The following is a 115,343-nucleotide window of genomic DNA, read 5'->3' on the forward strand; positions in this document are numbered from 1 at the left end:
AGCAGCGGCAAAAACGCTTAAACCGAAACGCCAGGAAGAACAGGCCAACTTTGTAAGTTGGCGTTTTGCGTTGCTTTGCGGTTGCATTTTGCTGGCGCTGGTTTTCCTGTTGGGGCGCGTTGCCTGGCTGCAAATCATCGCGCCAGACATGTTGGTTCGCCAGGGGGATATGCGTTCCTTGCGTGTGCAGGAAGTCTCAACTTCCCGTGGCATGATTAGCGATCGCGCAGGCCGCCCATTGGCTGTCAGTGTGCCAGTGAATGCGATATGGGCAGACCCAAAAGAGCTTCATGATGCAGGTGGCATTACGCTGGATAATCGCTGGAAAGCGCTGGCTGATGCACTGAAAATCCCTCTTGATCAGCTTGCTTCTCGCGTTAACAGCAATCCGAAAGGTCGCTTTATTTACCTGGCACGCCAGGTCAATCCAGATATTGGCGACTACATCAAAAAACTCAAACTCCCTGGGATTCATTTACGCCAGGAGTCTCGCCGTTACTATCCTTCTGGCGAAGTAACCGCTCACCTCATTGGTTTTACGAACGTTGATAGTCAGGGCATCGAGGGCGTTGAAAAAAGCTTCGATAAATGGCTGACCGGGCAACCGGGCGAGCGCATTGTGCGTAAAGACCGCTTTGGTCGCGTCATTGAAGACATTTCTTCAACCGATAGCCAGGCCGCTCATAACCTCGCTTTGAGCATTGATGAACGCCTACAGGCGTTGGTTTACCGTGAGCTAAACAATGCGGTGGCCTTCAACAAAGCGGAATCGGGCAGTGCAGTACTGGTTGATGTGAGCACCGGCGAAGTGTTAGCGATGGCGAACAGCCCATCCTACAACCCCAATAATTTAAGCGGAACCCCGAAAGACGTGATGCGTAACCGTACTATTACGGACGTTTTCGAGCCGGGTTCAACCGTTAAACCGATGGTGGTCATGACTGCGTTGCAACGTGGCGTAGTGCGTGAAAATACCGTTCTGAATACCGTGCCGTACCGCATTAATGGTCATGAGATCAAAGATGTGGCGCGTTACAGCGAATTGACCCTTACCGGGGTGCTACAGAAGTCGAGTAACGTCGGGGTTTCTAAACTGGCGTTAGCGATGCCCTCCTCAGCGTTGGTAGATACTTACTCACGTTTTGGACTGGGAAAAGCGACCAACTTGGGGCTGGTCGGAGAACGCAGTGGCTTATATCCGCAAAAACAACGGTGGTCTGACATAGAGAGGGCCACCTTCTCTTTCGGCTACGGGCTAATGGTAACCCCGTTACAGTTAGCGCGAGTCTACGCAACGATTGGCAGCTACGGCGTTTATCGCCCGCTGTCGATTACCAAGGTTGACCCTCCTGTTCCTGGCGAACGTATTTTCCCTGAACAGTTGGTTCGTACCGTTGTTCATATGATGGAAAGTGTGGCATTGCCTGGTGGTGGTGGCGTTAAAGCGGCCATCAAGGGCTATCGCATTGCAATTAAGACCGGTACGGCGAAAAAAGTCGGGCCGGATGGGCGTTACGTCAACAAATACATTGCTTACACAGCAGGCGTTGCACCAGCAAGTAATCCTCGATTTGCACTGGTTGTGGTGATTAACGACCCACAAGCAGGGAAATATTACGGTGGTGCCGTCTCTGCACCTGTGTTCGGTGCAATCATGGGCGGCGTTCTGCGCACCATGAATATCGAACCGGATGCTCTGGCGACAGGTGAAAAAAGTGAATTTGTAATCAATCAAAATGAGGGATCAGGTGGCAGATCGTAATTTGCGCGACCTTCTCGCTCCGTGGGTGCAAGCGCTACCTCCGAGAGCTCTGCGAGAAATGACACTCGATAGTCGCGTGGCGGCATCGGGCGACCTTTTTGTGGCGATAGTGGGTCATCAGGCGGACGGGCGTCGATATATCCCGCAGGCAATAGCGCAAGGCGTAGCCGCTGTCGTTGCTGAAGCGGATGGCGAAGCAACCGATGGCGAAGTCCGTGAAATGCACGGCGTGCCGGTTATTTATCTGAGCCAGCTGCATCAACGTCTTTCTGCTCTGGCAGGGCGTTTTTACCATGAGCCCTCGAGTGCATTGCGCCTGGTTGGCGTGACCGGCACGAATGGTAAAACCACGACCGCTCAGTTGCTCGCGCAGTGGAGCCAGTTGTTGGGCGAAACCAGTGCCGTTATGGGCACCGTGGGTAACGGTTTACTCGGCAATGTTAAACCTACCGAAAACACCACCGGTTCTGCCGTTGATGTGCAGCACGTGCTGGCGAACCTGGCACATGAAGGTGCGAGCTTTGCGGCAATGGAAGTCTCCTCACACGGGCTGGTCCAGCACCGTGTTTCCGCATTGAAATTTGCCGCCAGCGTGTTCACCAACCTCAGCCGCGATCACCTTGATTACCACGGTGATATGGCGGGCTACGAAGCGGCTAAATGGCTGCTGTTCTCAGAACATGATTACGGCCATGCGGTTATCAATGCTGATGACGAAGTCGGGCGCAACTGGTTAATGCGTTTGCCTGACGCTGTCGCCGTGACGATGGAAAATAATTTACAGCCAGGCTGTCGTGGCCGTTGGTTAAAAGCAACCAATGTGCATTATCACGATGGCGGGGCGACCGTGCAGTTCAGCTCCTCTTGGGGCGATGGCGAGATCGAAAGCCGCCTGATGGGCGCTTTTAACGTCAGCAACTTGTTGTTAGCGCTGGCGACGCTGTTAGTGCTCGATTACCCGCTTGAAGAACTGATGAAAACGGCTCCGAGCTTGCAACCTGTTTGCGGCCGCATGGAAGTTTTCACCGCACCGGGTAAACCGACAGTTGTGGTGGATTATGCCCACACGCCGGATGCCCTGGAAAAAGCGTTGCAAGCTGCCCGTTTACATTGCAGCGGCAAGCTGTGGTGTGTCTTCGGCTGCGGCGGTGACCGTGATAAAGGCAAGCGCCCAATTATGGGTGGAATTGCCGAGCAATATGCAGATGTCGTTGTCGTCACCGATGACAACCCACGCACCGAAGAGCCAAAAGCGATTGTTGCCGATATTCTGACAGGCATGCTGGATGCGGGTCGCGTGCATGTGGTTGCAGGTCGTGCCGAAGCGGTAACTAACGCGATTATGCAGGCTAAAGAAAACGATGTGGTTCTGGTGGCGGGTAAAGGCCACGAGGATTACCAGATTGTCGGCACGCAGCGCCTGGATTACTCCGACCGCATTACCGCCGCTCGTCTGTTGGGGGTTGTGGCATGATCCGCGTTTCCTTGAGTCAACTTGCCACTGTCCTTAATGGAGAGTTGCATGGTGCGGATGCCGATATCATTGATGTCACAACCGACACGCGTAAATTAACGCCGGGATGCTTGTTCGTTGCACTCAAGGGTGAGCGTTTTGATGCTCACGACTTTGCGCAAGATGCGGTGAACGGTGGGGCAGGAGCGTTGTTGGTTAGCCGTAAGTTAGCTATCGACGTGCCACAGCTTGTGGTTGCAGATACACATCAGGCATTTGGCGAGCTGGCAGCCTGGGTTCGTCAACAGGTTCCAACACGCATTGTTGCGCTGACCGGATCTTCGGGCAAAACCTCCGTTAAAGAGATGACCGCAGCGATTTTGCGCGAATGCGGCAACACCTTGTACACCGCCGGAAATCTGAATAACGATATTGGCGTGCCAATGACGTTATTACGCCTGACGCCAGAACATGAATATGCGGTCATTGAATTAGGTGCAAACCACCAGGGTGAAATCGCCTGGACTGTTAACCTCACGCGCCCGGACTCTGCACTGGTGAATAACCTTGCAGCAGCTCATCTGGAAGGCTTCGGATCACTTGCTGGCGTTGCGAAAGCCAAAGGTGAAATCTTCGCTGGTTTGCCGGAAAACGGCATCGCAATTCTCAACGCAGATAATAATGACTGGCTGAACTGGCAGGAAGTGATTGGTGGACGCAAAGTATGGCGTTTCTCACCGAATGCCACAGGCAGTGACTTTACCGCGACCAACGTGCACATCACCGTGCATGGCACCGATTTCACTATCAAAACGCCAGCGGGTGACGTTGATGTTACGCTTCCACTGCCTGGTCGCCATAACATTGCTAATGCGCTTGCTGCGGCTTCACTGGCGATGTCGGTGGGTGCCTCATTGACTGCAATTAAAACCGGTCTGGCAGGTCTTAAAGCCGTTCCTGGTCGTTTGTTCCCCATCCAGTTATCTGAAAACCAACTTCTGCTCGATGACAGCTATAACGCCAATGTGGGGTCAATGACCGCCGCAGCACAGGTGCTGTCTGAAATGCCGGGTTTCCGCGTGATGGTGGTGGGTGATATGGGTGAGTTGGGCGCGGAGTCCGACGAATGTCATCGCCAGGTGGGTGAAGCAGCAAAAGCATCAGGTCTTGATTGCGTGTTAAGCGTAGGCACACTGAGCAAAACAATCAGTCTTGCCTCTGAAGTTGGTGAACATTTTACCGATAAGCCTTCTTTAATCGCACGCCTGCAGGCACTTATCGCTGAGCATTCAATGATTACCATTTTAGTGAAGGGTTCACGTAGCGCCGCCATGGAACAGGTCGTGCACGCATTACAGGAGAATGGAACATGTTAGTTTGGCTGGCCGAACACTTGGTCAAATATTATTCCGGCTTTAACGTCTTTTCTTATCTGACGTTTCGCGCCATTGTCAGCCTGCTGACTGCTCTGTTCATCTCGTTGTGGATGGGGCCGCGTATGATTGCTCGTTTGCAGCAGCTTTCTTTCGGCCAGGTTGTGCGTAACGACGGCCCGGAATCTCACTTCAGCAAACGTGGAACACCAACGATGGGCGGGATTATGATCCTGACTTCTATCGTGATCTCCGTATTGATGTGGGCTTATCCATCCAACCCATACGTCTGGTGCGTGTTGTTCGTGCTGGTGGGTTATGGGGCGATTGGCTTTGTCGACGATTACCGCAAAGTGGTGCGTAAAGACACCAAAGGCCTGATTGCCCGCTGGAAGTATTTCTGGATGTCCGTTATCGCGCTGGCTGTGGCCTTCACGATGTACAGCGCAGGGAAAGGAACGCCAGCCACTGAGCTGGTTGTGCCTTTCTTTAAAGACGTGATGCCGCAGCTTGGCCTGTTTTACGTGCTGCTGGCGTACTTTGTTATTGTCGGTACCGGTAATGCGGTAAACCTGACTGACGGCCTTGATGGGCTGGCGATTATGCCAACCGTGCTGGTGGCATCAGGTTTTGCGCTGGTTGCCTGGGCGACCGGTAACATTAAGTTTGCTGAATATCTGCATATTCCATACCTGCGCCATGCCGGGGAACTAGTCATCGTCTGTACGGCGATTGTCGGTGCAGGGCTTGGCTTCTTGTGGTTCAACACCTACCCGGCGCAAGTCTTTATGGGTGATGTAGGTTCTCTGGCGCTTGGTGGCGCACTCGGAACTATCGCTGTGTTGCTGCGTCAGGAATTCTTGTTAGTGATTATGGGCGGCGTGTTTGTGGTTGAAACACTGTCGGTCATCTTGCAGGTTGGCTCCTTCAAATTGCGCGGACAGCGTATTTTCCGCATGGCTCCGATTCATCACCACTACGAATTGAAAGGCTGGCCTGAGCCGCGAGTTATTGTGCGCTTCTGGATTATTTCGCTGATGCTGGTTCTGATCGGCCTCGCTACCCTGAAGGTGCGCTAACCATGACTGATTACCAGGGTAAAAAAGTCGTCATTATCGGATTGGGTCTGACCGGCCTGTCCTGTGTGGATTTCTTCATTGCGCGCGGTGTGACACCACGCGTAATGGACACCCGCATCTCGCCACCGGGCCTGGAAAAACTGCCTGAAGCGGTAGAGCGACATACTGGTTCACTCAATGAAGACTGGCTGTTAGAGGCTGACTTGATTATTGCCAGCCCTGGTATCGCGGTAGCCCATCCTGCGTTAAGCCGTGCGGCAGATGCTGGCATTGAAATCGTTGGTGATATTGAACTGTTTTGCCGTGAAGCTCAGGCGCCGATTGTGGCCATTACCGGTTCAAACGGTAAAAGCACGGTGACGACTTTAGTAGGTGAGATGGCGAAAGCGGCTGGCGTGAATGTCGGGGTAGGTGGAAACATCGGCCTGCCTGCACTGATGTTGCTTGATCCAAGCCGTGAGCTGTATGTTCTTGAGCTGTCCAGCTTCCAGCTAGAAACCACTTTTAGTCTGAAAGCAGCGGCGGCAACCATCCTGAACGTGACTGAAGACCATATGGATCGTTATCCGTTTGGTCTGCAGCAGTATCGTGCCGCTAAACTGCGCGTTTATGAAAACGCCGCGGTTTGTGTCGTGAATGCAGATGATGCGCTGACCATGCCGGTCCGTGGTGCAGACGAGCGTTGCATCAGTTTTGGTGTGGACGTAGGTGACTACCACCTTAACCACCAGCAAGGTGATACCTGGCTGCGTGTTAAGGGCGAGAAAATCCTGAACACCAAAGAGATGAAAGTGGTTGGCCGTCATAACTACACCAACGCGCTGGCCGCATTAGCGCTTGCTGACGCAGTGAAATTGCCGCGCTCCAGCAGCCTTAAGGCACTCACAACATTCACCGGCCTTGCTCATCGCTTCCAGCTTGCACTGGAACGTAACGGCGTGCGCTGGATTAACGATTCCAAAGCCACCAACGTTGGTAGCACTGAAGCGGCGTTGAACGGTTTGAAAGTTGAAGGGACTTTGCATCTGTTGTTAGGCGGTGATGGTAAGTCTGCGGATTTCTCCTCGCTTAGCCAATATCTGCAAGGCTCAGCGATTCGCCTTTACTGCTTTGGCCGTGACGGTGCTGAACTTGCCGCATTGCGCCCGGATGTTGCAGAACAAACCAACACCATGGCTGAGGCGATGAAATTGATCGCCGCTCGTGTGCAGCCAGGCGACATGGTTCTGCTTTCCCCGGCCTGCGCCAGTCTCGATCAGTTCAAAAACTTCGAGCAGCGTGGCGACCAGTTCACTCAACTTGCGAAGGAGCTTGGCTGATGCGCTTATCTCTCCCTCGCCTGCGTATGCCTCGCGTGCCTGGATTTGCCATCCTGGCTTGGTTGGGTGCGGCGCTTAAAGGCTGGGTGATGGGCACGAAGGAAGCTGATTCCAATAACATCGTGATGTATGACCGCACTTTGTTATGGCTCACTTTCGGGCTGGCGGCTGTCGGCTTCATTATGGTGACTTCCGCCTCCATGCCCGTCGGGCAACGCCTGGCGAATGACCCGTTCCTGTTTGCTAAACGCGACGGGTTGTACATCGTTCTGGCATTTGCTCTGTCGATGGTGACACTGCGCCTGCCGATGGATTTCTGGCAACGTCACAGTACCGCGCTGTTGCTGTTATCCATCGCAATGTTGTTGATTGTATTGGTTGTTGGTAGCTCGGTTAACGGTGCATCACGCTGGATTGCCTTTGGCCCGTTGCGTATTCAGCCAGCTGAGTTCACTAAGCTGTCGTTGTTCTGTTATCTCGCCAACTACCTGGTTCGTAAGGTTGATGAAGTGCGTAATAACCTGCGCGGCTTCTTGAAACCGATGGGCGTTATTCTGGTATTAGCCGTGCTTCTGTTGGCGCAGCCTGACCTTGGTACCGTGGTTGTGCTGTTTGTCACAACACTGGCAATGCTGTTCCTTGCGGGTGCCAAACTCTGGCAATTCCTCGCCATCATCGGCATGGGTATTTCCGCGGTTGTGCTGCTGATTCTGGCCGAACCGTATCGAATCCGTCGCGTAACGTCTTTCTGGAATCCATGGGATGACCCGTTTGGTAGCGGCTACCAGCTGACGCAATCTCTGATGGCATTCGGTCGCGGTGAATTGTGGGGGCAGGGTTTAGGCAATTCGGTGCAAAAACTCGAATATTTGCCAGAGGCACATACCGACTTCATCTTCTCGATTATTGGCGAAGAGCTGGGATATATCGGTGTGGTACTTGCTTTATTGATGGTATTCTTCGTGGCTTTTCGTGCGATGTCCATTGGTAAACGTGCATTAGAAATGGACCAGCGTTTTGCAGGTTTTTTAGGCTGCTCAATCGGCGTCTGGTTTAGTTTCCAGGCACTGGTAAACGTGGGTGCGGCGGCAGGCATGCTGCCAACGAAAGGCCTGACATTACCACTGATCAGTTACGGTGGTTCGAGCCTGTTAATTATGTCTACAGCAATCATGATGTTGCTGCGTATTGATCATGAAACACGCCTGGCGAAAGCGCAGGCGTTTACGAAGGGTGTGCGATGAGTAATCAAACCCGGCGGTTAATGGTGATGGCAGGCGGGACTGGCGGGCATGTGTTCCCGGGTCTTGCGGTGGCACATCACTTAATGGCTCAGGGCTGGCAAGTGCGCTGGCTCGGAACCGCCGATCGTATGGAAGCAGACTTAGTTCCTAAGCATGGAATTGAGATCGATTTTATTCGTATTTCAGGGTTGCGTGGCAAAGGCCTGAAAGCAATGTTGCTGGCGCCGGTTCGTATTTTTAACGCCTGGCGTCAGGCGCGGGCCATCATGAAAGCGTATCGCCCGGACGTTGTGCTGGGGATGGGCGGCTATGTATCAGGCCCCGGTGGCCTGGCTGCCTGGTCACTTGGCATTCCGGTCGTGTTGCATGAGCAAAACGGTATTGCCGGGTTAACCAACAAATGGCTGTCAAAGATCGCTACAAAAGTGATGCAGGCGTTTCCGGGGGCATTCCCGAACGCTGACGTGGTAGGTAACCCGGTGCGTACTGATGTGTTAGCCCTGCCATTGCCGCAAGAACGTTTTGCCGGGCGCGAAGGTGCTGTGCGGGTTTTGGTCGTTGGTGGTTCTCAGGGCGCACGCGTGCTGAACCAAACGATACCGCAAGTTGCCGGTCGCCTGGGCGATGCTGTCACCATTTGGCACCAGTGTGGCAAAGGCGGTGAGGATTTTGTTAAGCAAGGTTATGCCGACGCCGGACAGCCTCAGCACAAAGTAACCGAATTTATTGATGATATGGCTGCCGCGTATGCGTGGGCCGATGTCGTGGTCTGTCGCTCTGGTGCATTAACCGTGAGTGAAGTTGCGGCGGCAGGGTTACCTGCACTGTTTGTTCCCTTCCAGCACAAAGACAGGCAGCAATACTGGAATGCGCTGCCGTTAGAAAAAGCTGGAGCGGCAAAAATACTGGAGCAACCGCAGTTTACCGTGGATGCCGTTACCCAAACTCTCGCCGGGTGGGACAGAGCAACGTTATTGGCAATGGCCGTGCGTGCGCGTGCTGTATCCATTCCTGATGCCACAGAGCGGGTAGCAAAAGAAGTGAGCGCCGCAGCACTGGCGTAATCATTGTGGGTGGCTATGTTGCCCATGAATATTTGAAGTAATGGCGTTCGACGCTGCAGGTTAGAGAATGAATACACAACAACTGGCGAAACTGCGTTCTATCGTGCCCGAGATGCGTCGCGTCCGGCACATTCACTTTGTTGGCATCGGCGGCGCCGGTATGGGCGGTATTGCCGAAGTTTTAGCTAACGAAGGTTACCAGATTAGCGGGTCTGATCTGGCTCCGAACCCGGTCACTCAACAGTTGTCGGCGCTGGGCGCCACGATTTATTTCAACCATCGCCCGGAAAACGTGCTGGATGCGAGCGTTGTGGTGGTTTCGACCGCAATCTCTATGGATAACCCGGAAATTGTTGCGGCTCATGAAGCCCGTATCCCGGTTATCCGCCGTGCTGAAATGTTGGCTGAGTTGATGCGCTTCCGTCACGGCATTGCGATTGCCGGTACGCACGGCAAAACCACTACCACGGCGATGGTTTCCAGCATCTATGCGGAAGCAGGCCTGGATCCTACTTTTGTGAACGGTGGCCTGGTGAAAGCCGCAGGAACCCACGCGCGTTTAGGTAACAGCCGTTACCTGATTGCTGAAGCAGATGAGAGTGATGCGTCATTCCTCCACCTGCAACCGATGGTTTCTGTGGTGACGAATATTGAAGCTGACCACATGGATACCTACCAGGGCGACTTCGAAAATTTAAAGCAGACGTTTATTAACTTCCTGCACAACTTACCGTTTTATGGTCTGGCGGTAATGTGTGTCGATGACCCGGTTATCCGCGAATTGTTGCCGCGAGTAGGTCGCAAGACCACCACTTACGGTTTTAGCGAAGACGCAGACGTTCGCATTGAGAGTTATCAGCAGAAAGGGCCGCAGGGTCATTTCACGATTATGCGCCAGGATAAACCTGCTCTGCATGTCACGCTGAACGCACCAGGTCGTCACAACGCGTTAAACGCGGCTGCGGCGGTTTCTGTTGCTACAGAAGAAGGCATTGATGATGCTGATATTCTGCGTGCTCTGGAAAGCTTCCAGGGGACAGGTCGCCGCTTTGATTTCTTAGGCGAATACCCGCTTGCACCGGTCAACGGCAAAGAAGGCACCGCGATGCTAGTGGATGACTACGGTCACCATCCAACAGAAGTTGATGCCACGATCAAAGCTGCACGTGCAGGTTGGCCGGATAAAAACCTGGTCATGGTTTTCCAGCCGCACCGTTACACGCGTACCCGTGATTTGTACGACGACTTTGCTAACGTATTGTGCCAGGTAGATTCATTGCTGATGCTGGATGTTTATTCTGCGGGCGAAGCAGCGATTCCGGGTGCTGACAGCCGTTCGTTATGCCGTACCATTCGTGGGCGCGGTAAAGTCGACCCAATTCTTGTGCCAGACGCCAGCCAGATTGCTGATATTTTAGCCCCTGTTTTGACCGGGAATGACTTGATCCTGGTGCAAGGTGCGGGAAATGTTGGAAAAGTTGCCAGAAACCTGGCTGAATTCAAATTGCAGCCCCACACTAAGGAAGGAGATCAACATGGCTGATAAAGTTGCTGTCCTGCTGGGCGGAACCTCCGCCGAACGTGAGGTGTCATTGCAATCAGGTGCTGCGGTACTTGCAGGCCTTAGAGAAGCGGGCGTTGATGCGCACGAAGTTGACCCGAAAAATACACCCGTCACTGAGCTGAAAGCTCAGGGTTTCGACAAAGTATTCATTGCTTTGCATGGCCGTGGTGGGGAAGACGGGACCCTGCAAGGGTTGTTGGAGTTCCTGAAATTACCTTATACCGGTAGTGGCGTCATGGCTTCAGCCGTCACTATGGATAAATTGCGTACCAAACTGTTGTGGAAAGGTGCAGATTTACCTGTCGCTCCGTGGGTTGCGTTAACTCGCAGTGATGTTGACGCGGGCATTTCCACGACCACAGTAGAAAGCATTGCCAGCTTAGGAATGCCCGTCATCGTTAAGCCAAGCCGTGAAGGCTCAAGCGTGGGTATGTCTAAGGTTGATAACGTTGCGGCACTGCCGGCTGCGTTAGAACTGGCTTTTGAACACGACGAAGAAGTGCTGATCGAGAAATGGTTAAGCGGCCCTGAATACACGGTTGCGATCGTCGGCGAAGAAATTTTACCGTCAATTCGTATCCAACCCGCTGGAATTTTTTATGATTATGAGGCGAAGTATCTCTCTGATGAGACACAATATTTCTGCCCCGGCGGTTTAATCGAGCAGCGCGAGCAAGAATTGCAGGCATTAGTGCTGCAAGCCTGGAAGGTTTTGAGTTGCAGTGGTTGGGGGCGTGTAGACGTCATGCTGGATAGCGACGGCCAGTTTTATCTGCTGGAAGTGAATACCTCTCCAGGCATGACCAGTCACAGTCTGGTGCCAATGGCGGCACGTCAGGCGGGGATGACGTTCTCTCAACTGGTAGTACGGATTCTGGAGTTGGCAGACTGATATGTCGCAAGCAGCTCTGAATACGCGTAATCGCCAGGAAGAAGAAGAGACCAGTTCTCGTCGCAGTAACGGTGGGCGACTGGCCGGGATAATTTTCCTGAGCGCAGTCCTGTTTACGGTATTTATCGGCGGCTGGATTGTGGTCGGCTGGATGGAAGATGCACAGCGTCTGCCACTGTCTAAGTTAGTGGTTACTGGTGAACGGCATTACACCCGTAACGATGATATTCGCCAGTCAATTCTGGCACTTGGGCCACCTGGCACCTTTATGACCCAGGATGTGAATATCATCCAGCAGCAAATTGAACGCTTGCCCTGGATAAAGCAAGCGAGCGTCAGAAAGCAGTGGCCGGACGAATTGAAGATTCATCTGGTTGAATATGTGCCCATCGCGCGCTGGAATGATCAACATATGATTGATGCGCAAGGTATTTCGTTTAGTGTTCCAGCAGAACGCGCTGCAAAGCAGACTTTACCTATGTTATCTGGGCCGGAAGGCAGTGAAGGTGAAGTACTGCAAGGCTATCGCACCATGGGCGATGTGCTGGCAAAGGATAAATTTACGTTGAAAGAAGCGGCGATGACCGCTCGTCGTTCCTGGCAATTGACGCTAAACAATGGCATCAAACTTAATTTAGGCCGGGGCGATACGATGAAACGCTTGAGTCGCTTTGTGGAACTTTACCCTGTTTTGCAGCAGCAAGAGCAAGCCGACAATAAAAGGATTAGCTATGTCGACTTGCGTTATGACTCAGGCGCGGCAGTGGGTTGGCAGCCTGCTCCCGTAGAAGAACCTAATCCTAATCAGCAACAGAATCAGTCACAGGCAGAATAACAATGATCAAGGCGACGGACAGAAAACTGGTAGTAGGACTGGAGATCGGTACCGCAAAGGTTGCCGCTTTAGTAGGGGAAGTTCTGCCTGACGGTATGGTCAATATTATTGGCGTGGGCAGTTGCCCATCGCGTGGTATGGACAAAGGTGGCGTAAATGATCTTGAGTCAGTCGTGAAATGCGTTCAGCGTGCGATTGACCAGGCTGAATTGATGGCGGACTGCCAGATATCTTCGGTCTACCTTGCGCTTTCAGGTAAGCATATTAGCTGTCAAAACGAGATTGGCATGGTGCCGATTTCAGAAGAAGAAGTGACACAGGAAGACGTTGAGAACGTTGTTCACACCGCGAAGTCAGTACGCGTACGTGACGAACATCGTGTTTTGCACGTAATCCCGCAAGAATATGCAATTGACTACCAGGAAGGCATCAAAAATCCTGTAGGTTTATCAGGTGTTCGCATGCAGGCTAAAGTGCACTTGATTACCTGCCACAACGACATGGCTAAAAACATCGTCAAAGCTGTTGAACGTTGTGGTCTGAAAGTTGACCAACTGATCTTTGCAGGCCTTGCAGCAAGCTACGCGGTTTTGACCGAAGATGAGCGTGAATTAGGGGTCTGCGTAGTCGATGTCGGTGGTGGTACAATGGATATCGCGGTCTACACTGGCGGCGCACTGCGCCACACCAAAGTCATCCCTTATGCAGGGAACGTGGTGACCAGCGATATCGCTTATGCCTTCGGCACACCACCAAGTGACGCAGAAGCCATCAAAGTGCGCCATGGTTGTGCACTGGGTTCGATGGTGGGTAAAGATGAAAACGTTGAAGTGCCAAGCGTCGGTGGACGTCCACCGCGTAGCCTGCAACGCCAGACGCTCGCTGAAGTCATCGAGCCTCGTTATACCGAGCTGTTAAACCTGGTTAACGAAGAGATATTGCAATTACAAGAGCAACTTCGCCAGCAAGGTGTGAAGCACCACCTGGCGGCGGGGATTGTACTAACGGGCGGCGCTGCGCAAATTGAAGGCCTGGCAGCCTGCGCGCAACGTGTGTTCCATACGCAAGTGCGTATTGGGCAGCCGTTAAATATTACCGGCCTGACTGATTATGCCCAGGAGTCTTATTACTCCACAGCAGTCGGCTTGCTGCACTACGGGAAAGAAACACATCTCAGCGGTGAAGCAGAAGTGGAAAAACGCACCTCTGTCGGCTCATGGATTAAGCGAATCAATAGCTGGCTGAGAAAAGAGTTTTAAATTTTATAAGAGACCAGACAAAATTAGTGGTCTCAGGCGACAGGCACAAAACGGAGAGAAACTATGTTTGAACCTATGGAACTGACCAACGACGCGGTGATTAAAGTCATCGGCGTCGGTGGTGGCGGCGGTAATGCCGTTGAACACATGGTGCGTGAACGCATCGAAGGTGTTGAATTCTTTGCAGTGAATACCGACGCTCAGGCGTTACGTAAAACTGCTGTAGGCCAGACTATCCAGATTGGTAATGGTATTACCAAAGGTCTGGGTGCTGGAGCGAACCCTGAAGTGGGTCGTACCGCTGCGGAAGAAGACCGTGAAGCGTTACGTGCGGCTCTTGAAGGCGCAGACATGGTATTTATCGCCGCAGGTATGGGTGGCGGTACAGGTACAGGTGCTGCACCTGTAGTTGCAGAAGTCGCTAAAGATCTGGGTATCCTGACCGTAGCTGTCGTGACGAAGCCTTTCAACTTTGAAGGCAAGAAGCGTATGGCATTCGCGGAGCAGGGCATCGCTGAGTTGTCTAAGCATGTTGATTCCTTAATCACCATTCCTAACGACAAATTATTGAAAGTTCTGGGCCGTGGTATCTCTTTGCTTGACGCTTTCGGCGCGGCAAACGACGTACTGAAAGGCGCAGTTCAGGGTATCGCTGAACTGATTACTCGTCCGGGTCTGATGAACGTTGACTTTGCTGATGTGCGCACCGTAATGTCTGAAATGGGTTATGCCATGATGGGCTCAGGTGTGGCAAGTGGTGAAGACCGTGCAGAAGAAGCGGCAGAAATGGCGATTTCCAGCCCACTGTTGGAAGACATCGATCTGTCCGGCGCACGTGGCGTTCTGGTCAACATCACCGCTGGCTTCGACCTGCGTCTGGATGAGTTCGAAACTGTGGGTAACACCATTCGTGCGTTCGCATCTGATAACGCGACTGTGGTAATCGGTACTTCTCTGGACCCAGAGATGAACGACGAGCTGCGTGTCACTGTTGTTGCAACCGGTATTGGCATGGACAAACGTCCAGAAATTACCCTGGTGACCAACAAGCAGACTCAGCAACCCGTTATGGATCGCTACCAGCAACACGGTATGGCTCCACTGCAGCAAGAGCAGAAACCGGCTGCCAAGGTAGTTAACGACAATACGCCACAAACGACGAAAGAACCTGATTATCTGGACATTCCAGCGTTCCTGCGTAAGCAAGCTGATTAAGAATAAACCGGAAGTTGGGGATCTGCGCTCTTTGTGCTAAACTGGCCCACCGATTGTGATATACACTTCGGTTGGATAGTTAATTTGGCGAGATTATACGATGATCAAACAAAGGACTCTTAAACGTATCGTTCAGGCGACTGGTGTCGGTTTACATACCGGCAAGAAAGTCACACTGACGCTGCGCCCTGCGCCGGCAAATACCGGGGTCATCTATCGTCGCACCGACTTGAATCCTCCGGTAGATTTTCCGGCAGATGCCAAATCTGTGCGTGATACCATGCTCTGTACTTGCCTGGTGAACGAGCACGATGTGCGGATTTCTACCGTTGAGCATTTGAATGCCGCCCTTGCGGGATTAGGTATTGATAACATCGTTATCGAAGTCAATGCCCCAGAAATCCCAATTATGGACGGCAGTGCAGCGCCATTCGTCTACCTGCTGCTTGATGCCGGGATCGATGAACTAAACTGTGCGAAGAAATTTGTACGCGTTAAAGAAACAGTTCGTGTTGAAGACGGCGACAAATGGGCTGAATTCAAGCCGTATAATGGTTTCTCTTTGGATTTCACCATCGACTTTAACCATCCGGCGATTGATGCCAGTACCCAACGCTACAGCATGAACTTCTCTGCAGACGCGTTTATGCGCCAGATCAGTCGTGCTCGTACCTTCGGTTTTATGCGTGATATCGAATATCTGCAGTCTCGTGGTTTGTGCCTGGGCGGCAGCTTCGATTGTGCCATCGTTGTTGACGATTATCGCGTACTGAACGAAGACGGCCTGCGTTTTGAAGATGAATTCGTTCGTCACAAAATGCTCGATGCGATCGGTGACTTGTTCATGTGCGGCCATAACATTATCGGCGCGTTTACCGCCTATAAGTCCGGCCATGCACTGAATAACAAATTGCTTCAAGCGGTTCTGGCAAAACAAGAAGCCTGGGAATGGGCAACCTTCCAGGATGATGCTGAACTTCCGCTAGCGTTCAAAGCACCAAAAATGGTTCTGGCATAACACCAGAATTATTTATTGCGACTGGTTTCATTGGTACTCTCTCCGGCCAATGACGCCAGTCGTTCTATTATTGCCTTCAATTTCTCAGGGCTACGTTCAGCCACCATTCTTAATGCCTCAGCGCTTTGCTGGCTTAACACTCTGTTGACCCCTTCAGTTTTCCCTTTCGCTGTCTGAGTGCTGTTTTCTTGTACTGATTCTTGCCCAATTGCGGCCAGTGATGGATTAATCCTGATGTCGATTGATGTCAATGATGGTAATATTTGTGCACGTAATGCACTCAGTAGTGTGGCTTGTTCATAGCGTAAGCGCATCAGCCAACTAGCATTTGCAGTTTCAAGTACGAGAATGCCTTGTCGGAAGTTTGCTACCCGGCACCAGGGATGCAGTTGAGCGGGTAAAATCCCTTTCACAGCCCTGTTGAGCCGAAGTAAAGCAGTTGCGCGCTGTTGCACGTTTTGCAACACGCTTTCGGCACCAGCATCATCGAACAAATGATCTAAAGATTGTGGGCGGCTATCACGCATACATAATGCTCCGGCGGATAAAGTGATTGGTATTCTAAATCGTTGGCGACAGTTTGGCAGACGTTATTTCTGGCCGCATCTCTTATTGGGGATGGTCGCGGCGAGTTTTGGCATGCCTGCGCTCAGCCAAAATACCGAGCCAACTGCTCCTGCTGAAACCGCAACCAGCAGCCACGATTACCTCAACAAGGTCAGCTTCAATAGTCTGGCATTATTGCAGGAAAGTACCCGTCGGCCATCATTTAGTGTCGATTACTGGCATCAACATGCAATTCGAACAGTAATTCGCCATCTTTCTTTTGCGATGACACCTCAGGTGCTCCCTGTTGCAGAAGAAAGCTTACCGCTTCAGGCTCACAAACTCGCTTTACTGGATACGCTCAGTGCGCTTCTCACCCAGGAAAGTAAACCCCCTGTTATTGTGCGCCATACTGCACTCTGGCAATCACCTGCTGTCGAGACTTTTAGCCTCGCCATTTGGATAAGCCAGGTTCACGGTATTCGCGCCGGCCCGCTCCGCCTCAGCTAAATTTCATTTCCTTTAATTATAACGTTATTTTTAGCTCTGCCCTGACGGTAGGCGTTTGAGAATTAATTATGCTAATCAAATTATTAACAAAAGTTTTCGGTAGCCGTAACGACCGCACCCTGCGTCGTATGCGTAAAGTTGTCAATCTTATCAATAGCATGGAACCGAAAATTGAAAAACTTTCGGATGATGAACTAAAAGCAAAAACAGGCGAATTCCGCGCGCGTCTTGAGAAAGGCGAAGTGCTGGAGAATTTGATCCCAGAAGCTTTTGCTGTGGTTCGCGAAGCAAGTAAACGTGTCTTCGGTATGCGCCACTTCGACGTGCAGCTGCTGGGCGGTATGGTTCTGAACGAACGCTGCATCGCAGAGATGCGTACAGGTGAAGGTAAAACCCTGACGGCAACTCTGCCAGCATACCTGAACGCTTTAAGTGGTCGTGGTGTTCACGTTGTTACCGTGAACGACTATCTGGCCCAGCGTGATGCTGAAAACAACCGTCCGCTGTTTGAATACCTGGGCCTGAGCGTTGGCATCAACTTGCCAAACATGCCTGCACCTGCCAAGCGCGAAGCTTATGCAGCTGACATCACTTACGGCACCAACAACGAATACGGCTTTGACTACCTGCGTGACAACATGGCGTTCAGCCCTGAAGAACGTGTTCAGCGTAAACTGCACTATGCGTTGGTGGATGAGGTTGACTCAATTCTTATCGATGAAGCGCGTACGCCGCTGATTATCTCCGGTCCTGCTGAAGATAGCTCCGAGATGTACCGTAAAGTAAACAAAATCATCCCGAGCCTGATCCGTCAGGAAAAAGAAGATTCTGATACTTTCCAGGGGGAAGGCCACTTCTCCGTAGACGAAAAATCGCGTCAGGTAAACATTACCGAACGCGGTCTGGTACTGGTTGAAGAGTTGCTGGTACGCGAAGGCATTATGGAAGAAGGTGAGTCTCTGTACTCCCCAACGAACATTATGTTGATGCACCACGTGACTGCTGCACTGCGTGCGCACGTGCTGTTCGCCCGTGATGTTGATTACATCGTTAAAGATGGCGAAGTTATCATCGTTGATGAACACACCGGTCGTACCATGCAAGGCCGTCGTTGGTCTGATGGCCTGCACCAGGCTGTTGAAGCTAAAGAAGGCGTCGACATTCAGAACGAAAACCAGACGCTGGCATCCATCACCTTCCAGAACTACTTCCGCCTGTATGAAAAACTGGCCGGTATGACGGGTACTGCGGACACCGAAGCATTCGAATTTAGCTCTATCTACAAACTCGATACCATTGTTGTGCCGACTAACCGTCCAATGATCCGTAAAGACATGCCTGATCTGGTCTATATGACTGAAGCAGACAAGATTATGGCAATCATTGAAGATATTAAAGAGCGCACGATCAACGGTCAGCCTGTTCTTGTCGGTACTATTTCAATCGAGAAATCTGAAGTGGTTTCTGCTGAATTGACCAAAGCCGGTATCAAACACAACGTTCTGAACGCCAAATTCCACGCCAACGAAGCAGGTATCGTTGCTCAGGCCGGTTACCCAGCCTCTGTGACCATCGCAACCAACATGGCTGGTCGTGGTACGGATATCGTGTTGGGTGGTAGCTGGCAGGCAGAAGTTGCTGAGCTTGAAGATCCAACACCTGAGCAAATCGCGCAGATTAAAGCTGACTGGCAGATTCGCCATGACGCAGTTCTGGCATCCGGTGGCTTGCACATTATCGGTACCGAGCGTCACGAATCTCGTCGTATCGATAACCAGTTGCGTGGCCGTTCCGGCCGTCAGGGCGATGCGGGTTCATCTCGTTTCTACCTGTCTATGGAAGATTCACTGATGCGTATTTTCGCATCCGATCGTGTTTCAGGCATGATGCGCAAACTCGGTATGAAGCCGGGTGAAGCGATTGAACACCCATGGGTCACCAAGGCAATTGCTAACGCACAGCGTAAAGTAGAAAGCCGTAACTTTGATATTCGTAAACAGCTTCTGGAATATGATGATGTTGCGAACGATCAGCGTCGCGCGATCTACAGTCAGCGTAACGAATTGCTGGATGTGAGCGACGTGAGCGAAACCATCAACAGCATCCGTGAAGATGTCTTTAAAGTGACCATCGACGCACATATTCCACCGCAATCATTGGAAGAAATGTGGGATGTTGAAGGCCTGGAAGAGCGCCTGAAAAACGATTTCGACCTTGAGTTGCCAATTAAAGAGTGGCTGGATAAAGAGCCTGAACTGCACGAAGAAACTTTGCGTGAGCGTATTTTGCAAAACGCTATTGAAGTGTATAAGCGTAAAGAAGAGGTTGTTGGCATTGAAATGATGCGCCACTTCGAAAAAGGCGTGATGTTGCAGACTCTGGACTCACTATGGAAAGAGCACCTTGCTGCGATGGATTACCTGCGCCAGGGCATCCACTTGCGTGGTTATGCGCAAAAAGATCCTAAGCAAGAATACAAGCGTGAATCTTTCGCCATGTTCGCATCAATGCTTGAAGCGCTGAAATATGAAGTTATCAGCACCCTGAGCAAAGTGCAGGTTCGTATGCCTGAAGAAGTAGAGGCAATGGAACAGCAGCGTCGTGAAGAGGCTGAGCGTTTGGCACAGATGCAACAGCTGAGCCATCAGGATGCTGACACACTTGCTGCTGAAGAGTTGGCTGCGGAAACAGGTGAGCGCAAAGTGGGCCGTAACGATCCGTGCCCATGCGGTTCTGGTAAGAAATTCAAACAGTGTCATGGCCGTTTAAGCTAAGAACGCTATTGTCGATAAAGGCGCAGCTTGCTGCGCCTTTTTTCTATGGAGCAGCTGCACAAAAATGAAACAACTCGAAATCGCCGTTGGCATAATCCGCAATCAAGCTGGTGAGATTTTTATTACTCAAAGAGCCGCCGATGCTCACATGGCCAATAAGCTTGAATTTCCCGGTGGGAAGATTGAAGCCGATGAAACGCCTGAGCAGGCATTAGTTCGTGAGCTTCAGGAAGAGACTGGTATCACGGCTACCGGCTTTACTCTGTTTGATAAACTGGCTTATGAGTTCCCGGACCGGCATATCACGCTGTGGTTTTTCATGGTGGAAAGTTGGGAAGGTGAACCGTGGGGAAAAGAAGGGCAACCGGGTCAATGGATTGCGCAAAATGCGCTGGTGGCATCAGATTTTCCACCAGCCAATGAACCGGTAATCAGCAAACTAGTGATTAACAAACCACAGCAAAGTTAACGCAGTTCTTCTTCGCTCCAGTCGTCGCTTTCTGACAAATCGCCGCTGCTCGGAATTCGTTTTTCCTCAGCGGCCCATTCACCTAAGTCAATCAACTGGCAGCGTTTGCAGCAAAATGGGCGATATGGGCTGGTTTCATCCCAGATGACGACTTTACCGCAGCCCGGGCAGTTCACTTTTATAGTTTCACTCATATTCGCTCCTTAACAGCACGCCAGTTCAAAATCGAGACGTTCAGGGATGAGTCCATTTTCGCTATCCAGCGGTAAGAAGCGGATTGCAAAACGGCTCTTATGGCCAGAAACCTGCGGATAAAGCTGCGACGAAAGGTCCAGCTGTAAACGCAGCAAATCGGCGTCGTCTCCGTTATCCTGATAAAAACCATTCAGGCTGGTTTGCTTACGCAATGGTGCAGAATTGCGAATAATATCCAGTATCAAGTCCAGCGATTGTTTTAATGGCTGTAACGTCGCAACCCAGTTATTAATTTGTGCATCGCGTTGTGTTTGCGGTGAATACAACCAGATGTGCAATGTTGGCAAATCAAAACTACAGCACCCGCCCGGAATACTAAGGCGCTGGCGAACCAGGGCTATCAAACGATCTTCTCGTAATGCCTGCCCAATGCGAGGGGCTGCCATTAAAACAGTGCCGCGTTCTTTGAGCTGGCTACGCAGTGAATCTATGCGCTGCATATCGACACCCGGAACTTCCGACCAGTTCAATAACTTACGCTGCTGGCGTTCCAGTTCTTTGAGAATATCGGTACGAATTTCACCGCGTTCAAAGACATCAAGAAGGTCGCCGACATTGCGGAAAAAATGCAGTGCTTTGGCCGTTTCGTCTATCGGTAATACACTTTCGAGTTGTTGGATTAAGAACTCGATACGCAACCAAGTACGCATTTTTTCATTCAGTGGGTGCTCAAAAAGAATCTGGGTGCTCATTATTCATTTTCCTGCTGTGCGGCCTGGGCTGCCAGTTCCAGATATTGGCTGTGCAGACGGTCAACATGTGCGGCCACCTTTTCGGGGGCACCATCATTATTAATTACATCATCGGCAGCGCTTAAGCGTGCCTCGCGTGTCGCTTGTGCAGCAATAATTTGCTGTGCATGTTCACGACTGACTTTATCGCGCGCCATAGTACGTGCGATTTGCACTTCTGGCGACACATCAACGACCAAAACGCGATCGGCTTTTTGTTGCAGGTTATTCTCGACTAATAACGGAACAACCCATAGTACATAAGGAGAAAGTGCCTGATTGATTTCAGTTTGGGTGTGCTGATGAATAAGCGGGTGCAGTAAAGCATTGAGCCACTGCTTTTCCGCTGGAGAAGAAAAGATTCTTTCGCGAAGAACCCGGCGACTCAGACTGCCATCCGGAAGGAGGATCTCATCACCAAAATGGTCAGCAATAATGCTTAGAGCGGGCTGTCCTGGCGCTACGACCTGGCGCGCAATGATATCCGCGTCGACAACGGTAATACCTAATCGGGAAAAGTTATCAGCGACAGTGCTTTTTCCGCTGCCAATCCCACCCGTTAATGCCACCGTATAAACCATAAAAACCAGACCCTAAAGCGATTACACATTTCTTAGGTAAATTTTAACGATTGTAGCGTAAAAAAGACTGTTTTCGCAGTCTTGCAGCGGTATTAATAGTGCGTATGATAGCGTCACTGGAATTGGTGTCTAAATCACCAATTGCGTTCTCGCGTCCTTCGCCATTCGACCCAGGAATCTGCAACATGCGTATTGAAGAAGATTTGAAGTTAGGTTTTAAAGACGTTCTTATCCGCCCGAAACGTTCCACACTGAAAAGCCGCTCTGATGTAGAGCTTGAGCGCCAGTTCACTTTCAAACACTCCGGTATTGCATGGTCAGGTGTTCCGATCATTGCTGCTAACATGGACACCGTTGGTACATTCGGCATGGCCCAGGCATTGGCCTCGTTTGATATCCTCACCGCTGTTCATAAGCACTACTCTGTTGAAGAGTGGAGCAACTTCGTTAAGTCTGTTTCAGACGACATTCTGAAGTTCGTCATGGTTTCGACCGGTACATCAGACGCTGATTTCCAGAAAACCAAACAAATTCTTTCTCTGAACCCTGCACTGAAGTTTATCTGTATCGATGTGGCTAACGGCTACTCCGAACACTTCACTCAGTTCGTGTCTAAAGCGCGTGAAGCATGGCCGGATAAAGTTATCTGCGCAGGTAACGTTGTAACCGGCGAAATGTGCGAAGAGCTGATCTTGTCTGGTGCGGACATCGTTAAAGTCGGTATCGGTCCTGGTTCTGTATGTACCACTCGTGTCAAAACCGGCGTGGGCTACCCACAACTTTCCGCTGTTATTGAGTGTGCTGATGCCGCTCACGGTCTTGGCGGCCAGATTGTTAGCGACGGCGGCTGCACCATGCCGGGCGATGTTGCTAAAGCATTCGGTGGCGGCGCAGACTTCGTCATGCTGGGCGGCATGTTGGCCGGTCACGACGAAAGCGGTGGCACCATCGTTGAAGAGAACGGCGAGAAATTCATGCTGTTCTACGGTATGAGCTCCGAATCTGCCATGACTCGCCACGTTGGTGGTGTTGCACAGTATCGTGCAGCAGAAGGCAAAACTGTTAAGCTGCCATTGCGTGGCCCAGTTGAAAATACCGCCCGCGACATTATGGGTGGCCTGCGTTCTGCATGTACTTACGTTGGTGCTTCTCGCCTGAAAGAGCTGACCAAACGCACAACGTTCATTCGTGTGAACGAGCAAGAAAACCGCGTTTTCAATAGCCTCTAAGCGCTATAAATGGCGTGGCTTTTGCCACGCCGTTATCCCGCACTCATCGCATCGCCTAGTTGGAAAATAGGTAGATACATCGCGATGACCAGTGTTCCAATGATTAGCCCCACCACTAACATCATGATGGGCTCCAGAGCAGATGCAAGATTGTCTGCGAGTTCTTCAGTATTGTTATGATGCCAGTTAGCCAGCCTCTCAAGCATTAAATCCAGCGCACCTGATTCTTCCCCGATACGTACTAGTTGGCAGCACAGCCGCGTAAATTGTCGCCCTTCAGAAAGCGCCTGCCAAAACGGAATACCTTGAGTCACCTGAATACTGATTTGCGAAACCACTTTCTTCCAAAGAAGTGGTGTCAGAGTTGCCTCGACAGCCCCAAGCCCTTGCAGCAATGGAATGCCCGCCTGCTGGGAAAGTGACAATGTGGTATAGATTTGGCTGAGGATTTGTCCACGCCAGAGTGGTGAAACCAATGGAGTCCGCAGCAACAGGTTTTGTTCGTACTCTTGCCAGTGAGGTTTTCGCCGTCGGACCAAATACCCACAGGCCATGATGACTATTGTCGCCAATAACCACCAAATGCCCTGCGTTGTCACCCAGTTTGAAACTGCCATCACGACCATCGTAATCGCGGGTAAAGGGGCGTTAAAAGATCGGTATATATTGGCAAATTCCGGCAGCACAAAACTCATCATCCCAATGGTGACCAGCAATGCGACGGCCATAATAAACAGCGGGTAGCGCAGGGCTTTCATCACCTTTTTACGCAGGCGATACAGCTGTTCTTGTTGGTCAGCGAGCCTTTTACAGCACTCATCGAGTTTGCCGGTAAGTTCACCAATGTGAATGAGGGCAATAAATAGCGCCGGGAAAATGTCTGGCCAATGCTGTAATGCCGCTGAAAAAGGCGTGCCTTTAGAGACACGTGATTCGATGTCTTTTAGCAACGCACGCCATTCACAAAAAGGGTGCTGTTCGGCGATAAGCAACAGTCCGTCAGACAAGGAAATTCCCGCCTGAAGCAATGTGGCAAGTTGGCGGAATATTTGAATTTTTTGCTGAATATGCCAGCAGCCTCGCCGGGCGTGCGATGTTTTTCGCAGCTGCAAAAGCTGGAGATCTGCATTGAACAGCTCGTCGCTGACGGAGGCTGTATCCTCCGCCAGCATTTCCCCGTATTGGACTTGCCCATGTTGATCGATGGCTTTCCAGTGCCAGAGCAGAAATTTAGCCATGCGGCACACCGAGTACACGATACAACTCTTCGAGTGTCGTAAGCCCTTGTTCAACAGCCTGGCAGCCACTTTCAAACAGCGTCATCATGCCTTGCTGACGAGACAGCGCTTGTATTTCGTGAGCCGGTTTTCCTTTGATGATTGCCGACTGTAGCGTTGGGTCGACAAGCAAGACTTCGAACAATGCGCTGCGCCCATAGTAGCCACCGAAGCAGCGCTCGCAGCCCACGGCTTGCCAGCGTGGTAGCGCATTGGCCCACACGCTGAGAGGCAAAATAATGTCATCTGGATTCTGTTGTTTACAGTGAGGGCAGAGTTTTCGCACCAGACGCTGCGCAACAATGATGTTGAGAGCAGAAGCGAGCATCCAGCGCTCGACTCCCATTTGCTCAAGGCGCACCACTGTTTCCGCCGTTGAGTTGGTGTGCAACGTTGAAAGCACCAGGTGCCCGGTTTGTGCCGCTTTTATGGCTATTTCGGCGGTATCACCATCGCGAATTTCACCGACCATGATGATATCCGGGTCCTGGCGCAGTAACGCCCGCAACACACTCTGAAAGCTCAGGCCAGCCCTGGTATTGATTTGCGTCTGATTAAGCCCTCGCATCGGGATTTCAATTGGATCTTCTACGCTACAAAGGTTGCTGGAAACCTGGTTGAGTATTTTTAGTGCACTGTAGAGCGTGATGGTTTTTCCACTGCCGGTTGGTCCTGTAACCAGAATCATGCCCTGCGGGTTAGCGAGCGCATTTTCAAACCGTGAGCAATCTTCGGGCGACATGCCTAATTTTGATAACTCAAAAGTTTGTTGTGTCTGGGTCATTAAACGCAGGACGACTTTTTCACCGTGATATACCGGCAATGTTGCGATACGAAATGAACATTTATGCTGCTCTATTTCGATCTCCATCTGCCCGTCCTGCGGGAGGCGGCGTTCCGCAATATCCAGATTTCCCAGAACTTTTAGCCGGGCGGTTAACGGCGCGGCGAGGTGAAGGGGCAACAATGGCCGTAGTTGCAGGACACCATCGACACGAAAACGAATCTGATACCCTTGTTCCGTCGGCTCAAAGTGAATGTCTGATGCCCGCAGCTGTATGGCTTTGTGCAGTATTTCTTGTAGCAATTGCACCACCGGGGCGATGCTTTCCTGTGGTTCACCGGAACCAGAAGACGCGCGCGAATGGCGCGTCTTCTCCAGTTGTTCAACAGGCCAGTATTCAACATTCATCGGTTTGTCACAGATGAAACGTAACGATTCAAAAAACTGTGCCGGTGGGTTTGGCGCAATAGCAATCTGCAATACTGGATCTTCAGAAAGTAACAGCGCTTGATATTGGTTACAAAGCGCGAGTATTTGCTGATTTGCCATGGCTTAATTCCCTGCCTGGCTATTATCAAAACGGAAGACTTCTTCGCAGGATTGTTGAAGTGAGCCGGTATCAGCTGTGGTGCACGTTCGTGACCAGCCTTCTACACCCTCGGAATCACTCCAGACTGGCGTTAAAGCAACGCTGAGCCCGTTGAGACTCTCTTGCCCGGTTAGCGTAACAACACCTTTTTCAACACTCATACCGCTTACATAGCGAGTAGTTTTTGGTGACGGAATACCGTTGCTCCCCGCATCGCATTCGCTGAGCCCCCCTCGTTCAATCGCACAAAGCTCTACTGCGGTTCGGTAGGGGACGAAGGTTTGTAGCATGTCGGTGAGCGCCGCTTTACGCAGGTAGTTTTGGTAGCTGGGTATCCCGATGGCACTAAGAATGGCAATAATTCCAATGACAACCATCAGTTCAATTAAGGTGAATCCTTGTTGTTTGTTCATATGCTGCTCCTGATTAAGATGGCAGCACTTTGCAGCTAATTAATGACTGAGGCGAGGGCGAGTGAATGCTTCAGGAAGTCGCCTTCCAGGATTTTTTTGCACTTTGCAGAGGTTAACAATAAAAATGCGAGCAGGGACGTAACAGAAAGAAAAAGGCAGGTGAGTTTTGCCTCACCTGCCTTGTAGAAATTAGCGGAAACGCATGGAGAGATCGAGTGCGCGGACATGTTTAGTCAGTGCACCAACAGAGATAAAGTCGACACCGGTTTCAGCAAATTCACGAATGGTTTCTTTCGTCACATTGCCGGAAACTTCCAGGCGTGCTTTGCCCTGAGTAATTGCTACGGCCTGGCGCATCATTTCAACGTTGAAGTTATCAAGCATGATAATGTCAGCACCTGCATGCAGCGCTTGTTCTAACTCATCAAGCGATTCCACTTCGACTTCAACGGGCACATCAGGATGGAACCAGAAGGCTTTTTCTACGGCCTGGCGAATAGAACCTGAGGAGATGATGTGGTTCTCTTTAATCAAAAATGCGTCAGACAAGCCTAAGCGATGGTTACTGCCACCGCCGCACAGTACCGCGTATTTCAATGCAGTACGCAGCCCTGGCAATGTTTTGCGAGTGTCCAGCAATTGCGTATTCGTACCCGCCAGCAGGTCAACGTAAGTACGGACTTCGCTGGCAACACCTGACAGCGTTTGCACAAAGTTAAGCGCTGTCCGTTCACCCGTGAGCAGTACGCGTGAAAGTCCAGTGAGTTCAAATAGCGGCTGGTCTGCAACCACGGTCTGGCCATCTTCTACATGCCAGACAACTTTTACATCTCCGCCAAGCTGGATAAAGACCTCTTCAACCCAGCGTTTACCACAGAACACGCCATCTTCACGGGTGATCACCACTGCGTGGGAACGGTGGTCAGCATCCAGTAATTGTGCGGTTATATCGTTATTAGGATCGACGTCACCACCAAGGTCTTCGCGTAAAGCCTGTGAAACAGCTTGAGGAATATCAAGGTTAATGCGTTCGAGAAGCTCGTCACGTCGGCGGTCTGGATTGTAACGGCGAGGCGGCATGATAAAACTCCGAAATGGCTTAGTTAATGTGGAAACATGCTACATTGATGCGACGTCAAGTACCACTCTAAGGAGACCGCGAATGCAGCTAAAAAACGGCTGGCTGGTGGGTGTTAAGCATGTTCCTTCCCCACATTTTGATTGCCGACCGGAGGATGAAACCCCTTCGCTGCTGGTGGTGCATAATATCAGCCTGCCGCCAGGTGAGTTTGGTGGGCCATGGATTGATGCGCTGTTTACTGGAACTCTCGATCCGCAAGCCCATCCGTATTTTGCGGGAATCGCATATTTGCGCGTCTCAGCACATTGTCTTATTCGCCGTGATGGTGAAATCGTTCAATATGTTCCTTTTAATAAACGTGCCTGGCATGCTGGTGTCTCGGTGTATCAGGGGCGTGAACGTTGCAATGATTTTTCCATTGGTATTGAACTAGAGGGTACTGATACGCTTCCCTATACTGATGCGCAATATCAACAGCTTACTGCTATTTCTGATGCGCTGGTTCAGGTTTATCCGGCGATTGCTGACCATATGACGGGGCATTGCGATATTGCTCCGGAGCGTAAAACCGATCCCGGTCCTGCATTTGACTGGATGCGTTTTCGCACTCTGGTTGAGGTAACGTCAAATAAGGAGATGAAATGACGCTGTTTACATTGCTGCTGGTGATGATGTGGGAACGTTTGTTCAAGCAGGGCGAGCACTGGCAGTTGGATCACCGCCTTGAAGTCCTCTTCCGGCGGGTAAAAAGTTTTTCGTTGCTGCGCACTCTTCTTATGACGGCGCTGTGCATGCTGGTGGTTTTCCTCTGTATTCGTGCCCTGCAAGGTCTGTTCTTTAATGTGCCGTTGCTGGTGTTCTGGATTGCGCTTGGTGTGTTGTGTATTGGCGCGGGCCAGGTGCGTTTGCATTACCACGCTTATTTACAGGCTGTGAGCCATGATGACAGCCATGCTCGTAATGCGATGGCGAGCGAACTGACGCTTATCCATGGTGTACCTCCTGATTGCGATGAGCGCGAGTACTTAAAAGAGCTGCAAAACGCACTGCTGTGGATTAACTTCCGCTTTTATCTTGCGCCACTTTTCTGGTTTATCGTCGGTGGTGTTTGGGGGCCGGTAACGCTTGCAGGTTACGCATTTTTACGCGCGTGGCAGACATGGCTTGCGCGCCATCATTCGCCGCAACAGCGTCTGCATTCCGGTATTGATGCCATTTTACATGTGCTCGATTGGGTGCCGGTGCGCCTGGTTGGCGTGGTTTATGCGTTACTGGGGCACGGTGAAAGGGCGCTTCCTGCGTGGTTTGCTTCACTGGCCGACAGGCATACCTCTCAGTATCAGGTATTGACTCAGCTTGCCCAGTATTCGCTGGCGCGAGAGCCGCATCTCGATAAAATCAAAACGCCGAAAGCCGCTGTTTCTATGGCGAAGAAAACGTCGCTGGTGGTTTTGGTAGTGGTGGCGTTGCTGACTATTTACGGCACTCTGGTTTAATGCTCTCTATTGAAGGCTTTTTATTTAAAGGGATTCCCGGCACGCGTTGCGCCACCGGGTTTCTCAATCTTAAACCTCGATAGTAAAGTGTGAATAAAAACCCACTCCAGGTTGTGCTACTGCCTGGTGTGAGGCGGCGAAAACCCCCACTTTTGCGCCAACCCATTTACCTTTTCCTGCAGCAAAACAAGGCGTGACGCTTTGCCAGTCAGTGCCATTTTCGCTAAAACTGAAATGACAAATTCCGCCAGGTTTTACATCCACCTTTAGCCAAAGTGGCGTGTTTTGCGGCCAGTCGGCAATATCTCGTTGTTGCTGATGAAGTACCCCGGTATCGCTCATCCAGGCGGATATAAAAGTAATTTTGCGCTTTCCTTCATACTGCTCAAGCGCCAGCGCTGCGTAGCGTTCGCCGTAAATTATCAGGCCACTGAGTTCGCCCGGTTGAACGAACGCCGCCTCTAGTCTGGTGGTTGCGCTGAACTCACGTGCAGGAAATTTTTGCAGTAGCAGATTTGGTTGAGTGTACAACGCCTGCTCGCCCTGGTATTCCGGCATTATCTGGCAGGTTAGTGCCAGCGTATTTGTGGCGGATTGTAGCCATTTTTGCTGGGGATGAGCCTGCCATTGCCACTGTAAACCTGGGCGGCCTTCGGCAAAGCTATCGCTGGTTTGCGGCGTTTCATTGCCCTGCGGATCTTTTGCGATTGAAGGGAGGCGATGTTCAGTTACGGGCTGTCCAATTCCTTCAGCCGTTTGGTTTTCGCCAATGATCGGCCAACCATTTTCCAGCCAGCGCATGGGTTGTAGATGCACAATACGCCCATAAAGGTCGGCATCCTGAAAATGCACAAACAAACATTCGCCGTTATCGAGTTCAACAAAACCGCCCTGATGCGGGCCGTTAATCTGAGTTTCTCCTTGTTGTAAAACCACTCTGGCTTCCCATGGGCCTTGCAGATTTTTGGCGCGCAATACTGATTGCCAGCCGGTTTCAACCCCTCCAGCAGGCGCGAAGATGTAATACCAGCCGTTGCATTTGTAGAACTTTGGCCCTTCGATCGTCGGCTGATCCAGCGCTCCGTCGTAAATAACTCGCCCTTCGTTCAGGATCGAGCGCCCATCCGGCGACATCTCAAGTAACTGCAACTGATGTTTTCTGCCGCTACGACTGTGGGCAAAAGCATGAACCAGCCAGGCTCGCCCGTCTTCATCCCAAAGCGGGCAGGGGTCAATCCATCCTTTTGCGGCTTTCACGCAGTGTGGCGCGCTCCATTCTCCATGAGGATCTTCCGTAAACGACATGAAAATGCCTTCATCTGGCGTGCTGAAAAATACCCAGAACTTTCCATCGTGATAGCGAACCGACGGTGCCCAGACACCTTTTCCCGGCTGCATGGTGTCGTAAGTATTGTTATCAAAGCGAGAGAATACGTGGTTGATGATTTTCCAGTTTACTAAGTCTTTCGAATGCAGAATGGGCAGCGCGGGAAAATGGTTAAAGCTCGATGAAACCATATAAAAATCATCGCCTGTGCGCACAATATCTGGATCTGAATAATCTGCATGGATAATTGGGTTTTTGTAATATCCAGGGCGATTTGTGATATTAACCATGATTATTAGCACCTGTAGAAATTAAAGCTGGTGTAACTGCTGGGGTATTAATTTCTTCAACTTGTTCACGATGAGCGAGATCACGCTGAATTTGGTTCATCATTTTGTCATCAAGAATATAGAAACGGCTTAACCAGTAGAGTACCAGATAGGAAATAGACGGGCCGATGGTTAATAAACCAATAATGCCATTGGTAGCAAGCGTTGTTTGCGTTGGGTTACCCGCCTGATAACCGAACCATCCAAGTGAGAAACCGACAAATGCCCCAGCAACGGCCATGCCCATTTTTAATGCAAATAGGTTTCCGGAGAACGATAGCCCTGTAATTCGGCGACCAAATTTCCATTCGCCGTAATCTGCCGCGTTAGCCATCATGTTCCATTTGAAAGGTTGATACATTTGGTGGAAGAAACCGACGAGGAAATAAAGCGGGAATACAATAGCAAGCCAGGTTGGTGGAACAAAGAACATCACCACACCGATAACAACCAGCAATAAGTTAATATTTTTAAATAATGATACAGCACGATAGCGTTGTGCCAAATAGCCTGCGGCGATGCTGCCGATAATGGTGCCAACAACGCTTGTTGAAACAAATGCGGATTTCATCGCGGTTCCAGCAGCACTTTCGATACCGCCGAGCATCAAGTAAGTAGCGTAGTACAATGTTGCTGCACTGCGCATTACGCCTGCCATACTTGAGAAAAAGGTGATCACTGCCACGATACGCCACTGGTCATTCGCCAGTAAAATTCGCAGGTCATCCATCATACTACTGTTGATTTCGACTTTTGGGCGAACACGTTCAGAGGTGCTAAAGAAGCAGAAAAATAGCATGATGACGGCGAGTGTTCCCATAATCGCCATGGTTGCCTGAAAGCCGAACTGTTTATTTTCTTTACCCAGCCAGTCAACTAAAAATAATGTTGCGACAGAAACAACTAATCCGGCGAGTGACGAAATAGTGAAGCGATAAGATTGGGCAGATAAACGATCTTTTTCATCCGTGGTAATCACGCCACCCAGTGCGCAATACGGAATGTTAATAAATGTGTAGCAAAGCATTAATAATGTATAGGTAATATAAGCATAAAGCAGTTTTCCTGATTCACCAAAATCCGGTGTACTGAAGGTTAATACCGCCAGCACCGCATAAGGAATTGCAAACCAAATTAACCATGGTCGGAAATGCCCCCAGCGCGTGTGTACCCGATCGGCAACCAATCCGGTAAGTGGGTCGGTAATTGCATCAAGAACGCGGGTAACCAGAAACATTATTCCCACTGCGGCAGCGGATAGCCCGTAAATATCAGTATAGAAATACGTTAAAAACATGGTGACTGAGGAATAAACTATTCCGCATGCGGCATCGCCCATACCGAAGCCAATTTTTTCCGCAACGGAGAGTTTCCTTGCTGTACTCATTTTATTTCTCCAGGCATTGAGTGTGTTATTTACTCACTCTATGGACTGATGGTTTATTACGCTATTGTGATATTTGCTCCAGGAGTTATGTTTTTTGCCGATTGAGAAAGTTGTCACATAACAAGAATAAATTGGTCTGACAGCTATCACCTTTTTAAAACCAAAAAACACCAAATTGCACATAAAGGCCACTGAAGAGTTTTTGTAAGGTGGATAAGGATTAGCACCACTCAACATTTTTCATTGGCTTAATTACTGATATCGCTAAGCTAATCCGACCTACAATAGAATTGTTTAAACAAAAAAATGCCCTTCAAAGTGAAGGGCATTGGGAATTCTAACGATTATCTGCAGGCGGTATGCCGAACACCGGCATACCGTATTCATCCCATTCGAGTGTTTTCAGGCGTGTATGGCGATTCGGGTCATACAGCGGGTCGCCTTCAATTTCCGTGTAGTTTCGCGCGTGATACACCAGCACATCTTTCCCGTCTTTAGTTTTGGTAAAACTGTTGTGGCCCGGCCCAAACTGCTTGTTCTCGTAGCCGGTGGCAAACACAGGCTGTGGCGATTTATGCCAATTAGCAGGGTTAGTTGGGTCGGCATTCAGGTCGATCCACAACAAGCCGATACAGTAGTTTTCATCGGTGGCGCTGGCGGAATAGCTCACAAACAGCTTATCGCCATGAACCACGACCGCAGGCCCTTCGTTAACCAGAAAACCTCTGCATTCCCAATCCAGCTCCGGCTTGCTTAACATCACCGGTTTGCCTTTGATGGTCCACGGCGTTTCCAGTTCTGCAAGATAGATATTCGAATTACCGGCAATATCAGGGTCTTTCTGCGCCCATAAATACCACTGCTTACCGTGATGATTGAAGGTTGTCGCATCAAGACAGAAGCTGTCGAACTGCGTTTTTACCTGGCCTTTTTCAACCCATGAGCCGGTTAGTGGGTCGGCGTCTGCGCACTCAAGCGCAAACATCCGGTGCTGGAACATATTCAACTGATCCAACGCCTGCGTATGGGTGGCGGCGAAATAGATGTACCACTTTCCGTCAATGTGATGCAGTTCTGGCGCCCAGATAAGCTCGCTCATCGGGCCATGATCCGGTTTGCGCCAGACCACAGAAGGGTGTGCATTTGGCAATTCGCTTATTGTCTGCGCGCGGCGGATCTCCAGCCTGTCGTACTCCGGTACTGAGGCAATAAAATAATACCAGCCGTCATGCAGCAAAATGAACGGATCGGCTCGCTGTTCAATAAATGGGTTAGGCCATTGCTCCTGATTCATCAGGCTTTCCTTACAGTTTGGCTTCAATAGGTTTGCTATCGTGATACTCATTCAGCTCACGGTAGTTGATGCGGCGTTTCTCAAGATCTGCCTGGATGCGCTGCATTAATTCACGGTCAACTTTCATCAGACGCACGACGCCTGCGGTAATCAGATAACCAACACCTGGGATGATGGTAAATAGCATCACAATACCGTTAATTGACTCAGGGCTTTGCTGTTTTGCTCCGGCATCGTAGCCGTACCAGGAAAGCAGGAAACCAACCATCGCGCCAGCAATCGCCAGCCCCAGTTTCAGGAAGAATAAGTTGCCGGAGAAGCTAATGCCGGTGATGCGTTTACCTGTTTTCCACTCGCCATAGTCATCCACATCGGCCATCAGTGACCAGTGCAGCGGGGAAGGGATCTGGTGCAGGATGTTCAGCAGGAAGTACATCACAACAATCAGTGTGGTGGCATGCGGGTCGAGGAAGTAGAAACCGCAGGAGAAAATGGCCAGCACGATGTTCGTCCAGAAGAACACTTTCAGTTTGCAGATACGGTCGGTTAACACTTTAGCCAGCATACTGCCGCCCATCATGCCGACCACGCCGAGGCTAATAAATAATGTCGCAAAGCTGGTACTTTGCCCCATGACCCAGGTGACGTAGTACATGGTTGCCGCCATACGGATGAAGCCCGGGCAGACGTTGCACAGCGTCAGCAGAAGAATGCGTACCCACTGGTCGTTTTTCCAGACATCTTTCAGGTCCGCTTTCAGGTCATCATTACTGGGTACTGCCGGGCGAACACGTTCTCTGACCGTTGAGAAGCAGTACAGGAACATGCACATACCAATCACCGCTAATATGCCCATTGCCCATTGATAGCCTTTCGCTTTGTCGCCACCGCCAAACCAGTCGACCATGGGCAGCAGAGAGAGCGAGAGCATCAAGGTGGCAATGCCAACCATGACAAAGCGATATGACTGACAGGCGACGCGTTCTTTCGGGTCGTTGGTGATAACACTCCCTAGCGAGCAGTAAGGAATGTTGATTGCGGTATAGGTTAAAGAGAGCAGGAAATAAGTGACGAACGCATAGATAACTTTGCTGTTATAAGCCCAGTCAGGTGTGGTGAACATCAGGAAACTGAAGAAGGCAAACGGGGCTGCCATCCACAAAATCCATGGACGAAAACGCCCCCATCGAGTTTGGGTACGATCGGCAATCGCCCCCATAATTGGGTCGGTTATTGCATCAATGACCCTGATAGAGAGCAGCATTACACCGACCAATGCCGGGGCGAGCCCAAAAATGTCCGTATAAAAATAGTTAACAAACAACATAATGGCGCCAAAGATGATGTTGCATCCGGCATCACCCATGCCATAGCCAATCTTTTCTTTAATCGATAATTTGCTGCTTTCCATGGGAATAACTCCAGACCAGAATATGGACAAGAGTATTGGGCTATCAGGAAATTTTTGCGTGTCGGTAATCCGTCACAGAGATGGACAATTCTGTCATTGTTAAGGAAGTGTGAAGCAGATAACAAAGCGCCCCGATGAGCAAAGGCTCGCCGGGGCGCTTTGAGCAGAAGAGAGAATTATGCTTTAACGCTCTTCAGGTTCTTCTGTTTGATGAAGTAACCGATACCGAGAACAACCACCCAAACAGGAATCAACCATACGGAGATCGCCATGCCAGGGGTCATTGCCATGATAACCAGCACTGCCGCCATAAACAGCAGGCAGACATAGTTACCCAACGGATAAAACAGAGCAGGGAAGAGGGTTTTCACGCCTTGTTGTTCTTTCGCACGGCGGAACTTGATGTGCGCGAGGCTGATCATTGCCCAGTTGATTACCAGTGCAGAGACCACCAGCGCCATCAGCAAGCCAAAGGCTTCAGCAGGTGCAAGGTAGTTAATCAATACACACAACGCAGTGAACAGTGCAGAGACCAGAATGGTATTTACCGGAACGCCACGCTTATCAACTTTCTGCAGTGCTTTTGGTGCGTTACCTTGTTGAGCCAGGCCGAACAGCATACGGCTGTTACAGTAAACACAGCTGTTATAAACAGACAGTGCGGCGGTCAGAACAACAACGTTAAGTGCGTTTGCAACAAAGGTATCGCCCAGTTCATGGAAGATAAGGACAAACGGGCTGGTGTCTGCGGTAACGCGAGTCCATGGCATCAGAGACAGCAACACTGCCAGTGAACCCACATAGAAAATCAGAATACGGTAGATAACCTGGTTGGTCGCTTTAGGGATGCTGACCTGCGGGTTGTCTGCTTCCGCAGCCGTAATCCCGACCAACTCAAGCCCACCGAAGGAGAACATGATAATGGCCATCATCATAACCAGCCCGGTGAAACCGTGTGGTAAGAATCCGCCTTGTTCCCAAAGGTTACGTACAGTCGCTTGTGGGCCTGCGTGGCCGCCAAACAGCAACCAGGCACCAAACACAATCATGGCAACTACGGCGACAACTTTAATGATCGCGAACCAGAACTCCATTTCACCAAACACTTTTACGTTAGTGAGGTTAATGGCGTTGATCACGACAAAGAAGACGGCAGCAGATGCCCAGGTTGGGATTTCCGGGTACCAGAACTGAATGTATTTACCGACCGCAGTCAGTTCCGCCATGGCTACCAGCACATACAGCACCCAGTAGTTCCAGCCAGAAGCAAAGCCTGCAAACCCACCCCAGTATTTATAAGCAAAGTGGCTAAATGAACCTGCTACAGGCTCTTCAACAACCATTTCACCTAACTGGCGCATAATCAAAAATGCGATAAAGCCTGCAATCGCGTAACCCAGAATAATACCGGGACCGGCGGACTGGATGACAGACGCGCTGCCCAGAAACAGGCCTGTCCCAATAGCTCCACCTAGCGCAATGAGCTGGATATGGCGGTTTTTAAGGCCGCGTTTCAGCGTGTCGCCTTGTTCCATCTTTAACCTCGTGTGTGGTTATTTTCAGGGCGCTGATTGCGCCTCTGTAAGTTTGTAATGCCGTAATGTGTAGTATTTATTTTACGGTTTTTAATTCCAGTATTTTGCGCGTGAGACTACCGCAGCGCAAAGAATAGTGGTAAGCGCGAGTGTTTGCACCTGCTTTCTATTCTTGTCGTGACGAGTTGAATAAAAAGAAAGCAGTCGCTATCCCGTCTTGTTATCTATTTCCGCCTGTTATTTATCCACGTTAAGCGATATCGATGAATTAATATTCATATTTTAAACTGATGAATCGGTTCAAATTGCAATAAAAGGCAGTTTTTAGTGTTTCGCAAAAGTTAAATGCGTCTGGATGCGAGTAAATGTGACATTTGTGCAAAGTTACATCTTTGAAACGTCATTTCTGTAATGTTGTTAAAATGTGCCGGGTTTAATGATTTCAATCAAAACCAATATGGACAGAAGGTGAATACTTTGTTACTTTAGCGTCAAGAATGTGAAATTGGTCATACCAATTGACTTTGCCCGAATAATTTAAGGTTTGAAGGGCATAAGCGCTAATGGCAGAAACAGGGAACACATGGCCTACAGCAAAATCCGCCAACCAAAATTATCCGATGTGATTGAGCAGCAGTTGGAGTTTCTCATCCTCGAGGGAACCTTGCGTCCCGGCGAAAAACTCCCACCAGAACGCGAATTGGCGAAACAATTCGACGTTTCTCGTCCTTCACTGCGCGAGGCCATTCAGCGTCTCGAAGCGAAAGGACTCCTGCTTCGTCGTCAGGGCGGCGGTACTTTTGTCCAGAACAGTCTTTGGCAAAGTTTAAGCGACCCGCTGGTCGAACTGCTGTCTGACCATCCTGAATCCCAGTTTGATCTGCTTGAAACCCGCCACGCCCTTGAAGGTATCGCTGCCTATTACGCTGCATTGCGTGGTACAGACGAAGACCTCAAACGTATTGGCGACTGCCATTTAGCCATTCAAAAAGCGCAAGAGTCCGGCGATCTGGATGCAGAATCCGATGCGGTTATGCAGTATCAAATCGCCGTGACGGAAGCCGCCCACAACGTTGTGCTACTACACTTGTTGCGCTGTATGTCACCGATGCTCGAACAAAACGTTCGTCAGAATTTTGAATTGCTCTATGCGCGCCGTGAAATGCTGGCGCAAGTGAGCAGCCATCGCGCCAGCATTTTTGCGGCGATTATGGCTCGCCAGCCGGAGCAGGCGCGCGAAGCGTCGCACCGTCACCTGGCATTTATCGAAGAAATATTGCTGGATCGCAGCCGCGAACAGAGTCGTCGAGAACGTTCTCTGCGGCGCTTGCAGCAACGTAAGGAATAAGAGTCTGAAATTTCAGATTCTCAAAAGCGCCAATTTTTAGAGCGCGGCAACTAAACGCAGAACCTGTCTTATTGTGTTTTTCCAAGGAAAATACAATGGGACAGGTTCCAGAAAATCAACGTATTAGACACAGATAAGGAATACCACCCATGTCAGAACGTTTCCCAAATGACGTGGATCCGATCGAAACTCGCGACTGGCAACAGGCGATCGAATCGGTCATCCGTGAAGAAGGTGTTGAGCGCGCACAGTACCTGATTGATCAGTTACTGAGCGAAGCCCGTAAAGGCGGAGTAAAAGTTGCAGAAGGTTCTGCTGCCCGTCAGTACGTAAACTCCATCGCCGTTGAAGATGAACCGGAATACCCGGGGAATCTGGAGCTGGAACGCCGTATTCGTTCTGCTATCCGTTGGAACGCCATCATGACTGTCCTGCGTGCGTCTAAAAAAGACCTCGACCTGGGCGGCCATATGTCCTCTTTCCAGTCTTCTGCAACCGTGTATGACGTGTGTTTCAACCACTTCTTCCGCGCACGCAACGAGAAAGATGGCGGCGATCTGGTGTATTTCCAGGGCCACATCTCCCCAGGCGTTTACGCACGTGCTTTCCTTGAAGGCCGCCTGACTGAAGACCAGATGAACAATTTCCGTCAGGAAGTTCACGGTAATGGTCTGTCCTCTTATCCGCACCCGAAATTGATGCCTGAATTCTGGCAGTTCCCGACCGTATCTATGGGTCTGGGTCCAATCGGTGCAATCTATCAGGCTAAATTCCAGAAATACCTGGAACACCGTGGCCTGAAAGACACCTCCGCACAGCGCGTTTACGCGTTCCTGGGCGACGGTGAAATGGATGAGCCAGAATCTAAAGGTGCGATCACCATCGCTACCCGTGAAAAACTGGACAACCTGTGCTTCATCATCAACTGTAACTTGCAGCGTCTTGATGGCCCAGTAACCGGTAACGGCAAAATCATTAACGAACTGGAAGGTATCTTCGCGGGTGCTGGCTGGAACGTGATTAAAGTGATTTGGGGCTCTCGTTGGGATGCGCTGCTGCGTAAAGATACCAGCGGTAAGCTGCTGCAGTTGATGGGCGAAACCGTTGACGGTGACTACCAGACCTTCAAGTCCAAAAATGGCGCTTACGTACGTGAGCACTTCTTCGGTCGTTATCCAGAAACTGCTGCACTGGTTAAAGATATGTCCGACGATGAGATTTGGGCACTGAACCGTGGCGGCCACGATCCGAAGAAAATCTACGCTGCACTGCGAAATGCACAAGAAACCAAAGGCAAAGCAACTGTCATCCTGGCTCATACCGTTAAAGGTTATGGCATGGGTGAAACTGCCGAAGGTAAAAACATCGCGCACCAGGTTAAGAAAATGAACATGGACGGCGTGCGTTATGTCCGTGACCGTTTCAATGTTCCAGTGACCGATGCGGAAATCGAAAAACTGCCTTACATTAAGTTTGAAGAAGGCAGCGAAGAGCACAAATATCTGCATGGCCAGCGTGAAAAACTGAACGGCTACCTGCCGACTCGCCTGCCAAAATTCACCGAGAAACTGGAACTGCCAACACTTGCAGACTTCAGCTCTCTGTTAGAAGAGCAGAACAAAGAAATCTCCACCACTATCGCTTTCGTTCGTGCCCTGAACGTGATGCTGAAGAACCCGTCTATCAAAGACCGTCTGGTTCCAATCATTGCCGATGAAGCGCGTACTTTCGGTATGGAAGGTCTGTTCCGTCAGATTGGTATTTACAGCCCGAACGGCCAGCAGTACACCCCGCAGGACCGTGAGCAGGTTGCTTACTATAAAGAAGACGAGAAAGGCCAGATCCTGCAGGAAGGTATCAACGAGCTGGGCGCAGGTTCTTCCTGGCTGGCTGCTGCGACCTCTTACAGCACCAACGATCTGCCAATGATCCCGTTCTACATCTACTACTCCATGTTCGGTTTCCAACGTATTGGCGACCTGTGCTGGGCAGCGGGTGACCAACAGGCGCGTGGCTTCCTGGTCGGCGGGACTTCCGGTCGTACAACTCTGAACGGTGAAGGTTTGCAGCACGAAGATGGCCACAGCCATATTCAGTCTCTGACTATCCCTAACTGTATCTCTTACGATCCATCTTACGCTTACGAAGTTGCAGTCATCATGCATGACGGCCTGGTACGTATGTACGGTGAAGCGCAAGAGAACATTTACTACTACATCACTACGCTGAACGAAAACTACCACATGCCAGCCATGCCAGAAGGCGCGGAAGAAGGCATCCGTAAAGGTATCTACAAACTGGAAACAGTTGAAGGTACTAAAGGTAAAGTTCAGCTGATGGGTTCTGGTTCTATCCTGCGTCACGTACGTGAAGCAGCTCAGATCCTGGCTAAAGATTACGGCGTTGGCTCTGACGTGTTCAGCGTAACTTCCTTCACCGAACTGGCTCGTGATGGCCAGGATTGTGAGCGCTGGAACATGCTGCACCCAACGGCAGAACCACGTGTACCGTACGTTGCTCAGGTATTGAGCGATGCACCAGCAGTGGCATCTACTGACTATATGAAACTGTTCGCTGAGCAGATCCGTAACTTCATCCCAGCAAGCGATTACCGCGTACTGGGTACTGATGGCTTCGGTCGCTCAGACAGCCGCGAAAACCTGCGTCACCACTTCGAAGTGGACGCATCTTATGTGGTTGTTGCAGCACTTGGCGAACTGGCTAAACGTGGCGAAATCGATAAGAAAGTGGTAGCTGACGCTATCATCAAATTCAACATCGATGCAGATAAAGTCAACCCGCGTCTGGCATAAGAGGTAAAGAATAAAATGGCTATCGAAATCAAAGTGCCGGACATCGGTGCAGACGAAGTTGAAGTTACCGAAATCATGGTGAAAGTGGGCGACAAGGTTGAAGTTGACCAGTCCATTATCTCCGTTGAAGGTGACAAGGCTTCAATGGAAGTCCCTTCTCCGCAAGCAGGCGTGGTCAAAGAGATCAAAGTTGCGGTTGGTGACAAAGTTGAAACCGGCAAACTGGTTATGATTTTCGAATCCGCCGAAGGTGCAGCGCAAGCTGCACCAGCTCCGGCTGAAGAGAAGAAAGAAGCAGCGCCAGCAGCAGCTCCGGCAGCTGCCGCAGCGAAAGAAGTGAACGTACCAGACATCGGTGGTGACGAAGTAGAAGTCACCGAGATCATGGTTAAAGTTGGCGACAAAGTTGAAGCAGAGCAATCTCTTATCACTGTTGAAGGTGACAAAGCTTCTATGGAAGTCCCGGCGCCGTTCGCAGGCGTTGTCAAAGAAATCAAAATCAATACTGGCGACAAAGTGTCTACCGGTTCCCTGATTATGGTCTTCGAAGTAGCGGGTGCTGCACCGGCTGCAACAGAAACTAAAGCTGAAGCGGCTCCTGCTGCTGCACCTGCGGCTTCTGGTTCTAAAGAAGTCAACGTGCCAGACATCGGCGGTGACGAAGTTGAAGTGACGGAAGTGATGGTTAAAGTGGGCGATAAAGTTGCCGCTGAACAATCACTGATCACCGTAGAAGGCGACAAGGCCTCTATGGAAGTCCCGGCTCCGTTCGCGGGTGTTGTTAAAGAGATCAAAATCAAAACTGGCGACAAAGTGTCTACCGGTTCTCTGATTATGGTCTTTGAAGTGGAAGGCGCAGCGCCTGCTCCAGCCGCTAAGCAAGAAGCAGCAGCTCCGGCTCCTGTGGCGGCAGCTCAGAAACCAGCAGCGGCGCAAGCGCAGACTTCTGGCAAAACTGAATTCGCTGAAAACGACGCATACGTTCACGCAACCCCACTGATTCGCCGCCTGGCGCGTGAGTTTGGTGTGAACCTGGCGAAAGTGAAAGGGACTGGCCGTAAAGGTCGTATCCTGCGCGAAGACGTTCAGGCTTACGTGAAAGATGCTGTTAAGCGTGCAGAAACTGCACCGGCTGCGGCAACTGGCGGCGGTCTGCCAGGCATGCTGCCATGGCCGAAAATTGATTTCAGCAAGTTTGGCGAAATCGAAGAAGTTGAACTGGGCCGTATTCAGAAAATCTCTGGTGCGAACCTGAGCCGTAACTGGGTGATGATCCCACACGTTACGCACTTCGACAAAACTGATATCACCGATTTGGAAGCGTTCCGTAAGCAGCAGAATGACGAAGCGGCCAAGCGCAAGCTGGACGTGAAGTTCACTCCTGTTGTCTTCATCATGAAAGCAGTGGCTGCCGCTCTTGAGCAAATGCCTCGCTTCAACAGCTCCCTCTCCGAAGACGGTCAGAAGCTGACGCTGAAAAAATACATCAACGTCGGTGTTGCGGTTGATACGCCAAACGGTCTGGTTGTTCCCGTCTTTAAAGACGTGAACAAGAAGAGCATCAGCGAGCTGTCTCGCGAACTGATGGCTATCTCCAAGAAAGCTCGCGATGGCAAGCTGACTGCTGGCGAAATGCAGGGCGGTTGCTTCACTATCTCAAGCCTGGGCGGTATCGGGACGACTCACTTCGCGCCAATCGTTAACGCGCCAGAAGTGGCCATCCTTGGTGTCTCCAAGTCGGCTATCGAGCCGGTCTGGAATGGTAAAGAGTTCACTCCGCGTCTGATGATGCCAATGTCTCTTTCCTTCGACCACCGCGTGATCGACGGTGCTGATGGTGCGCGCTTTATCACCATCATCAACAATACGCTGGCCGATATCCGCCGCCTGGTGATGTAAGCCAAAAAGCCGACCATTCGGTCGGCTTTTTTCTGGTAATCTCGTGATGTAGTTCGAGATTATCTGATGCAAAGGACAATTCGCTTGCCGTTTTTGTTTCAAAATTGTTAACAATTTTGTAGACTGCAGGCGGAGAATAATAAAGAGGTCATGATGAGTACTGAAATCAAAACTCAGGTCGTCGTACTTGGGGCAGGCCCGGCAGGTTATTCTGCTGCATTCCGTTGCGCTGATTTAGGTCTGGAGACAGTCATTGTCGAGCGTTACAGCACCCTCGGTGGTGTTTGTCTGAACGTTGGCTGTATCCCTTCTAAAGCCCTGCTGCACGTTGCTAAAGTTATCGAAGAAGCGAAAGCACTGGCTGAGCACGGCATCGTTTTCGGCGAGCCGAAAACTGACATCGACAAAATCCGTACCTGGAAAGAAAAGGTTATCAACCAGTTGACTGGTGGCCTGTCCGGTATGGCAAAAGGTCGTAAAGTTAAAGTGGTGAATGGCCTGGGTAAATTTACCGGCGCTAACACCCTGGTTGTTGAAGGTGAAAATGGTCCAACGACTATCACTTTTGATAACGCAATTATCGCGGCGGGTTCTCGTCCGATTCAGTTGCCATTCATTCCGCATGAAGATCCACGCGTATGGGATTCTACCGACGCACTGGAACTGAAATCCGTACCAAAGCGTATGCTTGTTATGGGTGGCGGTATCATCGGTCTGGAAATGGGTACTGTGTACCATGCGCTGGGTTCAGAGATTGACGTGGTTGAAATGTTCGACCAGGTTATCCCGGCTGCTGACAAAGACGTTGTTAAAGTCTTCACCAAGCGTATCAGCAAGCAATTCAACCTGATGCTGGAAACCAAAGTGACTGCAGTTGAAGCCAAAGAAGATGGCATCTACGTCACCATGGAAGGCAAAAAAGCCCCAGCTGAACCACAGCGTTACGACGCGGTTCTGGTTGCAATCGGTCGCGTACCTAACGGTAAGCTGCTGGATGCGGGTGTTGCTGGCGTTGAAGTTGACGAGCGTGGCTTCATCCGTACTGACAAGCAAATGCGCACTAACGTGCCGAACATCTACGCTATCGGCGATATCGTCGGCCAGCCAATGCTTGCGCACAAAGGTGTTCACGAAGGTCACGTTGCCGCTGAAGTTATCGCGGGCATGAAGCACTACTTCGACCCGAAAGTGATTCCTTCAATCGCGTACACTGAACCAGAAGTTGCATGGGTTGGTTTGACCGAGAAAGAAGCGAAAGAGAAAGGCATCAGCTACGAAACAGCCACCTTCCCGTGGGCTGCTTCTGGCCGTGCTATCGCTTCTGATTGCGCAGACGGTATGACCAAACTGATTTTCGACAAAGAAACTCACCGTGTTATCGGTGGTGCGATTGTCGGGACTAACGGCGGCGAGCTGTTGGGCGAAATCGGTCTGGCTATCGAAATGGGTTGTGACGCCGAAGACATCGCGCTCACCATCCACGCGCACCCGACTCTGCACGAGTCTGTAGGTCTGGCTGCTGAGATCTTCGAAGGTAGCATCACTGACCTGCCAAACCCGAAAGCGAAGAAGAAGTAATCGTCTGAAGGTAAAGAAAAAAAGCGGCTTAGGCCGCTTTTTTTATTGGGTTATTGTGGCTCTTCCTGCCAGCTTTTATCCGGATTGAATTGCTTTATTTCCGCAACTTTTTCAGCCGTCTGCTCACCTAAATCCTTCTGATAAATAACCCCCTGATGACTCACCATGAAGGTCGTCACGCCGGTTTCGTCATATTCCACAGGCCAGGCGATTAACGCATAACCCTCTGCCATTTTTCCGTCGGCAATATAGTCTTTCTCACCGCCCGGAGCGTCTGCACCTTGTGCGGTAAGAATCCGGAAATGATAGCCGTGATAACCCATGCCAGGCTGTTCAGGGCTGAAACTTGGGCCGAGAGGGCTTGGCTCTTCACCGGGCGTTGCAGGCCAGTACAAGCCATCTTTCTTGCCCTCGGTGCTGACAAATTTCTGCGCATACTGCTGTTCGAGCTGATAATAATCTTGCTGCGCTGCCACATAGGCGTTTATCGCCTGCATGGCGGACAGTTCGTTAAGGCCAATAGTCCGCGTGTGTATTTCGTCCGCGGCGCGTTTCATATCGAAATGCCAGCCCGCGTCAGTTTTCACCATAGGGATTGGCAACTGCCAGTTTTCCTGCCCGACGTTCAGATGGGCCGTTTCACCTTTTTCTTCGATGTTATGGCTGACTTTCCAGTCACGAACAAAACGGGCGACAGCTTCCGGATCGGCTTTTTCGTCCGGCAAATAATGACGCCAGTTATCGCCCAGCACCTCGGTCAGCGCGGCTTCATCCTGGCTAATGACGGCATTGGCAAACGACGTTGCCGCCTGCTCAGGCGTGGTGAATTGTTGCTGTGCCTGAACAAAGGCAGGCAGCATAAGCATTACTAATGCACTTAACTTCATACGATTTTTCATGATGCCTCCTTAATTAACGGCGATGAATTTCACGGCTACCCGAGCTACGTTCTCTGGACCCGCTACGTTGTTCGCGGTTTGCCGATGATCGATTCAAACTTTGTTGCCCACGCTGGCTTTGTGCCTGCCAGGAAGGGGATCGGCTGTCATTACCGCTAAACGCATTTGGGCGTGTGGATGCTGCGCGATGCGTCTGGCTCAGATTGCTACTGCTACGGTGTTGCTGAGCCGTATCGCGGCGTTGTTGTTGCTGTTGCGATGTCGGGCGGTTCGCTTCTGACTTCGCTGTATCACGACGCTGCTGTTGTTGCGCCGTCGGGTTGTTAAGCTGCGTTTTGGCGGTGTCCCGGCGCTGTTGCTGAGTGGTGGATTGATTGAACTGTTGTTTCGCAGCATTACGGCGTGAGTCCGTGCTTTGCGAATCATAACCGCGGTAGTTATTGCGTTGGGCTATCTGATTCAATTGCTGCGTTGAAGCCTGGCGCTGGGCATCACGGGAAGCCAGCTGCGGAGCGGCGGCATCAAGTCTGCCTTTGTTCTGCTGTAACTGTGTGGCTGCGGCTTGCCGCTGGGCGTCACGATTAACGGGCGCGCTTCTTTGTGTAGCACTTAAACCACCTGCGACATTGGTCTGATGGTAGCGCTGAGCAACGTTGCTGTTGTTATAAGGAACGCCATTGCGATAAGTCGGATTATGCTGCCAGCCTGCGTTGCGACCCTGTAGATTTTGCCCGGAAATTCGGTTGAATTTATTGACGTCAATGTTGATGTTATTGTCGCCATTGCGCTCATACCCACCACCACCATGGTAATCATGGTGATAATCGTCGTCATCGCCCCAGTCCAGGTTACTAAACAGGGCGTAAGTGGTGGCAATACCCAGACTGAAGCCCAGGCCATTAACAAAGCTGTTACCAAACTGTTCTCCCGGAGGGGGAGGAAGATAGGTCGGTGGATACGCCGTGTTAGGCCAGGTGCCATACACCGTCGATGGGTTATAGCTCGGAACATAAACCACTTGTGGATCGGTCGGCTCGATTTTAATCACTGTTTCCGCGGGTGCGGCGGCAACGGTTTTGCCTGACGACGAGCTGCTTGAGCTGCTACCGGCAGGTGCTGCCACCGTCGTATTTTGGTTTACCGTGACGGGCGAGGTAGTGACCGTCTGTTGTGGAGTGGTTTTTAATGCGCCGGTTTGCTGGGCCAGCAAACGTAATTTTTGTACTGAATCCATCACATCTTTAGGCTGCGCTAAAAATGCATCCCCCAGATTTTGTACCCATTCCGGGTTTTCACCCATCAAGGCCAATAGCGGCGGGAAGGCCACGAGAGATTTTACGCTTGGGTCCCACGGCTGGTTGGCAACTGCCTGAATAGCCGCGTCGCCTTGTTGCTTCGGATTATCACGTGACCATTGCACCGCCTGCACTACGTTTGCGGGATACGTCGACGCCATCAAGACTTGTGACAACAGCTGGTCAGGATACAGCGCAATCGGCGCGACCCACTGGTCGAGCTGCGCCGTGGTATAGGTTTGTGGTGCGACCGCCGCGGTGGCTGCCACAGGTGCAGGCGTTGCAGCCGGGGTTGGAGCGGCTTGCGGCGCAGGCGTGGCTGGAGCCGGTTGTGTCGTCTGGGCTGCGGGCGCAGGCTCGCTCGTCGTCTGACTTTTCACATACAGAACACCAGATGCCGCTAAAATTCCGGCACTGCATATGAGGGCAAGAATATGAGGCTTGAATGGCAACTTCATTTAACTTCTCCTGGTATTCAGAAGGATACCCTTGATTTGAGAGCAGTGCCGGTTGGCAACGATCTTGCTGTGAGTATATTGAGCTAATAGTTTAATTTTTGACTTAAACGGTGATTCTTGCCGGAAAAGTTATTGGAAATAGTGAAATTATGTGTCGGACCGCACTGAATGCGGGTGCCAGAGGAGAGCGGGAAAGACTGAATCCGGACAGATGAAAAGCAGAATTTAGCTTAAGTTCATGGTATGTAGCATCCGAAATTCTGCCTGAAAAGGTCATATCGAAAAGTAATATTTTGCCCTTAACGATTCAGCAAGTATTTAATGTTGCTTTTTTGTAAACACATTAACTCCCCCTGAAAATCCTGCTATGCTGCCCGTCGCGGTACCGGGCATTTACCCTACAAACTGCTGTCTCACAGGAGCGTGAAGATAATAGCCGGAACCGAAATGACAATGAGAGCGAGGAGAACCGTCGTGCTAGAAGAATACCGTAAGCACGTAGCCGAACGTGCTGCAGATGGGATTGTTCCAAAACCTTTAGAAGCATCCCAAATGGCCGCACTGGTCGAGCTGCTGAAATCCCCGCCAGCGGGTGAAGAAGAATTCCTTTTAGATCTTATTACCAATCGTGTTCCGCCAGGCGTTGATGAAGCTGCCTACGTTAAAGCCGGTTTCCTGGCCGCGATCACTAAAGGTGAGGCTACCTCCCCGTTAATCTCCCCAGAGAAAGCTGTAGAACTGCTTGGCACTATGCAAGGTGGCTACAACATTCACCCTCTGATTGACGCGCTGGATAACGAAAAGCTGGCAGCTATTGCCGCTAAAGCCCTGTCCCACACGCTGCTGATGTTTGATAACTTCTACGATGTGGAAGAAAAAGCAAAAGCGGGCAACACCCACGCACAAAAAGTGCTGAAATCCTGGGCTGATGCTGAGTGGTTCCTCTCTCGCCCTAAACTGGCTGAGAAAATCACCGTTACCGTATTTAAAGTTACCGGTGAAACAAACACCGATGACCTCTCTCCGGCACCAGATGCCTGGTCACGCCCGGATATCCCTCTGCACGCTTTAGCGATGCTGAAAAACGCCCGTGAAGGTATCGAGCCCGATCAACCTGGTAGTGTTGGCCCGATCAAACAGATTGAAGCGTTAAACCAAAAAGGTTTCCCGCTGGCTTACGTGGGCGACGTTGTAGGTACCGGTTCTTCGCGTAAATCTGCGACTAACTCCGTGCTGTGGTTCATGGGTGATGACATCCCGAACGTGCCGAACAAGCGCGGCGGCGGTGTGGTGCTCGGTGGCAAAATCGCGCCAATCTTCTTTAACACTATGGAAGATGCGGGTGCGCTGCCAATCGAAGTTGACGTAAACGACCTGAACATGGGCGATGTTATTGACATCTATCCATACAAAGGCGAAGTGCGTAACCACGAAACCAACGCTGTTATTGCTAATTTTGAGCTGAAAACTGACGTGCTGCTCGACGAAGTCCGTGCTGGCGGTCGTATTCCGTTGATCATTGGCCGCGGTCTGACGACTAAAGCGCGTGAAGCGCTGGATCTGCCACGCAGCGAAGTGTTTGTTCAGGCTAAAGATGTAGTAGCCAGTACTCGCGGCTTCTCTCTGGCGCAGAAAATGGTTGGCCGTGCCTGCGGCGTAGACGGTATTCGCCCAAATCAGTACTGCGAACCAAAAATGACTTCTGTGGGTTCTCAGGACACCACCGGTCCAATGACCCGTGATGAGCTTAAAGACCTCGCATGCCTGGGCTTCTCTGCTGACCTGGTAATGCAGTCCTTCTGCCACACTGCGGCTTATCCAAAGCCGGTGGATGTGAATACTCACCACACACTGCCTGACTTCATCATGAACCGTGGCGGCGTCTCGCTGCGTCCGGGCGACGGTGTTATCCACTCCTGGCTGAACCGTATGCTGCTGCCGGATACCGTCGGTACGGGTGGTGACTCCCATACTCGCTTCCCAATCGGGATTTCCTTCCCGGCGGGTTCTGGCCTGGTGGCGTTTGCTGCGGCTACGGGTGTTATGCCACTGGATATGCCTGAGTCGGTGCTGGTGCGCTTTAAAGGCAAAATGCAGCCGGGTATCACTCTGCGCGACCTGGTTCACGCCATCCCGCTGTATGCGATTAAACAAGGTCTGCTGACTGTTGAGAAAAAAGGTAAGAAAAACATCTTCTCTGGTCGCATCCTGGAAATCGAAGGCCTGCCTACGCTGAAAGTTGAACAAGCGTTTGAGCTGACCGATGCTTCCGCTGAACGTTCAGCTGCTGGTTGTACCATCAAGTTGGATCGCGAACCGATCGAAGAATACCTGAGCTCTAACATTGTGCTGCTGAAGTGGATGATCGCTGAAGGTTACGGCGATCGTCGTACGCTTGAGCGCCGCATCCAGGGCATGGAAAAATGGTTGGCCGATCCTCAGTTGCTCGAAGCCGATGCCGATGCGGAATACGCAGAGATCATCGAAATCGATCTGAACGATATCAAAGAGCCAATTCTGTGTGCGCCAAACGATCCTGACGACGCGCGTCTGCTGTCTGATGTGGCTGGCGAGAAAATCGATGAAGTGTTTATCGGTTCTTGCATGACCAACATCGGCCACTTCCGTGCGGCAGGTAAACTGCTCGATAGCCACAAAGGCCAATTGCCAACTCGCCTGTGGGTTGCACCACCAACGCGTATGGATGCCGCTCAGTTAACTGAAGAAGGCTACTACAGCGTGTTTGGTAAGAGCGGTGCGCGTATCGAAATCCCTGGCTGTTCACTGTGCATGGGTAACCAGGCGCGTGTGGCAGACGGTTCCACCGTGGTTTCAACGTCTACGCGTAACTTCCCTAACCGTTTAGGGACGGGTGCGAACGTATTCCTGGCTTCCGCAGAACTGGCCGCAGTGGCTTCACTGCTGGGCAAACTGCCAACGCCTGACGAATACCAGACCTTTATGGCGCAAGTCGATAAGACGGCGGTGGACACCTACCGTTACCTGAACTTTGACAAACTTTCTCAGTACACCGAGAAAGCAGACGGCGTGATTTTCCAGACTGCCGTCTAAAAGCCTTACCCTTACTCTGCCTTCTCCCTCTCCCTGTGGGAGAGGGTTGGGGTGAGGGCATTAGTCATCACCCTTTCCCATATTCATTTATTTCTCATCCTTATCCTCACCACGCTGTTTTTCGCCGACTTTGCTGCGATAATTACCTTATACGCTAAGGGGTACTGCATTTCCCCATGCAAGGCAGAGGAAAACACCATGGAATATGAATTTTTGCGTGATGTCACCGGGTTGGTGAAAGTGCGTATGTCGATGGGCCACGAAGTAGTCGGCCATTGGTTTAATGAAGAAGTAAAAGATAATCTCGGGCTGCTCGATGAAGTCGAAGAGGCGATAAATTCAGTTAAAGGTAGTGAGCGCCAGTGGCAACGTGTCGGGCATGAATACACGTTATGGCTCGACGGCGAAGAAGTGATGATCCGCGCTAATCAGTTGGAAATTTCAGGTGATGAAATAGAAGAGGGGATGAACTACTACGATGAAGAAAGTTTATCCTTTTGCGGCGTGGAAGATTTCATGCAGGTTGTGGCGGCCTATCGCGAGTTTTTGGGCCAGCGCTAAAAAAGCAGGCCCTTGCGGGCCTGAATGCTGAACAAGTGTTACCTGGTTTTTTTAATCACATCAACGACGCGGATGCTGTAAGTCATGGTGGCACCCGGTGGTATTTTCGGCGGTAATCCTTTACTGCCATAGGCAAGATCCGGTGGGACGACAACGGTAATAGTGCCGTGGTTGCCCAGACGCTTAAGCGGACCGCTGAAAATCGGCGGGTAAGCACTCAGTGGCTGGGACCAGACTTTGCCTGCCGCTTCCATATCGGTGATGACCGTACCGTCTGTTAGGGTCTCTTTCATCACGATAACCACGGTATCTTCTGGCCCAATCGCGTCCTGGCCTGCGTAATCAATCTTGCTGTAGACGCCTTCTTTGAACTCAACGCCTTTTTGCCTGGCAAATTTCTGCTGGTACAGTTTCCCTTCTTTAATCGACTGGCTCTCTGTTTTAGACAGGTTTTCGTACAAAGCCTGAGATGCCGCGGCAAGTGATTTATTTCGCGTGCTTTCATCAAGTGCCAGCGTGCCTTTAAACACGTCGCTTATGCCCAACAGGGCGGCATCCCGATCGACCTTCACACCCTGCGATTCACGGGTATTCAGCTCCTGTAGAACGTCATTACCCAGCGAGACACCGATAGAGTAGGCCTGCTGTTGAGGCACCAGCTTCAAATCCACCACGGCGGATTTTTTAGCGGCTTCATCTTTGTACTGCGTAAAATCGCTGGTGAGTTTGGCAAGCTCGGCTTCTTTCGCTTTCACCGCCAGGCTTTCTTGATTCAACTGCTCTTGTAGGGCGCTAATTTGCGTTGAACGCTGTTGTTCATTGGCGTCGAGCTTTTGAGTCAGGCTTTCAAGCTGAGTGCCTTTTTCTTTGAGCTGCGCCTCGAGGAATGCCGACTGCTTCTGCACATCGGCAAGCCCGGTGTTTTGCTGCTTCTGCGCATCAAGCTGCGTTTGTAATGCTTTAATCCGTGTCGTCAGCTCCACTTCTTTTTGCGAGAAGGTTTCCTCTTGTGCATTTTTATCCGCAAGCTGCATCTGAAGTTGACGAATGGTGGCATCTTTTTGCGTTAGCCAACCTTGTTGCTGGGTATATTTGCTATCAAGCGAACTTTTCTTGTCACTTGCCTGGACCCGTTTCTGGTTTTTCGGAGCCGCCTGAACGGACCCGGAAGAAGGTTTACCCTGTTCTTGCTGCGCATAATTCAGAATTGCCGGGACAGAATTATCGAAATTAGAACTCGCCGTAATAACAGCTAACGGATCTTCTTCCGCATTGGCGGGGTGACTTAACCCGTACAGGAAAGTTATTGCCAACGGAACGAGTAATATTAAAGAATGACGTTTCATCGGATAGCGCTCTCACCGCGTTGCACCAGACTGTCCATTAATTCCTTATCAATATCAGCACACAATTTCACACTCTTAAAGTGATACATAGAATCAATGGCCTGGCGTGTGGTATCACCTACTTGCCCGCGCACTGCATTATATTGTGAGGCAGCGCTTACAAGGGAATTAAAGTCATTACTTAATTTACGCGCGCGGGTTGGATTCACTTTCTGTAATGAATCAAGTGCCATACGACAAAAGGTAATTTGTTCTTGTTGAGGTGTTTTCACCGTAGGCTGAGAGATGCTTTCAATGTTCGGCACGGGTTGAATAGTCTGTATTGCTTGTGTTTTTGCAATGGGCTTTGCTTGCTGTGAGGAAGAAGCACTACAGCCGCTGACCAACATGAGAACCATAGTTGCAATCGCCGGGCAAAAAACGTTGATGGCGTTTTTAATTGTCATGGTCACGTATATCCATCCTTTGGTATTATTTTAAAAACTATGCTGATTTCCATAGCAGTTAATAAGCTCTGGCGATGAGCTAAAGTGAAATGGTTTCTCTTTATATGAATAAATAGCCTGGTGTAAGGTGATAAATGTCTTCACCTAATTAATACTTAAAAAGTACACTGTAATATTGCTCTTATTAAAATTGGCTCAATTAACCACTTGCCTGAACAAGAATAAACCATTTTTATTTTTACGCAATTGGCTTAATGTTTTTTAGGAAATTGTTATATATCACCATACACATTTGACAAAAATAGCCGCTCCAGGGCGGCTATAATTTCCAGAAGTGTTTTAAAAAGACGAGTTACTTCACGTAGGCGAGTAAGCTTAACGAGTCACGGGCAAGAGATTTGCATTTGTTCGCGGTAGGGATAGCGATACCACTTAAATCACGATAACTATCTTCACCGAGCGCCTTCATATTAAAGGTGTCGTAATTGCTCAAATCCCACTGGTTTTGCTGGGCAAAAAAGACCAGTGCACGGCGAATTTGTCCGTTCGGCAGATTTTGGTAGCCACAATCGTTTTTCAGGAACACAAACACAGCAGTAAGATCGGCCATATCTTCTGCTTCAGACTCGCTAAGTGCCTGACTGCTGGTGGAAAAAGCCATCAACAAGCCCAGGATTAATGCCCTAACTCCCATCTTCATCACATCTACCACTTTTTATCAGATACGAAACGTTAACACAGTTAAATATGGTGCGACGAGATTTATTATCTGCCCTGCAACCCGTATAAAACTTGACCTTCCCCTAAGGGCAGAGTTTATGCTCACGATCACGCCTGCTAATGAAAGGAACTGAATATGCAACGCCGTGATTTTCTAAAATATTCTGCTGCTATTGGCGCATTTAGCGCGCTGCCGCTCTGGAGTAAAGCGGCACTGGCTGCCGACAGACCCACATTACCGATCCCCGAAATTCTCGCCCCTGATGCAAAGAATAGCATTCGTTTAGCCGTGCAAGCGGGCAAAAGCACTTTTAATAGCAAGACGGCCACCACGTGGGGCTATAACGGCAATTTACTGGGACCGGCTTTGCAACTGACGCAGGGCGAAGAAGTCACGGTTGAGATTAATAACCATCTTGCAGAAGAAACCACGGTTCACTGGCATGGATTAGAAGTGCCTGGTGATGTCGACGGCGGGCCACAAGGTGTGATTGCCGCTGGAGGCCAGCGCACAGTTAAATTTACCCCGCAGCAACGCGCGGCAACCTGTTGGTTCCACCCGCACCAGCATGGCAAAACAGGCCATCAGGTGGCTATGGGGCTGGCAGGCTTGGTGTTAATCGACGATCGTGAAAGCCGTGCGCTGCGTTTGCCAAAACACTGGGGTATTGACGATGTGCCGCTGATTATCCAGGACAAACGTTTTGCTGCTGACGGCCAAATTGACTATCAATTAGATGTGATGAGCGCCGCTGTCGGCTGGTTTGGCGACACGTTGCTGTGCAATGGCGCGGTATATCCGCAACATGCCAACCCGCGCGGCTGGCTACGTTTACGTCTGCTCAATGGTTGTAATGCCCGCTCTCTGAACATTGCCGCCAGCGACAATCGCCCACTGTATGTGATTGGCAGCGACGGCGGCTTACTGGCGGAGCCGGTAAAAGTGACCGAACTGCCTATGTTGATGGGCGAGCGTTTCGAAGTGCTGGTGGATACTCGCGACGGCAAAGCGTTTGATATCGTCACGCTACCCGTGAAGCAAATGGGTATGACGGTCGCACCTTTCGATAAACCGCAGCCTGTGGTGCGTATTCAGCCGCTGATTATTGCCGCATCCGGTGATATGCCTGACAAACTGGTTAACGTTCCTGCGATTCCTGCTATGGACGGTGTTACCGAGCGTTGGTTACAGCTGATGATGGACCCGATGCTGGACATGATGGGGATGCAAGCGCTGATGGACAAATATGGCCAGCAGGCGATGGCGGGAATGAGCATGGCCGGGCATGGCAGCATGATGGGCAATATGGACCATGGCAAAATGAATCATGGCGGGATGAATCACGGCCAGCAGGGCTTTGACTTCCATAACGCCAATAAGATTAACGGCAAGGCATTTGATATGAATACGCCTGCGTTTGCCGTCGAGAAAGGCAAGTACGAGAAATGGACCATTTCCGGTGAAGGCGACATTATGCTGCACCCGTTCCATATTCACGGCACGCAGTTCCGCATTCTGAGCGAAAACGGCCAACCGGTAGCGGCCCATCGTCAGGGCTGGAAAGATACGGTTCGAGTAGAAGGTGGGCGCAGCGAAGTGTTAGTGAAGTTCGATCATGCGGCTTCTAAAGACCAGGCGTATATGGCGCACTGCCATCTGCTGGAACATGAAGACACCGGCATGATGCTTGGCTTTACGGTGGCGTAGCGATTACGCCCTCACCCTAACCCTCTCCCCCAGGAGAGGGAATTGGTTTCTCCTTCTCCTGGGGGAGAAGGCCGGGATGAGGGCGTAACCCACTAAATTACTTCGCGTCCGGCAAAGCGTAAGCGACGATATAATCGCCCATCTTCGTTCCGAAGGAGCCGTGGCCACCAGCAGAAATCACGACGTACTGTTTACCATTCGCCTCATAGGTCATTGGCGTTGCCTGACCACCCGCTGGCAGGCGTGCTTCCCACAGTTTCTCGCCGTTGCTCATGTTATAAGCACGCAGGAAGTTATCTGCCGTCGCACCAATAAACAGAACATTTCCCGCAGTCGAAATTGGGCCGCCAAGCATTGGCATCCCCATTTTAAACGGCAACGGAAGCGGTGAACTGTCGCGCACAGTACCGATACGTTTTTTCCATACCACTTCGTTGGTTTTCAAATCTACCGCAGAGATGTAGCCCCATGCAGGCTGCTTACACGGCAAACCAAACGGAGAGAGGAACGGATTCAGCGTCACGCCATACGGCACGCCGTACTGTGGCTGGATGCCTGTTTCAGTGCCTGAACCTTTAGCGTCTTTCGGCGGTTCCATTGGGTTGCCTGGGCCGCGTGGCATCAGTTTAGAAACAAACGGCAGCGCCATTGGGTTAGCAATCGCGACCTGACGGTTCGGGTCAACGGAAATGCCGCCCCACTCGAACATCCCCAGGTTGCCCGGGAACACCAGCGTGCCTTGCTCGGAAGGTGGAGTGAAAATGCCTTCATAACGCAGGTTGTGGAAGATGATGCGACAGACCATCTGGTCATACAGCGTCGCGCCCCACATATCCGCACCGCTCAGGTCTTTCTTCGGACGGAAACTCAAATCCGAGAATGGCTGAGTTGGCGTCACGTAGTCGCCTTTTGCTGCACCTTGTGGAACCGGTTTTTCCGGAGCCGGAACCACCATTTTGCCGTCACGACGGTCGAGCACAAAGATATTGCCGGTTTTCGCAGGCGCGTAGATAACCGGAACGGTTTCGCCTTTAACCGTAATATCGGCAAGCGTCGGCTGCGATGGCATATCCATATCCCACAGGTCGTGATGAACGGTTTGATATGACCAGGCCAGTTTCCCGGTGGTGGCGTTCAGTGCCACGATGCTGCTGGCATAACGCTCCTGTTCCGGTGTGCGGTTACCACCCCAAATATCTGGCGTGGTGACACCCATCGGCAGATACACCAAATCTAACTTCGCATCATAGGCAGCAGGTGCCCACGAGTTTGGAGAGTTAATGGTGTAATGGTGCTCATCACCCGGAATGGTGTTCGGGTCTTTAGCTCCCGGATCGAATGCCCACAGCAATTTACCGCTGTTCACATCAAAACCACGGATCACACCAGACGGTTCACGAGTGGAGTAGTTATCGGTTACCGCACCGGCAATCACGATAACTTTATCGGTGATAATCGGAGGTGAGGTCGGTTCATACATACCCGGCGTGGTGACCGGCATGTTGGTTTGCAGATTCAGGATGCCTTTGTTGGCAAAACTTTCGCAAAGCTTGCCGTTATCGGCATTAATGGCAAACAGGCGGCCATCATTCACAGGAAGAATGATACGGCGTGGGCAATCTGAAACCACATCCGGAGTCGCGTTATCCGCGGTTGCTTCGTGGTAAGAAACACCACGGCAAGTCACGTGCTGGAACGAAGGGTTAGTATCCAGACGCGGATCAAATTTCCACTTTTGTTTACCGGTGGTCGCATCCAGCGCAAACAACTGCTGGTGCGCGGTACACAGGTAAAGCGTGTCGCGGATTTTAATCGGTGTGACTTCGTTGGTGATTTCACCCGGATCGGTAGGGCGCTTCACATCACCGGTCTGGAAACGCCAGGCTTCTTTAAGCTGACCGACGTTTTTATCGTTGATCTGTTTTAACGGAGAGTAGCGTTGCCCTTCCTGATTACGACCATATGCAGGCCAGTCGGCATCAGGAATGGTCGATGATGCAGAAACAGGTGTTGTCGCATCGGCACTCAGCGTGCCATTAATTTCCTGAGGATCGTTAAATACCGCCCAGACTAGCGCCACAACGGTAATCGCCAGCACCGCACCAAGGGCCGGAGCCGCACCGGCAGCGGGCAGAATCAGGTGACGATAGACAAACGGCAGCAGTAACCATACGCCGAAGAAGAACAGAACGTCTAAACGTGGTGTTAATGCCCAGAAATCAAAACCGACTTCCCAGACAGACCATGCCACGGTGCAAAGCAGTAATGCGGCGTAGAGCCACAGAGCCAGAGCTTTGCGTTGCCAAAGTAACCATGCGGTGATTAACATCACCACCCCTGCAATTGGGTAGTACCAGGACCCACCAATTGCCACTAACCATATCCCGCCAATGAATAAATACAGCCCGGTAAGCACCGCAAACAGGACTGTTAAGGTTGCGATTACCCGCGAACCAGAGTTATTTGTTTTCACAATTATCACGCTCTTAAAAGTTTGATAGCAATTCATTATAGTTATTAACAAGTGTGATATTCATCACATAAATGGCTTTTTTACCAATTGGGCACGGGAATGGGTTTTGCTGTTATACTGCTGGCCTGAATATTTTGTGTTGGCTGTAAATTAACCAACATCGAATGATTTATTTTTAAATCATATGGTTATAACTATGAAACATACTGTTGAAGTGATGATCCCCGAAGCGGAGATCAAAGCCCGTATCGCTGAATTGGGTCGTGAGATCACTGAACATTATCGTGATAGCGGTAGTGATATGGTGCTGGTTGGCCTGCTGCGTGGCTCATTTATGTTTATGGCTGACCTTTGCCGTGAAGTACAAGTGCCCCACGAAGTCGATTTTATGACCGCATCCAGTTATGGCAGCGGCATGTCCACCACCCGCGATGTGAAAATCCTGAAAGACCTCGATGAGGATATTCGCGGCAAAGACGTGCTGATCGTCGAAGATATTATCGACTCCGGCAATACGCTGAGCAAAGTGCGTGAGATTCTTAGCCTGCGTGAACCAAAGTCACTGGCTATCTGTACGCTGCTGGATAAACCCGAGCGCCGCGAAGTGGACGTGAACGTTGAGTGGGTAGGTTTCGCCATTCCTGACGAGTTCGTGGTGGGTTATGGTATCGATTACGCGCAGCGTTATCGCCATCTGCCATACGTCGGTAAAGTGGTTCTGCTGGACGAATAAGTCCGTAGCATCCATTAAAAAAGGGCCTTGAAGGCCCTTTTTGCTATCTGTCTTACTGGGAAGGTGTTCTATTCTTGTGGCTGCGGTGTGAGTTTTGCAGATTCGAAATCCCGCTGCGGTAACCTTGCTCCAGTGATTCGCGGCTGGTGGCGGTCACTTCCAGGTCACGCAAGCGACCATCGTGAATACCATAAGCCCAACCGTGAACAGTCACTTTCTGCCCACGTTTCCATGCGGATTGCATAATGGTTGAATGGCCGAGGTTATAAACCTGCTCCATCACATTCAGTTCGCAAAGTGTATCCAGACGCTGTTCTGGTGAGAGTTCTCCCAGCAGCGAGCTATGCTTGAACCAGATATCGCGGATGTGCAGCAACCAGTTGTTGATAAGCCCTAAGTCCGGGTTCTCAACCGCCGCCTGCACACCACCACATCCGTAGTGACCGCAAATAATAATGTGTTCAACTTCAAGAACATCAACCGCATACTGCACAACGGAAAGGCAATTCAAGTCCGTATGAATAACCAGGTTTGCCACATTACGGTGAACAAACAACTCGCCAGGCTCAAGACCGGTCAGGCGTTCAGCCGGTACACGACTATCAGAACAGCCAATCCACAAGAAGCGAGGCTTTTGGGCTTGAGACAAACGTTCGAAAAAGCCCGGGTCTTCATCCTCCATCAGTTTTGACCAGACCTGGTTATTGCTGATGAGGGTATCTATGTCTTTCATGGAAGTTAACAACCTGTAACGGAAGAAGTGCGTTGAGGTAATATAGGGCAACTGATAGTGCAACTGAAATAATTTTTAAACAGCTTAACTTTTTTGTACCGAACAAGGTAACCGCAAATAATGACCATTGCATTAGAACTGGAACAGTTAACGAAAACCTATCCCGGCGGTGTTCAGGCACTGCGTGGCATAGATCTTCGTGTTGAAGCAGGGGACTTTTACGCTCTGCTGGGGCCGAATGGCGCAGGAAAATCCACCACCATCGGTATTATCAGCTCGCTGGTAAATAAAACCTCGGGTCGTGTACGTGTGTTTGGTTATGACCTGCAAAAAGACATTGTTAACGCTAAGCGTCAGCTTGGGTTGGTGCCGCAGGAATTTAACTTCAACCCGTTTGAAACCGTGCAGCAAATTGTGGTTCACCAGGCAGGTTACTACGGTGTTGAACGTAACGAAGCGATAGCTCGTAGCGAAAAGTACCTGAAACAGCTCGATCTGTGGGAGAAACGCAACGAACGTGCGCGGATGTTGTCTGGTGGCATGAAACGCCGATTGATGATTGCCCGTGCCTTAATGCATGAGCCGAAATTGCTGATCCTTGATGAGCCAACCGCGGGTGTGGATATCGAGCTGCGCCGCTCAATGTGGGGCTTCCTGAAGGATCTCAACGACAAAGGCACCACCATTATTTTGACCACTCACTACCTTGAAGAAGCCGAAATGCTGTGCCGTAACATTGGCATTATTCAAAACGGTGAGTTAGTCGAAAACACCTCGATGAAATCACTGCTTTCAAAACTGAAGTCAGAAACGTTTATCCTCGATCTTGCGCCGAAAAGCCCGTTGCCGCAGCTTGATGGCTACCAATATCGCCTGGTGGACACCTCAACGCTGGAAGTGGAAGTGCTGCGTGAGCAGGGAATCAACAGCGTCTTTAGCCAGTTAAGTTCTCAAGGGGTTCAGGTATTAAGTATGCGTAACAAAGCTAATCGTCTTGAAGAGCTGTTTGTCACGCTGGTCAACGGTCATAAAGGAGACCAGGCATGATGCATCTCTATTGGGTGGCGTTAAAAAGTATCTGGACCAAAGAAGTCCACCGTTTCACACGTATCTGGATACAAACGCTGGTACCGCCGGTCATTACGATGACCCTCTATTTTATTATCTTCGGTAATTTGATTGGTTCGCAGATAGGTTCAATGCATGGTTTTACCTACATGCAATTTATCGTGCCGGGCCTGATCATGATGGCGGTGATTACTAACGCCTACGCGAACGTGGCATCTTCATTCTTTAGCGCGAAGTTCCAACGCAACATTGAAGAGTTGTTGGTCGCGCCTGTGCCGACGCACATTATTATCGCCGGCTATGTGGGTGGTGGTGTAGCGCGTGGCCTGTGCGTTGGGGTTCTGGTGACGGCAGTATCACTGTTCTTCGTACCGTTCCAGGTTCATTCCTGGCTGTTTGTCGGTTTAACTCTGTTGCTTACGGCGATTCTGTTCTCGCTGGCAGGTTTGCTCAACGCTGTGTTTGCCAAGACCTTCGACGACATCAGCCTGATCCCCACGTTTGTGCTGACACCGCTGACCTATTTAGGGGGCGTGTTCTACTCTCTGACGTTGCTGCCGCCATTCTGGCAGGCGCTGTCCCACCTGAACCCGGTGGTGTACATGATAAGCGGCTTCCGTTACGGCTTCCTCGGTATCAATGATGTGCCACTGTTGTTCACCGTTGCTGTGCTGGTCGGCTTTATCGCCGCCTTCTATATTTTGTGCTGGTATCTGATTCAACGTGGCCGCGGTCTGCGCAGCTAATTCCACTAACCTCCCCGAAAGGGGAGGTTATTAAGAGTTTTCAACCCTCGTTTTGATTAGCATCACATGGCGTATTTTTCCCTCTGGCACACTTGCGCTCTGCGAAAAGGAGAACGCCATGTTAGGTTGGGTTATTGCCGGTCATGACTACTACGCTCAGGATATGCTGGATGCGATTGAGCGACGTTTTGGGCCACAACAACAATGTTTTGCCGTGAATTACTGGAAGGGGCTGAGCACCAATATGCTGAGCCGTATGATGTGCGATGCGCTCTATAACTGTGATTCTGGTGACGGCGTCATTTTTCTGACGGATAAAACCGGAGCCGCCCCTTATCGCACAGCTGCACTTATGAGCCACCAACACCCCCATTGTGAAGTGATCTCAGGCGTCACGCTGCCCATGTTGTTTGCGATGCGCACGCACCGTGAAACGCTAACCAGCGAAGCATTCCGCGACCGTATTGTTGAGCAGGGCGGGGAAACCATCACCAGCCTCTGGCATCAACAACAAAAAAATCCGCCGTTTGTATTACTCCACCGTTATTGATCTGAAAGGTTGGTATTGACTCAGCTTTTGTTAGAATGATGACTTCTTAACCGCCGTTGTGACAATAAGTGCTTATGTTTATTCGCCTTATCTTCTCTGTGCTGCTGCTTTTTGTGGGTAGCAGTGCAAATGCCAGTCTGCTCAGCAGCAATCACACTCCCGCGCAATATATGCAAACGACCGAAGATGCGGATATTTGGGCACAGGTCGGCGATAAGGTCGTTTCAGTTGGCACTATTCAGGAAGGCCAAATTCTGGCAGTCGCTCCGATGGCTGCGGATTATTACGAATTCAATTTTGGTTTTGGTACGGGTTTTATTGATAAAACACACCTTGAACCGGTGGCGGGAAAACAACGTGTTGAAGACCGTCTTGGCGATTTGAATAAGCCGTTGAGCAACCAGAATCTGGTCACTTTCCGCGATGTCACGGTTTATAACGCACCGAGTAGCGGCAGCGCGCCCTTTGGCACACTGTCCGACAATCTGCGTTACCCGATTATTGCCAGCCTGAAAGACCACTTAAACCAGACCTGGTACCAAATCCGCATTGGTAATCGCCTGGGGTACGTCAGCAGCCTTGATGCGCAGCCCGATAACGGTATTCCGGTACTGACTTATCACCACATTCTGCGTGATGAAGAAAACACCCGTTTCCGCCATACCTCCACGACCACATCCGTGGTGGCGTTCAGCAACCAAATGACCTGGCTGCGTGATACGGGCTATACCACGTTGACGATGTATCAGCTTGAAGGTTATGTGCGTAACCGCATGAATTTGCCAGCGCGTGCCGTGGTGATTACCTTTGATGATGGGCTGAAGTCGGTTTATCGCTATGCCTACCCGATTCTGAAAGAGTACGGTTTCAAAGCGACGTCGTTTATTATTTCTTCGCGTATCAAAGCGCACCCGCAAACCTGGAACCCGAAAACGCTGCAATTTATGAGTATTTCGGAATTACAGGCCAGCCAGGATGTGTTTGATATCCAGTCGCACACCCATTTCTTGCATCGCGTTGACGCGAATCGCCAGCCGACACTTTTACGCCGTACCTATCGCAATATTCTGCTTGATTTTGAGCATTCAAGACGCGCGCTGGCCCAGTTTAATCCGCATGTTTTATACCTGTCGTATCCGTTTGGCGGCTACAACGATAAAGCGGTACAGGCCGCGAATGATGCGGGGTTCCATATGGCGGTGACAACGGTGCGCGGGAAGGTGAAACCGGGGGATAATCCGTTTTTGCTAAAGCGGCTTTATATACTGCGGACGGATTCTTTAGAAACGATGTCGCGGATGATTAGTAACCAGACCAAATAAAGTTAATGCCCTCACCCTGCGGTTTTTTCCTTCTCCTGGGGGAGAAGGCCGGGATGAGGGCATTCTAAAGCCGATTAAGCCACTTGAACCGGTACGGCTTTCGCGAGGCGTTTCATCTCGTTGTCACCATCGAAATAGGCGACTTTCGGCTGCCAGCTACGGGCTTGCTCATCGGGCATTGTGACGTAAGTGGCAATGATCATGATGTCGCCAACATCCGCGCAATGCGCTGCAGCACCATTCACCGAAATAATTTTTGAACCGCGCTCACCCGCGATAGCGTAGGTGGAAAAACGCTTACCGTTGGTGACGTTATAGATATCAATGGCTTCATATTCCAGAATGCCAGCCGCCTCAAGGAAGTCCTGATCGATGGCGCAGGAGCCTTCATAATGCAAATCCGCCTGCGTCACTTTGACACGGTGAAGTTTGCCTTGCAGCATGGTGCGTATCATAAAATTAAACCTTTATTACGGGGTCCGAATAGAATCGATTTCATCAATTCTATGAATATAGTCGGGCAGTATTGCCCGATTTATGAGTACTGTCTACTGCGCCAGATCAACCTGAACATTATCAATCAAACGCGCCTGGCCAAGCCATGCGGCCATCAGCACGACGGCACGTTTACTCTCAACATCCAGCTCCAGCAAGGTATCCGCATCGCGAATTTGCAGGTCGTCTGAACGGAAGCCTTTTTCATTGAGCTCAGTTGCCGCAATTGCCAGCATCTCTTCAGTATCACGTTCGCCAGCACGCAGTTTGTCTGCCAGTGATTGCATCACTTTGTGCAAACCCGGTGCGATTTTGCGCTGCTCAGCTGTCAGGTAGCCATTGCGTGAGCTCAGCGCCAGGCCATCTTTCGCGCGAACCGTTGGCACGCCAATGATTTCGATGTCGTAACCCATGTCTGCCACCATCTTGCGAATGACGGCGACTTGCTGAAAGTCTTTCTCACCAAAACAGGCGATGTCAGGCTGAACCATATTGAACAGTTTGCTGACGATAGTAGAAACACCACGGAAGTGCCCTGGGCGGCTTGCGCCTTCGAGCATCGTGGAAAGCCCGGGGACTTCGACAAATGTTTGTGAGTCCAGACCCTGCGGGTAAATATCGGCAGGTGCTGGCGCGAACACTAAATCCACTTTGCGGCGGTTTAGTTTTTCGCAGTCTTCCTGCAAGGTGCGCGGGTAGCGGGTTAAATCGTCCGGGCGGTCAAACTGCATCGGGTTAACAAAAATGGTCGTCACGACCACGTCGGCGCGGCTTTTCGCATCATCGACCAACTTCATATGCCCGTCGTGCAAGTTGCCCATCGTCGGCACCAGTGCGATGCGTTTACCTTCCTGGCGCCAGCGGCGGATTTGCTGACGTAACAGCGGTATTGTTTCGATAATCAACACAACCCTTCTCCTGTCAGTGGAAACTGTGTTCTTCACCTGGATAGGTGCCGGCTTCAACTTCATTAATGTACTGGCGCACCGCAGCACGCATGTCACCGGTTCCGGTGAGGAAGTTTTTAGCGAATTTTGGAATATGGCCGCCGGTAATACCGAAGGCATCGTGCATCACCAGAATCTGCCCGTCAGTCACATTACCCGCTCCAATACCGATGACTGGAATGCTCAGCGCGTCGGTAATGCGTTTTGCCAACGCGACCGGCACGCACTCCAGCACTAACAGCTGTGCACCTGCGGCTTCGAGTGCTATCGCATCGTCGAGCAGCGTTTGCGCGGCGGCTTCATCTCGACCCTGGACTTTATAACCACCAAAAATGTTCACGGACTGCGGCGTTAAGCCCAGATGCCCGCATACCGGCACGGCACGTTCGGTCAACATTTTGACGGTTTCGACCAGCCAGCTGCCACCTTCGATTTTGACCATGTTGGCACCAGCACGCATCACTTGTGCCGAATTAGCAAAGGCTTGCTCAGGCGTGGCGTATGCCATAAACGGCAGGTCGGCAAGCAACAGGCAGTTTGGCGCACCACGGCGCACGGCGCGTGTGTGGTAGGCGATATCTTCAACTGTTACCGGCAACGTGGAGTCGTGACCCTGAACGGTCATACCTAATGAGTCGCCAACCAGCATCACACCAATGCCTTCATCGGCAAACAGTTTGGCAAAGCTGAAATCGTAGGCGGTGATTGTCGCGAATTTGCGTTGAGCCTGTTTCCATTGGCGCAACTGAGACATGGTGGTTGGTTTCATGGCAGTCCCGGAATGATATTAATTAAATGCACACGTCCATGGTTACCAAAAACTAATCCCATCCTGGGAGAGATGTTCTAAAACTTTTGCCACGCGTTGTCCATCCGGGAACGCGCAGTCAGGCGCAATTTCCAGCAGTGGAACCAGCATAAACGCGCGGTTCTTCATATCGTAGTGCGGCACGGTCAGCGTTGGCGTCGCAATGGTCAAATGGCCGAACAGCATGATGTCGAGATCCAACGTGCGTGGCCCCCAGCGCTCAGCTTTGCGCACGCGACCATGCTCAAGCTCAATACGTTGAGTATGAGCCAGGAGTGCTTCAGGAGACAGTTCGGTTTCCAGTGCCACAGCAGCGTTCAGATAATCAGGTTGGTCTTGCGGGCCGAGCGGCGGGGTGCGGTAGTACGAGGAAGTTGCAACCACCCGGCTTTGCGGGATGGTTGCAATGGCGTTCAGCGCTTGAGTCACTTGCTCAAGCGGCGACGCCTGGTTGCTGCCGAGTGCGATGTACGCAAGCGTCATGCACTTCCACCGCTGCGTGGAGCACGCTTGCGTGGGCGACGATGACGACGGCGAACCGCAGGTTCATCACCTAACACATCGAGCATATCTTTCTGCGCAGGCGGTGCCGCAACCTGGAATTCACCCCACCATTTGGTCAGGCGCAGCAATTCCTGGTTATTTTCCACTTCAGCACGCAGTGCCAGTAGATCGTAGGCCGCACGGAATTTAGGGTGCTCCATCAGCTTCCAGGCGCGTTTGCCCTGACGGCGTGACAGGCGAAGCTGCAAGCCCCAGATATCTCGTACCAGCGTGGTGATGCGTTTTGGAATCGCCAGCGCACGGCAGGCCTCATCCAGAACTTCGTTCATCGCCAGTGCAAAGGCGTCCATATAGGCAAGACCGCTTTCCTGAGTCAGCTTTTGAGCCATCTCCAGTTGCGGATACCAGAATATGGCAGAGAACAAGAAGGCCGGGTTAACGCGCATGTCGTTTTGAATGCGGTTATCGGTATTCTTCAGCACCTGAGCAATCATCAGCTCCATCGGGCTGTCACCCTGCTCGGTAAAGTAGCGGGTGATGGTCGGGAATAACGGCTGGAACAGCTGATATTCACGCAGTAATTCATAAGTTGGATAACCGTGACCGGCTTGCAGAAGTTTCAGTGACTCTTCAAACAAACGTGCTGGTGGCACATCGTTAATCAAGGTGGCTAAGCGCGGAATAGGTTCACCGGTTTCCGGGCTAATCGTCATATTCAGCTTGGCAGCAAAGCGCACTGCACGCAGCATACGTACAGGATCTTCACGGTAGCGCGTTTCAGGGTCGCCAATCAGACGGATAACGCCATTGCGTAAATCACGCAGGCCACCGACATAATCGCGCACAGAGAAATCAGCCACGCTGTAATAGAGGCTGTTGATCGTGAAATCGCGGCGTTGAGCATCTTCTTCGATGGAACCAAAGATGTTGTCGCGCAGCAGCATGCCGTTTTGACCAGTCTGCGAAGTCTGTTTGTCAGACTTCTGCTCTTCGTGGTGCCCACGGAAAGTGGCGACTTCAATGATTTCCGGCCCAAACATCACGTGTGCCAGGCGGAAGCGACGACCCACAAGACGGCAGTTGCGGAACAGTTTACGCACCTGATCCGGTGTGGCGCTGGTCGTGACATCAAAGTCTTTCGGCTGCTTGCCGAGCAAAAGGTCACGGACACCGCCGCCGACGAGGTATGCCTCGTAGCCTGCTTTGTTCAGACGATAGAGCACCTTGAGGGCATTTTCACTGATATCTTTGCGGGACAGAGCGTGCTGGTCACGCGGAATAACCGTGATTTGCGGGAGATCTTCACTCTCCTCGACCACGACGTCATCGCGGTTAAGCACCTTGCGGCAAAAATTAGCGACTCGGGTAAAAATAGTACACCTCGGCAGTGTCAATCATAGGGACAAAAAAAACAGCGGCTAATCATAGCTCAGTGCGTGGCATTTGAGAATGCGTATTCACGCCGAGCCTGGCATTACGGCCTTCAATGACCAGGTTTGCACCGCCTGATGTAGCAACTCGCTTAACGTTAAATCTTGCCAATGGGCAATTTCTGGCTGATTTAAAAACGCCAGCGCGGCATGAATAACAGGCCGTGGATCGCCTTGTGCCAGGGCTGGCGCGTGATTCTGCTTCGATAATTTTGCGCCATGCTCATTGAGCACTAAGGGCAAATGCACGTAATCAGGTATCGTCCAGCCAAATTGTTGATACAGCGAAATTTGTCGCACGGTTGGCTCAATTAAATCTGCGCCACGCACAATTTCGCTCACACCCTGATAGTTATCGTCCACGACTACAGCAAGATTATAGGCAAATAACCCATCACGGCGGTGAATGATAAAATCTTCGCGCGCCAGTTGCTCGTCGGCAATTAACGTTCCGTGAAGTTTATCTTCAAAACGTAATATCGGGTGCTGTTGCACAAAGCGCAGAGCGGCATTATCTGGCCCGTGGTTTAACGTGCGGCAATGGCCATCGTAGAAACCGCCAATTTGTTGAATACGGCTGCGAGTACAGGTGCAGTAATAACTCAAACCTTGTTGTTGCAGGAAGGAAAGTGCTTCACGGTAGGCTTCGTGCCGTTGAGATTGCCACAAAACCTCGCCATCCCAATGCAAGCCGTAATGTTCCAGTTGCCGCAATATGGTGGTGGCAGCCCCCGGGACTTCACGCGGTGGGTCGATATCTTCAATGCGAACCAGCCACTGGCCCTGTTGTGAACGTGCTTGCAGGTAGCTGCCGAGTGCGGCAATAAGCGAGCCGAAATGGAGTTCACCTGAAGGTGAGGGAGCGAAGCGCCCGATGTAGTGGGATGAATTCATATTTGCTGCGGTAGGCCAGAAATAAATAAGGCGGGAGAATCTCCCGCCTTTGAAAGTGATGAAATCGCGAGCTGTTAGCCAGCCATTTGTTTTTCGCGAATTTCTGCCAACGTTTTGCAGTCAATGCACAAATCAGCTGTCGGACGAGCTTCGAGACGGCGAATGCCGATTTCAACACCACAGGATTCGCAGAAACCGAAATCTTCGTCTTCTACTTTCTTGAGGGTCTTCTCGATTTTCTTGATCAGTTTACGTTCCCTGTCACGGTTACGCAGTTCGAGGCTGAACTCTTCTTCCTGGGCTGCACGGTCTACCGGATCCGGGAAGTTTGCTGCTTCATCCTGCATATGCGTTACCGTGCGATCAACTTCATCCATAAGTTGGCTACGCCAGGCTTCAAGAATTAGCTTGAAGTGCGACAGCTGGGCTTCGTTCATATACTCTTCGCCCGCTTTCACCTGATATGGCTCCACCCCAGCGATGGCGAGGATACTCAGGGACGATGTTTTACGCTTTTGCCCTTCTTGCATGTTGTTTCTCCTTAACACGCACTATCGGTCCCCTGGTAGGGGGAAAATCAGGCCGCTATAAATAGCAGATGCTTTTCAGGATGGCAATTATATAAATTCCTCTCTTGACAAGCCTGTGAAGAAAAGCGTATTTACGCGAGCCACCAGCACACAAAACAGACAAACATTAATACCCTTCATACTTCCTTCGAGCTGCATCCATGTTGGCGGCGTTTACTCGCTCAAATCACTGATTTGAGTAAGTTCATCGGGGCTTATTCACTTGCCGCCGCGATGTAACTCGAATTATTTCGGGTACTCTTAAATCAAACAAACAGGTAACGGCGAGGTTAGACTCAAGCCTTTGTCCGAAAGTTCTGCCTTATAAGCAATAATTTCAACACCGCATTGTTGCGCTTCGCATAACAACTGCGCGTACTTTGCATCAACGTGGCGTGCCGGGGAAACTTGAGTGATACCCGAATGCAATACAGCAAATAACAGCACTGCGCGTTCACCCTGCGAAACCACGTTCATCAATTCCCGCAAATGCTTTTGCCCTCGCAGGCTTACGGCGTCCGGGAAATAGCCACAACCTTGTTGTGATAACGTTACTGATTTTACTTCAATATAGCAGTTAACCTTACAATCTGCTTGCAACATAAAATCAATGCGGCTGCGTTCTGCACCGTACTTCACTTCACTTTTTATTGTGGTGTAACCCATTAGTTCTGCAATGGTTTCTGATTCTAATGCTTCTTTCGTCACCGTATTCGCACGTAGCGTATTGACGCAAATAAACTCGCCATTTTGGGTCTGCGTCATTTCCCAGGTATTCGGGTACTTTCGGGTCGGATTATCTGACGTTGAATACCACACGGTATCGCCAGGTGTGGCACACCCGGTCATTGCTCCGGTATTCGGGCAATGTAGCGTTAATTCCTCACCTGAAGGCGTGATGACATCAGCCAAAAAACGTTTGTAACGTTTGATAAGCGTTGCCTGCTTGAGCTGCGGGCTAAATTCCATTCACTCTTCCTTATTGCTTAATGACCAGCGTTGTAATTCCTGGTAACGCGTTCGCCCATTTTTGAAAACAGACTCATACAATGCAAATTCATCGACCTTAAACTGCCAGCGAAAATTAGGGGGTGGGATGGTGACCGCTCGCGGCGTGTTGCGATAAAGCGTGATATGCGGATGAAACGGCTGCGGGCTTTGGTAACAGCCATTACGTGCCGCCTGGGAACGTAACATATTCGCCAGTTGAATCAGCCCCAGCGGCGCGTGGCGTGGGCCAATCCACACTACATTTGAGCGCAACCACTGCCCGGCATCGTCTATCGTCAGGGGAAAACCGCGCTGACGTATCCGCCCGGCCAACTGGCTAAGCGCTTTTTGCTTTTCGGCGCTGATATCACCCAAAAAGGCCAGCGTCAGGTGCAGGTTTGCCGCAGCCACCGGGCGACCCGCGTCTTCGGGAAACTGTGTGGCGCGCCACTGGATAATCTGTTTTTGCACCTCTTTGGGTAATTCGAGGGCAAAAAACAGGCGGCGAGTTTCAGCCATAGCGGTCTCTCAATAATGTCTCGTCGTAATGCTACAATAGCGAACTTCGCATCATACCCGTTTGGAGCCCTTTGTGTCGTCATTACCGGTTGCCGCAGTGCTACCCGAAATTCTTAACGCCTTGCAAAACGCGCCACAGGTTTTACTGAGCGCGCCTACCGGTGCGGGTAAATCGACCTGGCTGCCGTTGCAGATTTTACAACAGGCCAATTTAGGTGGCCGGATTCTGCTTCTGGAACCACGCCGTCTGGCGGCACGCAATGTTGCCCAGCGCCTTGCCGAGTTACTCGGTGAAAAACCGGGTGAAACGGTCGGTTATCGTATGCGTGCGGAAACCTGCGTCGGGCCAGATACGCAGCTGGAAGTGGTAACCGAAGGCATTCTGACGCGCATGATTCAGCATGATCCTGAACTTACCGGCATTGCGCTGGTTATCCTCGATGAATTTCACGAGCGTAGTCTGCAAGCCGATCTGGCGCTGGCGTTATTGCTCGACGTGCAGCAAGGGTTACGCGACGATCTCAAATTACTGATTATGTCAGCCACGCTTGATAACGTGCGCCTGCAGCAGTGTTTACCTGATGCGCCTGTTATCCGCTCTGAAGGGCGAGCTTTTCCTGTCGAGCGCCGCTATAGCCCGCTCTCTACCCATCAGCGTTTTGATGAAGCTGTTGCCATTGCCGTGGCGAATTTACTGCGCGAAGAAACAGGTTCTCTGCTGCTGTTTTTGCCAGGTGTCGGTGAAATTCAGCGTGTTCAGCAGCAATTGCAGGAACGCGTCACAAGCGACGTTCAACTTTGCCCGTTATATGGCGCACTGCCTTTGAGCGAACAGCGCAAAGCGATTTTGCCCGCGGCAAACGGCATGCGCAAAGTTGTGCTGGCGACTAACATTGCCGAAACCAGCCTGACCATCGAAGGTATTCGACTCGTGGTGGATTGCGCACAGGAGCGCGTCGCACGTTTTGACGTTCGCACCGGCTTGACGCGGCTTATCACGCAGCGCATTAGCCAGGCGTCGATGATTCAACGCGCCGGACGAGCAGGGCGCCTGGAACCGGGCATCTGTTTGCATTTAACCAGTGGCGAACAGGCAGAACGCGCGAGCCTGCAAAGTGAGCCTGAAATTCTGCAAAGCGACCTCTCTGGCTTGTTGCTCGATTTACTGCAATGGGGATGCCAGGATCCGGGCCAATTGACCTGGCTTGATGCCCCGCCTGCCACCAATATAGCGGCTGCGCGAACCCTGTTGCGCCAGCTCAATGCGATCGATGAGCAAAACAAACTCACGCCAGTCGGCCAAAAAATGGCGAACATGGGTAACGAACCACGCTTCGCCGCTATGTTGGTTAATGCTAAAAATGCCGACCAACAGGCGACGGCGGCTCGACTTGTCGCGGTTCTTGAAGAGCCACCGCGCGGTCAGGACAGCGATTTGCGTAATGCTTTTAGTCGGCGGCAGGATAACTGGCAGCAGCGTAGCGCCCAGTTGCTTAAAAGGCTTAACAGCCGCGGCGGCGAAGCGGATTTCTCCCTCGCGGCTGCGTTACTGGCACAGGCGTTTCCCGATCGTATTGCTCGCCGCCGTGGTCTCGACGGTCGTTACCAATTAGCCAATGGTATGGGGGCGATGCTCAACCAGGATGACCCATTAACGCGCTACGAATGGCTGTTGGCACCGCTTTTATTACAGGGAAGCCATACGCCTGATGCACGCATCTTGCAGGCCATTCCATTGGATATTGATGCGCTAACAGCACAGTGCCCTGAGTTACTGACACTAAGCGATTCTGTGGAGTGGGATGAAACGCAAGGCACTTTGAAAGCCATTCGCCGCACTCAAATCGGCAAGTTAATTCTGAAAGTCCAGCCGCTGGCAAAACCTTCCGAAGACGAGCTGCATCAGGCGATGCTTAACGGTATTCGTGATAAAGGTTTGGCCGTTCTGAACTGGTCGCCTCAGGCGCAACAGTTCAGAACACGTCTGGCCTGTGCGGCAAAATGGCTGCCCGAATTGAAATGGCCTGAAGTTTCAGACAATGCCTTGTTGGGTGCGCTAGATCGCTGGTTATTACCCGAACTGCATGGTGTACACTCGCTGCGGGCATTAAAAAACATTGATGTCACACGCGCGTTACAGAACTTGCTCGACTGGAACGCACGCGTACGTCTGGATAGTGCACTGCCAACTCATTACACTGTGCCGACTGGAAGTCAGATAGCCATTCGCTATGATGATGAAAACCCGCCAGTTCTTGCGGTACGTATGCAAGAGATGTTCGGGGAAGCACAAACGCCAGTCATTGCTGAAGGCCGTGTACCACTGGTTCTTGAGCTGCTCTCCCCGGCACAACGCCCTTTGCAGATCACGCGTGATTTAACCGCCTTCTGGAACGGTGCGTATCGGGAAGTGCAAAAAGAGATGAAAGGACGTTATCCAAAGCACGTCTGGCCGGATTCGCCAGCAGATGCGCTGCCCACGCGGCGTACTAAAAAGTACCAATAACTTTGAGAGATTTCCTCTTTCGCCTTGGGTGGAAGAAAGGAGAATCAGGCCGTGCGCCTTATTTTTGGTGGAGAAAGCAATGGCGGGGAATGACCGCGAACCGATTGGACGTAAAGGCAAACCTTCACGTCCTGTAAAAGAGAAAGTCAGCCGCCGTCGAATCCGGGAAGAGGAATACGACGCGGATTACGATGACGATTATGACGACGAGGAACCGATGCCGCCACGTAAAGGAAAAGGCAGTGGCAATGGCCGTCCGCCGCGTAAAAAACGCCGCTGGCTGTGGTTCCTGGTAAAATTGTTTGTCGTCTTTGCCGTACTGATGGTGATTTACGGCGTTTACCTCGATCAGAAGATCCGAAGCCGTATTGATGGCAAAGTCTGGCAGCTCCCTGCGGCTGTGTATGGCCGTATGGTGAACCTTGAACCAGACATGCCGTACAGCAAGAAAGAGATGGTTAACTTGCTGGAAGCCACGCAGTACCGCCAGGTGACGAAGATGACGCGTCCTGGTGAGTTTACGGTGCAGGGCAACAGCATTGAGATGATCCGCCGTCCGTTTGATTTCCCTGACAGTAAAGAAGGGCAGATCCGCGCACGTCTGAATTTTGATGGTGACCATCTGGAATCCATCCAGAATATGGATAACAACCGCAGCTTCGGTTTCTTCCGTCTGGACCCACGTCTGATCACCATGTTGTCTTCACCGAACGGTGAGCAGCGCCTGTTTGTGCCGCGCACCGGTTTCCCGGAGTTGCTGGTTGACACGTTGATCGCGACAGAAGACCGCCATTTCTACGAGCACGATGGGATTAGCTTCTTCTCCATTGGCCGTGCGGTGCTGGCGAACCTGACAGCGGGTCGTACGGTGCAGGGTGCAAGTACGCTGACGCAACAGCTGGTCAAAAACCTGTTCTTATCGAGCGAGCGTTCTTACTGGCGTAAAGCGAACGAAGCGTACATGGCTCTGATCATGGACGCGCGTTACGGCAAAGATCGTATCCTTGAGCTGTATCTGAACGAGGTCTATCTCGGTCAGAGCGGTGATAACGAAATTCGCGGCTTCCCGCTGGCGAGCTTGTATTACTTTGGCCGCCCTGTGGAAGAACTGAGTCTCGATCAGCAAGCATTGCTGGTGGGCATGGTGAAAGGCGCGTCGATTTACAACCCATGGCGTAACCCGAAACTGGCGCTGGAACGTCGTAACCTTGTATTGCGCTTGCTGCAAGAGCAGAAGGTGATTGACCAGGAACTTTACGACATGCTGAGCGCCCGCCCTCTGGGTGTGCAACCGCGTGGTGGCGTAATTTCGCCGCAGCCTGCATTTATGCAGATGGTGCGTAACGAACTCCAGACCAAACTTGGCGACAAAGTTAAAGACCTGTCAGGCGTGAAGATCTTCACTACTTTTGACTCCGTTTCCCAGGATGCGGCAGAAAAAGCGGTCAGTGAAGGGGTTCCGATTCTTCGTAACTCGCGCAAACTGAAAGATCTGGAAGCGGCAATGGTCATTGTTGACCGTTCGACCGGTGAAGTTCGTGCGATGGTCGGCGGCGCAGAAACCCAGTTCGCAGGCTTTAACCGCGCGATGCAGGCCCGCCGTTCTATCGGTTCTCTGGCAAAACCTGCGACCTATCTGACGGCATTAAGCCAGCCGGACGCTTACCGCCTCAATACCTGGATTGCCGATGCGCCAATCGCGCTGAAGCAACCGAATGGGCAAGTGTGGTCACCGCAAAACGATGACCGTCGCTACAGTGAGAGTGGCAAGGTCATGCTAGTGGACGCGCTGACGCGTTCGATGAACGTGCCAACGGTTAACCTCGGTATGGCGCTGGGCTTGCCTGCGGTAACAGATACCTGGATTAAACTCGGCGTGCCGAAAGAGCAGTTGCATCCGGTTCCAGCAATGTTGCTGGGAGCGCTGAACCTGACGCCAATTGAAGTGGCCCAGGCATTCCAGACCATCGCCAGCGGCGGGAACCGCGCAACGCTTTCTGCCTTGCGTTCGGTGATTGCTGAAGACGGCACCGTGCTGTACCAAAGCTTCCCACAGGCGGAGCAGGCTGTTCCACCGCAGGCCGCATACATGACGCTGTTTACCATGCAGCAGGTTATGGCTCGCGGTACGGGCCGTGCGTTAGGTGGTAAATATCCGAACCTGCATTTAGCCGGTAAAACGGGGACCACCAACGATAACGTGGATACCTGGTTTGCGGGCATCGACGGCAAAGAAGTGGCGATTACCTGGGTAGGGCGTGACAACAACCAGCCGACCAAGTTGTATGGTGCGAGCGGGGCGATGTCGCTTTACCAGCGTTACCTTGCCAACCAGACGCCGATTCCGCTGGTGCTGAACCCGCCGGAAGATATCGTTGATATGGGCGTTGATAGCGCAGGTTACTTCCAGTGCGGTGGCGGCGGGGATCGTGTGTTGCCAGTATGGACGACCAATCCGGATGGGCTGTGCCAGCAAAGCCAACAGTCTGAGCAAAACAACAATCCGTTTAGTCAGTCGCAGCAGCCACAGACTCAACAGCCACAACAGCCGCCGCAGCAGCAACAACCTCAGAAGCAAGAGAGTAGTGACGGTGTTGCAGGTTGGATAAAAGACATGTTCGGCAGTAAATAAACCTCGCGGTTTTCCCATAAAGCCTCCGTTTACCACGGGGGCTTTTCTTTTTTATTAATTCCATGCAATTACTCTGGTTAATTATTATTCCCTCGCACTTACCAGGGGCGTTTCCTACTTGCTATGCACTTTCCGTTTCGTCTATTATTCTGCGGCTAATAATAATTATCGTTTACGTTATCATTCGTCACTACTTCATCAGAGAAAAACCAATGGCGCGTTTAAGAACTGGACAACCAGTCAACACCTCAATCCGTAAACTTGCATTCTTTGTTGCCGCCGCCGTCAGTGGTGTGAGTGCATCAAGTTTTGCCGCAGACAACACAACCAGCAAAGAAGACACCATCACTGTTTCTGCCAGCGCTGCTGACGAAAGCGCGTGGGGTCCGTCTCCAACGATTGCGGCTAAACGCACCGCCACCGCAACCAAAACCGACACGCCGATTGAGAAGACTCCGCAGTCTATTTCAGTTGTGACGCGTGAAGAGATGGATACTCACCAGCCAGCTTCCGTTAAAGAAGCGCTGGGCTATACGCCGGGTATTACCGTTTCAACACGTGGCGCATCTGACACCTACGACGCGGTGAAAATCCGTGGTTTCGGTTCAGTTAACCAGAACAACTATTTAGATGGTCTGAAGCTTCAGGGCGACTTCTATAACGAAGTGATCATCGACCCGTATATGCTTGAGCGCGTGGAATTAATGCGTGGCCCAACTTCCGTACTGTACGGAAAAAGCAGCCCAGGCGGCATCATCACTATGGTGAGCAAACGCCCGACGACTGAACCGCTGAAAGAAGTGCAGTTCAAAATGGGCACTGACAACCTGTTCCAGACCGGTTTTGATTTCAGTGATTCACTGGATGATGCAGGTGTTTATTCTTATCGCCTGACGGGTGTGGCTCGTTCTAACGATGACCAGCAGCAGTTCTCCAAACAGAAACGTTATGCGATTGCGCCGTCTTTCTCCTGGCGTCCTGACGATAAAACCAATTTCACTTTCTTAGCTAACCTGCAAGACACCCCAGAAACGGGTTATTACGGTTGGTTGCCGAAAGAAGGTACCGTGGAGCCGTTACCAGATGGCTCTCGCTTACCGACAGATTTCAACGAAGGTGTGCCAAATAACACCTACTCGTTGTCCCATAAAATGGTTGGCTACAGCTTCGACCACGAGTTCAACGACACTTTTACCGTGCGTCAGAACCTGCGTTATGTTGACTCCAAAACCAATCAGAAAAGCGTTTACGGCACAGGCGTAGATTCAACCGGCCATATGCTGACTCGCGGTACCGTTGTCGATAACGAAAAACTGCACAACTTTGCTGTTGATACCCAGTTGCAAAGCAAATTCGCCACAGGCGATCTTGAACATACCCTGTTGACGGGTGTGGACTTCCAGCAAATGCGTAACGATGTGAACGCGACCTTTGGCAGCGCACCTCCACTGGATTTGTATAACCCAGTGTATGAAAACTACGACTTTGGCGATGCGGATCCGTATCAGCAAAACAAACAGAAACAGACCGGTATCTACATTCAGGATCAAGCTGAGTGGAACAAGTTTATTCTGACGGTCGGTGGTCGTTACGACTGGCTGAAACAGTCTACTCTGGCGTATCAAGCGAACAACTTCACCGAGCGTGATGACAGCGAATTCACTGGTCGTGCAGGTCTGAACTACCTGTTCGATAACGGTGTATCGCCATACATCAGCTACAGTGAATCCTTCGAGCCAAACTCGGGTGCAGATTTCTACGGTAATACCTTTAAGCCATCTAAGGGCCGCCAGTATGAAGCCGGCGTGAAATATGTGCCGAAGGATATGGCTGTCGTGATTACCGGTGCGGTCTATCAGCTGACCAAGTCTGATAACCTGATGTCCGATCCCGACACTTCACACGGCTTCTCTTCCGTTCAGGGCGGCGAAATCCGTTCTCGTGGTGTTGAGCTTGAAGCGAAAGCGGCGGTTAATGCCAACATTAACGTGACGGCTTCCTACACCTATACCGATGCGGAATACACCACCGACACCAATTACAAAGGCAATACGCCTGAGCAGGTGCCAGAGCATATGGCTTCACTGTGGGGTGATTACACCTTCAATGAAGGTGCTCTTACTGGTCTGACTCTTGGTACCGGTGGTCGCTTTATCGGTTCCAGCTACGGTGACCCTGCAAACAGCTTCAAAGTGGGCAGTGCTGCGGTATTGGATGCAGTGGTTAAATATGACCTCGGTCGCTTCGGTATGAATGGTTCGAGCATCGCGGTTAACGTGAACAACCTGCTTGATCGTGAATATGTTGCCAGCTGCTTCGCCACCTACGGCTGCTTCTGGGGCGCTGAGCGTCAGGTTGTTGCGACTGCAACATTCCGCTTCTAAGTGCATTCGGGCACGGTTCGCCGTGCCCATCAACAAAGATGGCTGCCATGCAGGACAAACTCGTTCATCCCGATACCACGTTTAGCCTCACTGACGTTACCTTCCGCGTACCCGGTCGCACGCTTCTTCATCCTCTGTCGATGACCTTTCCTGTTGGTAAAGTCACAGGCCTGATTGGCCACAACGGCTCGGGGAAATCGACACTGCTGAAAATGCTTGGCCGCCATCAGAAACCCTCTGATGGGGAAATTCATCTCAACAATCACCCGCTGGATAGCTGGAGCAGCAAGGAATTTGCGCGCAAAGTCGCGTACTTACCGCAACAACTTCCGGCAGCTGAAGGCATGACCGTGCGTGAGTTAGTGGCGATAGGCCGCTATCCGTGGCACGGCGCGTTAGGTCGTTTTGGCGTAGCGGACAGGGAATTGGTTGACGAGGCCATAACTTTAGTCGGGCTGAAACCTTTTGCTCATCGTCTGGTAGACAGTCTTTCTGGCGGCGAACGCCAGCGCGCGTGGATTGCCATGCTGGTGGCGCAAGATAGTCGCTGCCTGTTGCTGGATGAACCGACTTCGGCGCTGGATATTGCCCACCAGGTTGATGTACTGGCGCTGATTCATCGCCTTAGCCAGGAACGTGGTTTGACGGTGATTGCCGTTCTGCACGATATCAATATGGCGGCGCGTTATTGCGACAACCTTGCAGCGCTGCGCGGTGGCGAAATGATTGCCCAGGGTAGCCCTGCTGAATTGATGCAAAGCGAAACGCTGGAACAGATTTACGGTATCCCAATGGGCATTCTGCCACATCCTGCGGGCGCGGCTCCGGTGAGCTTCGTTTACTGATGAGTGAGCTGATTAACCCTTTGCTGAGTCGTCGCCAGTTGTTAACGGCACTGGCGCTCTCGCCGCTGTTGCTCAAAATGGGCAACGTCCATGCGGCGGCAATCGATCCGCAACGTATTGTTGCGCTGGAATGGCTACCCGTCGAATTGATGCTGGCGCTGGGCGTTAAGCCTTACGCGATGGCTGATATCAAAAATTATCAGGCCTGGGTGGGCGAACCGAAATTGCCCGATGGCATTATTGAAGTCGGTTTGCGCACCGAGCCCAATCTCGAACTGTTGACCCAATTAAAACCGTCGCTGATTCTCTATTCCGCAGGCTACGGCCCGTCGCCGGAAAAGATGTCGCGTATCGCGCCGGGTTTGGGGTTCAATTTTAACGATGCCTCTGGCAAGCCGCTGACGGTTGCACGCCAGTCGCTGACCGAACTGGGCGAAAAGCTCGGTATGCAGCAGGCCGCGAAAGATCATCTCGCCCACTTCGACCAATTTATCGAGCAGATGAAACCCCGCTTTGCCGACCGCGGCGATAAACCCGTATTGCTGATGACTCTGTTAGATTCGCGCCATGCGCTGGTGATCGGCAAAAGCAGTCTGTTCCAACAGGTGATGGATTTGCTCGGCGTGGAAAACGCGTGGACAGGTGAAACCAACTTCTGGGGCAGTGCGGTCGTTGGCCTTGAGCGCCTCGCCGAAGTGAAAGATGCTGATGTTATTTGTCTCGATCATAACAACGATGCAGAAATGGCGCGCGTTACCGCCACGCCATTGTGGAATGCCATGCCTTTTGTTCGCCAGAACCGTTTCCAGCGAGTGCCCCCTGTCTGGCTCTACGGCGCGACCCTTTCCGCCATGAATTTCACCACCATGCTGGCTAAAGCCATAGGGAGCAAAGCGTGAAACATCGTCATGCCTTGTTCCCGGCGATGTTGTTATCGCTGATGTTTGTCATTGCCTGTGCGCTCACGTTGCATAACCTGAATGTGCAATTGCCTGCGGCACAATGGCGTGCTGCCTGGTGGCAACCTAATATGGATGACATCAATCAGATGTTATTCCACTACAGTTTGCTGCCGCGCCTTGCCATCGCTTTGTTGGTCGGGGCAGGGCTGGGTTTAGTGGGCGTGTTATTCCAGCAAGTGTTGCGTAACCCCCTTGCCGAACCGACAACGCTGGGTGTGGCGAGTGGCGCGCAATTAGGTGTCACCGTTGCCACGCTGTGGGCATTGCCCGGCGGATTCGCCACGCAGCAGTTTGCCGCACTGGTCGGTGCGGGTGTAGTTGGTTTACTGGTGTTCGGTGTCGCCTGGGGCAAGCGTTTATCTCCGGTCACGCTTATCCTCGCGGGGCTGGTATTGAGCCTGTATTGCGGTGCGGTAAACCAGCTGCTTGCCATTTTCCACCACGACCAATTGCAGAACATGTTCCTGTGGAGCACGGGTTCGTTGAACCAGCAGGACTGGGACATCGTTAACGGCCTGTGGCCACGTCTGGTCGGCGGTATGTTATTAACGCTGCTGTTGTTGCGCCCGCTAACGCTTATGGGGCTCGACGATGGTGTGGCGCGTAATCTTGGCCTGGCACTTTCCATGGTGCGCCTCGCGACGCTGGTACTGGCGATTGCCATCAGTGCGCTGTTGGTTAATGCCGTCGGGATTATTGGTTTTATTGGCCTGTTCGCGCCGTTGCTGGCGAAAATGCTTGGGGCTCGCCGCCTGGTCGCGCGTTTGTTCCTCGCACCGCTTATTGGCGCGTTGATATTGTGGCTGTCCGATCAATCCGTGATCTGGCTGACCAGCGTGTGGCGTGAGATTTCAACCGGTACGGTGACGGCGCTGATTGGTGCCCCATTGCTGCTGTGGCTGCTGCCACGCCTGCGCACCGTTGGCACACCAGCGATGAACCAGGGCGATAACGTTCCGAGCGAGCGCCAGCATCTGGCATGGTGGGTGTTAGTTGGTAGCGGTGTGTTAGCGTTGGTTCTTGTCACTGCGCTAACGCTTGGACGCGATGCGTATGGCTGGAACTGGGTAAGCGGTTCGTTATTCCATGAGTTATTACAGTGGCGTTGGCCACGTGTATTAGCTGCACTGACTGCGGGCATGATGCTGGCCGTCGCCGGTAGCGTTATTCAACGTTTGACCGGTAATGCCATGGCCAGCCCGGAAGTTTTGGGTATCAGTTCCGGTGCGGCATTCGGCGTCGTCGTGATGCTGTTTATCGTGCCGGGCAACGCATTTGGTTGGTTGTTCCCGGCCGGTAGCCTCGGTGCTGCGGTGACACTGTTGGTGATTATGGTGACGGCCAGTCGTGGCGGTTTTTCCCCACAGCGTATGTTGCTTGCCGGGATGGCGCTGAGTACCGCGTTTACCATGTTGTTGATGTTGCTGATGGCGAGCGGCGACCCGCGAATGGCGGGGATACTGACCTGGATTTCGGGTTCAACGTATAACGTAACCGGTGACCAGGCTGTCAGAACGCTTATCCTGATGGTGATTTTGTTTGCCCTGACGCCGCTGTGTCGCCGCTGGTTGATGATTCTCCCGTTAGGTGGGGCAACTGCGCGCGCGATTGGTATGGCTCTGACACCATCACGCTTTGCGCTGCTTTTGCTGGCTGCAACCTTAACCGCTGCGGCAACCATGACCGTCGGCCCGCTGAGTTTTGTTGGCCTAATGGCGCCGCATATTGCGCGCATGCTGGGGTTCCGGCGTGCTATGCCGCAGTTGGTGATGTCGGCATTATTGGGTGGGATGCTGATGGTGGCGGCGGACTGGTGCGGAAGAATGATCCTCTTCCCGGATCAGGTGCCTGCTGGCTTGCTGGCGACGTTTATTGGTGCGCCGTACTTTGTTTATTTGTTGCGAAAGCAGACCCGGTGATTTGTTTTCACCCTCACCCTAACCCTCTCCCACAGGGAGAGGGGACGGATCGATTTTCCCCCTCTCCTGGGGGAGAGGGCCGGGGTGAGGGGCAAAAGATTACAGCTTCGCAAACACCCGACGCGCAGCGTCGATAGTCTTCTGAATATCTTCTTTCGAATGCGCAACTGACATAAAGCCTGCTTCAAATGCCGATGGTGCCAGGTAAACGCCTTCTTCCAGCATCAGGTGGAAGAACTTCTTAAAGCGCTCGACGTCACACGCCATCACATCCTGGTAGCAAGTCACAGATTTTGCATCCGTAAAGAACAAACCAAACATGCCGCCCACATTGTTCATGACCAATGGAATGTTTTCTTCTTTCGCTGCATGCAGCAAACCGTTTGCCAGCATTTCGGTCAGTTCGGTCAATGTCTGGTGAACGCCTGGTTGCGCGACTTCAGTCAGGCAAGCGTAGCCTGCCGCCATCGCAATTGGGTTACCGGAAAGCGTACCTGCCTGGTAAACCGGGCCCGTTGGTGCCAGCGCATCCATGATTTCACGACGGCCGCCAAACGCACCGACTGGCATGCCACCACCGATGATTTTGCCAAGGCAAGTTAAGTCAGGTTCCACACCGTAGTAAGACTGGGCACCCGCCAGCGCGACACGGAAACCGGTCATCACTTCATCGATAATAAACAATGCACCAAACTCGTCGCACAACGCACGCAGGCCTGGCAGGAAATCATCATTTGGTGGAATGCAGTTCATGTTGCCTGCAACGGGTTCAACGATAATGCAGGCAATATCTTGCGGATATTGCTCGAACGCGGCGCGAACGGACGCGAGATCGTTATAAGTGCAGGTGAGGGTGTGTTTGGCGAAATCAGCCGGAACGCCCGGTGAGTTTGGCTGGCCGAGGGTCAGCGCGCCAGAACCGGCTTTCACCAGCAGGCAGTCAGCGTGGCCGTGGTAGCAGCCTTCGAATTTGATGATTTTATCGCGGCCGGTAAAACCACGCGCCAGACGAATGGCGCTCATGGTGGCTTCTGTACCGGAGTTCACCATGCGGACCATGTCCATAGTCGGCACCAGTTCGGTCACCAGCTCCGCCATTTTTACTTCCATCTCCGTTGGCGCGCCAAAGCTTAAACCACGTTCAACCGCCTCAATCACGGCATTACGAATTGCCGGGTGGTTGTGACCGAGAACCATTGGCCCCCATGAACCAACATAATCAACATAGGATTTGCCGTCAGCGTCATACAGGTAAGCCCCGTCAGCGCGTTCGATAAACAGCGGCACACCGCCGACGCCAGTAAAAGCACGAACCGGCGAGTTAACTCCACCAGGGATGACTTTACGTGCGGCAGCGTACAGGTTTTCAGACTTACTCATGAATCGGCTCCAATTCGTGGATTCGTGGAAATAATGACTACACGCTATTCTAAGGGAAACATTCGAAGTTATGAAAGTTTTGCCCAATCGCGTCGAGAGAGTAGAATGCCCCCCTCGATTTGTATTACCAATGAATGATTAACCTAATGAATCACTCCCACCCCTCTTTTGAAGCACAGCAGGTTGTGCGCTTACGCAGGGGCGACATGGTGCGTCGCCTAATTCGACAGGATAAAACGCCTGTCGCTATTCTTTTTATGGCCGCGATAGTAGGGACGTTAGCCGGTTTGGTGGGTGTTGCTTTTGAAAAAGCCGTCACCTGGGTTCAACAAAATCGGCTGGCGATGCTGGCGCATGTGGCTGATCACAGCCTTATTGTCTGGCCGCTGGCATTCATTAGCTCAATGCTTTTAGCGATGCTTGGCTATTATCTGGTGCGTCGTTATGCGCCGGAAGCGGGTGGTTCAGGCATCCCCGAAATTGAAGGGGCGCTGGAAGAGTTGCGTCCGGTGCGTTGGTGGCGTGTCATCCCGGTTAAGTTTATCGGCGGGATGGGAACACTGGGTGCTGGCATGGTGCTGGGGCGTGAAGGTCCGACAGTGCAATTGGGTGGCAATATCGGCCGCATGGTGCTGGATATTTTCCGTTTGCGCGGTGCTGAAGCCCGCCATTCGCTGTTAGCGACCGGTGCCGCCGCAGGTCTGTCTGCCGCATTCAATGCACCGCTGGCGGGGATTCTGTTCATCATTGAAGAGATGCGCCCGCAATTTCGTTATAACCTGATTTCGATTAAAGCCGTGTTTATCGGCGTGATTATGTCGAGTGTGGTGTTCCGTATTTTTAACGGCGAAAACGCGGTGATTGAAGTCGGGAAACTTTCTAACGCGCCGGTTAATACGTTGTGGCTGTATCTGGTACTCGGAATGGTATTCGGCATCGTCGGTGTGTTCTTTAACGCGATGGTGTTCCGCACTCAGGATATGTTCCAGCGCTTCCACGGCGGCAATCTTAAAAAATGGGTAATTATTGGCGGCCTGTTAGGTGGCATTTGTGGCGTGTTGGGGCTTATCCAACCTGCGGCAGCGGGCGGTGGTTTTAACCTGATCCCTATCGCTGCAGCCGGAAATTACACCTTAGGCATGCTGCTGTTTATTTTTGTGGCGCGAGTGATTACCACTTTGCTGTGTTTTGCATCCGGTGCGCCTGGCGGGATTTTTGCGCCAATGCTGGCACTTGGAACGCTCCTGGGCACCGCATTCGGTATCGCGAGCGCTGCCTGGTTCCCGGCCTATCACCTTGAAGTAGGGACATTTGCGATTGCCGGAATGGGGGCGTTGTTTGCGGCATCGGTGCGCGCACCGTTGACGGGAATTGTGCTGGTTCTGGAAATGACCGACAATTATCAGCTCATTCTGCCAATGATTATTACCTGCCTTGGCGCGACACTATTGGCACAATTCCTCGGCGGAAAACCGCTATACTCCTCGATCCTTGCGCGAACGCTTGCTAAGCAGGAAGCTGAAAAGCGCAGCAAAGAACAACAAGCCCCTGCCGGGGAGAATACTTGAACGATTTACTCGGGTATTAGATAATGGCCCTAAAGGTCGGGTTATACCCGTTAGGGTATGGAGTTCTATCCGACTTCTTATTTCGTTGGGAGCAAATGATGAGTGATGACGTAGCAGTGCTGCCGTTGCAGTTTACCGAAGCAGCAGCCAATAAAGTAAAAAGCCTGATCGCGGATGAGGAAAACCCGAATCTGAAACTGCGCGTCTACATCACCGGTGGTGGTTGCAGCGGCTTCCAGTATGGTTTTACCTTTGATGACCAGATCAACGACGGCGATATGACTATCGAGAAGCAAGGCGTTGCGCTGGTGGTTGACCCGATGAGCCTGCAGTATCTGGTAGGCGGCGCAGTGGATTACACCGAAGGTCTGGAAGGTTCACGCTTTGTAGTAACGAACCCTAATGCGAAAAGCACCTGTGGGTGTGGTTCTTCCTTCAGCGTTTAAACCTTCATACTTCAAGCTGCAGGTGCGTTGACTGCACCCGTTCACCCCAGTCACATAGTTACCTATGCTCCTGGGGATTTACGGCTTTGTCGCCTTCCTGCAGCTCGAATTATTTGGTTTAAATAGTAAAAAGATTTGTAGGCCGGATAAGCGAAAGCGTCATCCGGCTTTTTTATTATCTATTGCCTGTCATCCAGTGCAAACGTTGGCAGTTTTAAATGCCAGCGAATAGCTGCGAGGCGAATCACCAGGGTGACGACCATACCAATCATACTCGCCTGTTCCAGGGGAACGTGGAACGTGTAATACGCGGTGGCGTGCACGATACCGCCGGCAATACATGCCGTAGCGTAGATTTCGGTCCGCAGGATCATTGGAATTTCACGGGCTAAAACGTCACGAATAATCCCGCCGCCCACACCGGTCAACACACCCATGCAGATGGCAATCAGTGGGCTGGTGCCGGCAAGGAACGCTTTATTGACCCCAATGCCGACAAACACCGCAAGACCGACGGCGTCCAGCACGGGTAAAATCCATTTTGGCAGGCGGCGCGGCTGGCGTACCAACAGAATGGTTAGCATGCATGTGACCATCGCAACGACTAAGTCAGTGGGGTCTTTAACCCAAAATACCGGGCCGTGATCCAGAGCCATATCACGTATTGTCCCGCCGCCAACGGCAGTCACGACACCCAGAACCAGGACACCGAACGGGTCCATACGAAGTTTTCCAGCCAGCAGTACGCCGGAGATGGCAAACACGGCTGTGCCAATGATGTCCAGCCAATAAACGAGCATCTAGCTATCCTCATTTAAATATCGCCCCGTCATATTTCGGGCCGCAGGGATGTTAACTGCAACTCGGGCTATTTAGAGGGATGTTCATTGTTATTCAGCTCCGCACAGAGCTGTTTTGCGGCGAGGATAATACGTGGGCCCGAGCGACTAAACCAGTCATCATTCACTGCAATAACCAGAATTTTTAGCTGGGTATTCCAAAATTGCTCAACCGGGGGGATTTGCTTTTCATCGCCGGTGATAATAATAGCTTGCGGGCGGCGGCTAAGCACTTGTTCACGGCTGACTTGTGGCCATGGAACCCGGCTATCAGCGAAGATATTTTGCCCGCCGCACACTTCCAGAATTTCGTTCTGAATCGAACCGCGGCCTGACGTAAATAGCGGCTGTTGGCCAAATTGCAGGAAAACTTTCTTCGCTTTTGTTTGGGCATACTGCGCTTTTAACGCGGCAAATTCTTGCGCCAGTTTGTCCGCTGCTTGGTTGGCGGTTTCAGGGGTGGGGCTGTATTGACCCAGTTGGCGCAGTGCCGCAACCACACCTTCGACCGTTGCCGGATCAAGCCAGACGATTTTAATTCCCAGCGCCTGTAATTGGTTAACCTGGCGTTCTGCGTTTCCGCCACGCCAGGCGAGCACGATATCGGGTTTTAACGCCACGATGCGCTCAAGGTTCATTCCCTGCCAGTTTGAGACTTGCTCAAGTTTTTTAGCGGCCTCCGGATAGTCTGACCAGGCGCTAACCGCGACGGGTGTTATACCGGCTGCGTAAGCCAGTTCCGTATTGCTCGGCGACAGAGAAATAACCCGCGGCGCTGCCATCAGCAGTGACGGCAGGCAAAACAATAGCGCGGATAGCCCGCGCCAGACGTTCTTATTAACCACGAGCTAACTTCTGCACCAGGTTTTCTACCATCAGCGTGGACTGCTTCGCGGCAACCGCGAGGAACTCGTCAAAGCTCAGGTGAGATTGCTGGTCAGCAACATCAGAAATGGCGCGAACGACCACAAACGGTGTGCCAAAGTTGTGGCAAACATGCGCCACTGCGGTTGCTTCCATTTCCACGGCAACGGCCTGCGGGAAGTTGTGGCGGATTTTTGCCAGTGCGACAGAACCGTTAATAAACGCATCACCACTGACAACCAAACCGCGCACGGCGTTCAGGTTCAGCTCGGCAATGCACGCTTCAGCTGCCGCAATCAGTTTTGCATCAGCCGCGAAGCCCGCAGGGCAGCCTGGCAGTTGGCCATATTCATAGCCAAAAGCGGTTACGTCAGCGTCGTGATAGCGAACTTCATCGGAAACCACGATATCGCCCACTTTCAGCGTTGGTGCGAGGCCACCCGCAGAACCGGTGTTGATAATAAAATCAGGCTTGCAGTGTTCCAGCAAAAGCGTTGCGCCCATTGCTGCTGCAACTTTACCGATGCCTGATTTTAGCAATGCCACTTCAACGCCATTGAGCGTGCCGGTGTAAATTTCGCACCCGGCCAGGGTCAGAGTTTGACGGTTTTCAATTTTGTCACGCAGCAACGTAACTTCTTCTTCCATTGCACCAATAATGCCTGCTTTCATAGTGATTCTCGCTAAAGTGTTAAATTACCTTCATAGTCTATCATGGCTGGCATCAAGGAATTAATCCGCTGTTAAAAGGCGCAGGAGAGGGCATGAGTGAGATAGATTTCCGCAAGAAAATTAACTGGCACCGCCGTTTTCGTTCGCCGGAAGGGGAAAAAAACGAACACGAAATCCTGCGCATCTTTGAGAGCGATCGTGGGCGGATCGTCAACTCGCCGGCAATCCGCCGCTTGCAGCAGAAAACACAGGTCTTTCCGCTGGAGCGTAATGCCTCTGTTCGCACACGCCTGACTCATTCAATGGAAGTTCAGCAAGTCGGGCGTTACATCGCCAAAGAAGTGCTTAGCCGCCTGAAAGAGCGGCAAGACCTCGAGCGTTACGGGTTGCATGAATTGACCGGCCCGTTTGAAAGCATTGTTGAAATGGCCTGCCTGATGCACGACATCGGCAACCCGCCATTCGGCCATTTTGGTGAGTCAGCCATTAATGACTGGTTCCGCCAGCGTTTGTTCCCAACCGATGCAGGCAGCCAGCCACGCAGCGACGATCGTTGCCGTGTTGGGGTGTTGCGCCTGCATGAAGGTGAAGATCAATTGAATGGTTTGCGCCGAAAGGTACGGCAGGATCTTTGCCAGTTTGAAGGCAATGCCCAGGGGATTCGTCTGGTTCATAGTCTGCTGCGCATGAACCTCACCTGGGCGCAGGTGGGCTGCATTCTTAAATATACCCGCCCGGCCTGGTTTGTCGGGGAACCGCCAGAAAGCCACGCTTACCTGATGAAGAAACCCGGCTTTTATCTGTCCGAAGAGGCATACATTGCTCGCTTGCGTGCGGAGCTTGATTTGGGCGAATACAGCCGTTTCCCGCTGACATGGATAATGGAGGCCGCAGATGACATCTCTTATTGCGTGGCAGACCTGGAAGATGCCGTCGAGAAACGCATTTTTAGCGTTGAGCAGCTTTACCAACATTTGTGCGATGCCTGGGGTGAACATAGCGAAGACGATCTGTTTGAGCGTGTCGTAGATGAAGCCTGGGATAAATCCCGTTCAAATCAGATGCGCCGCAGCACAGAAGATCAGTTCTTCATGTATCTGCGCGTCAACACGCTAAACCAGCTGGTGCCTTATGCCGCACAGCGCTTCATCGACAATCTTGGCGAGATATATAGCGGCGAGTTTAATCACGCGCTGCTTGAAGACGACAGCCCCTTTGCGCGCCTGCTGGAACTCTATAAACAGGTGGCATTTAAGCATGTGTTTAGCCATCCAGAAGTTGAGCAACTAGAATTACAGGGCTACCGCGTTATCAGTGGCTTACTTGATATTTACAGTCCATTACTCAATATATCAGGTGAGGATTTTGCTGAACTGGTGGAAAAAGAAAGTTTGCGTCGTCTGCCCATTGAGACGCGTTTATTCCACAAATTATCAACAAAACATAGGCTTGCTTATATCGAGGCCGTCAGTGATTTAACGCCGTCAGCCAGTGATTTCCCGGTATGGGAATATTACTACCGTTGCCGCCTGATTCAGGATTATGTCAGTGGAATGACGGACTTATATGCCTGGGATGAATATCGACGTTTGATGGCCGTGGAATAAGTGACTCGTGGAGTTTTGTAAAGACGGACAATAAATTTTTACTTTTTCCAGTGACTTATCGGCGGAACTTAGTGCCTCAATTGTCACTCTATACTGGCCTACACAGCAATTTTGCGTGACTTATTAACTTGAGAATTGAATCGATGAAAAAAACAACTTTAGCAATGAGCGCGCTGGCTCTTAGCCTGGGTTTGGCGCTGAGTCCTGTATCTGCAATTGCGGCTGAAACCGCTTCTTCCGCTCCGGCAACTGCGGCGCAACCGCTGCCAAGCCTTGCGCCGATGCTGGAAAAAGTGATGCCTTCGGTAGTGAGCATTAACGTTGAAGGCAGCACCACCGTTAATACGCCGCGTATGGGGCGTAACTTCCAGCAGTTCTTTGGTGATAATTCACCGTTCTGCCAGGAAGGTTCACCATTCCAGAGCTCGCCATTCTGCCAGAGCGGCCCGTCTGATGATGGTGCTCAGGGCGGTGGTAGCCAGCAGCAGAAATTTGCAGCCCTGGGTTCAGGTGTCATTATTGATGCAGCAAAAGGCTACGTGGTAACCAACAACCACGTTGTTGATAACGCAACAAAAATTCAGGTTTCCCTGAGCGATGGCCGCAAGTTTGAAGCGAAGGTTGTGGGTAAAGATCCACGTTCTGATATCGCGCTGTTGCAGCTGCAAGATCCGAAAAACCTGACCGCCATTAAAATGGCTGATTCCGACGCGCTGCGTGTTGGTGACTACACCGTGGCAATCGGTAACCCGTATGGCCTGGGTGAAACCGTGACTTCCGGTATTGTTTCAGCGTTGGGTCGTAGTGGCCTGAACATTGAAAACTATGAAAACTTTATCCAGACCGATGCGGCAATCAACCGCGGTAACTCCGGTGGTGCGCTGGTTAACCTCAATGGTGAGCTTATCGGGATCAACACCGCGATTCTGGCACCAGACGGCGGTAACATTGGTATCGGCTTTGCTATCCCAAGCAATATGGTGAAAAACCTGACCGCGCAGATGGTGCAATACGGCCAGGTTAAGCGTGGCGAATTGGGTATCCTGGGCACTGAGCTGAACTCAGAGCTTGCGAAAGCGATGAAAGTTGATGCGCAACGTGGTGCATTTGTCAGCCAGGTCATGCCAAACTCTTCTGCGGCGAAAGCGGGTATTAAAGCCGGTGATGTGGTGGTTTCCATGAACGGTAAGCCTATCACCAGCTTCTCTGCACTGCGTGCGGAAGTGGGCTCTATGCCAGTCGGCAGCAAACTGACCCTCGGCCTGCTGCGTGATGGCAAACCGGTTTCAGTAAACCTGGAACTGCAACAGAGCAGCCAGACTCAGGTTGATTCTGCAAGCATCTTTACCGGTATCGAAGGTGCTGAAATGAGCAACCGCAGCGGTAAAGATGAGAAAGGCGTTATCGTCAATAGCGTGAAAGGGAATACCCCGGCTGCGCGTATTGGCCTGAAAAAAGGCGATATCATCATTGGTGTGAACCAGCAGGTGGTGAACAACATTGCTGAGCTGCGTAAGATTCTCGACGCTAAACCATCAGTGATGGCGCTGAACATTCAGCGTGGTGATACCACCATCTACCTGCTGATGCAGTAATCGTCACGGAATTAAGCGTCAAAACTATCAGGGCCGCACTTTGCGGCCCTTTTTTGTGAGCCTTCCCACAACTCCATACTCTTCATCTGTGCTTTGTGCATTCGCACAATGCTGAGGTGATTCAACTCGCCTATGCTAGGCCATTAGCACGATTCAGGAGGAAGCATGGCTGGCTGGCATCTTGATACCAAAATGGCACAGGACATCGTGTCGCGCACCATGACCATCATTGATACCAACATCAACGTGATGGATGCGCGTGGGCGAATCATTGGTAGCGGTGATAAAGAACGTATTGGTGAATTGCACGAAGGTGCGCTGCTGGTGCTATCTCAGGGGCGTGTGGTGGATATCGACGATGCGGTCGCCCGCCATCTGTACGGCGTTCGCCAGGGGATTAACCTGCCGCTGCGCATCGACGGTGAAATCGTGGGGGTTATCGGTTTGACGGGGGAGCCTGGTTCGCTGCGTAAATATGGTGAACTGGTGTGTATGACGGCGGAGATGATGCTCGAGCAATCTCGCCTGATGCACTTGCTGGCACAAGACAGCCGTTTGCGTGAAGAGCTGGTGATGAACCTGATTCAGGCAGAAGAGCACACGCCTGCATTGAGTGAATGGGCGCAGCGTTTGGGTATCGACCTGAATCAGCCGCGTGTCGTTGCCGTGGTGGAGGTGGATAGCGGCCAGCTTGGCGTGGACAGCGCCATGGAAGAGTTACAACAGTTGCAAACCGCGCTCACGACGCCCGAACGTAATAACCTGATTGCCATTGTCTCACTGACCGAAATGGTGGTGCTGAAACCTGCGCTTAACCCGTTTGGCCGCTGGGATGCAGAAGACCATCGTAAACGCGTTGAACAGCTGATTAGCCGCATGAAAGAAAACGGCCAGCTACGATGCCGCGTTGCGCTGGGTAACTATTTTACCGGGCCGGGGAGTATCGCGCGTTCGTATCGTACCGCGCGCACAACCATGATGGTTGGCAAGCAGCGCATGCCCGAAAGTCGGGGTTATTTCTATCAGGATTTGATGTTACCGGTGCTGCTGGATAGTTTGCGCGGTGGCTGGCAGGCCAATGAACTGGCGCGCCCGCTGGCACGTCTGAAATCAATGGATAATAACGGCTTGTTGCGCCGAACGCTGAGCGCCTGGTTCCGCCATAACGTCCAGCCGCTCGCCACCTCTAAAGCACTGTTTATTCATCGCAATACGCTTGAATACCGGCTAAACCGTATTTCGGAATTAACAGGGTTAGATTTAGGGAATTTTGACGACCGATTGCTGCTGTATGTGGCGTTACAGTTAGATGAGCAGAGATAAGAAAGGGCCGGAATCTCCGGCCCTTTCTTATTATTTACCGCGGGTAAGCTTTTCCAGATCAGATTCGATCTCGGCAATTTTATGAGTCACCACAGATTCCAGATGGCGAAGATCGTCGAGGATTTTGCGTTTCAGATCGACTTCAGTGCGATCGCGCTGGCAGAGTTGATCTAATTCATCAATCACATAGCGCAGATTCGGGCTGATTTCCTGCACTTCTTTGTAACCCTGGCCGACGCCATCGGCAACGACGGTTTTGCGCTGGCGCGGGTATTTAAACTTCACGCTTTTAGCAAAAAACTCGCCTTTATCCTTCTGGAAATAGATTTTCAGGATATCGTTGTTGGCTTCCTGCCGGAGGCTGTAACGATCGATTTCATCAGGATTGGTAATACCCAGACTTTTCAAGTTATCGTACATAATATGACCTTTTCGATATCAGCAATACTAAGATAATTAACGGAAAAGTCCTTTTCCGCTAGCCCTAAATGCTAAAAAGGCGGGAGAGCCCGCCTTTTGCATATTTTATTAGTCGATAGTGCGAAGCAGCTCGTTGATTCCAACTTTGCCGCGAGTTTTCGCGTCGACTTTTTTCACGATAACTGCACAGTACAGGCTGTACTTACCATCTTTAGATGGCAGGTTACCGGAAACGACCACGGAACCTGCTGGCACGCGGCCGTAATGTACTTCACCGGTTTCACGGTCATAAATACGTGTGCTTTGGCCGATGTAAACGCCCATGGAAATCACGGAGCCTTCTTCAACGATAACGCCTTCCACAACTTCTGAACGCGCGCCGATGAAGCAGTTATCTTCGATGATAGTTGGGTTAGCCTGTAATGGCTCCAGAACGCCACCGATGCCAACGCCACCAGACAGGTGAACGTTTTTACCGATCTGCGCACAAGAACCGACAGTTGCCCAGGTATCAACCATAGAGCCTTCATCAACATAAGCGCCGATGTTAACGTAAGAAGGCATCAGAACGGTGTTACGTGCGATGTATGCACCCTGGCGAACGGCCGCTGGTGGCACAACGCGGAAACCTTCTTTCTGGAAGCGTGCTTCGTCATAGTTGGCGAATTTCATCGGCACTTTGTCGAAGTAACGGCTTTCTGCGCCATCAATAACCTGGTTGTCATTGATACGGAAAGAGAGCAGAACGGCTTTTTTCAGCCACTGGTGGGTTACCCACTGGCCATCAATTTTTTCAGCAACGCGCAGCGCACCGCTGTCGAGCAGGGAGATGACCTGGTTTACCGCTTCACGAGTAACGGTGTCAGCATTTGCCGGAGTGATTTCGGCGCGGCGCTCGAAAGCGGTTTCAATGACGTTTTGTAGCTGCTGCATTAACATTTTCCTGATTGTGACGAAATTAACAGACTGTTATTTATCGTTTGGATTAAGGGCCGCTGTCAACCGTTGCTGTACTTCCAGTTGCAACTCATCATTAAGAGCACGTCGGTCTGCGGTGGCAATTATAAATAAATCTTCTACTCGCTCACCAATTGTCGTAATTCTCGCCCCATAAAGCGAGATTCCGAGGTCAGCAAATACTTCACCTACCCGCGCCAGTAAGCCTGGCTGATCCAACGCAATCAGCTCCAGGAATGTGCGCCTGTCAGTATGAGTGGGCAGGAAATTGACTTCGGTATCGACGGTAAAGTGGCGCAGTTTGGCGGACTGGCGGCGCGGTTGAGGCGTCTGCCAGCTGGCCTGGGTAATAGCTTGTTCAATACTGTGGCGAATGAGTTCGTGCCTGTCGGCGGAAAGCGGGCTGCCATCCGGCTCCAGCACAATAAAGGTGTCCATTGCCATGCCGTCACGCGTGGTAAAGATTTGCGCGTCATGAACGCTGAGGTTGCGCCTGTCCAGCTCAGCACAAACTGCCGCGAACAGGTGCGGCCTGTCCGGGCTCCAGATAAAGATCTCGGTACCGCCGCGTGTTGCCTGCGGGCTAAGCAAAATCATCGGCTTGCTGAGATCGTGTTTTAGCAAATGGCGGGCATGCCAGGCAATTTGGTTTGGTGTGTGGCGGACAAAGTAGTTTGCCCGACAACGGCGCCAGATATTATGCAGCGCTTCTTCGTTGATGTTGTCCATGCGCAGCAACGCCAGCGCCTGAAGCTGATGGTGGCGCACACGTTCACGCATATCCGGGCTGTTTTGCATCCCGCGGCGTAGCTGTTTTTCTGTGGCGAAATAGAGTTCCCGCAACAGGCTCTGTTTCCAGCTATTCCACAAGGTTTCGTTTGTGGCACAGATATCGGCAACGGTCAGGCAAACCAAGTAACGCAGGCGGTTTTCGGTCTGCACTTCTTCGGCAAATTGCTTAATGACTTCCGGATCCTGAATATCACGGCGCTGAGCCGTTACAGACATCAGCAAATGCTGGCGCACTAACCAGGCGACGAGCTGAGTTTCGCGAGAGTTCAGCCCATGAAGTTCGGCAAATTTTAAAACGTCTTGCGCACCGAGCACGGAGTGATCTCCGCCACGGCCTTTGGCGATGTCATGGAACAGAGCAGCAATCAGAATCAGTTCCGGGTGCGACAGGCGCGGCCAGAGATCAACACATAACGGATGCTTCGGACGGGTCTCTTCTTTCGCGAAGCTTTCCAGTTTTTGCAGCACGCGAATCGTGTGTTCATCCACCGTATACGCATGGAACAGGTCAAACTGCATCTGGCCGACGATATGCGACCACTGCGGCATATACGCCCACAACACGCTGTGGCGGTGCATCGGCAACAAGGCTCGGCTCACGGCACCTGGGTGGCGCAAGATAACCAGGAACAGTTCACGCGCTTCAGGAATGTAGCAAAGCGGCTGTGCAAGATGGCGGCGAGCATGGCGCAAATGGCGCAAGGTGGTTGAGTAAATACCGGTTATGTCGCGGTTCCGCACCATCATGTAAAACATACGCAGAATGGCCTGCGGTTCGCGCATAAACAGCGTTTCGTCACGCAGATCGATAAGCGAGCCGCGCAACTGGAAGTCATCGTCCAGAGGGCGTGGTTTTTCACTGGCATCCAGGGCAAGAATCGCTTCATCAAACAGCTGCAACAGCATTTGATTCAGCTCACCCACGCGGCGGGTCACACGATAGAAATCCTTCATCATGTGTTCGACTGGCTGATTACCTTCACCGTTGTAATTCAGACGCTGCGCTACGCTAAGCTGCCTGTCGAATAACAAACGGTTGTCGTAGCGGTTCACTTCAAGATGCAAAGCGAAGCGAATGCGCCACAGCAGGTGCTGGCACTCATCGAGCTCATTTCGTTCCGCTTCGGTTAAAAAGCCAAAATCGACCATTTCACCCATGGAGGTGGCACCAAAGTGGCGACGTGCGACCCATTGCAGTGTGTGAATGTCACGCAAACCGCCAGGGCTGCTTTTGATGTCTGGCTCGAGGTTGTAGCTGGTGCCGTGATAGCGCTGGTGACGAACGTTTTGCTCATCAATTTTGGCGGCAAAGAATTTGGCTGATGGCCAGAAGCCATCACTGAAAATGTGTTTTTGCAGTTCAAGGAAGAGGGCGACATCGCCAATCAGCAAGCGTGATTCAATCAGGTTGGTGGCGACGGTTAAATCGGACAGGCCTTCGAGCAAACACTCTTCAAGTGTGCGAACGCTATGGCCGACTTCAAGTTTCACATCCCAAAGTAGCGTGAGAAGCTCACCAATTTTCTGTGCTTGCGACTCGTTTAAACGCTGACGACTGAGTATTAGCAAATCAATGTCAGACAATGGGTGAAGTTCAGCGCGCCCATAGCCGCCGACCGCGACGAGTGCGGTTTCAGTGACATCCCCAAAGCCATAGTTTACCCATAACCGTTGCAGCAGCTGGTCGATAAATTCAGTTCGGGCATCGAGCAGTTTTTCGGCGGAAATGCCGTCATCGAATGCTGTTCCCAACCACTGCTGGAAGGTATCGAGGCGAGATTTAATCCCGGCGCAATTCAGATCTGAATCTGACCAGTTGACGGGGTATTCAGGTTGCCCGGAAATCTCAGGAAGCACTGTCGTTGCGTACTGCTCGGGTAAGCTCTGTGTCATGTCGCCATCCATAAAAAAAGCCGGCATAAGCCGGCTTCGATTGCTGACTTTCGCCAGGCGAATCACTCGTTATGCGAAATCACCGCTGGGATGGTGTCATCTTTGCGTAATGTGAGAATTTCGCAGCCGTTATCTGTCACCACAATAGTATGCTCGTATTGTGCAGACAAGCTGCGATCTTTGGTTTTCACCGTCCAGCCGTCTTTCATGGTGCGAATACGGTAATCGCCGGAGTTCACCATTGGCTCAATGGTGAATGTCATACCCGGTTGCAGCACTACGCCGCTGTCATCCGCATCGTAATGCAGTACTTGTGGCTCTTCGTGGAAAACGCGGCCAATACCATGCCCACAGTATTCACGAACTACAGAAAAACCTTCTGCTTCAACAAACTTCTGAATGGCTGCACCCAGAGTGCGCAGGCGAATACCTGGTTTTACCATGCGCAGAGACAAATACAGGCTTTCTTGAGTCACGCGGCACAGACGCTCACCCAGAATGGTCGGTTTGCCGACGATGAACATTTTTGAGGTGTCGCCGTGGTATTCGTCTTTGATAACGGTGACGTCGATGTTGACGATATCACCATCTTTCAGGAGTTTAGCGTCATCAGGAATACCGTGGCAGACCACTTCGTTAATGGAGATGCACACGGATTTCGGGAAGCCGTGGTAGCCCAGGCACGCGGAAACCGCTTGCTGCTGGTTAACAATGTAATCGTTACAAATACGGTCCAATTCGCCAGTGGAAATGCCCGGTCGTACGTGGGATTCAATCATTTCCAGCACTTCAGCGGCAAGGCGGCCCGCAACGCGCATTTTTTCGATTTCTTCAGGTGTTTTAATTGAGATAGCCATTCATTCGATCCGCAGGTGTCGTCGTTATCGACAATAATTGAGCAGTAGTAGGGTAATGGTATCAGGGCCTACGATCGGTGCCAAATTGAGAATCGGTGTGCGCACAATCCACTAACAACTATTGGAGTCCGGGTCTGTTTTATGGTATAAAGCGCGCCGGACTTGTATTCCGATTTTTCGGATACAGCCAACACTCTCACTTTGTGTAAATAACACACACGTATCGACACATATTCCGGGGTGCCCTTTGGGGTCGGTAATATGGGATACGTGGAGGCTTAACCCCATACTTTTATATAGAGGTTTTAATCATGGCAACTGTTTCCATGCGCGACATGCTCAAGGCTGGTGTTCACTTCGGTCACCAAACCCGTTACTGGAACCCGAAAATGAAGCCTTTCATCTTCGGCGCTCGTAACAAAGTTCACATCATCAACCTTGAAAAAACTGTACCTATGTTCAACGAAGCTTTGGCTGAACTGAGCAAGATTTCTTCTCGTAAAGGCAAAATCCTTTTCGTTGGTACTAAGCGTGCTGCAAGCGAACCAGTAAAAGAAGCTGCTCTGAGCTGCGATCAGTTCTTCGTGAACCATCGCTGGTTGGGCGGTATGCTGACTAACTGGAAAACTGTTCGTCAGTCCATCAAACGTCTGAAAGACCTGGAAATCCAGTCTCAGGACGGTACCTTCGACAAACTGACCAAGAAAGAAGCGCTGATGCGTACCCGTGAGCTGATTAAGTTAGAAAACAGCCTCGGCGGTATCAAAGACATGGGCGGCTTGCCGGATGCACTGTTTGTAATCGACGCTGATCACGAACACATTGCAATCAAAGAAGCGAACAACCTGGGTATCCCAGTATTCTCTATCGTTGATACTAACTCCGATCCAGATGGCGTTGATTTCGTTATCCCTGGTAACGACGATGCAATCCGTGCTGTAACCCTGTACCTGGGTGCTGTAGCTGCTACCGTTCGTGAAGGCCGTTCTCAGGATCTGGCTTCTCAGGCAGAAGAAAGCTTCGTAGAAGCTGAATAATAAGGTTCGCTCTTATTTGAGCTCTTATTAACCAGGTATTGAATAGTTTGGTTAGGGGGCCTGTCTCAGGCCCCTTTTTATTTTGAGCCAGGGTTCGTCTGTACCGTGAACCAGGGCTTATCTCTCTCTACGAGATAACCGAGGATTTTAGAATGGCTGATATTACTGCTGCTCTGGTAAAAGAACTGCGTGAACGTACTGGCGCAGGCATGATGGATTGCAAAAAAGCGCTGACTGAAGCTAATGGCGACATCGAGCTGGCAATCGAAAACATGCGTAAATCTGGTGCGATCAAAGCGGCTAAGAAAGCAGGCAACGTTGCTGCTGACGGCGTGATCAAAACTAAGATCGCTGACGGCTACGCTGTGATTCTGGAAGTTAACTGCCAGACTGACTTCGTTGCTAAAGATGCTGGTTTCCAGGCATTCGCTGACAAAGTACTGGACGCAGCTGCTGCTGGTAAAGTGACTGACGTTGAAGTTCTGAAAGCACAGTTCGAAGAAGAACGTGTTGCTCTGGTTGCTAAAATCGGTGAGAACATCAACATCCGTCGCGTTTCAGTACTTGAAGGCGACGTATTGGGTAGCTACCTGCACGGTGCTCGCATCGGCGTTCTGGTTGCTGCTATTGGCGCTGACGAAGAACTGGTTAAGCAAATTGCAATGCACATCGCTGCAAGCAAACCAGAATTCGTTAAACCAGAAGACGTGTCTGCTGAAGTGGTAGAGAAAGAATACCAGGTTCAATTAGACATCGCTATGCAGTCTGGCAAGCCAAAAGAAATCGCAGAGAAAATGGTTGAAGGCCGTATGAAGAAATTCACCGGTGAAGTTTCTCTGACTGGCCAGCCTTTCGTAATCGACCCAAGCAAAACTGTTGGTCAGATTCTGAAAGAGCACAATGCCGACGTGAATGGTTTCATCCGCTTTGAAGTGGGCGAAGGCATCCAGAAAGTTGAGACTGACTTCGCAGCAGAAGTTGCTGCAATGTCTAAGCAGTCTTAATTTTTTAGAAGAGCCGCCGATTGGCGGCTCTTCTTTATACCCGTTATATTTCACACTGCTGGTGTGTTGGCAACGTTCGCTTATCCGAACTCGCTCTCTTGCTGCCTTACTCCAACTCGAAATATGTAGGGTATGTTTAGAATTAAAAATCAGCCTGCTCTGATACAGAACTTGCTGATATGCGACATTATGTCGCCTGAATTTACCATCCCCATTCGTTGACTGTTCCCAGGAAAGAATCATGGCTACCAATGCAAAACCTGTCTACAAACGCATTCTGCTCAAGCTAAGCGGCGAAGCTCTGCAAGGTACCGAAGGCTTCGGTATTGATGCGAGCATCCTTGATCGTATGGCTCAGGAAATTAAAGAGCTGGTTGAATTGGGTATTCAGGTCGGGGTGGTGATTGGTGGTGGCAACTTATTCCGCGGTGCTGGCCTTGCAAAAGCCGGTATGAACCGTGTTGTGGGCGACCACATGGGCATGCTGGCGACAGTGATGAACGGCCTGGCAATGCGTGATGCGCTTCATCGCGCCTATGTGAACGCTCGCCTGATGTCCGCTATTCCGTTGAATGGCGTGTGTGATAACTACAGCTGGGCAGAAGCTATCAGCTTGCTGCGTAATAACCGCGTGGTTATCCTGGCTGCCGGTACTGGCAACCCGTTCTTTACCACTGACTCTGCAGCGTGTTTACGCGGTATTGAAATTGAAGCAGACGTAGTATTGAAAGCCACGAAAGTAGATGGCGTGTTTACGGCTGATCCGGTTCAAGATCCTACCGCCACGCTTTGTGAGCAATTGACCTATACCGAAGTGTTGGAAAAAGAACTGAAAGTGATGGATTTGGCGGCGTTTACCCTCGCACGCGATCACAAAATCCCGATTCGTGTTTTCAACATGAACAAACCTGGTGCGCTTCGCCGTGTTGTGATGGGCGAAAAAGAAGGCACATTGATCACTGAATAATTTCAGTCGATGCTTAATCAGGGTAAGATTCAGTTTCAGATAGTGTTAACAGGCAACCCCAACGGGCGCCATGAATAAACAGGGCTATACTTAGCTCGCAGCGTCTGCGTAGCGGCGCGAAGTGTGGTCTGCCCTAAACCAGTTTTCAAGGACTCGTAACGTGATTAGCGATATCAGAAAAGATGCCGAAGTGCGTATGGAAAAATGCGTAGAAGCATTCAAAAGTCAAATCAGTAAAATCCGCACCGGCCGCGCCTCTCCATCTCTGCTGGACGGCATCATTGTGGAATATTACGGCACGCCAACTCCACTGCGCCAGCTGGCGAGTGTCACGGTTGAAGATTCTCGCACACTGAAAATCAACGTGTTTGACCGCTCCCTGAGCCAGGCCGTTGAGAAAGCGATCATGACTTCCGACCTCGGTCTGAACCCAAGTTCTGCAGGTACTGACATTCGTGTTCCACTACCAGCACTGACTGAAGAACGTCGTAAAGATCTGATTAAAATTGTGCGTGGCGAAGCAGAAGGCGCGCGTGTTGCGGTACGTAACGTTCGCCGTGATGCTAACGACAAAGTAAAAAATCTGCTGAAAGATAAAGAAATCAGTGAAGATGATGATCGTCGTTCACAGGATGACGTTCAGAAAATGACTGATGCAGCTATCAAAAAAGTCGATGCAGCGCTTGCTGAGAAAGAAGCTGAGTTGATGCAGTTCTAATCCGTTGAGATAACGGATCAAACGCCGTATGCAGGCCGTGGCTCACGTCACGGTTATTGTCTACGGCGTTTTGCTTTTAGCTCATAAAGTGCCGGCAATTTATCACTGCTGCGGCAAACTTTTATTTGATTGTAAAAACTAAAATTCCAGAGCACCTCATGAAGCAACTGACCATTCTTGGCTCTACCGGATCTATCGGTACCAGTACCCTTAGTGTTGTTCGTCATAATCCTGATAAGTTTTCCGTCACGGCCCTGGTTGCCGGGAAAAATGTCGCGCGCATGGCTGAACAGTGCCTGGAGTTCAAGCCACGCTGGGCAGTAATGGATGATGAAATCTCTGCCGGTGAGTTACGTCGTCTGCTTAAAGAGCAGGGGAGTGCCACTGAAGTTCTGGCAGGGCAGCAGGCGGCTTGTGAAATGGCCGCGCTGGACGAAGTGAATCAAGTTATGGCGGCGATTGTTGGGGCCGCAGGGCTGCTACCAACGCTTGCGGCGATTGCAGCAGGTAAACAAGTTTTGCTGGCAAATAAAGAGTCGTTAGTGACGTGCGGGCGCCTGTTTATGGATGCCATACAGCTGAGCAAAGCCCAGTTGCTGCCCATCGACAGCGAACATAACGCGATTTTTCAGAGTTTACCGGAAACAATCCAGCAAAACCTCGGGTACGCTGAACTTGAGAGTAATGGCGTTTCGTCGATTATTCTTACCGGATCAGGTGGCCCGTTCCGTGAGACGGATCTGGGTTCGCTGGCTGCTATGACGCCAGACCAGGCATGCAGTCATCCGAACTGGTCGATGGGACGTAAAATCTCTGTCGACTCTGCCACCATGATGAACAAAGGTCTCGAATACATTGAAGCCCGCTGGCTTTTCAATGCTTCAGCTAAACAAATGGAAGTACTGATACATCCGCAGTCGGTTATCCACTCGATGGTTCGCTATCGTGATGGCAGTGTGCTGGCGCAATTAGGCGCGCCAGATATGCGTACACCTATCGCGCATGCCATGGCGTTTCCTGAGCGTGTGCAGTCAGGTGTTGAACCGCTCGATTTTTGTAAGATTGGTACTTTCACCTTTATGGAACCAGATTATCACCGCTATCCTTGCCTTAAACTCGCGATGGAAGCATTCGAGCAAGGACAGGCTGCAACGACGGTACTGAACGCCGCGAATGAAATCGTGGTTGAGGCTTTCTTGCAACAGCAACTGCGCTTCACGGATATTGCTTCCTTAAACCGGGCTGTCCTTGATAGTGTTGAGCTGACGGAGCCGAAAAGCGTAGAGGAAGTGCTGGCCATAGATGCAAAAGCACGCGAAGTTGCCAGAAATCTGGTGACGCGTATCTCAACCCGATGATTATTTATTCGGCTGATATGCCTCTATTTGTTAGCTCTGTGCTTCAGTGATATAGTCTGCGCCATCTTTCGGTCAGGAATAGCTGGCTGAATGGTTGGTAAGCCGTGTTATAGCACGGCTTTTTTATGTAAAAGCTGAAATCATTCTGAGTACCGCTTAATCCTCATTTGGGAATAATTACGCGTTATGTTGTCTGCAAACCAACAATCAAGCGAAACACAATCCGAACATGGCGCGCGTCATGTTGCCATTATTATGGATGGCAATGGTCGTTGGGCAAAACGACAAGGGAAGATGAGAGTTTCTGGCCATAAGGCGGGAGCTAAGTCTGTTCGCCGGGCTGTGAGTTTTGCGGCAAATAATGGTATTGATGCGCTTACGCTCTATGCTTTTAGTAGTGAAAACTGGAACCGACCGGCTCAAGAAGTTAGTGCATTAATGGAGTTGTTTGTGTGGGCTTTAGACAGCGAAGTCAAAAGTTTGCATCGTCACAATGTCCGCTTGCGTATTATCGGTGATACCAGTCGGTTCAATGCTCGCCTGCAAGAACGTATTAATAAAGCTGAAGCTTTAACCAGTACCAATACCGGTTTGACTCTCAATATCGCCGCGAATTATGGTGGCCGTTGGGACATTATTCAGGGAGTACGGCATCTCGCCGCACAGGTACAGGAAGGCCTTTTGCGCCCAGACCAGATTGATGAAGAGATGCTGAGTCAGCAAATCTGCATGAATGAACTGGCTCCCGTAGATTTAGTTATTAGGACAGGGGGAGAGCATCGTATTAGTAACTTTCTGATTTGGCAGATTGCCTACGCAGAACTTTATTTCACAGATGTTCTTTGGCCTGATTTCGATGAACAAGACTTTGAAGGTGCACTGAATGCTTTTGCAAATCGAGAGCGTCGTTTTGGCGGCACAGCACCTGGTAGTGAGTAAGCCTGTTGGGGGTCACTTTTGCTGAAGTATCGCCTGCTTTCTGCGTTTATTTTAATCCCGGTGGTTATAGCCGCGCTGTTCTGGCTTCCACCTGTAGGATTTGCTATTACGACCCTCGTGGTGTGTATGTTGGCAGCCTGGGAATGGGGACAACTGGCAGGTTTCAAAGCACGTAATCAACGTGTCTGGCTTGCAGTGTTGTGTGGTTTATTACTGGCGTTAATGCTTTATGCGTTGCCTGAATATCAGCGTACGGTACATATTCCGCTGATTGAGGCGTCACTGTGGGCATCACTTGCCTGGTGGTTTGCCGCATTGCTGCTGGTGCTGTTCTATCCAGGGTCTGCAACTATCTGGCGTAACTCAAAAACGCTGCGTCTGATTTTCGGCGTATTAACGATTGTGCCGTTTTTCTGGGGTATGATTGTACTGCGCAACTGGCATTACGATATCAACCATTACACAGGCTCAATCTGGCTGTTGTATGTAATGGTTCTTGTCTGGGGGGCTGACTCCGGTGCTTATATGTTTGGCAAAATGTTTGGCAAGCATAAACTGGCTCCGAAAGTGTCACCAGGCAAAACATGGCAGGGCTTCTTTGGTGGATTGTTCACTTCTGCGATTATCTCCGTGCTGTTTGGCATGTGGGCAAATCTGGATGTCTCACCGACTATATTGCTGACCTGTTCGGTTATTGCCGCTCTTGCATCTGTATTGGGCGATTTAACCGAAAGCATGTTCAAGCGTGAAGCAGGGATTAAAGATAGCGGTCACCTGATCCCCGGTCATGGTGGTATCCTTGACCGCATAGATAGCCTCACAGCAGCAGTACCGGTATTTGCCTGTCTGTTATTGCTGGTATTCAGGACGATTTAACGGAAGGTTATATGCTGAGCTTACTCTGGAATTTGGCTGCATTTATTGTTGCACTGGGTGTGTTAATTACCGTGCATGAGTTCGGCCATTTTTGGGTAGCTCGCCGCTGTGGCGTTAAAGTAGAGCGCTTTTCCATAGGTTTTGGTAAAGCGCTCTGGCGTCGTTCTGATCGCCACGGCACCGAATTTGTCATCGCCCTTATCCCCCTGGGCGGTTATGTCAAAATGCTTGATGAGCGTGTCGAGCCGGTTGCTCCGGAACTGCGTCATCAGGCCTTCAATAACAAAACAGTTTCTCAACGTGCGGCAATTATTGCTGCCGGTCCGATTGCCAACTTTATCTTTGCTGTATTTGCCTACTGGCTGGTGTTTATCATCGGTGTCCCTGGTGTTCGTCCGGTTGTTGGTGAAGTAATGCCCAACTCAATAGCTGCGCAAGCACAAATTGCACCTGGCATGGAACTTAAAGCAATAGATGGTATCGAAACGCCTGATTGGGAAGCAGTTCAACTTGCTCTGATGGCAAAGATTGGTGATGACAGCGCCAACATTTCGTTGGCACCGTTGGGCTCTAATCTACGCAGTGAAAAAACGCTCGATTTGCGCCACTGGCAGTTTGAACCAGAAAAACAGGATCCGATTACCTCATTGGGTATCGCTCCTCACCGTGCGCAAATTGAAACGGTACTCCAAGAAGTGCAGCCAAATTCCGCTGCGAACAAAGCGGGTTTGCAAGCCGGTGACAGGATCGTTAAAGTCAACGGTGCGGCACTGACTCAGTGGGCAGAATTTGTTAGCCTGGTGCGTGACAATCCAGGTCATGCACTGGTGCTGGAAATAGAAAGACAAGGGGCGCTCTTGTCTTTAACGCTGATACCGGATACAAAACCGGGTAAAGCGAAGGCTGAAGGGTTTGCGGGTGTGGTACCTAAGGTTATCCCGCTACCGGAAGAGTATAAAACAGTACGCCAGTATGGGCCGTTTGCTGCCGTTGCAGAAGCCACGGATAAAACCTGGCAACTCATGAAGCTTACGGTCAACATGCTGGGAAAATTAATAACCGGTGACATCAAGCTGAATAACCTCAGTGGGCCAATCTCCATAGCTCAAGGGGCAGGAATGTCAGCGGAATCTGGGTTGATTTACTATCTGATGTTCCTGGCGCTGATTAGCGTCAATCTGGGGATTATCAACCTGTTTCCGTTACCCGTCCTGGACGGGGGACATCTGCTCTTTTTGGCGATTGAAAAGCTGAAAGGTGGGCCGGTTTCCGAGCGAGTTCAAGACTTTAGCTACCGCATTGGCTCTATATTGCTGGTGCTGTTGATGGGGCTTGCACTTTTCAATGATTTCTCTCGGTTTTAGAGAGAATAGGTTAGGAAGAACGCATAACAACGATGGCGATGAAAAAGTTGCTCATAGCGTCGCTGCTGTTTAGCAGCGCCACCGTATACGGTGCAGACGGGTTCGTAGTGAAGGATATTCATTTCGAAGGCCTGCAGCGAGTCGCCGTCGGTGCGGCCCTCCTCAGCATGCCGGTTCGCGTAGGCGATACCGTCTCTGACGAGGATATCAGTAATACTATTCGTTCACTGTTTGCTACCGGGAACTTCGAAGATGTCCGGGTACTTCGTGATGGCGAAACGTTAGTTGTTCAGGTGAAAGAACGCCCGACAATCGCGAGTATTACCTTCTCCGGTAACAAGTCCGTGAAGGACGACATGCTTAAACAGAACCTCGAGGCTTCTGGCGTGCGTGTTGGTGAATCACTGGATAGAACTACCCTGGCTGATATTGAAAAAGGCCTGGAAGATTTCTACTACAGCGTTGGTAAGTACAGTGCCAGCGTGAAAGCCGTTGTTACGCCACTGCCGCGTAACCGTGTTGACCTGAAACTGGTATTCCAGGAAGGCGTTTCAGCCAAAATTCAGCAAATCAACATTGTAGGCAACCATGCGTTTACCACTGATGAACTCATTTCGCACTTCCAACTGCGTGATGAAGTGCCGTGGTGGAACGTGGTGGGCGATCGCAAATACCAGAAACAGAAACTTGCCGGTGACTTAGAAACACTGCGCAGCTACTACCTGGATCGCGGTTACGCACGCTTTAACATTGATTCTACTCAGGTCAGTCTGACGCCTGATAAGAAAAGTATTTATGTTACCATCAACGTGACAGAAGGCGATCAGTACAAGATTGCTGGCGTAACGGTGAACGGTAATTTGGCTGGGCACTCAGCAGAAATTGAAACGCTGACTAAACTCAAACCCGGCGAGCTTTATAACGGCACTAAAGTGACCAAGATGGAAGACGACATCAAGAAATTGTTGGGTCGTTATGGTTACGCCTACCCGCGTGTGCAAACGCAGCCTGAAATCAACGATGCAGATAAGACAGTTAAACTGCATGTAAACGTTGATTCTGGTAATCGTTTCTACGTGCGTAAGATTCGTTTTGAAGGAAACGACACCAGTAAAGATTCCGTCCTGCGTCGCGAAATGCGCCAAATGGAAGGTACCTGGCTTGGTAGCGACCTTGTTGACTCAGGCAAAGATCGTCTGAATCGTCTTGGTTACTTCGAAACGGTAGATGTTGATACGCAGCGTGTGGCAGGTAGCCCTGACCAGGTTGACGTTGTGTATAAAGTTAAAGAACGTAACACCGGTAGCTTCAACTTCGGTGTGGGTTACGGTACTGAAAGTGGTATCAGCTTCCAGGTCGGTGTCCAGCAGGATAACTGGTTAGGTACTGGTTACTCTGTCGGTATCAGCGGGACTAAAAACGATTATCAGACATATGCTGAATTGTCGGTAACCGACCCATACTTTACAGTTGATGGTGTAAGCCTCGGCGGTCGTGTCTTCTATAACGACTTTAAAGCTGATGATGCGGACCTTTCTGACTACACCAACACAAGTTATGGTGTGGACGGAACTCTTGGCTTCCCGGTTAACGAAAACAATACATTGCGTCTGGGCTTAGGTTACGTGCATAACGACCTGTCCAACATGCAACCACAGGTTGCGATGTGGCGTTACCTGGATTCAGTTGGCCAAACGACTTCTACTTCATCTGATGACAACGGTTTTGCTGCCGATGACTTCACGCTGAACTATGGCTGGACGTACAATAAACTTGACCGTGGTTACTTCCCGACAGAAGGCTCACGCGTAAACCTCAACGGTAAAGTGACCGTTCCGGGTTCAGATAACGAGTTCTATAAAGTGACTCTGGATACTGCGAGCTACTTCCCAATTGATGAAGATCATACATGGGTAATGTTAGGTCGTACTCGTGTAGGCTACGGTGATGGCATGGGCGGCAAAGAGATGCCGTTCTATGAAAACTTCTACGCCGGTGGTTCGAGTACCGTGCGTGGCTTCCAGTCCAACAACATTGGTCCGAAAGCGGTTTATTACGGCGGCAATGATACAGATAACTGTAACAAAGCTTCGTCAACTGAAGTGTGTAGTTCTGACGATGCAGTCGGTGGTAACGCAATGGCTGTGGCAAGTTTTGAACTTATCACACCAACCCCGTTCCTGAGCGAGAAGTACGCGAACTCTGTGCGTACTTCCGTGTTCATGGACATGGGTACTGTTTGGGATACTAACTGGGATAATACGAAGTATTCTGCAGACGGGATTCCGGACTACAGTGACCCAAGCAACATTCGTATGTCAGCAGGTATCGCATTGCAATGGATGTCACCGCTGGGGCCGTTGGTGTTCTCTTATGCCCAACCGTTCAAGAAATACGAAGGCGACAAAGCGGAACAGTTCCAGTTTAACATTGGTAAAACCTGGTAATTGTTCTGCGCGAAGGAATGCATAAAAGCAGTGTCGCGCTGATGCCAGTTCGCTAAATGCAGAACTGGCACTCGCAAAAAAGAGTGTCTTCGGACACATTCGGGATGGTAAGGAGTTTATCGTGAAAAAGTGGTTATTTGCTGCAGGTCTTGGCATCGCTATGGCTGCATCAGCCAGTGTTCAGGCTGCTGAAAGCATTGCTGTAGTAAACATGGGTAACCTGTTCCAACAGGTTGCACAAAGCACCGGTGTGTCCAAAACTCTGGAAAACGAGTTCAAAGGCCGCGCGAGCGAGCTGCAAAGCATGGAAGGCGATCTGCAATCCAAAATGCAAAAACTGCAGCGTGATGGTTCTACCATGAAAGCTGCTGACCGTAGCAAAGCTGAAAAAGACCTGATGGCTCAACGCCAGCAGTTCCAGACTAAAGCTCAGGCATTCGAGCAAGACCGTAACCGTCGTTCTAACGAAGAACGTGGCAAACTGGTTACTCGTATTCAGACAGCAGTGAAGAAAGTTGCTGACGACAAAGGTTATGACGTAGTTCTGGATACCAACACCGTTGCTTATGCAGGCAGCAGTGTTAAAGACATCACTTCAGATGTACTGAAACAGGTTAAATAAGTAATGTCTTCAATTCGACTGGCTGATTTAGCCCAGCAGTTGGATGCAGAATTGCACGGTGATGGCGATATCGTCATCACCGGCGTTGCATCTATGCAAACGGCCCAGGCTGGCCAAATCACGTTCATGGTTAACCCGCGTTACCGTGAGCAATTGGCTGTTTGCCAGGCTTCTGCCGTCGTTATGACTGAAGCCGATCTTCCTTTCGCACATAGCGCTGCACTGGTAGTGAAGAACCCCTACCTGACTTATGCTCGCATGGCGCAAATTCTTGACTCTACGCCGCAACCTGCTCAAAACATCGCGCCAAGCGCTGTGATTGATGCAACTGCGACGTTGGGTAATAACGTCGCCATTGGCGCCAATGCGGTTATCGAATCTGGCGTAGTGCTGGGGGATAACGTCGTGATTGGCCCGGGCTGCTTCGTGGGTAAGCACACCAAAATTGGTGCTGGCACTCGCCTGTGGGCGAATGTGTCGATTTATCACGAAGTCGAGATCGGTGAGCAGTGCCTGGTTCAGTCCGGTACTGTCATCGGTTCTGATGGTTTTGGTTATGCTAACGATCGCGGCAATTGGGTGAAGATCCCCCAGCTTGGTCGTGTGATCATTGGCTCCCGTGTTGAGATCGGAGCCTGTACGACGATTGACCGTGGTGCGCTGGACGATACGATTATTGGCAATGGTGTTATCATTGATAATCAATGCCAGATTGCACATAACGTTGTGATTGGCGACAATACCGCTGTTGCTGGTGGTGTGATCATGGCAGGCAGCCTTAAAATTGGCCGTTACTGCATGATTGGTGGTGCCAGTGTTATTAATGGTCATATGGAAATCTGCGATAAAGTCACAGTGACTGGAATGGGCATGGTAATGCGCCCTATCACAGAGCCGGGGGTTTATTCCTCAGGCATTCCATTACAGCCGAACAAAGTGTGGCGTAAAACAGCCGCGTTGGTGATGAATATCGACGAGATCAGCAAGCGCTTGAAATCCGTTGAGAAAAAAATCAATCAACAAGACTAAAAAGTCACCCGCCCAAGACGCGTTAGTGCTTACTGATTTGCGGCCTGCTAACTATCCCGAGATAGTCGCAGGCCGTGTTATTATTGTCATTTGGTACATTTAGACAGGAAGAGTATCTTGACTACCGACACTCATACTCTGCACATCGAAGAGATTTTAGAACTTCTGCCGCACCGTTACCCGTTCTTGCTGGTAGACCGCGTGCTGGATTTTGAAGAAGGGCGTTTTTTACGTGCAGTAAAAAATGTCACTGTAAACGAGCCGTTTTTCCAGGGCCACTTCCCTGGTAAACCGATTTTCCCGGGTGTGCTGATTCTTGAAGCGATGGCGCAAGCCACCGGTATTCTTGCGTTTAAAAGCGTAGGTAAACTGGAACCTGGTGAGCTTTATTACTTTGCTGGTATCGATGAAGCGCGTTTCAAACGTCCTGTCGTACCTGGTGACCAGATGGTCATGGAAGTTACTTTCGAGAAAACCCGCCGTGGTTTGACGCGCTTTAAAGGCGTGGCAACTGTTGACGGTAAAATTGTCTGCGAAGCAACTATGATGTGTGCCCGCAGCCGGGAGAGTTAATACGTGATTGATAAATCCGCCTTTATTCATCCATCAGCCATTGTGGAAGACGGTGCTGTTATTGGTGCTAACGTCCATATTGGTCCGTTTTGTATTGTTGGTCCGCATGTTGAGATCGGTGACGGTACCGTTCTGAAATCCCATGTTGTGGTAAATGGTCATACGACTATTGGCCGTGATAACGAGATTTATCAGTTCGCGTCCATTGGTGAAGTTAACCAGGATCTTAAATATGCTGGTGAACCGACTCGTGTGGAAATTGGCGATCGCAACCGCATTCGTGAAAGCGTCACTATCCATCGCGGAACAGAGCAGGGCGGTGGTTTGACGAAGGTGGGTAGCGATAACCTGCTGATGGTCAACGCTCACGTGGCGCATGACTGTACAGTCGGCAACCGCTGTATCCTCGCAAATAACGCAACACTTGCCGGTCACGTTTCCGTTGATGATTTTGCCATCATTGGTGGCATGACCGCTGTGCACCAGTTCTGCATTATCGGTGCACACGTGATGGTGGGTGGTTGTTCCGGTGTGGCACAAGATGTTCCACCGTATGTTATCGCGCAGGGCAACCACGCGACGCCGTTTGGCGTCAACATCGAAGGGCTTAAACGCCGCGGCTTTACCAGAGAAGCTATTCACGCTGTTCGCAACGCGTATAAAATTCTCTACCGCAGCGGGAAAACTTTCGAAGAAGCTAAGCCTGAGATTGCTCAGCTTGCCGAGCAGCATCCAGAAGTGAACGCATTTGTTGAATTCTTTGAACGTTCAACTCGTGGTCTGATTCGCTAAATGAAACCTGGTCGTCCGCTTACGATTGCCCTGGTCGCCGGAGAAACTTCCGGCGATATTCTTGGTGCTGGTCTGATTCGTGCTCTGAAAGCTCGTCATCCTGATGCTCGCTTTGTTGGTGTTGCCGGGCCTCTGATGCAGGCTGAAGGCTGTGAAGCCTGGTATGAGATGGAAGAGCTGGCGGTGATGGGCATTGTTGAAGTGCTTGGTCGCCTGCGTCGCTTATTGCATATCCGAGCCGATCTCACGCGCCGTTTCACTGAATTGCAGCCAGACGTTTTTGTCGGCATCGATGCGCCTGATTTCAACATCACGCTCGAAGGCAATCTTAAGAAGCAGGGTATTCGCACCATTCATTACGTCAGCCCTTCCGTTTGGGCATGGCGGCAAAAACGCGTTTTCAAAATTGGCAGAGCAACGGATTTAGTGCTCGCATTTCTGCCTTTCGAAAAAGCGTTTTACGATAGATTTAATGTTCCGTGCCGGTTTATCGGTCATACCATGGCGGATGCCATGCCGCTTGATCCTGATAAAAATGCCGCCCGCGCGACTCTGGGTATTTCCCCTGATGCGAAATGCCTGGCGCTATTACCGGGGAGCCGTGGAGCAGAAGTTGAAATGCTCAGCGCGGATTTCCTGAAAACAGCTCTTTTGCTGCGTGAGCGTTTCCCGGGGCTCGAAATTGTCGTTCCTTTGGTTAATGCCAAACGCCGTGAGCAGTTTGAGCGTATCAAAGCAGAAGTCGCGCCTGACCTGACGATGCATTTGCTCAATGGGCAAGGTCGCGAAGCGATGGTGGCAAGCGATGCCGCATTGCTGGCATCAGGTACTGCGGCACTTGAGTGCATGCTGGCGAAATGCCCGATGGTGGTGGGCTATCGCATGAAGCCATTTACTTTCTGGCTGGCGAAACGACTGGTGAAAACCGATTACGTTTCACTGCCAAATCTACTGGCTGGCCGTGAACTGGTTAAAGAATTGCTGCAGGAAGAGTGCGAGCCAAATGCACTTGCGCAGGCGCTAGGTCCGTTGCTGGAAGACGGCGCGCAGAGCCACCAAATGCATGACACCTTCCGCGAACTGCATCAGCAGATTCGTTGTAATGCCGATGAACAGGCGGCCGATGCTGTGCTGGAGCTCGCACAATGATTGAATTTATTTATCCTCATACGCACCTGGTTGCGGGTGTTGATGAAGTCGGCCGTGGCCCGCTGGTTGGTGCAGTCGTCACCGCTGCGGTGATCCTCGACCCGGCGAAGCCTATCATTGGCCTTGCCGACTCGAAGAAGCTTTCTGAAAAACGCCGCAACGCGCTTTATGATGAAATCGTCGAAAAAGCGCTGTCCTGGAGTCTTGGGCGTGCTGAGCCGGAAGAGATTGACCAGCTAAATATTTTGCACGCCACAATGCTTGCGATGCAGCGTGCGGTTGCAGGCCTTTGCGTGGTTCCAGAATATGTACTGATTGATGGCAACCGCTGCCCTGCATTACCGATGCCTTCTCTGGCAGTGGTTAAAGGTGACAGTCGGGTTGCAGAAATCAGTGCGGCATCAATAATTGCCAAAGTGACGCGCGATCGTGAAATGGCAGAGCTTGATCTCTTTTTCCCGCAATACGGTTTTGCCCAACATAAGGGCTACCCCACAGCTTTCCATCTGGAAAAGTTGGCAGAGCATGGTGCGACTGAACACCATCGTCGTAGCTTTGCTCCGGTCAAACGCGCTCTCGGACTGGCGTCCTGATTTGCGGACGTACGTTACACATCTAAACGGAATGAGAAATGGCTGAACCACGTTTCGTACACCTTAGGGTGCACAGCGACTACTCCATGGTTGATGGCCTGGCAAAAACAGCACCGCTGGTGAAGAAAGCCGCGGCGATGGGTATGCCAGCAATTGCTATCACTGATTTTACCAACCTCTGCGGGCTGGTGAAATTCTATGGTGCTGCGCACGGCGCAGGGCTTAAGCCGATCATTGGTGCTGATTTTAACGTTGCGAATGAATTGTTGGGTGATGAACTCAGCCATTTAACCGTACTTGCTGCAAACAATGTCGGTTATCAAAACCTGACATTGCTCATCTCTAAGGCATACCAGCGTGGTTACGGTGCTGCGGGCCCCATTATCGACCGAGCCTGGCTTGCCGAACTGAATGAAGGGCTGATCCTTCTTTCAGGTGGGCGCATGGGGGATATTGGCAAAAACTTGTTGCGTGGAAATACAGCACAGCTTGATCTGTGCTTGGAATTTTATCAGCAATATTTTGCCGATCGCTTCTATCTGGAACTGATTCGTACTGGTCGTCCTGACGAAGAAAGCTATTTGCATGCCGCCGTCGCTTTAGCGGATGAACGTGGTTTGCCGGTTGTTGCAACGAACGACGTAAGATTCATTGAGTCTACAGATTTTGATGCACATGAAATCCGCGTTGCTATCCACGATGGCTTTACCCTTGATGATCCTAAACGCCCGCGTAATTACTCTTCGCAGCAGTATCTGCGTACCGAAGAGGAGATGTGCGAGCTGTTTTCGGACGTCCCGGAAGCGCTGGAAAACAGCGTAGAAATCGCCAGGCGTTGTAACGTTACCGTGCGCCTGGGTGAGTATTTCCTACCACAATTCCCAACCGGTGATATGTCCACCGAAGACTTCCTGGTGATGAAGTCTAAAGAAGGGCTCGAAGATCGTCTGGAATTCTTGTTCAAAGATCCTGAAGAGCGTGCGGCGAAAAGGCAGCCGTACGACGAGCGTCTGGATATTGAGCTAAAAGTTATTAACCAGATGGGGTTCCCGGGATACTTCCTGATCGTGATGGAATTTATCCAGTGGTCCAAAGACAACGGCGTGCCGGTAGGGCCTGGCCGTGGTTCTGGTGCGGGTTCACTGGTGGCTTATGCTCTGAAGATTACCGATCTTGATCCGCTTGAGTTTGACCTGCTGTTCGAACGTTTCCTTAACCCGGAACGTGTATCGATGCCCGACTTCGATATCGACTTCTGCATGGAAAAACGCGATTGGGTTATCGACCACGTCGCCGAAATGTACGGGCGCGAAGCAGTATCACAGATTATTACCTTCGGTACCATGGCGGCAAAAGCGGTTATCCGCGATGTGGGCCGTGTACTGGGGCATCCATACGGTTTTGTCGATCGTATTTCTAAACTGATCCCGCCAGATCCTGGCATGACGCTTGCCAAAGCGTTTGAAGTTGAACCGCAGCTTCCCGAAATGTATGAAGCTGACGAAGAAGTTAAAGCGCTTATTGATATGGCGCGTAAGCTTGAAGGTGTCACGCGTAACGCCGGTAAACATGCTGGCGGAGTGGTTATTGCACCAACCAAAATTACTGACTTTGCTCCGCTCTATTGCGATGACCAGGGCCAAAACCCGGTCACCCAGTTCGATAAAAACGATGTGGAATATGCGGGCCTGGTGAAGTTCGACTTCCTCGGCTTGCGTACGCTGACCATCATCGACTGGGCGTTGAAGATGATCAACCCGCGCCGGGCAAAGCAAGGTTTAGAACCGATTGATATCGCGGCAATCCCGCTCGAAGACAAGAAAAGCTTCGACATGCTGCAACGCTCGGAAACCACTGCGGTGTTCCAGTTAGAATCCCGCGGCATGAAAGATCTTATCAAACGTCTGCAGCCTGACTGCTTCGAAGATATGATCGCACTGGTTGCGCTGTTCCGCCCCGGCCCGCTGCAATCGGGCATGGTTGATAACTTTATCGACCGTAAACACGGGCGTGAAGCCATCTCTTACCCGGATATTCAATGGCAGCATGAAAGCCTGAAACCGGTACTTGAACCGACCTACGGCATTATCCTGTATCAAGAACAGGTTATGCAGATTGCGCAGGTGCTGGCGGGTTACTCGCTCGGTGGTGCGGATATGCTACGTCGTGCGATGGGTAAAAAGAACCCGGTCGAAATGGCGAAGCAGCGTGGCGGTTTTGAAGATGGTGCGAAATCTCGTGGCATTGATGGTGAACTGGCGATTAAGATCTTCGACCTGGTAGAGAAATTTGCCGGTTATGGGTTTAACAAATCTCACTCGGCCGCTTATGCCCTGGTTTCTTACCAGACACTGTGGCTAAAAGCGCACTATCCGGCAGAGTTTATGGCGGCGGTGATGACCGCTGATATGGATAACACCGAGAAAATCGTCGGCCTGGTGGATGAATGTTGGCGCATGGGCCTGAAAATTCTGCCACCGGATATTAACTCCGGGCTGTACCATTTCCACGTTAATGACGACGGGGAAATCGTATATGGTATCGGCGCGATTAAAGGTGTTGGTGAAGGCCCGATTGAAGCGATAATTGAAGCGCGTAACGAGGGAGGTTATTTCCGCGAGCTGTTCGACCTGTGTGCGCGTGCTGACGTTAAAAAACTCAATAAACGCATTCTTGAAAAATTAGTGATGTCCGGGGCGTTTGACCGCCTTGGGCCGCATCGTGCAGCACTGATGAATGCGTTGCCTGATGCACTTAAAGCGGCTGACCAACATGCGAAAGCCGAAGCCATCGGCCAGGTGGATATGTTCGGTGTATTGGCCGATGAACCTGAGCAGGTTGAGCAGTCCTACGCCAGCGTAATGCAATGGCCTGAACAAGTGGTGCTGGATGGTGAGCGTGAAACGTTAGGGTTATACCTGACGGGGCATCCTATTACCCAGTATCTGAAAGAAATTGAGCGCTATGTCGGTGGCATGCGCCTGAAAGAGATGCACCCGACAGAACGTGGTAAAATGACCACAGCTGCGGGTCTGGTGATTGCTTCGCGGGTGATGGTTACCAAGCGCGGCAATCGCATTGGCATCTGTACTCTGGATGACCGTTCTGGTCGCCTGGAAGTGATGCTATTCACAGATGCGTTAGAAAAGTACCAGCATCTGTTGGAAAAAGACCGTATCCTGATCGTCAGCGGACAGGTCAGCTTTGATGACTTCAGCGGTGGCCTTAAAATGACTGCTCGCGAAGTTATGGATATAGACGAGGCCCGCGAAAAGTATGCGCGTGGGCTTGCTATCTCGCTGACGGACAGGCAAATTGATGACCAGCTTTTGAACCGTCTCCGTCAGTCTCTGGAACCCCATCGTTCGGGGACCATTCCAGTACATCTCTACTATCAGAGAGCGGATGCACGTGCGCGTTTGCGTTTTGGCGCAGCATGGCGTGTATCCCCAAGCGATCGTTTGCTCAATGAGCTTCGCACGCTGATAGGATCGGAGCAGGTGGAACTGGAGTTTGACTAATACAGGAATATTATGAGTCTGAATTTCCTCGATTTTGAACAGCCGATTGCAGAGCTGGAAGCGAAAATTGATTCCCTGACTGCAGTTAGCCGTCAGGACGAAAAGTTAGATATTAATCTCGACGAAGAAGTGCAGCGTCTGCGTGAAAAAAGCGTAGAACTCACACGTAAAATTTTCGCCGATTTAGGAGCATGGCAGATTGCTCAACTGGCGCGTCACCCGCAGCGCCCGTATACGCTTGATTATCTGCGTCTCGCTTTTGATGAGTTCGATGAACTTGCGGGTGACCGTGCGTATGCTGACGATAAAGCTATTGTTGGTGGCATTGCGCGTCTTGATGGTCGTCCTGTTATGGTCATTGGCCATCAGAAAGGCCGTGAGACTAAAGAGAAAATCCGCCGTAACTTCGGTATGCCGGCACCAGAAGGCTACCGTAAAGCACTGCGTTTGATGGAAATGGCTGAGCGTTTCAAAATGCCAATCATTACCTTCATCGACACCCCTGGGGCTTATCCTGGTGTGGGTGCGGAAGAACGCGGCCAGTCAGAAGCTATCGCTCGTAACTTACGTGAAATGTCTGGCCTGAAAGTGCCGGTCATCTGTACCGTAATCGGCGAAGGTGGTTCTGGTGGTGCGTTGGCAATTGGCGTGGGCGATAAAGTGAATATGCTGCAGTACAGCACCTATTCCGTTATCTCTCCGGAAGGCTGTGCATCAATTCTGTGGAAAAGTGCTGATAAGGCACCAATCGCTGCAGAAGCGATGGGTATCATTGCACCACGCCTGAAAGAGCTGAAGCTGATTGATTCCGTGATCCCTGAACCACTGGGCGGTGCACACCGTAACGTGGAAGCAATGGCCGCTTCACTGAAAG

General features: G+C 51.1%; 96 protein-coding genes (2 of these 96 cut by a window edge). 59 read left to right on the top strand and 37 right to left on the bottom strand.

The genetic code is table 11. From position 1 onward, the window contains the following. The 13 genes from M975_RS00670 to lpxC form a co-directional block, all read left to right on the top strand. Positions 1–1,762: the 3' portion of a peptidoglycan glycosyltransferase FtsI gene (locus tag M975_RS00670; RefSeq protein WP_064556684.1), read on the top strand. 5 nt of this gene lie to the left of the window's left edge; only the last 1,762 of its 1,767 coding nucleotides appear in the window; its start codon lies beyond the left edge, outside the window; it ends in the stop codon at positions 1,760–1,762. Further along, positions 1,749–3,236, top strand: a complete 1,488-nt coding sequence (gene murE, locus M975_RS00675) for a UDP-N-acetylmuramoyl-L-alanyl-D-glutamate--2,6-diaminopimelate ligase (RefSeq protein WP_064556685.1) — start codon at positions 1,749–1,751, stop codon at positions 3,234–3,236. Before M975_RS00670 ends, murE begins: the two co-directional genes overlap by 14 nt. Then, the gene (gene murF, locus M975_RS00680; protein ID WP_064556687.1) at positions 3,233–4,591 is read left to right on the top strand and encodes a UDP-N-acetylmuramoyl-tripeptide--D-alanyl-D-alanine ligase; all 1,359 of its coding nucleotides are present in this window, start codon (positions 3,233–3,235) and stop codon (positions 4,589–4,591) included. The genes murE and murF overlap by 4 nt, the downstream gene beginning before the upstream one ends. Next, positions 4,585–5,667: a phospho-N-acetylmuramoyl-pentapeptide-transferase gene (gene mraY / locus M975_RS00685; protein WP_064556689.1), complete on the top strand. Its 1,083-nt coding sequence runs from the start codon at positions 4,585–4,587 to the stop codon at positions 5,665–5,667. Before murF ends, mraY begins: the two co-directional genes overlap by 7 nt. A 2-nt stretch (positions 5,668–5,669) precedes the next feature. Beyond that, positions 5,670–6,986, top strand: a complete 1,317-nt coding sequence (gene murD, locus M975_RS00690; RefSeq protein ID WP_064556691.1) for a UDP-N-acetylmuramoyl-L-alanine--D-glutamate ligase — start codon at positions 5,670–5,672, stop codon at positions 6,984–6,986. Next, on the top strand, positions 6,986–8,230 hold the full coding sequence (gene ftsW, locus M975_RS00695; RefSeq protein ID WP_064556692.1) for a cell division protein FtsW: 1,245 nt from the start codon (positions 6,986–6,988) through the stop codon (positions 8,228–8,230). The genes murD and ftsW overlap by 1 nt, the downstream gene beginning before the upstream one ends. Then, complete coding sequence (murG, locus tag M975_RS00700) at positions 8,227–9,294, top strand: undecaprenyldiphospho-muramoylpentapeptide beta-N-acetylglucosaminyltransferase (RefSeq protein WP_064556694.1); 1,068 nt, start codon at positions 8,227–8,229, stop codon at positions 9,292–9,294. Before ftsW ends, murG begins: the two co-directional genes overlap by 4 nt. A gap of 67 nt (positions 9,295–9,361) precedes the next feature. Then, complete coding sequence (gene murC / locus M975_RS00705) at positions 9,362–10,837, top strand: UDP-N-acetylmuramate--L-alanine ligase (protein ID WP_064556696.1); 1,476 nt, start codon at positions 9,362–9,364, stop codon at positions 10,835–10,837. Beyond that, on the top strand, positions 10,830–11,750 hold the full coding sequence (locus M975_RS00710) for a D-alanine--D-alanine ligase (protein WP_064556698.1): 921 nt from the start codon (positions 10,830–10,832) through the stop codon (positions 11,748–11,750). The genes murC and M975_RS00710 overlap by 8 nt, the downstream gene beginning before the upstream one ends. A 1-nt stretch (position 11,751) precedes the next feature. Continuing rightward, the gene (gene ftsQ, locus M975_RS00715) at positions 11,752–12,585 is read left to right on the top strand and encodes a cell division protein FtsQ (protein WP_064556700.1); all 834 of its coding nucleotides are present in this window, start codon (positions 11,752–11,754) and stop codon (positions 12,583–12,585) included. Positions 12,586–12,587: 2 nt separating this feature from the next. Beyond that, positions 12,588–13,844: a cell division protein FtsA gene (gene ftsA, locus M975_RS00720; RefSeq protein WP_064516196.1), complete on the top strand. Its 1,257-nt coding sequence runs from the start codon at positions 12,588–12,590 to the stop codon at positions 13,842–13,844. Positions 13,845–13,907: 63 nt separating this feature from the next. Continuing rightward, positions 13,908–15,059 carry a cell division protein FtsZ gene (gene ftsZ / locus M975_RS00725; protein ID WP_064556702.1) on the top strand — a complete coding sequence of 384 codons (1,152 nt, stop codon included), beginning with the start codon at positions 13,908–13,910 and terminating at the stop codon, positions 15,057–15,059. 100 nt (positions 15,060–15,159) lie between these two features. After that, on the top strand, positions 15,160–16,077 hold the full coding sequence (gene lpxC, locus M975_RS00730) for a UDP-3-O-acyl-N-acetylglucosamine deacetylase (RefSeq protein ID WP_064556705.1): 918 nt from the start codon (positions 15,160–15,162) through the stop codon (positions 16,075–16,077). Positions 16,078–16,085: 8 nt separating this feature from the next. Here lpxC and M975_RS00735 read toward each other — a convergent pair whose 3' ends face one another. Beyond that, positions 16,086–16,604 (bottom strand): DUF721 domain-containing protein, encoded by a 519-nt coding sequence (locus tag M975_RS00735; protein WP_064556707.1) that lies wholly within the window; start codon positions 16,602–16,604, stop codon positions 16,086–16,088. Positions 16,605–16,626: 22 nt separating this feature from the next. On the opposite strand from M975_RS00735, the gene secM reads away from it, so the two are divergent. The 3 genes from secM to mutT all read left to right on the top strand — a co-directional run bounded on the left by secM (position 16,627) and on the right by mutT (position 20,376). Next, positions 16,627–17,133, top strand: a complete 507-nt coding sequence (secM, locus tag M975_RS00740) for a secA translation cis-regulator SecM (protein WP_064556709.1) — start codon at positions 16,627–16,629, stop codon at positions 17,131–17,133. A 68-nt stretch (positions 17,134–17,201) separates the two neighbouring features. Beyond that, on the top strand, positions 17,202–19,907 hold the full coding sequence (gene secA, locus M975_RS00745) for a preprotein translocase subunit SecA (RefSeq protein ID WP_064556711.1): 2,706 nt from the start codon (positions 17,202–17,204) through the stop codon (positions 19,905–19,907). Positions 19,908–19,971: 64 nt separating this feature from the next. Further along, positions 19,972–20,376 carry an 8-oxo-dGTP diphosphatase MutT gene (mutT, locus tag M975_RS00750; protein ID WP_064556712.1) on the top strand — a complete coding sequence of 135 codons (405 nt, stop codon included), beginning with the start codon at positions 19,972–19,974 and terminating at the stop codon, positions 20,374–20,376. Here mutT and yacG read toward each other — a convergent pair. From yacG to coaE, 3 genes are read right to left on the bottom strand one after another with little or no spacing between them, the layout of a single operon-like run. Next, on the bottom strand, positions 20,373–20,570 hold the full coding sequence (gene yacG, locus M975_RS00755) for a DNA gyrase inhibitor YacG (RefSeq protein ID WP_064556714.1): 198 nt from the start codon (positions 20,568–20,570) through the stop codon (positions 20,373–20,375). The two genes, mutT and yacG, sit on opposite strands and share 4 nt — an antisense overlap. A gap of 9 nt (positions 20,571–20,579) precedes the next feature. Continuing rightward, complete coding sequence (zapD, locus tag M975_RS00760; protein ID WP_064556716.1) at positions 20,580–21,323, bottom strand: cell division protein ZapD; 744 nt, start codon at positions 21,321–21,323, stop codon at positions 20,580–20,582. Continuing rightward, positions 21,323–21,943, bottom strand: a complete 621-nt coding sequence (gene coaE / locus M975_RS00765) for a dephospho-CoA kinase (protein WP_064556718.1) — start codon at positions 21,941–21,943, stop codon at positions 21,323–21,325. The genes zapD and coaE overlap by 1 nt, the downstream gene beginning before the upstream one ends. A 185-nt stretch (positions 21,944–22,128) precedes the next feature. On the opposite strand from coaE, the gene M975_RS00770 reads away from it, so the two are divergent. Next, positions 22,129–23,172, top strand: coding sequence for a GMP reductase (locus M975_RS00770; protein ID WP_064556719.1), 1,044 nt, complete (start codon positions 22,129–22,131; stop codon positions 23,170–23,172). 32 nt (positions 23,173–23,204) lie between these two features. Here M975_RS00770 and hofC read toward each other — a convergent pair whose 3' ends face one another. From hofC to nadC, 4 genes are all read right to left on the bottom strand, one after another. Continuing rightward, a complete protein-coding gene (hofC, locus tag M975_RS00775) occupies positions 23,205–24,410 on the bottom strand; it encodes a protein transport protein HofC (RefSeq protein WP_064556721.1) in 1,206 nt (401 codons plus the stop codon). Then, entirely contained in the window at positions 24,403–25,782 is a 1,380-nt protein-coding gene (gspE, locus tag M975_RS00780) for a type II secretion system protein GspE (protein WP_064556722.1), read from the bottom strand. Before gspE ends, hofC begins: the two co-directional genes overlap by 8 nt. Positions 25,783–25,785: 3 nt before the next feature. Further along, a complete protein-coding gene (ppdD, locus tag M975_RS00785; protein ID WP_064556723.1) occupies positions 25,786–26,235 on the bottom strand; it encodes a prepilin peptidase-dependent pilin in 450 nt (149 codons plus the stop codon). A gap of 189 nt (positions 26,236–26,424) precedes the next feature. Further along, positions 26,425–27,315 carry a carboxylating nicotinate-nucleotide diphosphorylase gene (gene nadC, locus M975_RS00790; RefSeq protein WP_064556725.1) on the bottom strand — a complete coding sequence of 297 codons (891 nt, stop codon included), beginning with the start codon at positions 27,313–27,315 and terminating at the stop codon, positions 26,425–26,427. A gap of 82 nt (positions 27,316–27,397) precedes the next feature. Here nadC and ampD point away from each other — a divergent pair, with 82 nt between their 5' ends. Both ampD and ampE read left to right on the top strand, forming a co-directional pair. Continuing rightward, complete coding sequence (ampD, locus tag M975_RS00795; RefSeq protein WP_064556727.1) at positions 27,398–27,961, top strand: 1,6-anhydro-N-acetylmuramyl-L-alanine amidase AmpD; 564 nt, start codon at positions 27,398–27,400, stop codon at positions 27,959–27,961. After that, complete coding sequence (gene ampE / locus M975_RS00800) at positions 27,958–28,812, top strand: beta-lactamase regulator AmpE (RefSeq protein ID WP_064556729.1); 855 nt, start codon at positions 27,958–27,960, stop codon at positions 28,810–28,812. The genes ampD and ampE overlap by 4 nt, the downstream gene beginning before the upstream one ends. A gap of 69 nt (positions 28,813–28,881) precedes the next feature. Here ampE and M975_RS00805 read toward each other — a convergent pair whose 3' ends face one another. The 5 genes from M975_RS00805 to aroP all read right to left on the bottom strand — a co-directional run bounded on the left by M975_RS00805 (position 28,882) and on the right by aroP (position 36,095). After that, positions 28,882–30,429 carry a glycoside hydrolase family 43 protein gene (locus M975_RS00805; RefSeq protein ID WP_064556730.1) on the bottom strand — a complete coding sequence of 516 codons (1,548 nt, stop codon included), beginning with the start codon at positions 30,427–30,429 and terminating at the stop codon, positions 28,882–28,884. Then, positions 30,422–31,855, bottom strand: a complete 1,434-nt coding sequence (locus M975_RS00810; RefSeq protein WP_064556732.1) for a glycoside-pentoside-hexuronide (GPH):cation symporter — start codon at positions 31,853–31,855, stop codon at positions 30,422–30,424. Before M975_RS00810 ends, M975_RS00805 begins: the two co-directional genes overlap by 8 nt. Positions 31,856–32,192: 337 nt before the next feature. Further along, a complete protein-coding gene (locus M975_RS00815) occupies positions 32,193–33,149 on the bottom strand; it encodes a glycoside hydrolase family 43 protein (RefSeq protein ID WP_064556734.1) in 957 nt (318 codons plus the stop codon). Between the two features lie 10 nt (positions 33,150–33,159). Further along, positions 33,160–34,560 carry a glycoside-pentoside-hexuronide (GPH):cation symporter gene (locus M975_RS00820; RefSeq protein WP_064556736.1) on the bottom strand — a complete coding sequence of 467 codons (1,401 nt, stop codon included), beginning with the start codon at positions 34,558–34,560 and terminating at the stop codon, positions 33,160–33,162. A 176-nt stretch (positions 34,561–34,736) separates the two neighbouring features. Next, positions 34,737–36,095, bottom strand: coding sequence for an aromatic amino acid transporter AroP (aroP, locus tag M975_RS00825; RefSeq protein WP_064556737.1), 1,359 nt, complete (start codon positions 36,093–36,095; stop codon positions 34,737–34,739). A 583-nt stretch (positions 36,096–36,678) separates the two neighbouring features. Here aroP and pdhR point away from each other — a divergent pair. The 4 genes from pdhR to lpdA all read left to right on the top strand — a co-directional run bounded on the left by pdhR (position 36,679) and on the right by lpdA (position 43,733). Beyond that, positions 36,679–37,443 (top strand): pyruvate dehydrogenase complex transcriptional repressor PdhR, encoded by a 765-nt coding sequence (gene pdhR / locus M975_RS00830; RefSeq protein ID WP_064516235.1) that lies wholly within the window; start codon positions 36,679–36,681, stop codon positions 37,441–37,443. Between the two features lie 149 nt (positions 37,444–37,592). Continuing rightward, positions 37,593–40,256, top strand: coding sequence for a pyruvate dehydrogenase (acetyl-transferring), homodimeric type (gene aceE, locus M975_RS00835; protein ID WP_064556739.1), 2,664 nt, complete (start codon positions 37,593–37,595; stop codon positions 40,254–40,256). A 15-nt stretch (positions 40,257–40,271) separates the two neighbouring features. Beyond that, positions 40,272–42,155 carry a pyruvate dehydrogenase complex dihydrolipoyllysine-residue acetyltransferase gene (aceF, locus tag M975_RS00840; RefSeq protein WP_064556741.1) on the top strand — a complete coding sequence of 628 codons (1,884 nt, stop codon included), beginning with the start codon at positions 40,272–40,274 and terminating at the stop codon, positions 42,153–42,155. Positions 42,156–42,308: 153 nt separating this feature from the next. Continuing rightward, positions 42,309–43,733, top strand: a complete 1,425-nt coding sequence (gene lpdA, locus M975_RS00845) for a dihydrolipoyl dehydrogenase (RefSeq protein WP_064556742.1) — start codon at positions 42,309–42,311, stop codon at positions 43,731–43,733. 50 nt (positions 43,734–43,783) lie between these two features. On the opposite strand, the gene M975_RS00850 is transcribed toward lpdA, so the two are convergent. After that, positions 43,784–44,632 carry a DUF2950 domain-containing protein gene (locus M975_RS00850; RefSeq protein ID WP_064556744.1) on the bottom strand — a complete coding sequence of 283 codons (849 nt, stop codon included), beginning with the start codon at positions 44,630–44,632 and terminating at the stop codon, positions 43,784–43,786. Between the two features lie 13 nt (positions 44,633–44,645). Then, positions 44,646–46,385, bottom strand: coding sequence for a DUF3300 domain-containing protein (locus M975_RS00855; RefSeq protein ID WP_064556746.1), 1,740 nt, complete (start codon positions 46,383–46,385; stop codon positions 44,646–44,648). Positions 46,386–46,859: 474 nt separating this feature from the next. Here M975_RS00855 and acnB point away from each other — a divergent pair, with 474 nt between their 5' ends. Both acnB and yacL read left to right on the top strand, forming a co-directional pair. Continuing rightward, complete coding sequence (gene acnB, locus M975_RS00860; RefSeq protein WP_157093312.1) at positions 46,860–49,457, top strand: bifunctional aconitate hydratase 2/2-methylisocitrate dehydratase; 2,598 nt, start codon at positions 46,860–46,862, stop codon at positions 49,455–49,457. A gap of 198 nt (positions 49,458–49,655) precedes the next feature. Further along, positions 49,656–50,018 (top strand): protein YacL, encoded by a 363-nt coding sequence (gene yacL, locus M975_RS00865; RefSeq protein WP_064556749.1) that lies wholly within the window; start codon positions 49,656–49,658, stop codon positions 50,016–50,018. Positions 50,019–50,056: 38 nt separating this feature from the next. Here the strand turns inward: yacL and M975_RS00870 are convergent, their stop codons facing one another. The 3 genes from M975_RS00870 to M975_RS00880 all read right to left on the bottom strand — a co-directional run bounded on the left by M975_RS00870 (position 50,057) and on the right by M975_RS00880 (position 52,510). Continuing rightward, positions 50,057–51,364 carry an FKBP-type peptidyl-prolyl cis-trans isomerase N-terminal domain-containing protein gene (locus M975_RS00870; RefSeq protein WP_064556751.1) on the bottom strand — a complete coding sequence of 436 codons (1,308 nt, stop codon included), beginning with the start codon at positions 51,362–51,364 and terminating at the stop codon, positions 50,057–50,059. Continuing rightward, the gene (locus M975_RS00875; protein WP_245164249.1) at positions 51,361–51,810 is read right to left on the bottom strand and encodes a hypothetical protein; all 450 of its coding nucleotides are present in this window, start codon (positions 51,808–51,810) and stop codon (positions 51,361–51,363) included. The genes M975_RS00870 and M975_RS00875 overlap by 4 nt, the downstream gene beginning before the upstream one ends. Positions 51,811–52,162: 352 nt before the next feature. After that, positions 52,163–52,510, bottom strand: coding sequence for a YacC family pilotin-like protein (locus M975_RS00880; RefSeq protein ID WP_034493417.1), 348 nt, complete (start codon positions 52,508–52,510; stop codon positions 52,163–52,165). Positions 52,511–52,666: 156 nt separating this feature from the next. On the opposite strand from M975_RS00880, the gene cueO reads away from it, so the two are divergent. Then, positions 52,667–54,238 carry a multicopper oxidase CueO gene (gene cueO / locus M975_RS00885; protein ID WP_064556753.1) on the top strand — a complete coding sequence of 524 codons (1,572 nt, stop codon included), beginning with the start codon at positions 52,667–52,669 and terminating at the stop codon, positions 54,236–54,238. 97 nt (positions 54,239–54,335) lie between these two features. On the opposite strand, the gene M975_RS00890 is transcribed toward cueO, so the two are convergent. Then, positions 54,336–56,747: a glucose/quinate/shikimate family membrane-bound PQQ-dependent dehydrogenase gene (locus tag M975_RS00890; RefSeq protein WP_425338984.1), complete on the bottom strand. Its 2,412-nt coding sequence runs from the start codon at positions 56,745–56,747 to the stop codon at positions 54,336–54,338. 160 nt (positions 56,748–56,907) lie between these two features. Between M975_RS00890 and hpt the strand changes: the two genes are divergently transcribed. Next, complete coding sequence (gene hpt, locus M975_RS00895) at positions 56,908–57,444, top strand: hypoxanthine phosphoribosyltransferase (protein WP_034460899.1); 537 nt, start codon at positions 56,908–56,910, stop codon at positions 57,442–57,444. 52 nt (positions 57,445–57,496) lie between these two features. Here hpt and can read toward each other — a convergent pair whose 3' ends face one another. Next, positions 57,497–58,177, bottom strand: coding sequence for a carbonate dehydratase (gene can / locus M975_RS00900; RefSeq protein WP_064556755.1), 681 nt, complete (start codon positions 58,175–58,177; stop codon positions 57,497–57,499). Between the two features lie 120 nt (positions 58,178–58,297). On the opposite strand from can, the gene M975_RS00905 reads away from it, so the two are divergent. The 4 genes from M975_RS00905 (at position 58,298) to M975_RS00920 (ending at position 61,863) form a co-directional block, all read left to right on the top strand. Further along, positions 58,298–59,224, top strand: coding sequence for an ABC transporter ATP-binding protein (locus M975_RS00905; RefSeq protein WP_064556757.1), 927 nt, complete (start codon positions 58,298–58,300; stop codon positions 59,222–59,224). Further along, on the top strand, positions 59,221–59,991 hold the full coding sequence (locus tag M975_RS00910; RefSeq protein WP_064556758.1) for an ABC transporter permease: 771 nt from the start codon (positions 59,221–59,223) through the stop codon (positions 59,989–59,991). The genes M975_RS00905 and M975_RS00910 overlap by 4 nt, the downstream gene beginning before the upstream one ends. Before the next feature lie 118 nt (positions 59,992–60,109). Continuing rightward, positions 60,110–60,541, top strand: a complete 432-nt coding sequence (locus tag M975_RS00915) for a PTS sugar transporter subunit IIA (RefSeq protein WP_064556760.1) — start codon at positions 60,110–60,112, stop codon at positions 60,539–60,541. 74 nt (positions 60,542–60,615) lie between these two features. Beyond that, entirely contained in the window at positions 60,616–61,863 is a 1,248-nt protein-coding gene (locus tag M975_RS00920; protein ID WP_064556762.1) for a polysaccharide deacetylase family protein, read from the top strand. Between the two features lie 74 nt (positions 61,864–61,937). Here the strand turns inward: M975_RS00920 and panD are convergent, their stop codons facing one another. From panD to thpR, 9 genes are all read right to left on the bottom strand, one after another. Then, positions 61,938–62,318 (bottom strand): aspartate 1-decarboxylase, encoded by a 381-nt coding sequence (gene panD, locus M975_RS00925; RefSeq protein WP_064556764.1) that lies wholly within the window; start codon positions 62,316–62,318, stop codon positions 61,938–61,940. A 93-nt stretch (positions 62,319–62,411) separates the two neighbouring features. Further along, positions 62,412–63,266, bottom strand: coding sequence for a pantoate--beta-alanine ligase (panC, locus tag M975_RS00930; RefSeq protein WP_064556765.1), 855 nt, complete (start codon positions 63,264–63,266; stop codon positions 62,412–62,414). 13 nt (positions 63,267–63,279) lie between these two features. Further along, entirely contained in the window at positions 63,280–64,074 is a 795-nt protein-coding gene (panB, locus tag M975_RS00935; RefSeq protein ID WP_064556767.1) for a 3-methyl-2-oxobutanoate hydroxymethyltransferase, read from the bottom strand. A gap of 42 nt (positions 64,075–64,116) precedes the next feature. Then, positions 64,117–64,596, bottom strand: coding sequence for a 2-amino-4-hydroxy-6-hydroxymethyldihydropteridine diphosphokinase (folK, locus tag M975_RS00940; protein ID WP_064556769.1), 480 nt, complete (start codon positions 64,594–64,596; stop codon positions 64,117–64,119). Next, positions 64,593–65,990 (bottom strand): polynucleotide adenylyltransferase PcnB, encoded by a 1,398-nt coding sequence (gene pcnB / locus M975_RS00945; RefSeq protein ID WP_209438115.1) that lies wholly within the window; start codon positions 65,988–65,990, stop codon positions 64,593–64,595. Before pcnB ends, folK begins: the two co-directional genes overlap by 4 nt. An 84-nt stretch (positions 65,991–66,074) precedes the next feature. Next, positions 66,075–66,941, bottom strand: a complete 867-nt coding sequence (gene gluQRS / locus M975_RS00950; protein ID WP_064556773.1) for a tRNA glutamyl-Q(34) synthetase GluQRS — start codon at positions 66,939–66,941, stop codon at positions 66,075–66,077. A gap of 74 nt (positions 66,942–67,015) precedes the next feature. After that, on the bottom strand, positions 67,016–67,471 hold the full coding sequence (gene dksA / locus M975_RS00955) for an RNA polymerase-binding protein DksA (RefSeq protein ID WP_064556776.1): 456 nt from the start codon (positions 67,469–67,471) through the stop codon (positions 67,016–67,018). A 300-nt stretch (positions 67,472–67,771) separates the two neighbouring features. After that, positions 67,772–68,479, bottom strand: coding sequence for a DNA/RNA nuclease SfsA (gene sfsA / locus M975_RS00960; RefSeq protein ID WP_064556777.1), 708 nt, complete (start codon positions 68,477–68,479; stop codon positions 67,772–67,774). Then, complete coding sequence (gene thpR, locus M975_RS00965; protein WP_064556779.1) at positions 68,480–69,019, bottom strand: RNA 2',3'-cyclic phosphodiesterase; 540 nt, start codon at positions 69,017–69,019, stop codon at positions 68,480–68,482. Between the two features lie 73 nt (positions 69,020–69,092). Between thpR and hrpB the strand changes: the two genes are divergently transcribed. The 6 genes from hrpB to fhuB all read left to right on the top strand — a co-directional run bounded on the left by hrpB (position 69,093) and on the right by fhuB (position 80,267). Then, positions 69,093–71,525 (top strand): ATP-dependent helicase HrpB, encoded by a 2,433-nt coding sequence (hrpB, locus tag M975_RS00970; protein ID WP_064556781.1) that lies wholly within the window; start codon positions 69,093–69,095, stop codon positions 71,523–71,525. 79 nt (positions 71,526–71,604) lie between these two features. Continuing rightward, entirely contained in the window at positions 71,605–74,157 is a 2,553-nt protein-coding gene (mrcB, locus tag M975_RS00975; protein WP_064556783.1) for a bifunctional glycosyl transferase/transpeptidase, read from the top strand. A 212-nt stretch (positions 74,158–74,369) separates the two neighbouring features. Next, positions 74,370–76,541 (top strand): ferrichrome porin FhuA, encoded by a 2,172-nt coding sequence (fhuA, locus tag M975_RS00980; RefSeq protein WP_064556785.1) that lies wholly within the window; start codon positions 74,370–74,372, stop codon positions 76,539–76,541. 47 nt (positions 76,542–76,588) lie between these two features. Beyond that, positions 76,589–77,386 (top strand): Fe3+-hydroxamate ABC transporter ATP-binding protein FhuC, encoded by a 798-nt coding sequence (fhuC, locus tag M975_RS00985; RefSeq protein WP_064556786.1) that lies wholly within the window; start codon positions 76,589–76,591, stop codon positions 77,384–77,386. Continuing rightward, positions 77,386–78,285 carry a Fe(3+)-hydroxamate ABC transporter substrate-binding protein FhuD gene (fhuD, locus tag M975_RS00990; RefSeq protein ID WP_064556788.1) on the top strand — a complete coding sequence of 300 codons (900 nt, stop codon included), beginning with the start codon at positions 77,386–77,388 and terminating at the stop codon, positions 78,283–78,285. Before fhuC ends, fhuD begins: the two co-directional genes overlap by 1 nt. After that, a complete protein-coding gene (gene fhuB / locus M975_RS00995) occupies positions 78,282–80,267 on the top strand; it encodes a Fe(3+)-hydroxamate ABC transporter permease FhuB (protein ID WP_074388297.1) in 1,986 nt (661 codons plus the stop codon). Before fhuD ends, fhuB begins: the two co-directional genes overlap by 4 nt. A 99-nt stretch (positions 80,268–80,366) precedes the next feature. Here the strand turns inward: fhuB and hemL are convergent, their stop codons facing one another. After that, positions 80,367–81,647 (bottom strand): glutamate-1-semialdehyde 2,1-aminomutase, encoded by a 1,281-nt coding sequence (hemL, locus tag M975_RS01000; RefSeq protein WP_064556790.1) that lies wholly within the window; start codon positions 81,645–81,647, stop codon positions 80,367–80,369. 146 nt (positions 81,648–81,793) lie between these two features. Between hemL and clcA the strand changes: the two genes are divergently transcribed. Both clcA and erpA read left to right on the top strand, forming a co-directional pair. Beyond that, entirely contained in the window at positions 81,794–83,215 is a 1,422-nt protein-coding gene (gene clcA, locus M975_RS01005; protein WP_064556792.1) for a H(+)/Cl(-) exchange transporter ClcA, read from the top strand. Positions 83,216–83,313: 98 nt separating this feature from the next. After that, a complete protein-coding gene (gene erpA / locus M975_RS01010; protein ID WP_064556861.1) occupies positions 83,314–83,661 on the top strand; it encodes an iron-sulfur cluster insertion protein ErpA in 348 nt (115 codons plus the stop codon). A 179-nt stretch (positions 83,662–83,840) separates the two neighbouring features. On the opposite strand, the gene M975_RS01015 is transcribed toward erpA, so the two are convergent. The 3 genes from M975_RS01015 to mtnN form a co-directional block, all read right to left on the bottom strand. Next, on the bottom strand, positions 83,841–84,461 hold the full coding sequence (locus M975_RS01015; protein WP_064556794.1) for a TRIC cation channel family protein: 621 nt from the start codon (positions 84,459–84,461) through the stop codon (positions 83,841–83,843). A gap of 68 nt (positions 84,462–84,529) precedes the next feature. Further along, the gene (btuF, locus tag M975_RS01020; protein WP_074388298.1) at positions 84,530–85,345 is read right to left on the bottom strand and encodes a vitamin B12 ABC transporter substrate-binding protein BtuF; all 816 of its coding nucleotides are present in this window, start codon (positions 85,343–85,345) and stop codon (positions 84,530–84,532) included. Beyond that, complete coding sequence (gene mtnN, locus M975_RS01025) at positions 85,338–86,036, bottom strand: 5'-methylthioadenosine/S-adenosylhomocysteine nucleosidase (RefSeq protein WP_064556796.1); 699 nt, start codon at positions 86,034–86,036, stop codon at positions 85,338–85,340. Before mtnN ends, btuF begins: the two co-directional genes overlap by 8 nt. A 92-nt stretch (positions 86,037–86,128) precedes the next feature. Between mtnN and dgt the strand changes: the two genes are divergently transcribed. From dgt to M975_RS01040, 3 genes are all read left to right on the top strand, one after another. Then, complete coding sequence (gene dgt / locus M975_RS01030; protein WP_064556798.1) at positions 86,129–87,643, top strand: dGTPase; 1,515 nt, start codon at positions 86,129–86,131, stop codon at positions 87,641–87,643. Positions 87,644–87,786: 143 nt separating this feature from the next. Next, entirely contained in the window at positions 87,787–89,238 is a 1,452-nt protein-coding gene (gene degP / locus M975_RS01035) for a serine endoprotease DegP (protein WP_064556800.1), read from the top strand. A gap of 165 nt (positions 89,239–89,403) precedes the next feature. Beyond that, complete coding sequence (locus tag M975_RS01040; protein WP_064556802.1) at positions 89,404–90,561, top strand: CdaR family transcriptional regulator; 1,158 nt, start codon at positions 89,404–89,406, stop codon at positions 90,559–90,561. A gap of 30 nt (positions 90,562–90,591) precedes the next feature. Here M975_RS01040 and M975_RS01045 read toward each other — a convergent pair whose 3' ends face one another. The 4 genes from M975_RS01045 to map form a co-directional block, all read right to left on the bottom strand. After that, positions 90,592–90,981 carry a DUF3461 family protein gene (locus M975_RS01045; protein ID WP_064556804.1) on the bottom strand — a complete coding sequence of 130 codons (390 nt, stop codon included), beginning with the start codon at positions 90,979–90,981 and terminating at the stop codon, positions 90,592–90,594. A 108-nt stretch (positions 90,982–91,089) separates the two neighbouring features. Further along, complete coding sequence (gene dapD / locus M975_RS01050) at positions 91,090–91,914, bottom strand: 2,3,4,5-tetrahydropyridine-2,6-dicarboxylate N-succinyltransferase (protein WP_034461055.1); 825 nt, start codon at positions 91,912–91,914, stop codon at positions 91,090–91,092. A gap of 36 nt (positions 91,915–91,950) precedes the next feature. Further along, positions 91,951–94,623, bottom strand: coding sequence for a bifunctional uridylyltransferase/uridylyl-removing protein GlnD (gene glnD, locus M975_RS01055; protein ID WP_064556865.1), 2,673 nt, complete (start codon positions 94,621–94,623; stop codon positions 91,951–91,953). 62 nt (positions 94,624–94,685) lie between these two features. Continuing rightward, positions 94,686–95,480 (bottom strand): type I methionyl aminopeptidase, encoded by a 795-nt coding sequence (map, locus tag M975_RS01060; RefSeq protein ID WP_064556806.1) that lies wholly within the window; start codon positions 95,478–95,480, stop codon positions 94,686–94,688. A 311-nt stretch (positions 95,481–95,791) separates the two neighbouring features. Here map and rpsB point away from each other — a divergent pair, with 311 nt between their 5' ends. The 17 genes from rpsB to accA form a co-directional block, all read left to right on the top strand. After that, positions 95,792–96,517 (top strand): 30S ribosomal protein S2, encoded by a 726-nt coding sequence (gene rpsB / locus M975_RS01065; protein WP_064516318.1) that lies wholly within the window; start codon positions 95,792–95,794, stop codon positions 96,515–96,517. Between the two features lie 152 nt (positions 96,518–96,669). Then, on the top strand, positions 96,670–97,521 hold the full coding sequence (gene tsf / locus M975_RS01070; protein WP_064556808.1) for a translation elongation factor Ts: 852 nt from the start codon (positions 96,670–96,672) through the stop codon (positions 97,519–97,521). A gap of 241 nt (positions 97,522–97,762) precedes the next feature. Continuing rightward, the gene (pyrH, locus tag M975_RS01075; protein ID WP_064516322.1) at positions 97,763–98,488 is read left to right on the top strand and encodes a UMP kinase; all 726 of its coding nucleotides are present in this window, start codon (positions 97,763–97,765) and stop codon (positions 98,486–98,488) included. 160 nt (positions 98,489–98,648) lie between these two features. Next, positions 98,649–99,206 (top strand): ribosome recycling factor, encoded by a 558-nt coding sequence (frr, locus tag M975_RS01080; RefSeq protein WP_064556809.1) that lies wholly within the window; start codon positions 98,649–98,651, stop codon positions 99,204–99,206. A gap of 158 nt (positions 99,207–99,364) precedes the next feature. Next, positions 99,365–100,564: a 1-deoxy-D-xylulose-5-phosphate reductoisomerase gene (gene ispC, locus M975_RS01085; protein WP_064556811.1), complete on the top strand. Its 1,200-nt coding sequence runs from the start codon at positions 99,365–99,367 to the stop codon at positions 100,562–100,564. Between the two features lie 186 nt (positions 100,565–100,750). Beyond that, positions 100,751–101,503, top strand: coding sequence for a (2E,6E)-farnesyl-diphosphate-specific ditrans,polycis-undecaprenyl-diphosphate synthase (ispU, locus tag M975_RS01090; RefSeq protein ID WP_064556813.1), 753 nt, complete (start codon positions 100,751–100,753; stop codon positions 101,501–101,503). Between the two features lie 18 nt (positions 101,504–101,521). Continuing rightward, positions 101,522–102,379 carry a phosphatidate cytidylyltransferase gene (gene cdsA / locus M975_RS01095; protein WP_064556815.1) on the top strand — a complete coding sequence of 286 codons (858 nt, stop codon included), beginning with the start codon at positions 101,522–101,524 and terminating at the stop codon, positions 102,377–102,379. 11 nt (positions 102,380–102,390) lie between these two features. Next, positions 102,391–103,743, top strand: a complete 1,353-nt coding sequence (gene rseP, locus M975_RS01100; protein ID WP_064556817.1) for a sigma E protease regulator RseP — start codon at positions 102,391–102,393, stop codon at positions 103,741–103,743. Between the two features lie 32 nt (positions 103,744–103,775). Then, positions 103,776–106,190 carry an outer membrane protein assembly factor BamA gene (gene bamA / locus M975_RS01105; RefSeq protein WP_064556819.1) on the top strand — a complete coding sequence of 805 codons (2,415 nt, stop codon included), beginning with the start codon at positions 103,776–103,778 and terminating at the stop codon, positions 106,188–106,190. A gap of 121 nt (positions 106,191–106,311) precedes the next feature. After that, positions 106,312–106,812 carry a molecular chaperone Skp gene (gene skp / locus M975_RS01110; protein ID WP_064556820.1) on the top strand — a complete coding sequence of 167 codons (501 nt, stop codon included), beginning with the start codon at positions 106,312–106,314 and terminating at the stop codon, positions 106,810–106,812. Between the two features lie 3 nt (positions 106,813–106,815). Then, positions 106,816–107,841 carry a UDP-3-O-(3-hydroxymyristoyl)glucosamine N-acyltransferase gene (gene lpxD, locus M975_RS01115; protein WP_064556822.1) on the top strand — a complete coding sequence of 342 codons (1,026 nt, stop codon included), beginning with the start codon at positions 106,816–106,818 and terminating at the stop codon, positions 107,839–107,841. 117 nt (positions 107,842–107,958) lie between these two features. Further along, positions 107,959–108,414 carry a 3-hydroxyacyl-ACP dehydratase FabZ gene (gene fabZ, locus M975_RS01120; protein ID WP_064516336.1) on the top strand — a complete coding sequence of 152 codons (456 nt, stop codon included), beginning with the start codon at positions 107,959–107,961 and terminating at the stop codon, positions 108,412–108,414. A 3-nt stretch (positions 108,415–108,417) separates the two neighbouring features. Then, positions 108,418–109,206: an acyl-ACP--UDP-N-acetylglucosamine O-acyltransferase gene (gene lpxA / locus M975_RS01125; RefSeq protein ID WP_064556824.1), complete on the top strand. Its 789-nt coding sequence runs from the start codon at positions 108,418–108,420 to the stop codon at positions 109,204–109,206. Continuing rightward, positions 109,207–110,355, top strand: coding sequence for a lipid-A-disaccharide synthase (lpxB, locus tag M975_RS01130; RefSeq protein WP_064556826.1), 1,149 nt, complete (start codon positions 109,207–109,209; stop codon positions 110,353–110,355). Further along, positions 110,352–110,948: a ribonuclease HII gene (gene rnhB / locus M975_RS01135; RefSeq protein WP_064556828.1), complete on the top strand. Its 597-nt coding sequence runs from the start codon at positions 110,352–110,354 to the stop codon at positions 110,946–110,948. Before lpxB ends, rnhB begins: the two co-directional genes overlap by 4 nt. A gap of 38 nt (positions 110,949–110,986) precedes the next feature. Continuing rightward, a complete protein-coding gene (dnaE, locus tag M975_RS01140) occupies positions 110,987–114,469 on the top strand; it encodes a DNA polymerase III subunit alpha (protein WP_064556830.1) in 3,483 nt (1,160 codons plus the stop codon). Between the two features lie 12 nt (positions 114,470–114,481). Continuing rightward, positions 114,482–115,343, top strand: the 5' portion of a protein-coding gene (gene accA / locus M975_RS01145; RefSeq protein WP_064516346.1) for an acetyl-CoA carboxylase carboxyl transferase subunit alpha. The gene runs 98 nt beyond the window's last position; only the first 862 of its 960 coding nucleotides appear in the window; it begins with the start codon at positions 114,482–114,484; the stop codon falls past the right edge of the window.

The organism is Buttiauxella brennerae ATCC 51605, from assembly GCF_001654925.1.
In the GTDB taxonomy this organism is placed as follows: Bacteria; Pseudomonadota; Gammaproteobacteria; order Enterobacterales; family Enterobacteriaceae; genus Buttiauxella; species Buttiauxella brennerae.

What these genes read in the sequence shown, in the direction of transcription:
- murF (WP_064556687.1), top strand. Translation starts at nt 3,233, where the DNA reads ATGATCCGCGTTTCCTTGAGTCAACTTGCCACTGTCCTTAATGGAGAG.
- mraY (WP_064556689.1), top strand. Translation starts at nt 4,585, where the DNA reads ATGTTAGTTTGGCTGGCCGAACACTTGGTCAAATATTATTCCGGCTTT.
- murD (WP_064556691.1), top strand. Translation starts at nt 5,670, where the DNA reads ATGACTGATTACCAGGGTAAAAAAGTCGTCATTATCGGATTGGGTCTG.
- ftsW (WP_064556692.1), top strand. Translation starts at nt 6,986, where the DNA reads ATGCGCTTATCTCTCCCTCGCCTGCGTATGCCTCGCGTGCCTGGATTT.
- murG (WP_064556694.1), top strand. Translation starts at nt 8,227, where the DNA reads ATGAGTAATCAAACCCGGCGGTTAATGGTGATGGCAGGCGGGACTGGC.
- murC (WP_064556696.1), top strand. Translation starts at nt 9,362, where the DNA reads ATGAATACACAACAACTGGCGAAACTGCGTTCTATCGTGCCCGAGATG.
- M975_RS00710 (WP_064556698.1), top strand. Translation starts at nt 10,830, where the DNA reads ATGGCTGATAAAGTTGCTGTCCTGCTGGGCGGAACCTCCGCCGAACGT.
- ftsQ (WP_064556700.1), top strand. Translation starts at nt 11,752, where the DNA reads ATGTCGCAAGCAGCTCTGAATACGCGTAATCGCCAGGAAGAAGAAGAG.
- ftsA (WP_064516196.1), top strand. Translation starts at nt 12,588, where the DNA reads ATGATCAAGGCGACGGACAGAAAACTGGTAGTAGGACTGGAGATCGGT.
- ftsZ (WP_064556702.1), top strand. Translation starts at nt 13,908, where the DNA reads ATGTTTGAACCTATGGAACTGACCAACGACGCGGTGATTAAAGTCATC.
- lpxC (WP_064556705.1), top strand. Translation starts at nt 15,160, where the DNA reads ATGATCAAACAAAGGACTCTTAAACGTATCGTTCAGGCGACTGGTGTC.
- M975_RS00735 (WP_064556707.1), bottom strand. Translation starts at nt 16,604, where the DNA reads ATGCGTGATAGCCGCCCACAATCTTTAGATCATTTGTTCGATGATGCT.
- secA (WP_064556711.1), top strand. Translation starts at nt 17,202, where the DNA reads ATGCTAATCAAATTATTAACAAAAGTTTTCGGTAGCCGTAACGACCGC.
- mutT (WP_064556712.1), top strand. Translation starts at nt 19,972, where the DNA reads ATGAAACAACTCGAAATCGCCGTTGGCATAATCCGCAATCAAGCTGGT.
- yacG (WP_064556714.1), bottom strand. Translation starts at nt 20,570, where the DNA reads ATGAGTGAAACTATAAAAGTGAACTGCCCGGGCTGCGGTAAAGTCGTC.
- zapD (WP_064556716.1), bottom strand. Translation starts at nt 21,323, where the DNA reads ATGAGCACCCAGATTCTTTTTGAGCACCCACTGAATGAAAAAATGCGT.
- coaE (WP_064556718.1), bottom strand. Translation starts at nt 21,943, where the DNA reads ATGGTTTATACGGTGGCATTAACGGGTGGGATTGGCAGCGGAAAAAGC.
- M975_RS00770 (WP_064556719.1), top strand. Translation starts at nt 22,129, where the DNA reads ATGCGTATTGAAGAAGATTTGAAGTTAGGTTTTAAAGACGTTCTTATC.
- hofC (WP_064556721.1), bottom strand. Translation starts at nt 24,410, where the DNA reads ATGGCTAAATTTCTGCTCTGGCACTGGAAAGCCATCGATCAACATGGG.
- gspE (WP_064556722.1), bottom strand. Translation starts at nt 25,782, where the DNA reads ATGGCAAATCAGCAAATACTCGCGCTTTGTAACCAATATCAAGCGCTG.
- ppdD (WP_064556723.1), bottom strand. Translation starts at nt 26,235, where the DNA reads ATGAACAAACAACAAGGATTCACCTTAATTGAACTGATGGTTGTCATT.
- nadC (WP_064556725.1), bottom strand. Translation starts at nt 27,315, where the DNA reads ATGCCGCCTCGCCGTTACAATCCAGACCGCCGACGTGACGAGCTTCTC.
- ampD (WP_064556727.1), top strand. Translation starts at nt 27,398, where the DNA reads ATGCAGCTAAAAAACGGCTGGCTGGTGGGTGTTAAGCATGTTCCTTCC.
- ampE (WP_064556729.1), top strand. Translation starts at nt 27,958, where the DNA reads ATGACGCTGTTTACATTGCTGCTGGTGATGATGTGGGAACGTTTGTTC.
- M975_RS00805 (WP_064556730.1), bottom strand. Translation starts at nt 30,429, where the DNA reads ATGGTTAATATCACAAATCGCCCTGGATATTACAAAAACCCAATTATC.
- M975_RS00810 (WP_064556732.1), bottom strand. Translation starts at nt 31,855, where the DNA reads ATGAGTACAGCAAGGAAACTCTCCGTTGCGGAAAAAATTGGCTTCGGT.
- M975_RS00815 (WP_064556734.1), bottom strand. Translation starts at nt 33,149, where the DNA reads ATGAATCAGGAGCAATGGCCTAACCCATTTATTGAACAGCGAGCCGAT.
- M975_RS00820 (WP_064556736.1), bottom strand. Translation starts at nt 34,560, where the DNA reads ATGGAAAGCAGCAAATTATCGATTAAAGAAAAGATTGGCTATGGCATG.
- aroP (WP_064556737.1), bottom strand. Translation starts at nt 36,095, where the DNA reads ATGGAACAAGGCGACACGCTGAAACGCGGCCTTAAAAACCGCCATATC.
- pdhR (WP_064516235.1), top strand. Translation starts at nt 36,679, where the DNA reads ATGGCCTACAGCAAAATCCGCCAACCAAAATTATCCGATGTGATTGAG.
- aceE (WP_064556739.1), top strand. Translation starts at nt 37,593, where the DNA reads ATGTCAGAACGTTTCCCAAATGACGTGGATCCGATCGAAACTCGCGAC.
- aceF (WP_064556741.1), top strand. Translation starts at nt 40,272, where the DNA reads ATGGCTATCGAAATCAAAGTGCCGGACATCGGTGCAGACGAAGTTGAA.
- lpdA (WP_064556742.1), top strand. Translation starts at nt 42,309, where the DNA reads ATGAGTACTGAAATCAAAACTCAGGTCGTCGTACTTGGGGCAGGCCCG.
- M975_RS00850 (WP_064556744.1), bottom strand. Translation starts at nt 44,632, where the DNA reads ATGAAAAATCGTATGAAGTTAAGTGCATTAGTAATGCTTATGCTGCCT.
- M975_RS00855 (WP_064556746.1), bottom strand. Translation starts at nt 46,385, where the DNA reads ATGAAGTTGCCATTCAAGCCTCATATTCTTGCCCTCATATGCAGTGCC.
- yacL (WP_064556749.1), top strand. Translation starts at nt 49,656, where the DNA reads ATGGAATATGAATTTTTGCGTGATGTCACCGGGTTGGTGAAAGTGCGT.
- M975_RS00870 (WP_064556751.1), bottom strand. Translation starts at nt 51,364, where the DNA reads ATGAAACGTCATTCTTTAATATTACTCGTTCCGTTGGCAATAACTTTC.
- M975_RS00875 (WP_245164249.1), bottom strand. Translation starts at nt 51,810, where the DNA reads ATGACAATTAAAAACGCCATCAACGTTTTTTGCCCGGCGATTGCAACT.
- M975_RS00880 (WP_034493417.1), bottom strand. Translation starts at nt 52,510, where the DNA reads ATGAAGATGGGAGTTAGGGCATTAATCCTGGGCTTGTTGATGGCTTTT.
- cueO (WP_064556753.1), top strand. Translation starts at nt 52,667, where the DNA reads ATGCAACGCCGTGATTTTCTAAAATATTCTGCTGCTATTGGCGCATTT.
- M975_RS00890 (WP_425338984.1), bottom strand. Translation starts at nt 56,747, where the DNA reads ATGAATTGCTATCAAACTTTTAAGAGCGTGATAATTGTGAAAACAAAT.
- hpt (WP_034460899.1), top strand. Translation starts at nt 56,908, where the DNA reads ATGAAACATACTGTTGAAGTGATGATCCCCGAAGCGGAGATCAAAGCC.
- can (WP_064556755.1), bottom strand. Translation starts at nt 58,177, where the DNA reads ATGAAAGACATAGATACCCTCATCAGCAATAACCAGGTCTGGTCAAAA.
- M975_RS00905 (WP_064556757.1), top strand. Translation starts at nt 58,298, where the DNA reads ATGACCATTGCATTAGAACTGGAACAGTTAACGAAAACCTATCCCGGC.
- M975_RS00910 (WP_064556758.1), top strand. Translation starts at nt 59,221, where the DNA reads ATGATGCATCTCTATTGGGTGGCGTTAAAAAGTATCTGGACCAAAGAA.
- M975_RS00915 (WP_064556760.1), top strand. Translation starts at nt 60,110, where the DNA reads ATGTTAGGTTGGGTTATTGCCGGTCATGACTACTACGCTCAGGATATG.
- M975_RS00920 (WP_064556762.1), top strand. Translation starts at nt 60,616, where the DNA reads ATGTTTATTCGCCTTATCTTCTCTGTGCTGCTGCTTTTTGTGGGTAGC.
- panD (WP_064556764.1), bottom strand. Translation starts at nt 62,318, where the DNA reads ATGATACGCACCATGCTGCAAGGCAAACTTCACCGTGTCAAAGTGACG.
- panB (WP_064556767.1), bottom strand. Translation starts at nt 64,074, where the DNA reads ATGAAACCAACCACCATGTCTCAGTTGCGCCAATGGAAACAGGCTCAA.
- folK (WP_064556769.1), bottom strand. Translation starts at nt 64,596, where the DNA reads ATGACGCTTGCGTACATCGCACTCGGCAGCAACCAGGCGTCGCCGCTT.
- gluQRS (WP_064556773.1), bottom strand. Translation starts at nt 66,941, where the DNA reads ATGAATTCATCCCACTACATCGGGCGCTTCGCTCCCTCACCTTCAGGT.
- dksA (WP_064556776.1), bottom strand. Translation starts at nt 67,471, where the DNA reads ATGCAAGAAGGGCAAAAGCGTAAAACATCGTCCCTGAGTATCCTCGCC.
- sfsA (WP_064556777.1), bottom strand. Translation starts at nt 68,479, where the DNA reads ATGGAATTTAGCCCGCAGCTCAAGCAGGCAACGCTTATCAAACGTTAC.
- thpR (WP_064556779.1), bottom strand. Translation starts at nt 69,019, where the DNA reads ATGGCTGAAACTCGCCGCCTGTTTTTTGCCCTCGAATTACCCAAAGAG.
- mrcB (WP_064556783.1), top strand. Translation starts at nt 71,605, where the DNA reads ATGGCGGGGAATGACCGCGAACCGATTGGACGTAAAGGCAAACCTTCA.
- fhuA (WP_064556785.1), top strand. Translation starts at nt 74,370, where the DNA reads ATGGCGCGTTTAAGAACTGGACAACCAGTCAACACCTCAATCCGTAAA.
- fhuC (WP_064556786.1), top strand. Translation starts at nt 76,589, where the DNA reads ATGCAGGACAAACTCGTTCATCCCGATACCACGTTTAGCCTCACTGAC.
- fhuD (WP_064556788.1), top strand. Translation starts at nt 77,386, where the DNA reads ATGAGTGAGCTGATTAACCCTTTGCTGAGTCGTCGCCAGTTGTTAACG.
- hemL (WP_064556790.1), bottom strand. Translation starts at nt 81,647, where the DNA reads ATGAGTAAGTCTGAAAACCTGTACGCTGCCGCACGTAAAGTCATCCCT.
- clcA (WP_064556792.1), top strand. Translation starts at nt 81,794, where the DNA reads ATGAATCACTCCCACCCCTCTTTTGAAGCACAGCAGGTTGTGCGCTTA.
- erpA (WP_064556861.1), top strand. Translation starts at nt 83,314, where the DNA reads ATGAGTGATGACGTAGCAGTGCTGCCGTTGCAGTTTACCGAAGCAGCA.
- M975_RS01015 (WP_064556794.1), bottom strand. Translation starts at nt 84,461, where the DNA reads ATGCTCGTTTATTGGCTGGACATCATTGGCACAGCCGTGTTTGCCATC.
- mtnN (WP_064556796.1), bottom strand. Translation starts at nt 86,036, where the DNA reads ATGAAAGCAGGCATTATTGGTGCAATGGAAGAAGAAGTTACGTTGCTG.
- dgt (WP_064556798.1), top strand. Translation starts at nt 86,129, where the DNA reads ATGAGTGAGATAGATTTCCGCAAGAAAATTAACTGGCACCGCCGTTTT.
- degP (WP_064556800.1), top strand. Translation starts at nt 87,787, where the DNA reads ATGAAAAAAACAACTTTAGCAATGAGCGCGCTGGCTCTTAGCCTGGGT.
- M975_RS01040 (WP_064556802.1), top strand. Translation starts at nt 89,404, where the DNA reads ATGGCTGGCTGGCATCTTGATACCAAAATGGCACAGGACATCGTGTCG.
- M975_RS01045 (WP_064556804.1), bottom strand. Translation starts at nt 90,981, where the DNA reads ATGTACGATAACTTGAAAAGTCTGGGTATTACCAATCCTGATGAAATC.
- dapD (WP_034461055.1), bottom strand. Translation starts at nt 91,914, where the DNA reads ATGCAGCAGCTACAAAACGTCATTGAAACCGCTTTCGAGCGCCGCGCC.
- glnD (WP_064556865.1), bottom strand. Translation starts at nt 94,623, where the DNA reads ATGACACAGAGCTTACCCGAGCAGTACGCAACGACAGTGCTTCCTGAG.
- map (WP_064556806.1), bottom strand. Translation starts at nt 95,480, where the DNA reads ATGGCTATCTCAATTAAAACACCTGAAGAAATCGAAAAAATGCGCGTT.
- rpsB (WP_064516318.1), top strand. Translation starts at nt 95,792, where the DNA reads ATGGCAACTGTTTCCATGCGCGACATGCTCAAGGCTGGTGTTCACTTC.
- tsf (WP_064556808.1), top strand. Translation starts at nt 96,670, where the DNA reads ATGGCTGATATTACTGCTGCTCTGGTAAAAGAACTGCGTGAACGTACT.
- pyrH (WP_064516322.1), top strand. Translation starts at nt 97,763, where the DNA reads ATGGCTACCAATGCAAAACCTGTCTACAAACGCATTCTGCTCAAGCTA.
- ispC (WP_064556811.1), top strand. Translation starts at nt 99,365, where the DNA reads ATGAAGCAACTGACCATTCTTGGCTCTACCGGATCTATCGGTACCAGT.
- ispU (WP_064556813.1), top strand. Translation starts at nt 100,751, where the DNA reads ATGTTGTCTGCAAACCAACAATCAAGCGAAACACAATCCGAACATGGC.
- rseP (WP_064556817.1), top strand. Translation starts at nt 102,391, where the DNA reads ATGCTGAGCTTACTCTGGAATTTGGCTGCATTTATTGTTGCACTGGGT.
- bamA (WP_064556819.1), top strand. Translation starts at nt 103,776, where the DNA reads ATGGCGATGAAAAAGTTGCTCATAGCGTCGCTGCTGTTTAGCAGCGCC.
- lpxD (WP_064556822.1), top strand. Translation starts at nt 106,816, where the DNA reads ATGTCTTCAATTCGACTGGCTGATTTAGCCCAGCAGTTGGATGCAGAA.
- lpxB (WP_064556826.1), top strand. Translation starts at nt 109,207, where the DNA reads ATGAAACCTGGTCGTCCGCTTACGATTGCCCTGGTCGCCGGAGAAACT.
- rnhB (WP_064556828.1), top strand. Translation starts at nt 110,352, where the DNA reads ATGATTGAATTTATTTATCCTCATACGCACCTGGTTGCGGGTGTTGAT.
- dnaE (WP_064556830.1), top strand. Translation starts at nt 110,987, where the DNA reads ATGGCTGAACCACGTTTCGTACACCTTAGGGTGCACAGCGACTACTCC.